This window comes from Olivibacter sp. CPCC 100613 (assembly GCF_036959255.1).
Lineage (GTDB): Bacteria > Bacteroidota > Bacteroidia > Sphingobacteriales > Sphingobacteriaceae > Olivibacter.
On the sequence record NZ_JAWMTI010000005.1, the window covers coordinates 403,700 to 499,968 of the forward strand.

General features: G+C 42.7%; 66 protein-coding genes and 1 pseudogene (1 of these 67 cut by a window edge). 33 read left to right on the forward strand and 34 right to left on the reverse strand.

Translation table 11 applies throughout. From position 1 onward, the window contains the following. From RYH73_RS17860 to RYH73_RS17870, 3 genes are all read right to left on the reverse strand, one after another. A protein-coding gene (locus RYH73_RS17860; RefSeq protein ID WP_335314819.1) for a cupin domain-containing protein crosses the window boundary here: on the reverse strand, nt 1–315 show its 5' portion. The gene continues 180 nt to the left of window position 1, outside the view; 315 of the gene's 495 nt are visible here — the first part of the coding sequence; its start codon is at nt 313–315; the stop codon falls past the left edge of the window. Between the two features lie 408 nt (nt 316–723). Continuing rightward, entirely contained in the window at nt 724–915 is a 192-nt protein-coding gene (locus RYH73_RS17865; RefSeq protein ID WP_335314820.1) for a hypothetical protein, read from the reverse strand. A 509-nt stretch (nt 916–1,424) separates the two neighbouring features. Continuing rightward, a complete protein-coding gene (locus RYH73_RS17870) occupies nt 1,425–2,840 on the reverse strand; it encodes an undecaprenyl-phosphate glucose phosphotransferase (protein WP_335314821.1) in 1,416 nt (471 codons plus the stop codon). 387 nt (nt 2,841–3,227) lie between these two features. Between RYH73_RS17870 and RYH73_RS17875 the strand changes: the two genes are divergently transcribed. The 4 genes from RYH73_RS17875 to RYH73_RS17890 all read left to right on the forward strand — a co-directional run bounded on the left by RYH73_RS17875 (nt 3,228) and on the right by RYH73_RS17890 (nt 6,003). Further along, nucleotides 3,228–4,058: a sensor histidine kinase gene (locus RYH73_RS17875; RefSeq protein WP_335314822.1), complete on the forward strand. Its 831-nt coding sequence runs from the start codon at nt 3,228–3,230 to the stop codon at nt 4,056–4,058. Then, a complete protein-coding gene (locus tag RYH73_RS17880) occupies nt 4,059–4,754 on the forward strand; it encodes a LytR/AlgR family response regulator transcription factor (protein ID WP_335314823.1) in 696 nt (231 codons plus the stop codon). Between the two features lie 149 nt (nt 4,755–4,903). Then, nucleotides 4,904–5,581 carry a CpsB/CapC family capsule biosynthesis tyrosine phosphatase gene (locus tag RYH73_RS17885; RefSeq protein WP_335314824.1) on the forward strand — a complete coding sequence of 226 codons (678 nt, stop codon included), beginning with the start codon at nt 4,904–4,906 and terminating at the stop codon, nt 5,579–5,581. A 248-nt stretch (nt 5,582–5,829) separates the two neighbouring features. After that, nucleotides 5,830–6,003: a hypothetical protein gene (locus RYH73_RS17890; protein ID WP_335314825.1), complete on the forward strand. Its 174-nt coding sequence runs from the start codon at nt 5,830–5,832 to the stop codon at nt 6,001–6,003. A 224-nt stretch (nt 6,004–6,227) separates the two neighbouring features. Here the strand turns inward: RYH73_RS17890 and RYH73_RS17895 are convergent, their stop codons facing one another. From RYH73_RS17895 to RYH73_RS17905, 3 genes are all read right to left on the reverse strand, one after another. Next, the gene (locus tag RYH73_RS17895) at nt 6,228–7,688 is read right to left on the reverse strand and encodes a RagB/SusD family nutrient uptake outer membrane protein (protein ID WP_335314826.1); all 1,461 of its coding nucleotides are present in this window, start codon (nt 7,686–7,688) and stop codon (nt 6,228–6,230) included. Between the two features lie 10 nt (nt 7,689–7,698). Beyond that, a complete protein-coding gene (locus RYH73_RS17900; RefSeq protein ID WP_335314827.1) occupies nt 7,699–11,091 on the reverse strand; it encodes a TonB-dependent receptor in 3,393 nt (1,130 codons plus the stop codon). A 179-nt stretch (nt 11,092–11,270) separates the two neighbouring features. Then, nucleotides 11,271–12,323: a FecR family protein gene (locus RYH73_RS17905; protein ID WP_335314828.1), complete on the reverse strand. Its 1,053-nt coding sequence runs from the start codon at nt 12,321–12,323 to the stop codon at nt 11,271–11,273. A 152-nt stretch (nt 12,324–12,475) separates the two neighbouring features. Between RYH73_RS17905 and RYH73_RS17910 the strand changes: the two genes are divergently transcribed. From RYH73_RS17910 to RYH73_RS17925, 4 genes are all read left to right on the forward strand, one after another. Next, nucleotides 12,476–13,348, forward strand: coding sequence for an AraC family transcriptional regulator (locus RYH73_RS17910; RefSeq protein ID WP_335314829.1), 873 nt, complete (start codon nt 12,476–12,478; stop codon nt 13,346–13,348). Between the two features lie 139 nt (nt 13,349–13,487). Beyond that, on the forward strand, nt 13,488–14,819 hold the full coding sequence (locus RYH73_RS17915) for an amidohydrolase (RefSeq protein ID WP_335314830.1): 1,332 nt from the start codon (nt 13,488–13,490) through the stop codon (nt 14,817–14,819). Between the two features lie 20 nt (nt 14,820–14,839). Next, entirely contained in the window at nt 14,840–15,520 is a 681-nt protein-coding gene (locus RYH73_RS17920) for an ankyrin repeat domain-containing protein (protein WP_335314831.1), read from the forward strand. A 57-nt stretch (nt 15,521–15,577) separates the two neighbouring features. Further along, the gene (locus RYH73_RS17925; protein ID WP_335314832.1) at nt 15,578–16,819 is read left to right on the forward strand and encodes an amidohydrolase; all 1,242 of its coding nucleotides are present in this window, start codon (nt 15,578–15,580) and stop codon (nt 16,817–16,819) included. A 20-nt stretch (nt 16,820–16,839) separates the two neighbouring features. On the opposite strand, the gene RYH73_RS17930 is transcribed toward RYH73_RS17925, so the two are convergent. After that, nucleotides 16,840–17,439 carry an RNA polymerase sigma factor gene (locus tag RYH73_RS17930; protein WP_335314833.1) on the reverse strand — a complete coding sequence of 200 codons (600 nt, stop codon included), beginning with the start codon at nt 17,437–17,439 and terminating at the stop codon, nt 16,840–16,842. 208 nt (nt 17,440–17,647) lie between these two features. Between RYH73_RS17930 and RYH73_RS17935 the strand changes: the two genes are divergently transcribed. Further along, nucleotides 17,648–18,994 (forward strand): amidohydrolase family protein, encoded by a 1,347-nt coding sequence (locus RYH73_RS17935; protein WP_335314834.1) that lies wholly within the window; start codon nt 17,648–17,650, stop codon nt 18,992–18,994. A gap of 24 nt (nt 18,995–19,018) precedes the next feature. Here the strand turns inward: RYH73_RS17935 and RYH73_RS17940 are convergent, their stop codons facing one another. The 5 genes from RYH73_RS17940 to RYH73_RS17960 form a co-directional block, all read right to left on the reverse strand. Continuing rightward, entirely contained in the window at nt 19,019–20,164 is a 1,146-nt protein-coding gene (locus tag RYH73_RS17940) for a trans-sulfuration enzyme family protein (RefSeq protein ID WP_335314835.1), read from the reverse strand. Next, entirely contained in the window at nt 20,161–21,057 is an 897-nt protein-coding gene (locus tag RYH73_RS17945) for a LysR family transcriptional regulator (protein WP_335314836.1), read from the reverse strand. Before RYH73_RS17945 ends, RYH73_RS17940 begins: the two co-directional genes overlap by 4 nt. Nucleotides 21,058–21,164: 107 nt before the next feature. Continuing rightward, nucleotides 21,165–22,925 (reverse strand): cytochrome c oxidase subunit I, encoded by a 1,761-nt coding sequence (locus RYH73_RS17950; RefSeq protein WP_442946115.1) that lies wholly within the window; start codon nt 22,923–22,925, stop codon nt 21,165–21,167. Nucleotides 22,926–23,252: 327 nt separating this feature from the next. Further along, nucleotides 23,253–23,681 (reverse strand): lipocalin family protein, encoded by a 429-nt coding sequence (locus RYH73_RS17955; protein WP_335314838.1) that lies wholly within the window; start codon nt 23,679–23,681, stop codon nt 23,253–23,255. A gap of 323 nt (nt 23,682–24,004) precedes the next feature. Further along, complete coding sequence (locus RYH73_RS17960; protein WP_335314839.1) at nt 24,005–25,846, reverse strand: carbon starvation CstA family protein; 1,842 nt, start codon at nt 25,844–25,846, stop codon at nt 24,005–24,007. A 479-nt stretch (nt 25,847–26,325) separates the two neighbouring features. Between RYH73_RS17960 and RYH73_RS17965 the strand changes: the two genes are divergently transcribed. From RYH73_RS17965 to RYH73_RS17975, 3 genes are all read left to right on the forward strand, one after another. Then, entirely contained in the window at nt 26,326–29,331 is a 3,006-nt protein-coding gene (locus RYH73_RS17965) for a SusC/RagA family TonB-linked outer membrane protein (protein WP_335314840.1), read from the forward strand. A gap of 18 nt (nt 29,332–29,349) precedes the next feature. Further along, nucleotides 29,350–31,032, forward strand: a complete 1,683-nt coding sequence (locus tag RYH73_RS17970) for a RagB/SusD family nutrient uptake outer membrane protein (RefSeq protein WP_335314841.1) — start codon at nt 29,350–29,352, stop codon at nt 31,030–31,032. 335 nt (nt 31,033–31,367) lie between these two features. Beyond that, entirely contained in the window at nt 31,368–31,625 is a 258-nt protein-coding gene (locus RYH73_RS17975) for a hypothetical protein (RefSeq protein WP_335314842.1), read from the forward strand. 23 nt (nt 31,626–31,648) lie between these two features. On the opposite strand, the gene RYH73_RS17980 is transcribed toward RYH73_RS17975, so the two are convergent. The 5 genes from RYH73_RS17980 to RYH73_RS18000 all read right to left on the reverse strand — a co-directional run bounded on the left by RYH73_RS17980 (nt 31,649) and on the right by RYH73_RS18000 (nt 39,672). After that, entirely contained in the window at nt 31,649–32,848 is a 1,200-nt protein-coding gene (locus RYH73_RS17980) for a family 43 glycosylhydrolase (protein ID WP_335314843.1), read from the reverse strand. A gap of 32 nt (nt 32,849–32,880) precedes the next feature. Further along, the gene (locus tag RYH73_RS17985; protein WP_335314844.1) at nt 32,881–34,089 is read right to left on the reverse strand and encodes an exo-beta-N-acetylmuramidase NamZ family protein; all 1,209 of its coding nucleotides are present in this window, start codon (nt 34,087–34,089) and stop codon (nt 32,881–32,883) included. Between the two features lie 758 nt (nt 34,090–34,847). Further along, nucleotides 34,848–36,104 carry a PepSY-associated TM helix domain-containing protein gene (locus RYH73_RS17990; protein ID WP_335314845.1) on the reverse strand — a complete coding sequence of 419 codons (1,257 nt, stop codon included), beginning with the start codon at nt 36,102–36,104 and terminating at the stop codon, nt 34,848–34,850. 15 nt (nt 36,105–36,119) lie between these two features. After that, on the reverse strand, nt 36,120–37,337 hold the full coding sequence (locus tag RYH73_RS17995; protein WP_335314846.1) for a DUF4374 domain-containing protein: 1,218 nt from the start codon (nt 37,335–37,337) through the stop codon (nt 36,120–36,122). Between the two features lie 13 nt (nt 37,338–37,350). Further along, nucleotides 37,351–39,672 (reverse strand): TonB-dependent receptor, encoded by a 2,322-nt coding sequence (locus tag RYH73_RS18000; protein WP_335314847.1) that lies wholly within the window; start codon nt 39,670–39,672, stop codon nt 37,351–37,353. 518 nt (nt 39,673–40,190) lie between these two features. On the opposite strand from RYH73_RS18000, the gene RYH73_RS18005 reads away from it, so the two are divergent. The 7 genes from RYH73_RS18005 to RYH73_RS18035 all read left to right on the forward strand — a co-directional run bounded on the left by RYH73_RS18005 (nt 40,191) and on the right by RYH73_RS18035 (nt 49,812). Continuing rightward, nucleotides 40,191–40,775 carry an RNA polymerase sigma factor gene (locus tag RYH73_RS18005; protein ID WP_335314848.1) on the forward strand — a complete coding sequence of 195 codons (585 nt, stop codon included), beginning with the start codon at nt 40,191–40,193 and terminating at the stop codon, nt 40,773–40,775. A gap of 62 nt (nt 40,776–40,837) precedes the next feature. Further along, nucleotides 40,838–41,680 (forward strand): phosphodiester glycosidase family protein, encoded by an 843-nt coding sequence (locus tag RYH73_RS18010; RefSeq protein WP_335314849.1) that lies wholly within the window; start codon nt 40,838–40,840, stop codon nt 41,678–41,680. Nucleotides 41,681–41,762: 82 nt separating this feature from the next. Next, the gene (locus RYH73_RS18015; protein ID WP_335314850.1) at nt 41,763–42,908 is read left to right on the forward strand and encodes a FecR domain-containing protein; all 1,146 of its coding nucleotides are present in this window, start codon (nt 41,763–41,765) and stop codon (nt 42,906–42,908) included. 246 nt (nt 42,909–43,154) lie between these two features. Further along, the gene (locus RYH73_RS18020) at nt 43,155–46,454 is read left to right on the forward strand and encodes a TonB-dependent receptor (protein WP_335314851.1); all 3,300 of its coding nucleotides are present in this window, start codon (nt 43,155–43,157) and stop codon (nt 46,452–46,454) included. An 18-nt stretch (nt 46,455–46,472) separates the two neighbouring features. After that, nucleotides 46,473–47,753, forward strand: a complete 1,281-nt coding sequence (locus RYH73_RS18025; RefSeq protein ID WP_335314852.1) for a RagB/SusD family nutrient uptake outer membrane protein — start codon at nt 46,473–46,475, stop codon at nt 47,751–47,753. Nucleotides 47,754–47,772: 19 nt separating this feature from the next. After that, nucleotides 47,773–48,675 (forward strand): phosphodiester glycosidase family protein, encoded by a 903-nt coding sequence (locus RYH73_RS18030; protein ID WP_335314853.1) that lies wholly within the window; start codon nt 47,773–47,775, stop codon nt 48,673–48,675. Nucleotides 48,676–48,816: 141 nt separating this feature from the next. Further along, nucleotides 48,817–49,812, forward strand: a complete 996-nt coding sequence (locus RYH73_RS18035) for a nucleoside hydrolase (RefSeq protein ID WP_335314854.1) — start codon at nt 48,817–48,819, stop codon at nt 49,810–49,812. A 318-nt stretch (nt 49,813–50,130) separates the two neighbouring features. Here RYH73_RS18035 and RYH73_RS18040 read toward each other — a convergent pair whose 3' ends face one another. The 5 genes from RYH73_RS18040 to RYH73_RS18060 form a co-directional block, all read right to left on the reverse strand. Continuing rightward, complete coding sequence (locus RYH73_RS18040; protein ID WP_335314855.1) at nt 50,131–52,452, reverse strand: family 78 glycoside hydrolase catalytic domain; 2,322 nt, start codon at nt 52,450–52,452, stop codon at nt 50,131–50,133. 160 nt (nt 52,453–52,612) lie between these two features. Continuing rightward, nucleotides 52,613–54,211, reverse strand: a complete 1,599-nt coding sequence (locus RYH73_RS18045) for a RagB/SusD family nutrient uptake outer membrane protein (RefSeq protein WP_335314856.1) — start codon at nt 54,209–54,211, stop codon at nt 52,613–52,615. Nucleotides 54,212–54,228: 17 nt separating this feature from the next. After that, nucleotides 54,229–57,501, reverse strand: coding sequence for a SusC/RagA family TonB-linked outer membrane protein (locus RYH73_RS18050; RefSeq protein ID WP_335314857.1), 3,273 nt, complete (start codon nt 57,499–57,501; stop codon nt 54,229–54,231). Nucleotides 57,502–57,623: 122 nt separating this feature from the next. After that, nucleotides 57,624–58,778: a FecR family protein gene (locus RYH73_RS18055; RefSeq protein ID WP_335314858.1), complete on the reverse strand. Its 1,155-nt coding sequence runs from the start codon at nt 58,776–58,778 to the stop codon at nt 57,624–57,626. 699 nt (nt 58,779–59,477) lie between these two features. After that, nucleotides 59,478–60,044: an RNA polymerase sigma factor gene (locus RYH73_RS18060; protein WP_335314859.1), complete on the reverse strand. Its 567-nt coding sequence runs from the start codon at nt 60,042–60,044 to the stop codon at nt 59,478–59,480. Between the two features lie 243 nt (nt 60,045–60,287). Here RYH73_RS18060 and RYH73_RS18065 point away from each other — a divergent pair, with 243 nt between their 5' ends. From RYH73_RS18065 to RYH73_RS18110, 10 genes are all read left to right on the forward strand, one after another. After that, the gene (locus RYH73_RS18065; protein WP_335314860.1) at nt 60,288–60,839 is read left to right on the forward strand and encodes an RNA polymerase sigma factor; all 552 of its coding nucleotides are present in this window, start codon (nt 60,288–60,290) and stop codon (nt 60,837–60,839) included. 68 nt (nt 60,840–60,907) lie between these two features. Continuing rightward, nucleotides 60,908–62,068 (forward strand): FecR family protein, encoded by a 1,161-nt coding sequence (locus RYH73_RS18070; protein ID WP_335314861.1) that lies wholly within the window; start codon nt 60,908–60,910, stop codon nt 62,066–62,068. A gap of 112 nt (nt 62,069–62,180) precedes the next feature. Continuing rightward, nucleotides 62,181–65,612, forward strand: coding sequence for a TonB-dependent receptor (locus RYH73_RS18075; RefSeq protein ID WP_335314862.1), 3,432 nt, complete (start codon nt 62,181–62,183; stop codon nt 65,610–65,612). 41 nt (nt 65,613–65,653) lie between these two features. Then, the gene (locus tag RYH73_RS18080; protein ID WP_335314863.1) at nt 65,654–67,090 is read left to right on the forward strand and encodes a RagB/SusD family nutrient uptake outer membrane protein; all 1,437 of its coding nucleotides are present in this window, start codon (nt 65,654–65,656) and stop codon (nt 67,088–67,090) included. Nucleotides 67,091–67,145: 55 nt separating this feature from the next. After that, nucleotides 67,146–68,609: a BNR-4 repeat-containing protein gene (locus RYH73_RS18085; RefSeq protein ID WP_335314864.1), complete on the forward strand. Its 1,464-nt coding sequence runs from the start codon at nt 67,146–67,148 to the stop codon at nt 68,607–68,609. Nucleotides 68,610–68,614: 5 nt separating this feature from the next. Next, nucleotides 68,615–70,147 carry an L-lactate permease gene (locus tag RYH73_RS18090; protein WP_335314865.1) on the forward strand — a complete coding sequence of 511 codons (1,533 nt, stop codon included), beginning with the start codon at nt 68,615–68,617 and terminating at the stop codon, nt 70,145–70,147. 826 nt (nt 70,148–70,973) lie between these two features. Further along, a complete protein-coding gene (locus tag RYH73_RS18095) occupies nt 70,974–74,186 on the forward strand; it encodes a SusC/RagA family TonB-linked outer membrane protein (RefSeq protein WP_335314866.1) in 3,213 nt (1,070 codons plus the stop codon). A 42-nt stretch (nt 74,187–74,228) separates the two neighbouring features. Beyond that, nucleotides 74,229–75,668 carry a SusD/RagB family nutrient-binding outer membrane lipoprotein gene (locus tag RYH73_RS18100; protein WP_335314867.1) on the forward strand — a complete coding sequence of 480 codons (1,440 nt, stop codon included), beginning with the start codon at nt 74,229–74,231 and terminating at the stop codon, nt 75,666–75,668. A gap of 88 nt (nt 75,669–75,756) precedes the next feature. Further along, on the forward strand, nt 75,757–77,262 hold the full coding sequence (locus tag RYH73_RS18105; RefSeq protein ID WP_335314868.1) for a S10 family peptidase: 1,506 nt from the start codon (nt 75,757–75,759) through the stop codon (nt 77,260–77,262). A gap of 8 nt (nt 77,263–77,270) precedes the next feature. Further along, a complete protein-coding gene (locus RYH73_RS18110) occupies nt 77,271–78,869 on the forward strand; it encodes an amidohydrolase family protein (protein ID WP_335314869.1) in 1,599 nt (532 codons plus the stop codon). Between the two features lie 56 nt (nt 78,870–78,925). Here RYH73_RS18110 and RYH73_RS18115 read toward each other — a convergent pair whose 3' ends face one another. From RYH73_RS18115 to RYH73_RS18130, 4 genes are all read right to left on the reverse strand, one after another. After that, nucleotides 78,926–81,202, reverse strand: coding sequence for a family 20 glycosylhydrolase (locus RYH73_RS18115; protein WP_335314870.1), 2,277 nt, complete (start codon nt 81,200–81,202; stop codon nt 78,926–78,928). Between the two features lie 401 nt (nt 81,203–81,603). Continuing rightward, nucleotides 81,604–83,184: a RagB/SusD family nutrient uptake outer membrane protein gene (locus RYH73_RS18120; RefSeq protein ID WP_335314871.1), complete on the reverse strand. Its 1,581-nt coding sequence runs from the start codon at nt 83,182–83,184 to the stop codon at nt 81,604–81,606. Nucleotides 83,185–83,199: 15 nt separating this feature from the next. Continuing rightward, nucleotides 83,200–86,469: a SusC/RagA family TonB-linked outer membrane protein gene (locus RYH73_RS18125; RefSeq protein WP_335314872.1), complete on the reverse strand. Its 3,270-nt coding sequence runs from the start codon at nt 86,467–86,469 to the stop codon at nt 83,200–83,202. A 217-nt stretch (nt 86,470–86,686) separates the two neighbouring features. Beyond that, the gene (locus tag RYH73_RS18130) at nt 86,687–87,700 is read right to left on the reverse strand and encodes a FecR family protein (protein ID WP_335314873.1); all 1,014 of its coding nucleotides are present in this window, start codon (nt 87,698–87,700) and stop codon (nt 86,687–86,689) included. A 324-nt stretch (nt 87,701–88,024) separates the two neighbouring features. On the opposite strand from RYH73_RS18130, the gene RYH73_RS18135 reads away from it, so the two are divergent. Beyond that, nucleotides 88,025–88,150, forward strand: coding sequence for a hypothetical protein (locus RYH73_RS18135; protein WP_335314874.1), 126 nt, complete (start codon nt 88,025–88,027; stop codon nt 88,148–88,150). Nucleotides 88,151–88,249: 99 nt separating this feature from the next. On the opposite strand, the gene RYH73_RS18140 is transcribed toward RYH73_RS18135, so the two are convergent. Continuing rightward, entirely contained in the window at nt 88,250–88,885 is a 636-nt protein-coding gene (locus tag RYH73_RS18140) for an RNA polymerase sigma-70 factor (protein WP_335314875.1), read from the reverse strand. Nucleotides 88,886–89,921: 1,036 nt separating this feature from the next. Between RYH73_RS18140 and arr the strand changes: the two genes are divergently transcribed. Both arr and RYH73_RS18150 read left to right on the forward strand, forming a co-directional pair. After that, on the forward strand, nt 89,922–90,335 hold the full coding sequence (gene arr, locus RYH73_RS26710; protein ID WP_442946116.1) for an NAD(+)--rifampin ADP-ribosyltransferase: 414 nt from the start codon (nt 89,922–89,924) through the stop codon (nt 90,333–90,335). A 98-nt stretch (nt 90,336–90,433) separates the two neighbouring features. Further along, nucleotides 90,434–90,832, forward strand: a complete 399-nt coding sequence (locus RYH73_RS18150) for a hypothetical protein (protein ID WP_335314877.1) — start codon at nt 90,434–90,436, stop codon at nt 90,830–90,832. 70 nt (nt 90,833–90,902) lie between these two features. Here RYH73_RS18150 and RYH73_RS18155 read toward each other — a convergent pair whose 3' ends face one another. Continuing rightward, entirely contained in the window at nt 90,903–91,559 is a 657-nt protein-coding gene (locus RYH73_RS18155) for a porin family protein (protein WP_335314878.1), read from the reverse strand. A 326-nt stretch (nt 91,560–91,885) separates the two neighbouring features. On the opposite strand from RYH73_RS18155, the gene RYH73_RS18160 reads away from it, so the two are divergent. Then, complete coding sequence (locus RYH73_RS18160; protein ID WP_335314879.1) at nt 91,886–92,674, forward strand: phytanoyl-CoA dioxygenase family protein; 789 nt, start codon at nt 91,886–91,888, stop codon at nt 92,672–92,674. A gap of 61 nt (nt 92,675–92,735) precedes the next feature. Here the strand turns inward: RYH73_RS18160 and RYH73_RS18165 are convergent. The 6 genes and pseudogenes from RYH73_RS18165 to RYH73_RS18190 all read right to left on the reverse strand — a co-directional run. Next, nucleotides 92,736–92,882: pseudogene (locus tag RYH73_RS18165) on the reverse strand (RHS repeat-associated core domain-containing protein); the annotation flags it as partial. Between the two features lie 14 nt (nt 92,883–92,896). Continuing rightward, entirely contained in the window at nt 92,897–93,448 is a 552-nt protein-coding gene (locus RYH73_RS18170; protein ID WP_335314880.1) for a hypothetical protein, read from the reverse strand. A 9-nt stretch (nt 93,449–93,457) separates the two neighbouring features. Next, nucleotides 93,458–94,207 carry an RHS repeat-associated core domain-containing protein gene (locus tag RYH73_RS18175; protein ID WP_335314891.1) on the reverse strand — a complete coding sequence of 250 codons (750 nt, stop codon included), beginning with the start codon at nt 94,205–94,207 and terminating at the stop codon, nt 93,458–93,460. A 30-nt stretch (nt 94,208–94,237) separates the two neighbouring features. Then, nucleotides 94,238–94,657: a hypothetical protein gene (locus RYH73_RS18180; protein WP_335314881.1), complete on the reverse strand. Its 420-nt coding sequence runs from the start codon at nt 94,655–94,657 to the stop codon at nt 94,238–94,240. 268 nt (nt 94,658–94,925) lie between these two features. Next, nucleotides 94,926–95,405 (reverse strand): hypothetical protein, encoded by a 480-nt coding sequence (locus RYH73_RS18185; protein ID WP_335314882.1) that lies wholly within the window; start codon nt 95,403–95,405, stop codon nt 94,926–94,928. Continuing rightward, the coding region (locus tag RYH73_RS18190) for an RHS repeat-associated core domain-containing protein (protein ID WP_335314884.1) at nt 95,365–96,269 on the reverse strand (905 nt) is incomplete at its 5' end. The genes RYH73_RS18190 and RYH73_RS18185, both read right to left, overlap by 41 nt.

A 96,269-nucleotide genomic window follows, 5' to 3' on the forward strand; every position in this document is an offset into this window, starting at 1 on the left:
ACTGATAATCACTCCCACTTCACCTGCGATCACTTGCCACCATTCGACCCTACGTTGATGGTATTGCCAGGCTATTGCCTGCTTCGGTTCAATCACCAATACTTTCGGCTTGGAAGGATTAGACGTGTATTCTATACTTTGAGCCTGTAAAATGTCTTGAAAAAAAAGATCAGCAAAACGTTGCGCCTGACTCTCATCAATCATCAATGATCCACCCCACGATTGCGACGGATCAAGACCAACTATCCGAAAGCCTTGCGAGGTTATTTTTCGTTTAACTTCCTCAAAAAAATCAGCTTTATATGAGATGCGCATGATAGTAACGGGCTAAATTTTCAAATTCATCCTTAATATGCACTAAATACGCAATATGAGCACAAATTAAGCACACGTATTAAATGAATATTTATCAAAAATCCTAGTCATTTGTTAAATAAAAGTTAAGCAAACAACCACTTGATTGATTTATTTCGAAAATACTACGCAAAATGACAGCAAACAAAAAGCCACACAGCACTTGTGTACGAACTACACAATATTGTGTAAATATGTATAGATAGAAATAGGAGGATTATTGGTAAAATGGAAATGAAGTAAAAACGCAAAGAGCCAACCCCACAATCTTCATACTAAGAGAGGAAAACAAGCTTCAAAAAATTAAACAGCGAATCTAATGGCCCCAATAGCATCCAACGATGTATTTAAGGAAACATCAATCTATAATTATTTTGCAAACAACGTGAGATAACCATCGTTGACTTCAAAATCGTCATATACGGGCATGAAAGAAGAACGTTGTGGAACTTCCAAGATTATTTCTCTTTTTTTTACATTGTTCCCTTGGCGCCCTCTCTTGCTCAACCGAACCCTACGCCCTTGCCTTGGCAAAGCTGGTGCATTACTTTTATTATTCATTTAACATTTTTACTATTAGGTGCTTACAGTAGTTTTTACGGTACAAATGTACATAATAATATTTTTTATATAGATCCTAATACCAAGTATTTTTAGGTAAAACAATGGATTTTAACATTTTTTAACGCACAGACGATATCAGGTGTAATTGGTAAATAGCTCGATTTTAAGTAGTAAAATCGTTATCTTCCATAAACAAATATGGATAAAACAATCACAATCAAGGAAATATAATCATACAAATGTGTACCACTAGCATAATTACGAGTATGAGGAATAGTTAGCTAAAGCTCCATGGTTAGCTGCCGTCAAATAGTTCAGTAATAGCACCCTTTTTATGGACATCGCCGCAATCACTCACAACCTGCAACCGCAACAGACAACTACTAATAGCCAACATCCTTGAGGCGTTAAATAGTTGAGACGTTTTAAGTATTATTGTGTCCTTAGGAACGTTATTACAGACAACCAACAACTAATGGCGGCGGCTCGCAACCGGCAACTCGTAACTAATAAGCTTGTTTATCACCGATAATCATTCGCCAAAAGGTCAAAAAAATGATCTTTAAATCAAGTAAGAAAGTCCAATGTTCAATATACCAGATATCATGTTCAATTCGTGCTTTTAATAGATTGGGATTTCCAGATTCGCCTCGCAGTCCGTTTACTTGAGCCCATCCCGTAATCCCAGGTTTCGCTTGATGGCGTACCAAATAATTTTTTACAACATAAGTGGACTCCACGTTCATTAAAGAAGCATGGGGACGAGGTCCTACTACTGACATTTCTCCCCACAGCACATTCAAGAATTGAGGAAACTCATCTAAACTTGTCTTACGGAGAAAACGTCCGATGGGTGTGATTCGCGGATCGTCCTTTTGAGCTTGTTGAAATTTACCTGCCTGATTTGTATCAGGCGCCTTTACGTACATCGACCTAAATTTATAACAGAGAAAAGGCCGATTTCGTTTGCCCCAACGTTCTTGTTTGTAAAATACAGGTCCCTCCGAGCCTAATTTAATTAAGATGGCGATCACCGGAAATAACCAAGAACAAACAAAGATGAGCACGAACAAACTGAAGAAAATATCAAAAGCTCTTTTGGCAGCCCGATTATAAATATCCTCCAAAGGCTCGTTCCGTACGCTTAATAACGGAAAGCCGCCAATCATGCTAAAGGTATACATACCTGAACTGCTCATCTGAAAAACATCAGGTATGATACGGAGTCTTACGGCATGGGCACTTAAGGTAGAAGCTATTTCTTTTGTATTATACGATGTCTCCGGCCCATCGGCGATAAAAACTTCATCGATGTCGTTTATATCCCCCAAAGGCTGACCTCCAACCATAAGCATTCGCTCCCCAAAACTTTGTGCTGGCTGAGAAAAAGTCAATGCTCCCTGAATATGCCTCACCACTTCATATCCGTAATACTTATTCTCCTTGATATACCTACAAAATTGCTGACCATGCTCTCCTCCCCCTATTACCAAAGCACGACGTCGCAAATAGCCATGTCGAAAGATTCTCAAATAAATTCTTTTAAGTAAAATTTTGCTGAAGGGAATAAAGAAAGCGATCATACAGCCGTATATTACTACAAAAGTTCGCGAGTAATCATTTTCTTTAACCGCAAAGATGAACAAAACTACCAGCATAATCTGCCATAAGATGGTATTAGCTGTCTTAAATAGTTCACGCATCTGGTTTTCCTGGATCTTGTCTTCGTAAAGCCTATTAGAGCGAGCTGTAAAATACCAACCACAAAGTAAAAAGAGCAAAAATCCGGCATCATAAAGTCCGAGCTGATAAAAATACTCATAGTTACTGAATCGAACAGCGAGCAAAAACGAAAGGATAATAAAGAAAAAATCAGTAACAACGTGTGTAAAATGAAAAAGGTAACGGCTGCTTAAATCCATAAAAAGGGAAATTACGAGAAAAATTTAACAAAAATGTCTATTCCTGTGAGATGCGCTCAACAAACATCATACCGGTAACTAATATTCAATAAAAAACCACATTATATATCTATTTTTCATAAAATTGTGAAAAAACTTACTCTAAACATACAAAAACAAACAATTAACCTAATTAATATAAATTTAACATAACCCATTAAGTGCCATTTTAAACATAAAAAGCCATTTACACATTTTTTCAAAAAAAATTACAGTTAATATTAAAATATTGGCATGATTTTTAACAATTAATAGAGAATTTGCAAACAGATACTCGGCAATCAGGCATTACAATTCTTTACCAAGAAAAGAATTTTGCTTTTTTTCACGTCTAAAGAAAGAGATATTGTGATAACATTTTTAATCAGTGATATTCCTAGAAAGCCTATTCCAATACGGATAAAGGGCATTCTCACACCTTTAGACTTGAGCTTTTTTGGTATTCTTGGGATAATTTTGACGATAGTGGGTATTTTTTTCATCAGTAGGCACAAAAATAGACAACGCATTCACAGATTGGAACGGGAGTATACTGAGCTAGACGAACGTTATCAGGCACTACGTGATAAAACAGAATCACATGAACTATTCATAAACGAAACGCACCACCGCGTCAAGAATAATCTACAGTTTGCGTCCTCTTTATTGAACATGCATATCCGTACCAGTAAGCACCCTGAAGTAAAAAAAGCCCTTCACGATAGCGCTATACGACTTCAGTCCATGCTATTAGTGCACCAAAAGCTATACACTGACAATTTACACGACACCATTGATCTGGCAAATTATACAAAAGATTTGGTCCACTACATCATAAAAAGTTATAACGGGCAGGAGCAAATACAGAAAAAAATCAATATCTGCACCGCCAAGGTAAAAACGGACGTTGTCATACCGTACGGCTTGTTGATAACCGAATTAATTACAAATTCAATTAAATATGCAAAAAAAGAAGATGAAAACCTACAAATAACCATACAAGTGACACCTAAAGAATTAGGATATTACAATTTATATTATAGTGACAATGGCCCAGGAATTTCAGCGGGTATCAACTGGGAACAAACAGGTACCATGGGCTTACGCTTGCTAACCAACCTTACAAAACAACTACAGGGAACGATCCATTACGAATTTAACGAAGCCTCCATTTTTAACATTAATTTCAGAAGTACATAGATGCAAAATTTACGAATTCTTATAGTTGAAGACGAGATGATCATTGCGTTGGATATGCAAGAAATGCTCGAAGAAGTTGGTTACACCGTATGTGGTATAGCAGCTGATTACGAGGAAGCACTAAGCCTTGTAAAAGAAAAAACACCGGATCTACTGCTGCTAGATATCGGTATTCGAAGTCCACGTAGTGGTATCGACGTAGCTCGCGTACTGCGAATTAAAGGTATTCCCTTCATTTTTACCACATCGCATGCTGAGCCGACCACAATAGAGAATGCGAAAGACACGCGTCCCTACGGTTATCTCATTAAGCCATTCACGAAGATTGATTTATACGCGGCTATCGAAATTGCGATGAGTCATTTTCAAAAAACCGACGACCCCAGTTTATTCCTACCAATGGGGCGAAATAAACACCACGTTTCATTGAAGGATTTGGTGTTCATCAAAGCGAACGGTAATTATGTAGAATTACAAATCGGAGCAAGGAAGGTGGCATTACGGAAAAATCTCAAGGAATTTGAGTCTAAATTGCCAGGTGGACACCCATTTCTACGTGTACACAAGTCGTATCTCGTTAATCGGGCGCATATTCATTCCTTTAATCAGCTTGAATTAAAGTTAAAAGATGGCACCGGCATACCAATAGGTCGAACCTATTTTGCAGATATTAAATCAAATTTGCTAATTGTTTAGCAAATTTCTAACAAACTGAACAAAACACTGTCAGTTTACACACAGAAATGTGTTATTTAGACACAAAATAAAAGCAGTTGCGAAAGTAGTTAAGCAAATCCGACTATATTTATGCATTATATCACATATACTGTATAAATTATATTAGGATGTTTTCAATTTTACCAACTCAATCAGCAATGTATACAGGCAATGGGGTTGGAAGCATACTCGCTGCCGATATACATATTGATTTATTGAAACCAAGTTTCGGTTATTTCAATAGCAAAGATGTTACCGAGGAACTGAAAAACGCAGGTTATACTTGCATCTTCGGTGCTGTGAGTCAAGATGCTGTAGATGCCAAAGCATTTAACAGTGCCTTGCCAATACATGCGGTCAGGCTTTATCATTTGGATGCAGACGGATTCCGCCTCCAAAAAGAAAAGCTGGAAACTTTTGGCAAAAACTATATACTGCTAGAAGCGCCGGCAGATATCCTAAGTCGCGATCTGGAAGATGTTGTCGTTTACCTTAACGGTAAAGGCTTACAGCCCGTACTTGCCAAAGCCGAACAGTATGCTTGCCTGCAAGATAACTATCGGAATATAACTCGTCTTCACTCGCAGGGATGCCTGTTAGAAAGCGATCTTCTGTCCTTAGCTGGCGGTAATGGAGTCGATTCAAAGCGATTGGCTCAAAAGTTATTTAAAGAAGAACGCGTAAGTTTTGTTGGATCAGGAGCACGAAGTACTGACGATCAACAAATGATCAATGATCTTTTTCATTCGAAAAAACTAGTAAAACAATTACAATCTCCCTGTATAAAAAATAGAGAAATTATTTAACCAATAATACCTAAGCGACGGATGGTGATCATGTTCGTCATGATCACCACCTAACAGATACTCATTTCTTCCTATTGTCGACAAAATCGACACAGCTTTTTATTTCCCTAACCTTAGCTGTTTCATATTTCCAAATTATCCGCTACCTTTGTTCAAACACCTATAGAATCGGGTCCAAATTAACGATAAATAAAAGCTTTACATACAGATAGAGCCCTTTGTTAGGTGTTACAAATTAGATTGCTAACATGATGTTATTCAACATTTTCATGCGTCATAACGGGATTGTGACCTTAGTGATGGAAAACGTCGCCGCTGCCGAAGTAGATGGTCTCGTCAAATCCCTGAATGCATTGAACGATTATGGCGAAGTATATTACAAAGTACCAGCTGATAATGGTCTTTCACAAGAGGAACAATAAAACAGGCAAATAATAGTAAGATCTAGAGGCTCAAACTAAAGTTTGGGCCTCTAGCATTTTAATTGATGTCGCTATTTTATCACCCTGTTCTAAAACTGAAAAGCAGAGTCTAATGCTCCCCGCCCACAATCGCTTCCTTTGTATCTTGCATCTGGCAAAGTAAAATTATCTTTTTAGTCGAGACAACCCTGTGGTGACATTTTTAAAATAACTTATAAATAATTTTAATAATCCGGATTTTGCTCCAACACGCCCTGACTTTTATCTATTTCTGTTTGCGGCAATGGCCACCGGTAAAAACGCTCCTCAAATCGGTAACTGAGGACGCCGTCTTTTACATTGTTGAGCACATCTTCGGCAATTCGCCAACGCTTCAGATCAAAATACCGCAAACCTTCGAAGGCCAATTCCAAACGGCGTTCTTGACGGATAGCTGCACGCATAGATTCCTTGCTTAGGCCTGCATTAATCGCTTGTAGATTTGCGCGCCGGCGTATTGCATTTAGGGCATCCAAAACTTCCTGGCTCGGTCCTGAAAGTTCATTCTCTGCTTCCGCAAAAGAAAGTAATACTTCTGCATAACGCAACATAACCCAGTCTTGCTGACTTTGTGTCGAGTAACCGTATGGGATCAAACCAGGTGTCAGAAATTTTTTCAATCCATAACCCGTGGGCACATTATTGGACGGTCGGTGAATAACACCATCGAAATCCACTACTTTATCGAAAACAGTGAGGTCCCGGCGGATATCTCCTGACTCAAATGCGTTGAAAAGATTAGGTAGCGGACTGACTACGGCCCAGTCACCGTACCATTGATCCATCGATGTCGCATTGTTCGGCGCCAAAAACTTGATAGAGAAAATTATCTCTGGATTACCTTCTTGTGTTGCGTCCCTGAAGACACTTTCAAAAGCTGGAGCAAGCGCATAACCTGTCGCCATGATTTCCCTTGCTAATGTACTTGCCTGACTTAAAACGGTTGTATTCGGCACACCATTCTCATCATATGCAGCATACAATAGGACACGCAATTTTAGCGCCTGCGCAGATGTTTTTACGATATGGCCGTTTCCGTTCGCATAAAGTGTCGGATCCAAGGTGGTAATAGCGGCATCCAGATCGGCCAAGGTTTGTTCCAGAACTTCTGCTTCAGTGGCTTTTGCCTGAATTTGATTTTCCAAACCAAGTGGTTCTACTATTAAAGGTACCGCGCCATAACACGCATAGAGCATATAATAATAGAAACCGCGAATAAAACGCACTTCCCCTTCATAACGGGCGCGAACACCCTCGTCTAATACAGCACCTTCGTTGGCATCCAGTTTAGAAAGAAAAATATTGGCCCGGGCGATACCGCTGTAGCAGGCATTATAAATATCAACAATGTATCCACCCGATGAGGGAAAAATCTCACCCCTTACAATACCTTGACTTCCGTTATAGTTATGCTGGCCATAACCGTTGTCTGTCAGTACATCCCAATTGGGACTACCATAAGAAAAAATGCTGTTTTGTAATTGACCATAGATTGCCGTTAATGCCATGTCAAAATCAGCCTTTGATTTCCAATATTGATCACCAGTCAATCGATCTAGAGGATCTTTATCAAGAAAATCTTTACTGCAACTACCCATACTTAGTAGAGAAATCGAGGTACATACCAGTAATATATACTTTTTCATCGTGTTCAGCTTAAAATTGCACGTTAAGACCAAAAGAATAGATTTTATTTTGCGGATACCCTACAAAAACACCGTTTCCGCCACGCTCCGGATCCAACCCGGGATAGTCCGTAAGGGTAAATAAATTATCGCCCGAAAAGAATAAACGTAGCTTTCTCAGGCCCATTCGTTCCACCAAATTAATTGGAAAGGTATAGCCGATTGTTATATTCTTTAAACGTAAATAAGAGGCATCTTGTAAATAATAGCTTGAGGTCCTCCGAATCTTTGCCGGGGCATCAAACCCCCAATATATGCGCGGCATGGTGGTTGACGGATTCTCCGGTGTCCACCGGTTGCGCCAATCGGTAGTGGGTGGTGATCCTTGAATAAAGGGTACTGTACCCCAATCGGCAACATAAATTTTTCGCCCCTCTACGCCTTGAAACATAAAAGACAAGTCGAAATTTTTCCAGCTTGCATTGCCTGTAATAGCATACTCAAATGAAGGGTATTGTCCCCCCAGATAAATCCGATCATCATCGTCGATTACACCATCGCCGTTTTGGTCTTTAAAAATTAGATCACCTGGTTTCGTGTCATCATTGTATTGACGAGGTGACGCTTGTATCTGCTCCTCATTCTGAAAAATCCCGATCCACTCCAGCATGTAAAATGTGTCCCAGGGCCTTCCCTCCTCCTTAATGGTATTACTGCCAATTTCCCGCTGCCCAAACTGCACTAACTTATTCCGAAAGCGATCGATGTTTCCACCAAAACTATAGGATAGGCCTTCCAAAGCACCGGACTGTACACGTTTACTATAGCGCAACGCGAGCTCAAGTCCCTCGTTCTGCATCGTACCGTTATTAATATTTGGTGCAGCAAGTCCCACTACCCCGGTTAATTGAGAGGGCCTCAGAATGTCCGAGGTTGTTTTTCGATACCAATCGATCGTAAGGTCTAAACCGTTCAGGACAGCCAAATCCAAACCAATATCTGCAATTTTGGTAGTCTCCCAAGTAAGTAATTGATTTGCCAAGGCTGTTTGCGCAACCCCTGTACTTAAATTCGCATTGTCAAAAGGGTAATTTCCTGTATAATTTAAAATATCTTGATAGGGATAGGGATAGGTTTCCTGATAAGCATATTGATAAGGCGAACTACTACGGATATCTATATTGATGTTCTGATTTCCCAGCTCCCCATAGGAGCCACGAACTTTTAAGTTATTCAACCAGCTAAGCCCTGCATTCTTCACAAAGGATTCTTCTGATACGCGCCAGGCACCCGATACAGAAGGAAACGCACCCCAACGATGATCACTCTGTAATCGAGAAGTTCCATCATAACGCATATTTACCTCCAGCAAATAACGTTCTTTATAATTGTAAGTGAGTCGCCCGAAGAACGAACGCATGGACCATTCATAAGCTGAGCCGCTTGAATTCTGTACGGCCAATCCCCCAGCGTCCAGCTCTTGTAAATCATTGTTGAAAAAGTCTCGACGGTAACCATATAAATATTCATGTTTATTTGCTTCTTGGCTAAAACCAAGTTGCGCCGATACTTGATGACTGCCCGCAAAGAGGTCATCATATTTCAGATAGGTGAACAGGTTACTATATCGATTTTCACTGCTATTTACACCAAGCCCTTTACCTCCAACATCTAAATCCGTCGCAAAATCGCCTGTCTGATAATTGTATAGAGGTACAACCGGGCGCCAGTCTTTCGATTTGTCAAAGTCTGCAATAATTGCTGCCTTAGAATACCAGTTTAATTTTTTACTTAATTGCACATCCAGCCAACCCTGAAGGTTCACGGAATAGTCGCGGTTCTTCCAGAGCACTTCATTCTCCACAATTGCCAGCATATTTTTATTATTGGATTCAAAGTCATAAGCTTTAAAAGCGTAGCGCCCGTCGGGTAGCTTCGGCAAATAAGTTGGTGCTTGTGATATAGTGGCAATAAACGCATCCTCGGCTCCCTGTCGAGGTCGGGAAACGTCGCCTTGTTTCACACTAATATTAGCTCCTATTTTGATATGATCATTAATAGAAGAACCGATATTAAAGCGAGCATTGTACCGCTTGTATTCAAAACCCTTCATCACTCCAGGCTGATCAATATAGCCCATCGATAAGTTGTAATGCGTGCCTCCGGTACCGCCGCTGATTCCTAAGTTATGGGTTTGAACAAATGCCGGATTGAACATGATATCCAACCAATCTGCGTTTGGGTACTGCACACGATCGGTCGCATTTCTATATAAATCAATAGTTTCCTGTGGATATAGCCCAGCTGTATTACCATTATTCAATCTGGCTTCATTCCAAAGTTCCATATATTCTGCTGAATTGGTAATCAGGTCAAATAGCCGCGTTGGTGTGTGTACAGCTCCATTAAAGGTGTAATCTATAACAAAGCTACCGGACTGACCTGCTTTCGTAGTTACTAAAATCACACCATTAGCCGCTCTAGATCCGTAAATTGAAGCGGAAGCAGCGTCTTTTAAAACGGAAACATTTTCAATATCATTCGGATTGACATCATTTAAGCTTCCTTCCACACCATCAATCAAGACCAGTGGGTTAGAACCTGCCCCGCTAAACGTTCCTTGTCCACGTATACGTACAGACAAACCCTCATTCCCAGGTTCGCCCGAATTTTGCACAACGCGTAAACCAGGAACCTGACCTTGCAACATGGACGCGACATTCGTCACCGGTCGTTTCACTAAATCTTCTCCACTTACCGAAGCCACTGCACCCGTCAAATTTGCTTTCTTCTGCGTGCCATAGCCCACTACAATCACTTCATCCAAATTTGCCGGATCTTCTATCATAACCACTTCTAGAAAGCTACGGTTATTCAGTGGCACCGTTTGCTCTTGATAACCTACGTACCGAAATACCAAGCTTGCATTGGCCGGTACGGATAATGAAAAGGCACCCGCTTCATTAGTTGAAGTTCCCTTACCAGCTGTATTTTTCAATAGCACCGAAACACCACTTAGTGGTAAACGATCTTTGTCAAGGACAACCCCCTTAATAGCCAATTGTTTTTGCCCGCGTGTCCGTTTTAGTACGATATTGTTTCCTGACACTTCATAGCCAACATGCAATGGGATTAATAATTCGTCTAATAAGTTCTCTAGAGATTTGTCCCCGGCAGTGATTGTTACAGTTTGGTCTACGTTAATAAGCGCCGGACTGTAGATAAAATGGATACCGAAAGTCTGTTCCATCTCTTTTAATAAGATCTGCAATGAGGCATCCTTTTTTGAAATTGTGACGCGCTCATTAAGTATTCCTTGTGCACGGGTACTCGCTGCCCACGTACTCCCCAGCAGGAATACAGCCATCAATAATTGTAATGTGCCTGTCCTCATGACAACAATAATTGTTGATTTTTTTTCCATACATTTGGTTGTTAGGTTTAAAAAATTTAACAAACAGCCTCCTACACCACTTATCAAAGTGATCGTACACAATTCAGGGCTGTACTTACCCGCTAAGATGTTCCAGCAGCTTTAGCGGGTTTTTCAAAAATTTTTTGTTATGTGCTGTCTATTTTATTCATATTGGTTTTTATCATTGATTAGTTTAAAGTAAAAACAACAATTCCGTCTTCCAACTGATACTTTGCCTCCATGGCCTTTGCAATTAAATTCAACTTCTCTTGCAAAGAAATACTTCCCAAAAAAGCCGTAATCGTTCGCTTTGCTAAAACAGGATTCTCAATTTGCACCTGCACACCGTAATGATTCTGTATGGTTTCAGCTACTTTGTCCATTGGCATGTTTTGAAAATCAAAAGCTTTTCCCAAATCTTCTTTAATATGCAAGGCTTGCGAAGAGGGCACGACTTTTAACGATCGATTATTTTGCAATTGAGTTTCCTCCCCCGCTTTTAATAGCAGACCCTCAGGAGCCATTTGGGATACGTGGCGCTTCTCTTTGACGCGAACAGACCCACTGGTAACCAATACCTGATGATTTATGATACTGGGTTTGGCTTGTATGAAAAAGCTAGTTCCCAATACAGTTGTACATAGCTGGTCCGTATTAACGATAAAGGGTATCTGTTCATTTTTACTGACGTCAAAGAAGGCCTCTCCCGCTAAATACACCTCCCTTTTGAGCAAAAAAGAATCGCTTTGGTAGGTCAGAAAAGATTTCGGTTGCAAAATAACGGTAGATTGATCGGGGAGCTGTACCATCAGGGCCATGTCCGCTGAATTCTTTATTTGCTTAGCACCTCCTTCTTTTACCATAACAACTTCCAGTTTTGCCGAACGCGGTACTAGTTTCTCCCATAGCATAAACCCCGAAACAAGGAGGATCAAAGCAGCGATGATCCATTTCGAATAACTTTTAAGTGCAAACATCTTTGGTTTAGTAGCTGCTTTCTCCGTCTCAAAAGCTTTATCCAAAATCGTTTCCTGCAGATCGTAAGTTACGGCATCAATTGATTTTACACGCATATGTAACAAAATCTGTCTTGCCTCATCCGCAAAAGGCTTCAACATGGGATAAAGCGTAAAAATTTCTTGCCAATACAAACTATTGTCCGGTTTCGGATTACGCACCCAATCAGCAAAATGATCGTCACTTAAAAAATCGATGGTTCTATAGTGTTTATATTGCTGCATGAATCACTTTATATCGAATGCCTTTATAGTTAAAGAGACATCGAAAAGCAAAATCTACTCATGCTTTTGTTTTTTTATTGAAAAAATATTCCTTTTAAAAACAAATTCCCTGATATCAATAAAAATAGTACACCATTAACTATATTTACCTTATGCCTATACATAAAGAGAATAATTCAATGCCTGTTATTGGGATTCACGGGTTTCGAAAAGGACAGGTAGCTGGCCGGGCAGAGCTCATATTTAATGAGCTACAAGGAGAGCTATTGATCGAGAAACCACATAAACATGACTTTTTTATCATTATTCTCTTTGATCAGGCACAAGGTACGCACAATATAGATTCGGTAGATTATCAAATTGCCAATCATCAGATACATGTATTATTTCCAGGACAGATGCATAAATGGAATATAAAAAATGGAACGATGGGATACCAACTGATGATAGAACGATCATTTTTCGAGCAGTTTGCACCCTATTTCAGATTCTCGTTCACCAATTATCAAAACCACCCGGTTATCCAGCTGACAACCAAAGCTTTTCAATTGCTACACTATGAATTCGATGCCATCAAAAATGAGTTAAAAAACGATCATTCACTCGTCCATCTAATTAGTGCACGAGCGGCTGTCATTGCGGCAATCGTAAGCAGAGAGGCCGAAAATATTTTTACCGAATTTAAGGTTTATCAATCGAACCCTAGGCTAGCAAAATTCAATACGCTGATCGATACGTTTTTCAAGGAACAGAAATTGGTAGCCTTTTATGCAGAGAAGCTACATATTTCAGCCAATTATTTAAATATTTTATGTAAGAAAAGTTTAAAAGTATCAGCAACTCATCTCATACAACAACGGGTATGTATCGAAGCAAAGCGGTTGCTTCAGAGTACAACCCTTTCCATCAAAGAAATCGCTTTCGAATTAGGTTTTACAGATCATGCTTATTTCGCTAACTTTTTTAAGAGTCAAACCGGTATGACCCCAACGGCCTTTCGGGAAATAGATAAATCTCACAAGTAATAGCAGAAATCTTTCACATATCGTAAAAACAAGCATCGTACTTTTGTGTCGTACCTCACCTTTACGTCAATAGTTTATTCACAAACATTGTGGGTAAAAAGGTACAGTGCTTATTTTTTAAACGTGAAAAAGAAATAAAATGAATCGTTCAACGCTATCACGTAAAGATTTCCTTAAAAACGCAACATTAGGTCTTGCTGGATTATCTTTTATTCCAAGTGCGGTAAGTATACCTACCGGCAAGACTATCGGAAAAAATGGAGCAGTAGCTAATAACTATACATTGAAGAATGTTCGTTTAGAAACTGGTTTTGAATATGAAAATGGCGAAGTCATAGCAACAAAAACCGCGCTTTTTTCCATCGATATAGAAGACAAAAAAATTAAAAAGATCAGACCTAATCAGCCAAGTGCAAACGCAATTGATGCCGCTGGTTTGCTCATGCTTCCCGCCTTTAAAGACATGCATATTCATCTGGATAAAACCTTTTATGGAGAAAAATGGACGGCAGTAAGAAAAAGAACAGGTGGTGTAAAAAGTATGATTGCGTTAGAACAGCAAATATTACCCGAAATGCTAAAAAATTCAACCGGTAAGGCGGAGAAACTCATTGAATTACTGCAATCGAAGGGAACCTTTTTTGCACGCAGTCATGTTAATATTGAACCAAGCTCTAAACTCAATTCCCTTAAAAATCTTCAACTTGCTTTAGAAAATAAGAAAGATGTTTTCGGTGCAGAGCTCGTTGCATTTCCTCAGCACGGCGTGTTTTATACAGATTCGGCACCCTACTTGAAAGAGGCTGCGAAAACAGCTATCGACTTTATTGGTGGGTTAGATCCCTATACCATCGATGGCGCCATCGAAAAAACGATGGATTTCACTGTACAATTGGCACTCGATAACGATAAAGGCATTGATATACATCTACACGAATCCGGTGAATCGGGCTTGAAAACGGTCGAGTACCTGATCGATAAAGTAAACGAAAACCCACGGCTTAAAGGAAAAACTTACCTAAGCCATTGTTTTGTTCTCGGAAAACTAGACAAAAGTAAGCAGGAGGAAATTGCCGAAAAGCTTGGCGCCGCGGGGATCGGTATCGTTTCTACCATACCTTTTGGGGGCCTGGTTATGCCCATTCCCACACTATTGAAGCACCATGTAAACGTAATGACAGGCAACGACAGCATTGTGGATCATTGGAATACCTTCGGAACGGGAAGCGTGTTGCAGAAAGCCAATCTGGCCGCACAACTATATGGATACACAACGGAATTCGGTCTATCAAGAATGCTAAAATTGGCAACCGCAGGCCCACTTCCTTTGGACGAGAAAGGGCTTCAACAATGGCCCAAAGGGGGTGATGATGCCGATATGATTTTCATTGATGCAAGCTGTTCGGCCGAAGCCGTTTCACGGATTTCAGCCATTAAATCACTTATATATAAAGGCAATATCGTCTTTTAAACAAATCAATAGAACCCGAAATGACAATTAATCAACAGATAAAAGCGATGTTTTTTTTGGCTGCGCTGACAGTGGCTGTCATGTCCTGCCATTCAACCATGCTGGAACATACTAAAAAAGATCAGGATATTTTAAGTTTAGTAAGAAAAAATGACACAGAAGGTCTTTCTAAGGCATTGAAAGACGGGGCGGATGTAAATACAAGAGATCACAGCAAGCAATCCTTGCTCTTGATGGCTACAATCAACAAGCAAACGGAAATGGCAAAGTTGCTTGTAAAGCATGGAGCGGATGTAAATCTTCAGGCAGATAATCAAGATAGTCCTTTCTTGTATGCCGGCGCTAGCGGACAAACTGAGCTTGTCCGATTATTTCTAAATCACGGAGCGCGCTTTGACATTTTCAATCGTTACAAGGGAACGGCACTGATTCCTGCTTGCGAACGTGGACATGTAGAAACTGTTCGATTATTGGCCAATACCAAAGGATTTCCGATAAATCATGTGAATCGCTTGGGATGGACTGCTTTAATGGAAGCGATCGTTTTGGGTGATGGAGGCCCAAAATACCAAGAAATAGTACAAATCTTGAAAGATGCAGGGGCCCAACTAGACATCCCTGATCATCATGGCATAACGCCACTGAAGCATGCACAGACCAAAGAATATCTAGAAATCGTCAAGATACTGACATCATTATAAGTGCATTGATTTCAACACGCTCAAAAAAATACCCTGTTTAACAAATAGCTAAACACCATGGAAACAACTTATTCTGTTCTTTCAAAAGATAGGTACATCATAAAAAATGCCCTTTTAGAAATTGCTTTTATTGCTGATGAAGCAGGCATTATTGGTACGCAAACAGATTTATTCTGCATCGTGATCGAGGCAGGCAAAATAGCAAAGGTATTACCTAATAACGAAGAACTTACCGACGCGATAGATGCGAAAGGCTTACTCATACTACCTGCATTCAAAGATATGCATGTCCATTTAGACAAAACGTTATATGGGTTACCTTGGCAAGCACTGTCCCCGAGCCGGAAAACAGTTCAGGACATGATCGCCTATGAACAGGAGATTATTCCCAAACTACTCAAAACATCCACACACCGAGCAGAGCTACTGATCAATTTATTGCAAAACTACGGAACCACTTTCGCCAGAACGCATTTTAATGTAGATAATACATCGGGCCTTCGTTCACTGGAGAACTTGCAAAAGGCGCTTGATAATAAAAAAGATAGCTTTAAGGCCGAACTGGTAGCCTTTCCACAGCACGGGCTTTATTACACGGATTCGGCCTCACTGATGAAGGAGGTTGCCCAGCTTGATAGCGTGGATTTTATTGGCGGATTAGATCCTTTCGGTATCGATAATGCCATTGAAAAGGCGGTGGATTTTACGGTTGAACTGGCCTTAGACAACAACAAAGGTATAGACATTCATTTACATGACGCCGGAGAAGAAGGGATTCGGACCATCGAATACCTGGCAGAGCAAGTGCTACTTAATACAGAATTGAAAGGGCGTACCTTTGTCAGCCACGCCTTTGCCTTGGCCCATCTTCAGTCACAAAAATTAGCGAAAATTGCTGAAAAATTGGCCGCCGCTGAAGTAGGGATTGTTTCTTCGATCCCTTTTCGCAGCACCGTAATGCCCATCCCAGCACTGCTGAAATATGGTGTAAACGTATTGGTGGGTAACGATAACGTACAGGACTATTGGAGCACATTTGGGTCTGGTAACATGCTTCAGAAAGCAAATCTGATTGCCCAGCTCTATGGTTGGGTAACCGAATTTGAACTTTCAAGATCCTTGCGTTTTGCTACCCACAACAGGCTTCCATTGGATGACAACGGAAATAGGCAATGGCCAAAAACAGGAGATGAGGCAGAACTTGTCCTGATAGAAGCAGACTGTTCCGCTGAAGCCGTTTCCAGGTTGTCCAAAATAGTGGCTTTTATGCACGAGGGAAATCTGTATTGGAAAAACTAGGCTGCGAAGGATTTTACCCTTCAATCGAAGAATAAAGTTACCAAAATGAAACACCATTGTGCAATCAGTGCTTCATAGTCCACTTTTTTCTTCAACGCAGCGAGTGCTCCACGTAAAAGGTTGTAAACCGATTGGTTGTTGAGGTTCATCATTTCTGCTATTTTCTGTTGCCTGAATCCCTCATAAAACCGTAAATAAAGAATTTCCCGCTGACGGGGAGAGAGCTGCTCGATATAGCATTTCAAATGCATGCGGACCACTGAAGACATTTCACTCTGTTCATCCAATTCCATAAAGAAGTCCGGAAATTGATACTCAGATTCGTGGAGTTGCTCTTTCATTTGCCATTTTGGAAGTTCGCGCGCAATTTTGTTCCGAACGGCCTTCATTAAATAGAATTTTAATGAAACCGGTTGCTGTAGGTATTGCCTTCTCCGCCATATAAATAAAAATACTTCCTGCACGCAATCTTTCACAAGCTCTTCATCAGCACATAAACGCATCCCATAAACATAGAGCGCATCTGTATAGTGCCTCACAAAGGCAGTAAAAGCATGCTGCTGTCCACTAACCAGTCCAGCCCATAAAGATTGATCATCCCATTCAGATTGCTCTCTCATAATTGGTTTATTAGCTTGCGACTTGTTTTTCTAATCGAAGATCGTACAAAACTACCTATACGAGTAAAAAAAAGACTATGAAATATAATCTAATATATCAGCAATTTTAGCATTTTCAGATGGGGTTAGATCTTTACCCAATTTAATAAATTATGTCGTGCCTATTCCTAAATTTCTTTAACTTTAAATGCCACCAATATAAATAGTCATGCATAACTTAGTTCTATTCGCGTTCTTGTTGCTCTGCCTTGCCTGCACCTCCCCTCGTCAGAAGTCTAATACATCAACGGATAAAATGATACTGCGAAATGTAAACCTCATTGATGGAACGGGGAGAGTAGCCCAACAAGTGGATATAGCCATTGAAAATGGTCGGCTGATAGCGATCGATTCGCGCTTGGATACAACGGATGCGCAGGTAGTGAATCTTAGTGGAAAAACAGTCATCCCTGCTCTCATCAGTACACATGTACATATCGGCACACTGAAGGGCACCACAGCCAATGCCGCAAATTATACACGTGAAAATATACTGAGCCAGTTGCGAAAGTATCAGCAATACGGTATTCTTCAGGTACTTTCTATGGGCACTGATCGACCGCTGTTATTTGAAAATCAACTATACGATTCCCTCAAAAGCGGTCAATTGGAAGGTGCTCGGCTCTTCTCCGCGGGCATTGGCTTCAATGTACCTGGATCAACGCCTCCAGGCTCGTCTATGGACTTACTTTATCGACCTACCAAGGCCTCCGAAGTACCTGCGTTGATGAACAAGCTAATAACGTATAAACCGCAGGCTGTCAAAATATGGGTGGACGATTTTGGCGGCACCGCAAAAAAAATGGACCGTACCATTTACCAAGCCATTATTCACGAGGCGCACAAACATCAGCTCCCGGTCGTGGCCCACGTATATAACCTAGCTGATGCTCGCCAATTGGTTGCCGATCGTGTGGATGTGCTCGGACATAGCATCCGTGATCAACTGGTGGATGATGACCTGCTAAAACAAATGAAAGTAAATAACGTAGCCTATATTCCAACGCTCACATTGGATGAATTTGCCGTCGCTTATGCCGCCAATCCAACGTGGATGAATGACCCTTTCTTTAAACAAGCTTTGGAACCTGGTGTATACGAAATGCTCTGTGCTTCCGATTATCAAACACAAGTAAAGGAAGATCCACAATATCAACGAAAGGTTCTTGCACTTAAGCATGCACTAGCCAATGTATTACGTATCGCAAAGGCGGGTATCTTGGTCGGTCTCGGCACCGATTCAGGCGCCTCTCCTACTCGCGTACAGGGCTATGCCGAGCATCGAGAGCTTGAATTACTTGTCAAAGCAGGCCTTTCTCCCCTAGAAGCTATCTCCATTGCCACCCAAAATGCAGCTAAAATCCTAGGTATCGATCGTGAATATGGCACCATCGAAAAAGGCAAAGTAGCCGACCTCCTTGTTTTAGGAGCAAATCCATTGACCGATATCAAAAATACACATAAAATTGAGGGTGTGATGAAAGGAGGTAAATGGGTAACAAAAGAGTCAAACTAATAAAAGACAAGCGAGACTGTAAACTTACTGGTTCACAGCCAGCATAATCGCCGACTTCAAATCGGCAATCAAGTCGTTCTGATCTTCAATGCCGACCGATAATCGCAAAAGATTATCTTTTATACCCAATTTCAATCGTTCCTCAGATAACATTGCACGGTGTGATGTTTCAGCGGGCGAGCAAATTAAACTTTCCACGCCTCCCAAGCTTAGCGCCGGACGGATGAGAGATAAACTCTGTAGAAATTTATGGATTCGCTGTTTCTCCATACTAAGTTCAAAAGATAGCATACCGCCAAAACCGGTCATCTGTGCCATAGCAATCCTGTGACCGGGATGAGATGGTAACCCCGGATAGTATACTTGATCAACATAGGTGTTCCGGATTAGGTATTCCGCTATTTTAAACGCATTGGAATTTTGCCTTTGGATTCGGATTGCAAGCGTTTTAAGGCTACGTTCTGCCTGATAACATTCGTAGGGCGATAAGGATCCTCCATACATACGAGCAATGGAAATAACCGATTCTTCAAGGTCACTTCTTATCGAAGTTAGTGCTCCATACGGAAGGTCGTTATGGCCCCCCAGATATTTCGTACCACTATGCAAAACGAGATCAATTCCCAACGAAAGAGGGCGTTGATTAATAGGTGATGCAAAGGTATTGTCAACCATCGTTAGGATACCATGCTTACGGGCTAATGCGGCAATCTCCTGCAAAGGAATTATACTTAATAATGGATTCGAAGGCGTCTCTAGGTAGATTAGCTTTGTTTCAGGGCGTATCTGTGCCTCAAAATCCTCCAACGTATTATGGGCATAACTAAAGTCAATATTTCTTTTTGGCAGCTCTTGTTCAACAAATTTCCAGGTTCCACCATAAAGGTCCCGCGAAAAAATAATATGTTCTTTGCTACTAACCAATGAGAGAATGCCCGTACTGATGGCAGCCATACCGGAACTAAATACAATTCCCCAACTGCCGCCTTCCAAATTCGAAATGATCTTTCCAAGTCGTTCTTGGTTATAAGTAGAATAGAAGCCTGGATATCTTAAGTGATCATCTTCCAGATAATTATAAGCTGTTGATGTCAAAATAGGAGCCGTAACAGCTCTATCATTATTTTTTTCATCGATCGGATGGACACATAATGTCTTAAAGTTTTTCATTTTAAGTTTTCTAATTTAATTTCTTCTCTCAAAAATTTAATGAAATAGTCGAAATAGACAGGATATTCTCGCGCTCTTATTCTAGCGATATATTGTTGTCGAAAGAATCCTTCTGCACTAATTCGTATTGCTTTAATATCGTCGTTTATATAGGGTTGAAGCGCCCAATTTGCTAGCACAATCACCCCCATATCTGCCTTAACAAGCTCAATGGAAGCTTCCGTTAATGGCAATACAATTAGTTTCTTCGGACTTATACCTTTGGGATTAAGTTGCGTTCGGAAGATGGAAACAGTATCCAACGGAAGTGAATGAATGATGAGAGAGATATCCTGAAAATCTTCTGCTGTTACAAAGGTTCGATCGCACCAGGGATGCTTATTGGATACGACAGCCAGCATTTCGTCCGTAAATAACGATATAAATTCAATGGTTTCTATTTGTTCGGGATTACTTGTTATAGCGATATCGAGTGTCCCGTCAATCAATTTTTCTATCGGCTTGTGCGTTGCTTCAAAGACAATCTCAATTTCTACATTTGGAAATTCGCCTTTAAATTTTTTTAATACCGCTGGTAGCCAATGATAACTTGTATAGCATTCCGTGCTAATCCTAATAGCCCCTACCTCTCCATTTACCATCTTCTTTACTTCAGCATTCGCTATATCTAACTCCCTTAATACGCTATCCGCTGTCGCATATAACTTCCTGCCGACAGGGGTTAGAATAAGCTTCTTATTTCGTCGATAAAAGAGCGGTGTCCCAACCTGAAGTTCAGCCTCTTTTAGCTGGTAGCTTAATGCACTTTGAGACAGATGCAATACCCCCATTGCACGCGTAATACTACCTTCTTCGACAATAGCTTTGATTAATCTTAGATGCCTTATTTCCATGGGTTATCTTATGAATTCTTAAGCTTTCTGAAATATCAATGGTTTAAGATAAGGAAAATTGCTTTTTGATGAGATATATTGATTCCGCCAGCTCATTTCTGCATAATTTAAATGCCCCGTTCTTTTAAGTGTTCCTTTGATATTTTCTCTTTTGTTATATCTCCACCGAAATCGAAAGGCCGATTTGAATTCATTGTTTCAGATAAAGGAGTTGTTTGTGGGATAAAATCATCGCCATGCCCGGGCTTGCTGTAATCGTAAGGCCATCGATACACCGTAGGAAGCTCTCCTGCCCAATTTCCGTGAATATGTTCCACTTGCGTGGTCCATTCCAACGTATTCGATTTCCAAGGATTCCGATTTGATCTTTTACCATAAAATACCGAATAGAAAAAATTAAAAAGAAAGGTGCATTGAGCTAGTCCCCCTATCACCGCAGCCCAAGAAACAAAACGATTAACATGAAGCCATTCATCCATAAATGTAAATTCAGTAAAAACATAATATCGACGAGGAACGCCATCAATCCCCATAAAGTGCATGGGGAAAAAGACCAAATAAGCACTGATAAAGGTGAGCCAAAAGTGAAGATAGCCTAATTCTGCATTCATGAGTCTTCCAAAGAACTTGGGGAACCAATGGTATACGCCTGCCAGCATGCCAAAAATCGCAGCACACCCCATCACCAAATGAAAGTGTGCAACCACAAAATACGTATCATGCAAGCTGATATCTAACGAGGCATTGCCAAGAAATATACCCGTAAGTCCCCCGGAGATCAAAAATGAAACAAAGCCAATGGCAAATAGCAACGCTGGAGTAAAATGAAGATTACCACGCCACAATGTGGCTAAGTAGTTAAATGTCTTAACGGCCGAGGGGACGGCAATGATCAATGTAGTGATCATAAAAACGCCGCCCAAAAAAGGGTTCATACCCGATACAAACATATGGTGCCCCCAAACAAGAAATGATAATACCACAATTCCTATTAAGGAATATACCATTGCATGGTATCCGAATATCGGTTTACGTGCGTGTGTGGAAATAACTTCTGACACAATACCGAAGGCAGGTAATATGGCAATATAGACTTCAGGATGACCCAAGAACCAAAACAAGTGTTCCCATAAAATGGTGCTACCACCTTGGTTAGGTAATATGTTTCCTTGAAGTATAATGTCAGATAGATAAAAACTGGTACCAAAACTACGATCAAATAGAAGGAGAACCAGTCCGGCAACTAGTACCGGAAATGATAATAAGCCCAATACCGCCGTTAATAAAAGTCCCCAGATCGGGAGTGGCATCCTCCACATATCCATGCCTTTCGTACGCATATTGAGAACCGTACTGATATAATTTATTGATCCCATTAAAGAAGAGGCAACAAACAGAAAAATGCTGATCAGCCACAAGGTCATCCCTATACCCGAGCCAGGTATAGCCCTTGGTAAAGCAGATAATGGTGGATAAACGGTCCATCCTGCACTAGCTGGACCTGTTTGCACAAAAAAAGAACTCAGTAGCACCAAGCATGAGGTAAAAAAGAACCAGTAAGATAGCATGTTTAAAAAGGGGGATGCCATATCACGCGCGCCAATCTGTAGGGGAATAAGTAGATTGCTGAAAGTACCACTTAGGCCCGCCGTAAGTACAAAAAACACCATAATTGTTCCATGTATAGTGATAAGCGCCAAATAAAAGTCGGGACGTATGCGCCCACCCTCTGCCCAATGACCTAAAAAGGCTTCCAGTATCGGGAATGACTTTTCAGGCCACCCAAGCTGTAAACGAAACAGTATCGACAGAAACAGCGAAAAAAAAGCCATGACAATGGCCGTTATCAAGAATTGCTTAGCAATCATTTTATGGTCTGTACTAAAAATAAAAGTGCTAAGAAAAGAAGGCTTATGCTTATTCGAATAGTCACTTACAGACAACCGTTTTGTATATTCAAGATTAGACATCTCCTTTGTCTTTATAAAAGAACTTCAATGAAGCTTGGTAGAACAATGCAAGCAAGTTAGCTTATAAGGAACTGTCTAAAAAAGATTTTCAATGAAAATATTAACTGATATTCATTTAATATACTGATACTATTGTCTTCCATTTTCGCCTGATATAACCTGTTCCAAGGCGGTAAATTATATGGAGAACTATAAGAGCGAATTTACGAGGATGTGTGTTCGAAGTTATTTTCTAAACAATAATGCTACTTGTTGTCCACTGGCCACGATTGTCATTTGTAGTGTTTCATTATTATCATTCATTACAATATTGGCTTGCTGCCGCTCGTCGCCATCTATTAAATAATAAGTACCGCTTTCATTGATCCAGTTGGACTGGAGAGTCTCTGTCTGGCAATCGTTCGAATTTTCGTTTGGAACGGACAAGGTCAGGTTCATGGTATTTTGATCAATGGTCAAACGCGAGTCGCGAAAGCATGCTCTTTCGGTTACATCAACGGCTTGTTTGCCATCGTAAATGGCCCGCAAGTTCCACGTTCCGATAGCAGGATCACTTACTTCCAATTGTTCGTCATCTTCTTTTGAACAAGAAAAATTGATTGCCAGAAATACGGTTGCCAAAAGGATTTTCAGAAAAGATGGGGTTGTTTTCATATCAATTGTTAATTATGGCGTTTAGCGCAATGAGCGAGCAAGTCCTACTCCCTTCATAAACAGCACTAAATTAACAAGATTAAACAGCCTTGTAAATCGCTGAAAACCCTTGTTTTAACTCATGGATTTCAGGGATATTTTTGGTTAAAAGGTTGAATTAGCCAATTTGTTAATTAGCCAATGAGCTAATTTATGAGAGAGTTGAGTAGTGACGAATGATAAGTGAAGAATTATGCGTAAGCTTTTGAATTACGAAAAACCAATAACTCGCAACCGGCAACGAACAACTAATAACTAACAACCAATAACGAATACCCAACAACTCATCGTTCCACTAATTCCTTCACTTCCTCTCCATAATAGTCAATCTGTCGATTATTTAGCTGTAATAATTGATACCATTTTCGAAAAGCGCCGATAAATACTATTAACATCAAGAACATCGCTAGTGTTGCTAATACCGCCAATAAGTATTCCTTTTCAGGAAGATAAATATCAACAATTTGCAGATAGCCCGCCCAAAAAGTAATAAAAGCCATAAAAACACCTGGTATCGCGGCGCAGAGTGCGTGCTTTCCACGGTTTAATCGAATCAACATCGTCGTACACACAATCAAACCACAAGCTGCCAAGAGCTGGTTGCTGATGCCAAATAAAGGCCAAATACTGCTTACATTCCCCGTATAAACCAGATAACCCCAAGCAAAGGTAAAAAGCAAGCTGCTAACAACGATGCCCGGTATCCAGTTCTTATCATTGAACTTGGGCCACACGGCACCCAACATTTCCTGCAAGAAGAATCGGCCCACACGGGTACCTGCATCAATGGCCGTCAGGATAAAAACCGCCTCGAACATAATTGCAAAATTATACCAGTAAGCCATCAGTGTATCCATACCTGGAATTTTATTAAAGATATGCGCCATTCCTACAGCAAGCGAAACAGCACCTCCTGTTCTTCCATGCAGATCTACGCCAATCTTTTCTGAAAAGTACGCAATATCCACCCCGTGGAGCGAAGGATATGCTGCCAGAAAAGCACCGTATCCCTCTTTCGGTGTATTGATAGCAAAATAATCACCTGGCATCAAGGTACAGGCAGCAATCAATGCCATAAGTGCTACAAAACCTTCCACCAACATCGCGCCATATCCCACGAAAAGGATTTCGCGCTCATGAGCAATCATTTTCGGAGTTGTACCGGTGGCAATCACAGCATGAAAGCCCGAGATAGCGCCACATGCGATCACAATGAAAATAAAGGGAAGTACAGGCCCTCCGATGATAGGTCCACCACCGTGAATAAAAGAGGTCAACGCGGGCATCTGTAGAGTGGGGTGAATAAAAATCACACCGATCGCGAGCATCACAATGGTACCTATTTTAAGATAAGTCGAAAGATAATCCCGCGGAACTAAAAGCAGCCATACCGGTAATACAGAGGCTATAAAACCATAAGCCGGTATGGCAATGGAAATAGTTCCTATATCCCAACTAAACAGTTTATTAATGGCCTCATATTGCATTAAACCATGCCCTCCAATAATACCGGCAATCAACAATACACCACCTAGAATACTCGCAAACAGCACGCTATTCGATTTATACCGCATAATTAGTCCCATGATGACCGCAATGGGCATCGTAATCAGTACCGTAAAGAGCGACCATGAGGCTTCGTGCATCGCATTAATACAGGCCAAAGAAAGCCCCGCCAGTGTTAAAATAAGAATGAATAAGATCGCAAAACCGGCAACCGTTCCCGTGATTTTTCCAATTTCCTTGGAAGCAATTGTTGCTAAGCTTTGTCCTTTATGGCGTACCGATGCAAAAAGTACGACCATATCATGTACGCCACCTCCTAATACGCAACCGATAAGGATCCAGAGAGTCCCTGGTAAATAGCCAAATTGGGCTGCCAAAACCGGCCCTACCAATGGTCCGGCTGCAGCAATCGCTGCAAAGTGATGTCCAAATAGAACGTTTTTATTCGTAGCCACATAATCTTTACCATCCGCAAATTCAATCGCAGGTGTAACATGTTGATTATTCAGCCTTAAGGTTCTGTTCGCCAAATAAATACCGTAAAAACGATAGGCAATAGCAAAAATTAGAATGGAGGTAAAAACAAGGGTGAGCGCATTAATACCATTTAGCGATTCCATCGACTTTCCTATTTGGGTTTATAATAAATATGTGATACGCAAACATAAATAAAATGCATGAGATTACCTACTTAGGAACAGCGACCAACATGCCAGTTAATGGTGAAAACGTCATAGTACCTTGGTCTAGCTCGATACCGATGATGAAGCGCTAAGTTCAAACTACAGCTTCGAGTTCATCCATTCCGACATTAAATTTCTATTAAAAAGAACAGTCTCTTCAACAAAAAAAAATAATTTGGTAATATTGCGAAACAATTGTTTTTTCAAATTAGAAACAAAAAGAAACTAATCGAAGCAAAAACGATTTTAAGCTAGCTAACCAAGCTTCAAAGAAAGAATGAAACATCAACAAACTGCCTCATTTATGGCCGATCTCACCCGTAATTTTCAGCATTTACCGTTAAAAAAAAGAGAGGATAACGATTCCATGCCCTTTAGTTAAATATTATTATAAACACAAAACAAATCTTAAATTTATGACAAAACACAGTAAATGGATTGCGCTATGCAGCATTCCCATCCTCGGCTGCGCCATGTCCTCCAAGAGCCTCTACGCAGCTACTTACCCCGCAACGACGATCAACTACGAAAGCGTGCGCCAACAAAGTACCGTCCGTGGGAAAGTCAGCAATGCAGATGGAACGATGCCGTTAATTGGCGCCAGCATCAAAATCAAGGGGATGCAAGGAGGTACATCCACCAATCAGAAGGGTCAATTTGAACTTGCCGTACCACAATCGCAGATAACCCTTATCATTTCATCGCTTGGTTACATTACCAAAGAAATTACGGTCACCGATCAGCAAAGCATCAACATCCAATTGCAAGAAGATGCTAACAATTTGGAAGAAGTGGTGGTGGTTGGTTATGGCTCATTAGACAAACGCGAACTTACCAGTGCGGTCTCCAATCTAAAACAACGCGATCTGGTAGCAGGCACCGTATCACCCCTGCTAGCGATCCAAGGGAAGGTGCCGGGGCTGAACATTTCTTCCAATAATGGATCCGATCCAAATGCCAATGTATCCATTCAATTACGAGGCGTGAACTCCGTGAAAGCGTCACAAGGTCCGCTCGTCGTTATAGACGGTGTTCCCGGAGGTGATATCAACTCCGTCGCGAAGGAAGACATTGAGTCCATTAACGTGCTTCGCGATGCATCAGCCGCCGCCATCTATGGTACACGAGCCTCGGGAGGGGTGATTCTCATCACCACGAAAAAACCACAGGTGGGGAAAGCAACCGTTAATTTTACTTCCGAGTATTTTATTGAGAGCGTCCGAAAACGGCCAGATGTTCTTTCCGCAGAAGAGTATCTAGCACACGGCTTGGGCGAAGATAACGGCGCACGCACCGACTGGTACGATGTCATCACGAACAAAAAACCCTTCAGTCATCGCCAAGTAATAAATGTGAGCGGAGGTTCAGAGAACGCGAACGTGTATACTACCTTTTTCAAACGCGACGCAAAAGGTATTTCCATTGGCTCACAACGAGGCGAAATCGGAGGACGGGTAAACACCAACTTCAAATTTTTTGACGGTCGTGCCGAATTAAGCACCACCACGAGCTATAACCAGGTAGATGCCGACTATCCTGGAAATAGTGCTCCCGAAGATGATTACCGCAATGATAATAATAGTTTGTATAACATAGCGATTGGCCTAGATCCTACGATCTCACCGTACGATCCATCAGACCCTTCCGGTTATAATGTATTAACAGGAGGTTATAATACCTGGAATCCGTTGGCAGAGGTCATGTTACGTAAAAAGCAAAACCAATACCGTTATCTACTGGCGAATGCAACCTTGAAGGTCAACATTACCCAAGATCTCTACACCACGGCGATGGTTGGTATCAAAAGCAATACGGAACATCCCAGTTTCTTTCGTTCTGCTCAACATCGGGTGTCGCGTGAGCAAAATGTGGACGGTTATGCCAAACAAGAATACAAGCGCTGGCAAGACCGCATAATCGAGTGGACACTCAACTATAGCAAGCGCTTTGAAAATCATCAGATTAGCGCTGTCGCAGGTTACAGTTATCAAGACTTCAATGGACAAGGCTTCCGAGCGGAAAATTCCAATTTTCCAGTTGATGGGTTAGCGGAACATGATATGGGCTCGGGTACCTGGCTGGCGGATGGCCGTGCAGGATTAGGCTCTTGGAAAAATCCTTGGGTTAAATTAGCCGCTTTCTTTGGCCGTGTCAACTATTCCTTCAAAGATCGCTATATCATTACTGCCAACCTCCGGCATGAAGGTTCTTCCAAATTTGCACCGGGAAATCGTTGGGGTACCTTCCCAGGGGGATCGGCGGGTTGGCGACTTAGTGAAGAGCCTTTTTTGCGTAATCTTTCTTTCATTGACGATATCAAAATTCGGGGAGGTTATGGCGAAACGGGTAATGAGGGCTTCGGTGCGGAAGTATCCACCCGTATGTACTCAGCCGATACTTGGTGGCCTTTCGCAGGTGCTTGGAATCGCACCTTCGGTGTCAAACATAATCAAAACCCAAATATCCGTTGGGAGATTAAAAAGGAATACAATGTAGGAATGGACTTCACCATCCTGAACAACAAACTCAGCGGTCGGTTTGATTATTACAAACGCGTTATCGACAATTTGATTTATGAGATCAGTGTCTCGCAACCACCGGCCATCCACGATAAAACCACAATGAACGTAGGTAGCATGGAAAACCAAGGCTTCGAGTTCGAATTAAACTACAATGTAGTCAACAAAAACGATTGGACTTATACAACTTCTATTGTTGCTTCTCATAACAAGAGCAATTTACGTACGCTCTGGGGCAGTCAAACCTTTATGGACGATAAAGACTTCCCTGCTCCCGGATCGCCTGGTACCGCGGTACGACTCTATCCCGGCGAAGCAATTGGTCAGTTCTATATCTGGCAATTTGCCGGCTTTACCGATGATGGCCAATGGCTATTATATAATAAAAATAATGAAGTTATTCCGGCAAGTGACAAGAAGCTCGAAGATAAACGATTCATCGGAAATGGTATTCCAAAGTTGCAACTTTCATGGAATCACGCCATATCCTACAAAAACTGGGATGCCAGCATTTATCTGCGTAGCTGGTTGGGTTATGATGTATTTAATATGACGAAAATGTATTACGGCATTGCAAATGTAACGGGTAGAAACGTGCTAAAAGCTGCTTATGATGAACTTGCTAATGTAAAAGGTGAAAAACAATTAAGTGATTATTGGCTTGAAAACGGGAATTTCCTCAAGGTGGACGCAATTAGTTTAGGTTATACCTTCAATAAAAATTGGATCGGACCTTTCAAAAATATACGTGTATACGCAACAGGAAGAGATCTCTTTGTTTTTACCAAATATAGCGGACTTGATCCCGAAGTCAACATCAACGGTCTCACCCCGGGATTTGAAAACCTCGATGTGTATCCACGTACACGTACTTTCATGTTCGGTTTACAGGCAAGTTTTTAACCTTTAATCATAACAATTATGAACAAGCTTCTTACATATACCCTATTATCCTTGCTGCTATTGCTAGGCAGTTGCACCAAGCTCGATCAAGAATTCTACAGCCAGGTTACTCCTGAAACCTTTTTCAAAAGTGAAAAAGACATTCTCGCTGCGCTCAACAGGCCATTTACCCATGCCCGCTGGTACATGGGCGAAGATCGATGGCAATTGCAGGAACAAACGGCAGATAATTTTGCTATTACTACCAAGGGTCCGCATTGGTATAATGGTGGTACCAATGAACGCTTTCATTATCACACCTGGACACCCGATGAAGGCTGGATCTGGGGCACTTGGCGTGGCACGCTAATGGGGATTGCTTTAGCTTTGGATGCACGCAGTGATTTAGAAAAATTAGATTATACCAAATTTGCATTAACACCCGAAGATCAGACAGCCCATGTGAACCAGCTCAATACGCTGATTGCCTATTTTTATCTACGTGGGCTGGATTATTTCGGAGGGATGCCTATCTTCAATAATCTAGAAGGTGAAAACTTACCCCGCAATACCGATCAGGAAGTATTCAACCACGTCGAACAATTATTAAAGACCGCCATCTCAGCCCTACCAAAAAAAGAAGCGGGACAGAAAGAGGCGGGCGAACTGAAACAGGGTGCAGCAGCCACTATGCTGGCACAACTCTATTTCAATGCAGAAGCATATATTGGCAAACCCATGTATACCGAATGCCAACAATTGGCCCAGGCTATTATTGATGGTCAATATGGGTCATACCAGCTGGATCCTTCTTGGTACGGACCTCATGGTTTTAAGAACGACGCATCACCCGAAATTATCTGGTCAATCCCTTCTGAATTTAATAAATTGCAATACGATTGGTTTTATAGCAATTTTTATCACTACAACAGTCGCCAATACTTTGATCAAGATATGGGGGCTGACAATGGTGCACACCTCAGTCCCTCCCGTCGTCCGGATTCCAGTTTGTACAAAAATGAATGGAAGCTGGGCTCTCCTTTCGAAAAATTCGATATCGGCGATCTTCGTAAGAAACCTTATCGTTATTTAGGAAGTGGCAATTACGAAGGAATGTTCTTAATTGGTGCACAGACAACACCCAATGGCGGTACCATCGTTGGCACACAAGAGTATAAAGACAAAGCGCTCATACTTCGCGATCAAGTAGGTCGCTTTAGTGAGCTAGGCCCGGGTAAAAAGTACAGTTCCGTATCTCAACTGCCTTCTAAAATGTCAGAAGGAGAAGAAAACACCGGTATCCGCTTGGTAAAAGTGCCTATTCCAACTTTAGCGGAAAATACATTACGTTGGGGAGCTGATAATCCCGTTATCCGATTGACGGAGGTGTATTATATGCTGGCAGAATGCAAATGGCGAAACGGCGATCTAAGCGGCGCTGCCGAGCTGATAAATACGGTACGTAAACGTAATTTCGAAAACGGTACAGACCCCAATCCCTTACGCGCAGACAACCTCGATAAGTTTCGCTTTTTGGACGAATGGAGCATTGAGTTTTTAGGCGAAGGCCGCAGGCGCACCGATTTAATTCGGTGGAATATGTTCACGACCGAGAACTGGTGGGACCACCAAGCTTCGCAATCGGATCATCTGAAGCGATTCCCTGTACCGACACAAGCGATTTCAGGAAACAATAGTTTAACACAAAACCCAGGGTATTAACTGCTGAACCCCCTTAAAGAGACCATTGTACTTTCTTTACCGGGATTTCAAATGGATAAAAAAGAATGGATGGATGAAAAATGTAAAAAAAACAATTATTCATTCAAACGTTACTCTTTATAAAGTGTTCACTTTTAAGTACATAATCCCATCAATTTAGTTGTTAAAAGCGCCGGTTTTCACCGGCGCTTTTTCTGTTTAACACACAAAAACCGCTTATATCTTTCGATGCAAAAGATCCTTCTTTTTATCAAACATAAAAAATGTTAAAAAAAGAAGGCATCCCATGGCTTGGTATGGCTTTTGTAATTAGGTAATTATCAATACCAACCCTTATGTGTTTAACGTTAGAATCATTAGGTTTCCTATTGGAAACCAATGTGCAGACAGATTGTACAGGAACTTTTAGATATATTGCATTAAAGGATCATTATATCATTTCGGAGAATCCAATCACCAAAGAATTGGAAGTTAATAATCTACAGGCCTACGAGTGGGAGTCCTTATCGATGAAACATCTAAAAGGCATTTTTCATGGAGAACCAATAGCAATAGTACAAAACGAGCAACAGGCCTACGAAAAATCGGCATAAGGAGCCAACGGAAAATTTTATTATCATTTTACCTTATTTGTTGAATAAAAATCGGCAGCTGCTTTACGATCCGGTCTAAGTTGATCATGCTCCCACATCACGGGTACAACTGCAGGACGACAGGTTTGTTCAAATTTTTTCCCCATCACACCACGAGGATTGAAAAAAATAGTTGACCACCAGCTTCCGTCCTTCCCGCGAAATAAATTATTATGCCCTCCTTCTAAAATAGCTGGATAACGCGAGCCATAGGGGCCGTAAATATCATCCGATTCTGCAACAACCACGTCATAGCTGTACAATTTCTCTTCCGGCTTACCCGTTCTTAGATAGGTATATTGATCGTCGATCAGGGAGACTGACCACACGGTTTGTAACAGTTGGTATTTACCCCGATGTTTGGCAACCCAAACCCCTTCTATATAAGGCTCTTCCGGATAAGGCGTTTCTCTAAGTCGTTTAAAGGGCTCCGCAAGTTCACTTAGATCATCCTTCATACGAGCAATATAATGATTATGCCCGATAAGATAAACCTGGCCATCGTCATCTTCAAAGGCACTTAAGTCAATATTATTGAATATAGCCTGTGTTTCGTTTCCTTTAATGTTTTGATACGGACCTGTTGGCTTTCCTGAAATGCTTTCCAATACAAAGGAACCCTGATCACCATTTAAACAAGCAATGAGCAACCATTTCTTCTTACTTTTAATATAATGCAGTTCAGGTGCCCATACAGCTCGATACATTGAATCCAGTGGATCACCATTTAATGATTTCGACCCTTTTTTGACGGGTTTCCCGGCTTTTTGCCATGCCGCAGCGTCCTCGTCGAAAGACCATATTCGTCCCATGGATTCCCAATGTTTAAGATCAGGGGATCGCCACAAATACAGGCCATCATTATAATCCCAGCAATGCACCGCTCCCGGGAAGTTTCTTCCGGGGCTAGCGGTTGTACCGGTTAAGTAATAATAGTTATCCGGCCCTAGCATTACATAAGTGTCTCGCATCCATATATCCAATAACGGCTTCACGGTAGACGGAACGGTCCGTAATGAATCGCCTATAGGTGCGCTTGGATCACTAAAAGAATGCTTGTTAAGCGCATGGTTTTGTGCGCGGCAGGCACCGTAACTCAAAAATAAAAGGAAAAACATATAGCTGATTAGCTTCACAAACAAACTAACACTTGGTGTACAAATAGTATTCTCTAATTTCATCATTTAAAATATACTTGCGATCACAATAAGCGCGATTATTTATACAACAGGTATTGCTTACGCATTTTTTTGTATTGACTAAGTTTCGGTTCCCAGGAAGCCCGTATTTCTTCTTCTGTTTTCCCCGCAGCTACCTGTTGCTGAAACAGATCATTTCCAATAAGGTTCGCAATCTTACCCATGGCTTCGCTGTAGGAAGAATCAAAAAACTGTCGCTTATTAGGATAGGCCTTATAAAGCTCCATCATCCATTTAAGATTGATTTTACCGGAGGCATGCAAGCTTTTGAGATCGTAATTTCTTAAATCAACACCATAGCATAGTTCATCTTGATGTAAAGGTAGTTCTGACATCCCGGGGATGCTAACGGGCTTGAAGGTAAAATCGTATTTTCCTTTCAATGCAGGTGCACCAAGAACGGCAAATGGCATGTAGGTACCTCTACCCTGACTGATGATTGTGCCTTCAAAAGGGCAAATGGAGGGATAAAGAATAATGGAAGCTTGCGAATTAAGATTCGGGGAAGGGCTTACGGGAAGTTCATAGTACATACTGTGATCGTAGTTTTTCAGGGGAATGATTTTCAATTCGCAGGTCAAACCCTTTCCAAGCCACCCTTGTCCGTTGATCATACGGCCAAATTCGCCCATCGTCATCCCGTGAGTGATGGGAATGGGAAATTTTCCGATGCCTGATTGAAAACGCATATCCAATACGGGTCCGTCCACATATGCATTTGGATTCGGCCGATCCAAAATAATGAGTGTCTTATTATGTTCCGCACAGCTTTCCATCACATCCGCCAGTGTATTGATATAGGTATAAAATCTACATCCCACATCCTGAATATCGAAGATCATGATGTCAATTGAATCCATGAGAGCTGCCCTAGGTTTTCGATTTTTTCCATACAGCGAGATAATGGGAATGCCTGTTTTTTTATCGATCTCATCCCCTACTTCCGCTCCATTACTGGCATTCGCACGAAAACCATGTTCCGGACCAAAAACAAAACGGATATTTACGCCTAAAGTGTGAAGGCTGTCAATACTCAATGTATTTCCAATAATAGATGTTTGATTGATCACCATTCCTACCCGCTTGCCTTTCAATAACGGCAAGTAAGTATCCAATTGGTCAGCCCCGGTAACAATTCCTTCCTCTCCCGAATTATTCATTGCTGCAACAGCTTGTGATGAAACAATGGTATAAAAGCATAGCAAAACAAATACTTTCAGCGACATACATTCAAAATTTAAATTTATAGACACCTTCTTGGCTTACAGCATAACTTTAGCAGTTTATACAAGGTTAGCGAATAATTTTATTAAACTCAAAAAATGCACCGTTGTGCAGCGATTTCGTTTTTAACATACAGATGAAGATGTTTGAAGATGTTGATATTAAAAGAACCTTCTTCTTAATCAACTTTTTTCATCATTAGTTAGTTTCAAAGGCATTCAAGCTTTCCCTACGGGAAGGTTCTTGATAAAAGTTGAGAAAACCGAAGAACGTAGTGATGAGTTCATGAACACCTTTAAAAATAAACAAGCGTGAATAAATCAAGGCTTTGTAAGCTACCTTGCACCTGATGGCAAAGCATCATTTACGCGCATTGGAGCCGCTTCACTTTCTCAATCCGCTGAGGTACTGCACTATGAGCATATGTGCAAATACTTTGCTGCTCGTTGCGTCGGTATCCTCCAAGGCCGTTTTTTCCCACACAGCCCATAGTCAGCCAGAGCTAATACGCCTGGTTAAAAGTAAAAGCCCTCCGTTCTAACAAAAATGCCGCCTCCAAAATTTACAGCTAGCACTGGGAGGCACTACCGTTCCTGTAAATTTTGAAGCGGCGAGCTTTCTTTGTTTCTTTTCTTTCGCGGAGAAAGAAAGAAGTTGGCGGTGTCGCTGCCATTAAGCGACAAATTAATCCTTCCTTTTTTTTAACTGAGCCCCCTGTAGATTGCCATATTGTTAGCAAGCCCAACCGGCGAAAAAGAATTTATAAATCAACCGGCACTTTAAGTGGCTTAACCGGAGCATTTTCCTTCCGAACGACCTTGCGCGGCTTTTTATTCCGTTTTCCCCACCATACCAAAAAGCCGGTGATGGGTAAACTGGCACCAATCAGCGAGGCTAAAAAAGCCAGCACTTTGCCCGGTAATCCAAGGATAGAGCCTACATGAATCTCATAGTTCATTTTCCGTAATTTCTCCCCGAAATTCGCTTGCTCATAAGTCAGCGAAAAAGGATCCTTACGTGAAATTGCCTCTAGGGTGTATTGATCAAATAAGTAGCTTTTGCTGTTATAAAATTGCCCGGCCGATGGATACACAATCAAATAGATGGTGGAAGCAGGGTTAGCCCGATCCGGATAATTATAATAGAAACCTTCAGACTTCGGATTCTCCGCCAAGACCTTATTCCATAATCTATCCATGGCGATTTTTGGATCTTCTGCCCGCACCATTTGCGTGCTATCGGACTGCATTCTACGGGCATTTTCCAAATTTTGTCCGCCAGTCGTAACCCAGTAAAGACCTTTGCTATACCATTCGATACCATAAACCATACCGGTTAAGGCAATGGCAAGCAAAAACAGTAACGAATAGAAACCCAGCACATTGTGAAGATCCAAGTTTACCCGCTTGAAAGAAGCACCCCATTTAATCTTAAAGCTCTTATCACGTGTCGACTTGTTCCATTTTTTTGGATACCACCACACCACGCCCGTGATCAACAGGATCACAAAGATCAGGGTCGCATAATTGACAATCGGTCGACCGATTTCGTAAGGAAGCCATAAGGCACGGTGGCCATCGAGCATGAAGCGGAAAAAGTCGCGATTACCTTGTCCCTCATTGCGCTTCTCACTGATAATTTTGCCCGTATAAGGATTAATTTTTAACAAGATATTCTCCCCGCCACGCCGTCGAGTCTGACCCGCTTTGCGCAAGGTGAGGTTAACAGCCTTGCCTTGATGATAATTGGCATAAGAGGGTAACCATCCCGGATACGCCGCCTGACCTATAGTAAGCAATTCGCCTGGTGTAAGAACAGGCTTTTGCTGATAAGCTACGCGAGATTCAGGTTCCAGCAAATCCGTAATTTCTTCCTGAAAGACCCATAAACAACCGGTGATACACACGATGAACACAATAATGCCCGATATCAATCCCAACCAAAGGTGCAACCAGTTATTAATCCTCCTGAACGAGGAATCCTTTACCTTCTTCTTGTTTTGTTTTGCAGTGTTCATCGTGTGTTAACATTATTAAGGTAAATATTGGATGGCCGTTAAGCGACCTCCTTCAACTTGTAAACCGCGGGTGGCAGTTGCTGCCCCGGCATCAATCTTGTAAACCCAAGTAGTGCCATCTGCCATATTGAGCCCTAAATAAGCTGTATTTCCATCCTTTGGCGTATAGTTATTGTAGGTTACACTTTCAATCGCAGCCGCCTCAGGCACACCATTGACCGTTTTGAAGCTTTTGTCAGTCACATTGACAATGCCAACATGCTTTCCATCCGCGTAAGCACCTTTTTCTTCTTTAGTTGTAGCCAATACCATAAAAGTATTGTTACCAAGATATAACCAATCGGTAATGTTCATACCACCGCTTGCTTCCTCAAAATTAAAAAAGTACGAAGGGTCGAATTCCTCTCTTTCGGTATCTATTTTTACAATGGCAGACGGTTTGGTCGAGTTGATCGCTTCACCATCAGAGGCAACCGATGATGAAAAACCGTAAAGATCACCCGTTTCTGTCAAAGCCAATCCATCCCTGAAATACCGGCCAATAAAACTGCTGCGATCGCTTTTAATGATTTTCTCTACGCTCATATCAGCATAGTTAAATACAGCAATCCAAGCGCTGTCCGGATAAGCAGTGGCAAATGTTCTGTCTTTGATGGTAAAATAAGGCGCATAAACTTTGTCTCCTACCTGTTTCAGCCAGCTAAAGTGGGCCAATTCGCCATTACCGGTTAATTGCAAGGTGTTGGTCGTACCTTCAGCAGTGATGAGCAAGCTGTTCGTATTTACCTTATACCAGCTCGAAAGCGGTGAAGTCTGATTTCTGGAAATTTTAAATAATAGAAGGTCATCATTTACCGGTTCAAAAGCCTGTACAGTTTCTGTCTGGAAATTGGTAAGCTTATTCAGCTTGCCACCTTGGATATCATAGGCCGTAACGGCTCCGGGATTACCCTGACCATAGAGCATACTGAAAAATTTATTATTATGAGTTACATAATATCGGTAGGTACCATCTTGTTCTATACCGTTACCTGCTGTAGAAATTTTACCTGACTCTAAGCTACCAGCCGTTAATAGATAATCAGCCACCGATTGGGAAGCTGCGGGTGTGACGGTCAAAATGTAATTTCCCGGATTGTCCGGTGTAGGTGTATTATCGTTATCGCTCTTTGAGCAAGAAGCTAAAATGGCCGCTGCCACAAAAGCTGTCATCATAGTTTGTAGTGATTTCATATATTTTATCATTTTATTTATTAAAGAAATAGCGTAAGTTGAGATAAAAGGCCCTTCCGGGTTTTTGCAGACTAAAGTTGTCATAAAGCAGTGCATTGCCGATGTTCCGGCCTTCTACACCAATATTGTACCGCCCGTTCCGGACGCTGTACACAATATTAACATCATGACTTAATTGCTTTGGGATGTCCAATTTATCACCACCCCGACTTGGCCAATACAAGTAAAAAGCGTGTACATACAGCAAATTATAGCCGATGTTTAAGCGATTGCCCATGCCTCCGACGTTACGTAGCGAGACCGATACATCGCTATTACCAAATAAATACGGAATATTGGGCATTTGATCTTTATAAACCGGGCTCACACCGGTGAAACCAGGTTCATATTCCTGCAAATTCTGAAGGTACTGATAGGTAATCGTGGCACCGGCAGACAACCAATCTTTATAGGAATAACGAATTTCTCCATCACCACCAATGGTTCGTACACCTTCCCGGTTATCCGCAATTAACCGTGATTGGTTATTATTTAAACGGTTATAAATAAAATTATCTGCGTGTCGATAAATTGCATTGGCATTCACCATGAATTTGCTGTTTGCATTAACAGCAAAACTGTAACTGATACCCAGGTTAACGTTGTTACTTTTTTCAGGCATTAGATTAGGATTTCCTTCTTGGTTTTCTACGTCTCCAAAGATTTCCTGGGCTTCCGGCAAGCGGTTGGTGAGTTCATAAGAAGCCTTCAGCTGTAAATCCGGTTGCAAAAAATAGGCACCTGCTATGCCATAACCCAGTTTATTGGTTGTTGTTCTGCGAGATCCGCTATGGTTTGTCTGCGTAAGGTATTTACTGAAGATTGAGATACTCCATTTGTCCTTTTCATCGAAGCTGTAGGCCAATCCGAGTACATTTTTCTGCGATTTTTTCTTTTCTTCATTTTCTGAAACTTCCGGATTTAACGGATCCGTTCCCTCACGATTAAAGGTCGTAAACACATTACTCAAGGCGATGGCTTGTTTTTCTCCTATACGGTAATTAAACATCGTGTTGGCAATACCGTTATTGTTCTTGTATTTGTACAAGCTACGCGATCGTTCACCACTTGAGCCATTGGCCTTTCTATTACCGTACCAATCGTAACGCGCGTTTACCGTATCGATATTTCGTTCGGTCCCCAGGTTATAGTTGGCATTCAAGGTTACGTCAAGCCCTTTGATCAGATCGGTTTTTTTATACTTTAAGCTCGGCATCACAATATTACCTCGACGGTGCCAGGCACCGAAGACAGAAACCATTCGCGCACCGGTTTGAATCTCTTTGTAATTTTGCCCGAGCGTAATGCCCAGCAATAATTGATCGGCATAGGGTTTATCAACGACACCTATATTGGTCATTAACGTTTCGTTGTGGTACTTGTCGTGAAAACGACGAACCCAGGTATTGGGACTATAAGCTCCGGTATTGATATCCGCCACATCTACCTTCACTTTATAATCATTATCTGAATAGTTCTGGAACGCGCTTAATTGAAAAGTCAGGCCTCTTTTGCTGGTTATAGCGGCATTGATAACACTGCGATGTGTATTAAATGAACCATAGGAATAAGAGGCGTCGATATAATTGCGTTGACGTTTACCGGTAATAATATTGATCGCCCCTCCTAAAGCGTCAGACCCCAACCAAATGGGTACCACGCCTTTATATACTTCAATCCGTTCAGCAATGTTAATGGGGATATTATTGATCTGAAAGGACGATCCAAAGTTTTCCATTGGAATACCGTCAATAAAATAGCGTACGTGGTTGCCAGAAAAACCATTCAGTGAAAGGTTAAAATTGGAACCAACTCCCCCCGACTCTCGTACACGGATACCGGATACCCGATCCAGTGCGCCTGCCAAATCAAGTGTCGTATTATATAATTGTTTGGCATCTACGGCGGTGACATTGTAGGCCTGTCTGTTACGCTCCTGTACCACTGTTCTTCCGGTTACCGTCGCTGATTCCATGGCGATACTTTCTTCACGCATAATGATGTTGTACTCATTTTCTTTTCCAGCTTCTACCCTAATCTCCTTGTCTTGTGCAGGAAAACCCAAACCACTGATATGAAGGATGTAGTTTCCAGGAGACAGCTTTTTAATGGTAAAGAAACCGGAAGCATTGGACATGGTTCCTATCGACGTGCCTTGCAGTTTTAGACTGAGAGAAGGAATAGGTTCACCGGATTCACTGTGCACATAGCCACGCACAGATCCAAACTTTTGGGCGTAGGTGATCAAACTATAGGCCGAAAATACGACCAATAGCAAAATTTGTTTAAATTGCATCGCTTTATATCACATTAGAGCATCTTCCCATACATTGGGATAGGGCCGTGCAGTTCCCGCTGCACGGTTCCTTTTTTAAGATACGATGGCAAAGATATAATTATTTAGACTAATTCCAAACAGTAATTGCTATTTGTGGAATAGTTGAGCCGTTGAATAGTTTAAAGAGGTTAGGTAGTTTTAGATCAAGCCAAATTTTGTTAAAAACCTTCCCGTTAGGGAACGCTTGCATGCCTTTAAAAACCAAGGAACAATGAAACCATCATGATTTATTCAAACCACACAAGGGTATGAATAAATCTGATAGCTTCATCGCCACTAAAACCGCCGAAGGCAGCATGAATACCTTTAAAAACATGTAAATAATGAATAAACAAATTTAAACGGATGAAAAAAGAACCTAAAAAATAGTGGCAAACAAAAAGAAATATAAAAAACTTTAATTTTTATTAATATTGCCGTAACTATAAACTTGATAGCCTTTTGATAATTTTGGTCCCATTATCTATAGTCTTAGCATGGCAAAGCTGTCTTATAAATCGTATGATGACCGTGAACTACTACAGTTCATGCTATGTGAAGACTATGCCGCTTACCTGGAGATTTATGAGCGTTACTCCCGGCCACTTTATATGCATGCTTGCAAAAAGTTAAACGATCGAGATGAAATCAAAGATCTGTTGCAAGAGGTTTTTGCCGCCCTCTGGCAGAATCGAGCCTCTTTAAGCCCGGCAAGCCCCTTAGCTGCTTACCTCTATGCAACCTTGCGATATCGAATTATCAAATTGATTGCCCATAAAAAAGTTGAATCGCTTTATTTTGAGTCATTGGCAGTAAGTAATGCACACGACAATACAACACCGGACTACCTGGTCAGAGAAAAAGAAATTAGTCAATTGATCGAGAACGAAATCATACAGCTGCCTGAGAAAATGCAAGAAGTCTTTCGCATGAGTAGAGAATCCCACCTATCCCATAAGGAGATTGCCCAAGAGCTGGGGCTCTCAGAGTCAACGGTCAAGAAACATGTCAACAATGCCTTGAAAGTATTACGGCCCAAATTCGGCACCTTACTTTCCCTTGTCTATTTCCTTCTTCCCTAATTTTCATTTTTCTTTTACGCCCAAAGCGTCTGTCGCAGTACTATAACTAGAAACAACGCGACATGAACAAAAAAGTAACACCTATCCTACTCGGCTTTCTATTCCTTAGCCAACTGGTAACATTTGGGCAATCTGCCGATTCCATCGCTGTGGTCAGCAAGGAATGGAAAGCAACACCTATTCAAAAAGGCATCACCTGGAAACAAGGCCATTTTGATAAACTCTTTGAAAGTCAACAGGAAATCAACTTTGTCGAGATCAATTTGAAAAAATACCGCAAAAAAATGAAGCTTGCTGCCGATCCGAAAGAATTAAAAAAGACCTCGCAGTTCGCTTCAGAAGTCGACGCCTTAGTGGCCATCAATGGGGGTTTCTTTGATATGAAAAATGGGGGAGCTTCCGACTATGTAAAAGTAGATCATCAAGTCGTGAATAGGAAGAAAAAGAAGACCGATCGTGTTAATGCGGTGTTGCTAATCAGCAAGAAAGCCATTAAAATCCAAGCTGATTCGGCTATCAACTATGAACAGAGTAAAGTACCCAACATTCTCCTTTCCGGGCCCCTGTTGATCCAACGGGGGCTAGACGCCACGCTCGCAGATAATGCCTTTAACAAGAACCGTCATCCACGCAGCGCCATAGCGATCACCGGTAAAAAAAAGCTAATCCTTCTCGTAGTGGACGGCCGAAATAAACTAGCAGCTGGTATGAACTTGAGCGAATTGACGCAAACATTACGCTGGCTCGGTGCCAAACAAGCCATGAACTTAGACGGCGGGGGGAGTAGCACACTCTATATAAAGGGAGCCACGGAAAATAGCATTGTTAATTATCCATGTGATAACAAACAGTTTGATCATGAAGGACAACGCTCGGTAGCCAATATTATCTACCTAAAAGAATAAACTCATTTTTTTTTCATTTTCATTTACGCCCAAAGAGACGTACAGGGTACTATCTATACAAAGGCGAAAATATCGAATACGCATGGCGGAGCAGGAAGATATCAGAAAATTGTTGAAACGTTACCTCGCGGGTGAATGTACCCCCGAAGAGCGCACGCGCGTGGAACAATGGTACAGTGAGTTGGATATACGGATGGAGAAACCTGCTGAAGAAGTAGTAGAGGCTGATCTTGCCGAAATTCGAAACCGTCTGGCACCACCGCCGCTTCGTCGAACAAAGTTGTGGTATCGCTATGCGGCCGCGGTGGTCGCAGTGTTTGTGATAGCGATCGCTGCGTACAAACTTAACCCAACAGAAGGCCTGAAAAACAGGGAGCATGCTGAGATCATTTCAAATCCGCAGGATATCGCGCCAGGTGGAAACAGGGCTGTCCTTAAATTGGCTGATGGCAGTGAAATAACGCTCAATAGCAGTCCGAACGGAGAAATTGCGCAAGAAGGTGCCCATGCTATTTATAAAAATACCGATGGCGAACTGATCTATCAGTTAGCGAATACAGATCGAAACAGCGCAGAAGATCCCGTATTTAATACCTTACAAACACCGCGGGGCGGCCAATATCATTTAGTACTCCCCGATAGTACAAAAGTATGGTTGAACGCTTCATCTAAGCTTACCTATACCCTTAACAGTCCGACAAAAGAACGGCTGGTAAAATTAGAAGGGGAGGCCTATTTCGAAGTGACAAAAAATCCAAATCGACCCTTTCGGGTGGAATCCAAAGGACAGGTGGTGGAGGTTTTAGGTACAGCTTTCAATATCAATAGTTATTCCGATGAATCAGCCGTAAAAACCACCTTAGTAGATGGGGCCGTGAGAGTTGCGGGAACGACGAAACGGGAGTCGGTGGTCCTTCAACCTGGCCAGCAAGCGGTTCTCGATCGACATAATCGCCTATCGATAAAGCCAACAGACCTCATGGCTGCAATTGCATGGAAGCATGGTAAATTCAGTTTCAAACAAGCGGATATTGGTGTCGTGATGCGACAATTATCCCGCTGGTATGATGTAGAGGTCGTTTTTAAGGGTAAAAAACCAAATATCATGTTATCCGGCGAAGTTTACCGCAATACGCATGCGTCCAAGGTTTTGGAAATCCTATCCTTCTACAATTTAACGTGTCGAATAGAGACGGTCAATGGTGTCAAACAGATTATTATTCAATAAAAATAAAGAACAGATGTTTAACAAAAAAATAAAACAATGGAACCATAAGCAACCCAGAAGGGCTTCATAAAAAGCGTCTTCTGATGGCAGTCAGAAGACGCAAACATTTGAGCCAATGATTCGAAGAACTTTTAAACATTAAATTAAAACTCAAACCTTACAAAGTTAATGAAATTAGTATTTCATGCAACGGCTACGTCTTTACGATGGCCGCCCCCTCACAAACTTAATCATTTGAAATTCATCATGAGATTTCAATTTATTGTCGGTTTACTCCTTTCGATATTTATCCAAGTCAGCGCATCGACCTATGCGCAAAAGGTGTCATTGAATGTCAAGGATATGCCTTTAGATCAGGTATTCAAATTGGTAGAGAATCAAACGGCCTATGTATTTCTCTATGACGATCCAAGTTTCACCAACCGGAAAGTTAGCCTTGCCCTACAGCAAGCACCGATAGAAAAAGTATTGGAAGCATGCCTAAAGAATCTACCCATCTCCTACAAAATTGTTGATCGTAACATTCTTTTTAAACGAGATCAAAGCAAGATCAATAACGATCCCGGCATTTTTCAACCAGCTACTATTCATGGACAGGTAAGAGATTCTGTTGGCAATCCGCTGGCAGGTGCCAGTATTCTTGTGAAAGGTACATCCCGCGGTGCAACCACGGATGGCGAAGGAACGTTTCAGCTAACCGTTAGCCAGGGTGATGTATTAATTTTTAGTTTGATCGGATATCAAAAACAAGAACTTACCATCGCTGGACAAAGTCGACTGGAAATTGTATTAAAAATAGATCTGTCGGATTTGGACGAGGTCGTCGTCATTGGTTATGGTCAGCAGAAGAAGCGTGACCTTACAGCAGCAGTTTCTTCTTTCAAACCGACCGAAGAAAATGCAAGACCCGCCTTAAGCCCTGATCAGCTTATTCAAGGCCGCATGCCAGGTGTACAGGTAAGTGCAGGCTCGGGTAGCCCGGGTACAGTAAATCGGGTATCTATTCGCGGTATCGGATCCTTAAGTGCTACGAATGAACCATTGTATGTCATTGACGGTGTACCAGTTGTCAATCAAAATGCGGCCCTTATCAATTTCGGAGAAAACATGAACCCATTGGCATTGCTGAACCCGAGCGATATCGAATCGGTCGAAGTCCTCAAAGATGCCGCTTCTGCTGCCATTTATGGAAGTCGTGCTACCAATGGAGTGATCCTCATCACCACAAAGTCCGGCAAAGCAAACCAGACAAAATTCGGTGTGGATGCTTTCACAGGAGTATCCATTGTACCGAATACAGACAAAATGAAAATGGCAGATCCAGATCTTTACCTTTCGGTCATCAATGAAGCCATCGATAATTTTAACACGCAATATAACTACACCCCGGGTGCAACCAATTATATGGAACATAAGGAAAACCCCTTCCCGGGTGAACCGGGAACCGATTGGTTTGACCTCATCACGCGTCCCGCAAATACCACCAGCGTGTCCCTATCCTTCACGGGTGGTACGGAAAAAACCAATGTATATTTATCAGGTAATTACCTAAGTCAGGAAGGGGCATTTATCGATCAAAAATTCACCCGCTACACCGGTAAATTGAACTTAACGCATAAACTTTATAGTTGGCTCGAATTCGGTGCAAATACCAGCTATAGCTATTCAAAAAACAAGCGTGTACCAGGATCGAATCTTGGTACCACCATGATGGGACGTTCCATCCTTCAGCGTCCTTTTGACCGTCCCTTTAAGCCCAATAGCGATTATTACCTCGGCGGAACGGATGAACTGATCTACCATAATCCCTTTCAGATCATCAACGAACAAAATGTATCCCTGGATAACTATCGTTTTTTGGGTTCGTTCTTTGGTACAGCGCGCATTACTGATGGACTGAAATTTAAAACGATGTTAGGTACTGACCTCACCTATACACTCGATAATATCTACTATGCGGAGAATCATCCCTATGGTACAGGAATCGGTGTAAAATATGATAATCGCCGTTTCACGCCCAATATCTTGTGGGAAAACACGCTGAATTACAATAAAACATTCGATAAGCTTAATGTGGAGGGGCTACTTGGCTATTCTTATCAGAAAATTAACTTGTCAAGTTCCAATATCGAGGGAAGCGGTTTCCCTTCGCCTTCCTTTCAACAGCTTTCAGTAGCCGCCTCCATCCTTTCAGCAGGTACTACGTTAACGGAAAGCGCCTTGATGTCCATCTTCGGCCGATCGAATCTCTCGTGGGATGACAAATATTTACTCAGCTTATCTTTACGGGCTGATGGTTCATCTAAATTCCATCCTGATAAACGTTGGGGGTATTTCCCTTCTGTGTCGGCGGGTTGGAATATTTCCAGTGAACCCTTTTGGTCACTCGCCGGAACAACCGCTAAAATTCGGGGCAGTTATGGCGAAACGGGTAACCAGGATGGGATTAGCAGCTATGCTTACCACGCACAAATGAGCGGCGGCCGCAACTATAATAACCAAAGCGGTATTGGGGTAAGTACCAATGGTAACAGCGATCTGACCTGGGAAACCGCGCGGCAGTATGGGGCAGGTTTAGATCTTGGTTTATTCGGTGGCAAATTGAATCTGACGGTTGATTATTTTATGAAGAAAACGGATAATTTATTGTATAGCAAACCAGAACCTGCTACCTCTGGATTTACTTCTATCATCAGCAACATTGGCTCGATGGAAAATAGGGGTTGGGAATTTCTACTGAACGCACAGGTACCTTTGGGGCCCGTACAATGGTCATCTGATTTCAATATCTCTTTTATAAAGAACAAGCTAACCTCCTTAATTGGTGACGAAGCCTTATTGATCGGTGCGAACATGACCTTACAAGTTGGACAAGAAGTGGGTAGTTTTTATATGTACAAACAACTGGGCATTTACCAGTCGGACGAAGAGGTACCCGAATCGCTCTATAAAAACGGTGTCCGCGCAGGTGATGTGATTTACGAGGACCTGGATGGCAATGGCGCCATTAATGTATCCGACCGACAGGTTGTAGGTACTGCCAACCCTGATTTCTATGGTGGATGGAACAATAGCTTTTCTTATAAGAATTTTGACTTCAGCATTTTCTTTACCTATTCTTATGGCAGCAAGGTTTATGCAAGCTACCGCGTCAATACGGATCGTTTAGGAAGCGGCTTTATGAACATGACCGAAAAAGTGGCAAACGAACGTTGGACAGGCCCCGGTAGCAGTAATACCACACCACGTGCTATTTATGGCAGTACTTGGAATACCCAAAACTCTTCTCGCTTCTTAGAAGATGGCTCGTATTTACGTTTACGGGCTTTAAACCTTGGATACACCTTACCTACACGAATAGCCAACAAAATTGGCATGCAGCGTTTGCGTGTCTATGTTCAAGGGGATAATCTTTATCTCTGGACGAAATACCGCGGCTTCGATCCCGAAGTAACAGATAATTTCGACCCACAATTTATCGGACAAGACAACCTGATCTTACCGCAGCTACGAAGCTTCAATGTGGGTGTTAATATTGGATTTTAATGAAGAAAAAATTGAACCATGCATAAAACAACTGCAATCACCAACATCACGGCATGTCTGATGTTGCTATTCTTATCTTCCTGTACTAAACTCGATTTCTATCCGCACACCTCGGTGGCCCCCGAAACGGTAAGTGAACGGGATCTGGATGCTTTATTGAATGGCATGTATAATGCTGTGCAAAACAATCAGGGAAGAGAGTCTTATATTATGTTCGACTTAGTGGGCGGCAACCTCATCAACGCCTCAGGTGGAAGCGAGCTGGCTTTTATCCGCAACATTATGCGTACCGATTATAATTTGGTCAACAATAATTGGAGCGGTTTATACCAGTCACTATATCAAGTCAACAACGTATTAAACATTTTGTCTTCACTACCCGAATCAGATAAGCGCACACGAATGGAAGGAACTGCTCACTTCTTTCGCGCCTATATCTACTATAATTTGGTGACCCGTTGGGGTGATGTTCCTTTAATCTTGGAAAACACCACAGAACGTGTATCACGTGATGCTTCCGCTCTCGTCTGGGGTCAAATCGAAGCAGACCTAACGATTGCATTGGCAAAAGCACCCACCTTTGAAGGTGATTATTACTACGTATCGCAACAAGCTGCAAAAGCCTTATTGGCCCGCGTATTCTTAGGGCAAAACAAATTAGCAGAAGCAGCACAAGTAGCAGAAGAATTAATTAATACAGGCGATTTTGCGCTGGATCGATTCGATAAAATATTCAGGCATACCGAGAATACGGAAGAGATTTTTTCCTTCAAGAACCTGACGGAAGAATCCAGTATTACTTTGAGTACACTTTTTTACACCTATGCACATGATGTAAGCGGTTCTTATGTTTATAAACCGACTGATGCCGTAATGAATCTGTTTGAAGAGGGCGACAACCGCCGGGATATGAGCATTGCTACAGTGAGTTCGTTGAATGTAATCGATAAATATCCCAGTGGCCAAACCGGAACAGATCCTATTCCGATTATTCGATTGGGTGAAATGTATCTGATCGCAGCCGAAGGAAAGGGCCTAGCTGGATTGCCACGGCTGAACGAATTAAGGGCCGCAAGAAATCTACCGGCTATAAATTTTTCAAGCGAGGCCGATTATCAAGAAGCTGTAGCCCTAGAACGACGACGAGAATTGTTGGCCGAAGGCTTCCGTTGGTTTGATTTAGTGCGTACCGGTAAAGCCGTAGAAGCGCTTGGAATTGAGGACTATCGAACGAAGTTTCCGATACCCGATTATGAGCGTGAAGTGAACCCGAATCTTACACAAAATGAAGGCTACTAACCTTTAATAGCAAAAAAACATGAAACAATCTTTCTTTTGGTTTATCCTCGTATTTATCTTGCTCACCGGTTGCGACAAAGAGGACACCGGAGCCATAAAAACATTAGATGACAATCGCAGCGAGCTCACCCTTCGTTTGCAGGAAAATAGCTCCCTGATTCATCGCGTATATACCGATACCACGCTTGAGTTACATCCCGGTGTAACGGAGACGGACATCCACTATCAAGATGTAAACGGCCATACCATGCGCATATTTATATTGGAGGCCGATATGAACAAAACTGATATTGGGCTCCATCCCTTAACACCCAATGGAGCAGCGGCCTATGGACGCCAGACCATTCCTGATATGGTAAACTATGTCAATCCGAATCAACGGGTCCTTTTTGCTTGTAATGCTGACTTTTTCAATGCCACCAGCGGTGAGCCACGTAGTATAGTCTATTTATCCGGACAAGCCGTTCGAACGACCATTCCCGCAGGCTGGACTTTTTTCGGTATCAGCAAATCAGGTCAGCTTCTGATGGGTGATGGTGCTTATTATGAGGCACATCAGGCAGACATCCTCCATGCTCTTGGCGGTCATCAGACTTTGGTAAAAGCGGGTGAGCCGGTCAGTCATACCGACGATTCGGTTGAACCCCGCACCGCTGTAGGATTTACAGACGACCATAAATTATACTTTGTCGTGGTGGATGGGCGGAAGTACGATTACTCCTATGGCATTAACTTCACTGAGCTGGGCCAGCTAATGCACGCTTTGGGTGCAAAGGAATCGATCAATCTGGATGGAGGAGGGTCCTCTACCTTCCTTATCAACAACCCATCAAGCTCGTCGTATGAGATCAGAAACCGCCCCTCCGATGGAACGCCAAGGGCCGTCGCAAATGGCTGGGCTCTTGTCGCTACCGGGAATTAGTTGTTGGTTACTAGTTATGAGTTGCCGGTTGTGGGTTCTGAGAAGAAACGCTCATAGAAAAAAACCTACTTAACGCCTCAACTATTCAACTATTTAACTACTTAACGGATTTTTTTATTTTTAAAACAAAGAAAACCAACCATGAAGAAGTTAATTTATATGCTCACCATGTGGGCACTACTTGGCAATATGCAGGTAAATGCGCAGGAAAAAACGACTGCAATCCCGAAATTGATTTTCGACACCGATATGGGACCGGATTACGATGATGTGGGCGCGATTGCTATTTTGCACAACTTGGCTGCTAAAGGCGAATGCGAAATACTGGCCACCGTGGCCAGTGATCGTCACGTCTCCATCGCACCGACCATCGATTTATTTAATCGCTATTTTAAGAAACCCGATATCCCTGTCGGAATTGCCGCGGCTGATGCGCCCGATATGGAGGCAGGCAATCATTGGAATGATTCGCTGATCAACCGATTCGACCCCTCCTTGCAAGGGAAGCAATATCCGTCAGCGGTTACAGTTTATCGAAAAGTATTAGCCTCGCAGGCAGATCATAGTATAACGATTATAACCGTTGGCTTTCTGTCGAACCTGAAGGCGCTATTACAATCAAAATCCGATCAATATTCTTCGCTTAATGGCACCGAATTAGTGAAGCAAAAGGTAAAGAAGTTGGTAGCCATGGCTGGTGGTTTTCCTTCCGGATTCGAATTTAATGTAAACAAAGACCCCGCTGCGTCCTATGCCGTTTTTCAGCATTGGCCAAGCCCCATTCTGTTCAGTGGCTTTGAAATTGGCAAAGAGCTTTTTACCGGTGGCCGCGTAGCCGAGAAGGAGGCCAACCATAATCCCGTCGCCTGGGCCTATGCTTATAACTTGCAAACCTATACAAAAGAAGGAGAAAAAAATCGTCCATCTTGGGATCAAACAGCTGTATTATGCGCCATCCGAAATCCAGAAGATTACTTTCAGGTGAAAGGACCGGGACAATTTGTTGTTGATAAAAAAGGGAATAATCATTGGAATCCCGATGGAAAAGCTCAACATTATTTCCTGGCACATAAATATCCATACGATGAAATCGCCAAAACGATAGAAGCATTAATGATGGATGGAATGGAGAAGTGAATTGGTCAAATTTAGTTATTGGTTAATAGTTATCTGTTATTGGTTGTGCCTACTGGTAAGCAGGGGTTGCCGGTTACCGGATGTGCGTGATGAAATCACACGGGGCTCTCGTACGTAGGGAACAACGGCCTCATGAAATTGAGCGTCAAAAAGATTTAGGATAGCCCTGGGTAAAAATCATGTAAAGAAGCGAAGGGCAGCCAAGAGTGCGGAAGCGGCTCCACAGGATTGCGTTTGAGGCCTAAATCTTTAGCGAAAGTACATGAAGCCTTGACTGTTTGGTTCTTTATGGTCAAGCATAAAGAACATAAAAAGACATTAAAATTCGTCACTCAACCAAATATGATACTTCCCCGATGGAACACCTACAAGCTTGCCCCATCCATTATGAACAGGCAAACGTTGAGATCGACCATCCACCCATAAAGAGACCTTCTTTCTTTTTGTTTTTACAGGAATATAAATATCGGCCCGCGTATTCGCCGGAACATCCACCAGCATATCGAAGCGTCCTTCAAGCTGTTTGACCTCCATGCTCACCGGACCTTTGATTGTCGGAACTTTAATCGCTGCGAAAGCAAGATCGCCAAGCTGGGGTTTGATATCGAAGGTCTCCCAAGCAGGCTGTGTCGGTTCGATCCCCATTAACTTCCGTGGAATAATATTTGCCGGAACAGCGCCCCAAACATGGTTCCAGTCCTGATTCGGTTTAAACTTATTTCCCCAGGCCTCCATCGTCATCGTACTGCCTTCACGAATCATATTATACCAGCTCCGTTCGGCAGTAGACGTCAATAAAGATAAACCATAATCAGCATCCTCGCTCCGGTAAATGGCATCCATCAAAAATTGGCTACCATAAACGCTACACGCCAGCCCACGAGACCTTACGTATTCCATGACTTTGGCCTTATACTTTTCAGGCACCAAATTAAAAGCTAAGGCAAACATATTGCTATGAAGAGAAGCATGATCGGTACCTATTCCGTCCTGATAATTTCCGCGATCCTTTCGAAAAAAGTACTTTTGAAAGGCACGATAAACTTTGTTCGCTTTTTCCGCATAGAAATGGCCCTCATCTGCTTTCCCCAGTGCATACGCCAGTTTACCCATATCCGCCAAAGCCTTGTAGTAATAGGCATTTACAACCGTGTTAAAGTCCGTAAACACAAAACCATCACTTTCTCCGGGGTCTTGGCTTCCTAAGCCCAGTATACCGCCATGTGGCCAATCCACAATATCCCGAATGGAATCACCGTTAAAATGGATTGCTTGCATCAGCGCAGGGCCCTGCTTTCCTGTGCGCGTACTGATCAAACCATTGGGTTCTTCCAGTAAGGTGAGTGTTTTCGCTTTCAAGTCGTCATAATAATGGGAAACAGAACGGAGATCGCCCGTATACAGATAGTCATTATAGGCCATCAGAACCGACTGCAAGATCCACTCTGTTGGCCATGTGGCATGCTTAATCAGATATTCATGTGAATATCTTGCCAATGTATATTCGTTATCAACTGCATAATGGCACAATTGATTGATATAGGCATCTGCTTCATAAGGAATACGCTCCCGATCACCATCTACATAAAGTCCGGCAAAGGTCGTTGCTTTTACGCTGTATTTACAGAGCGCCCAGATTTGATTTAAGGTATCATTAGACGAACTAAAATAGGCTGCTTCATCATCAAAAGGATAGTGAACCATGCTGCGCAAGATCTGCTCTTTTTGAAGATTTTCGGTATATCCTTCTAGCTCAACGTACCGAAACGGCAGTACTTCACCAATATAAGTCGGCATAAGGACTGCTTGCGGACCTGTATTCCGTTTGTCCGATCTAATTTGTAGCTGATAGCTGTGTGTTCCTTTTTTTAAACCAAGATGATAGGCCTGATACCGGATCGTCCCTCCCGGTTTCTTATTAATCCGCCCCTTTTCATCCAATGCCTCACCCAGATGGATGATTATCGTATCACCGTCTACTGCACTCGATAAAGATAAGCGTAGCTGTGAAAAAGCGGCTCTACCAAAATCAGCCGAATAAAGCCCATCTGTTTGCTTTCGCAAATGTTGCGGATGCTGATCGGTTCTTTGCAATGGGTAGCGAGCGGTTCCATATCCATCTTGTAAGTCGCCTGTATAAAAAACGGACACATCACTAGCCGTTTTCTCCCCCCGTTCGTTCCACACATTTACTTTCCAATAATAGGGCTGCTTTGGACGTAAAGACTTTCCCTCAAAAGGAATACCTGCCGAATGCTGACCGGGCACTTTTCCCGAATCCCATATATTCCCCTGTAATTGTATTAACGCGTCCCGGTTATCTGCTACCAGAATCTGATACGCCTTTTGCCGATAGGCTTTGGAGCTGGTCGTTAAAGACCAACTAAATGCAGGTTGTCTCGTTAGGATAGCAGGGTATTGGCTATGGTTTTCAAAGGGTGTTCTGTTAGAAGATAATAAATACCCCCCCTGCCATTGATCAGCACTGTATGCAATTAAATCAACATAAAGTGCGCTGAATTTGCAGGAGTCATTCCGATCCGCAGGGGATGCAGCCAGTGATAAACAGCTAAAAATTAAGTAAAGTATAAAAATCGATTGCTTCTGAAACAAGGTGGTTTTATCATTGGAAATATGCATGCTGAACTATCTAGGCTAAAAATATAAAATCGGCTAGATCAAAGTAAATATAAAATGACAACAAACGCAACCTGTTCTATCCTGATTCATGGAAAAGCAACCAGATTACCCGCATCCAACTTACTTGCTGACTAGTTAGATGCGGGTATAATCTCACCTCTCAATATCCCGGGTTCTGTTTCAGATCAGGCTCTACCCGCAGTACCGTTTGGTGAAAAGGCCAAAGGTAATTATGAGGTGCAAAAGTACGATTTTCAATCTTTAGCGAAACCTTATTCCCATTGACCATCCGTGTATGGCCTAAAGCAGGTTCATTCAATACTTTTTCAGCAAGGCGCCAACGTATAATATCATCATAGCGCAAGCCTTCACCGGCAAACTCAATGCGTCGTTCGTTCTGTATTAATTCCATCCACTGTTCTTGGGTATAAGCGCTATAAGCGGGAAGTGTAACATCCGCTACAGACATATCCAATTCTGCCCGCGTTCTGACCTGATTAATACAGCTTTTCGCCAATTCGTCTATAGCTCCTAGCTGAATTTTGGCTTCCGCATAAGTCAGCAATACCTCTGCGTAACGCAACAGTGGAAAAACCATATTCCCGTTCCGGAAAGCATCGTCTTCCGACACAAATTTACGGAACCAATAACCCGATTTACTTGCCCGTTGATTTTCATAATACATTGGATTTCCAGGGGTATAGACGTCGATTTCCTCACCGTAAAAAGTATCCCCGGGGCCCATAATACTGACTTTATAACGCGGATCACGGTTTAATCCCGGATTCAGTTCATATTCCTCCTTCGTATGCAAAGGACAATGGTCAATCGGACGCCCCTGCAAAGTCCAATAGGTATCTACGAGCGATTTCAAAGGGACAGAATATGATTGTCCGTCGCCTGTTCGAAAGTGTGGTCCCAAATCCCGGAACGAGTTTGTTGCCTTATTATCCATCGATTCCCGGTCCATTCGGATAATAAATTCATTATTGCTTTGATCAGCCTTATATTGAAACAGATCACCATAGTGAGGATACAGCTGATATTTCCCGCTATCCATAATCTCTTTCGCCAGATCGGCAGCCAGCTGATAGCGTCCATGCTGCAATGCATAACGCATGGTCAAAGCCTTAAATGAATACTTATTGAACATGTAACGGTTGGTTGTATATTCATCCGCAGGTAATCGGTTGGCAATGTCTGCAGCCATGTTAAACAAATTATCCAATACTTCTGCCTGTGGTGTAGGAGGTACCTTCGCCTCCTCAATACTTGCCGGTTCCAGTAAAAAAGGAATATCACCCCAGCGCGTGGTGAGCCTAAAATACAACCAGACCCGATTCCCTTCCAGAATGGCTTTATAGCGCTCCCTTACCGCTTCATCCTCCACATAAGGCACATTTATATTTTTTAAATACATGTTGATCCGCCCAATTTGCTTCATGTAAATGGTCCAATAATATTCAAAAGCACGGGTATTGCTGTTCATGGTTCCATTTGCAACACGCTGATGGTGATCGTCTTCATTGCGTGAATAAGCATTATCCGATTTTGCATCTTGCATGTAGAATAAGAGCCGTCGATCGTCCGGCGTCGTCGTGACATCCAGGTAAGAGCTGTAAACAACTCGGCGAAGGTCCTCTTCATCCACAAAAAATTCTTCAAAGGTAGTAGCCGTAGGATCTGTTTTATCCAAAAACTTCTCACAGCCTAGCAAAGTATAGGTCAATAAGACCATCCATATAAATCGTTTCTTCATAACCAAAGTCTTTATTTTTATAAAATCGTCGCCCGAAGCCCCACGCTAAAAATCGCCATCCGCGGATAGGTACCGTTCCCCCCATCACGCTCCGGTTCCAAGCCCTCCCATTTGGTGAAGGTAAAAGCATCTTGCGCATTCAGATATACCCGTATGGATTTAATACTATTACCGATTTTTGGGATGGTATACCCTATCTGGATCATCTTAATTCGAAAGAATGCCGCATTGCTCAACCAAACATCACTCAGTACCGCATTCGAGCTGGCACCTGTCCACACCCGTGGGAAACGGCTATTCGGCGTCTCCGGTGTCCATCGATTTTCCATATATTCCTGCCGCGGAGCACCCAAACTGTTGTCACCCCCATCCACCAATACCGGATAACCTTCCAAACCATTGATCCAACCCGTACGCTTACCGACTCCTTGTCCCATCACCGAAAAATCCCACCGCTTATACTGCAGGTCGATATTGATCGCATAGTTCATATGCGGGAAAGGATCACCCAGGTTCACCCGATCCTGATCATTGATTACCCCATCGCCATTCTGGTCGACATAACGGATATCTCCCGGTAAGGTATTAGGTAGTTTTGCACTGGTCCGGTCAACCTCCTCCTGCGTTTGGAAATAACCATTACTTTGATAACCATAATAATTATCCAAAGCAATACCCGGATACCAGATTTTATTTTCATTATCCTTAAAGATCAGGGTGTCATTCGCACCATAACCTGCTTTCAACACCTTATTACGATTGTCGAACAACATACCTCCTACTGCATAGTGCAATTCACCTAACCTATCCGACCATTGGGCACTTAATTCCCAACCTTTATTATCCACCTCGCCAATGTTCACGGCCGATTCCAGCCCATTCGAACCCGTAAGTGGTGGCACCGGGAATCTACTGTAGATCAAATCGTAAGAATGCTTTTTATAGACCTCTCCGGTAAAAGTCAGCCGATCATTCAAAGCCTTTACATCCAAACCCACATTCCATTGTTTCTGCTTTTCCCAGGAAAATTCAGGATTCGGTACGCGCTCTGTCCATCCCCAATCATTCACGTTCTCCTGCCAGAGATAAGGATCCACATTTTCATTACCGACCAAACCATAGGAGATGCGAAGCTTCATGGCTGTAACAGCACCCGAGCTACGAATGCTTTCGAAGAAGTTTTCATTATCTACATTCCAAGCCACTGCAGCCGAAGGGAAGAAACCCCAACGATGACCGGGGGCAAACTTGCTACTTCCATCCGATCGCCCGGTTACTTCCAGCAGGTAACGATTATCAAAGGCATAATTCACCTTTGCGAAGAAAGAAGCCTTACTCACTTCACGGTAATCGGTATAATTGTAATTCATAATTTCGGAGCCGGCAATCAAGTATAATTTATCTTTCTTCCCTCGCAGGTCCTGCTCATAATTGACATTGGCCCGGGCCGTTAATTGGCTTACGCTTACCCCTTGCTTGGCTCCCACATTGTTCGCCCAGGTTGCAGCCGGTTTGCCATCAGCATCGTAGAACATAAAGGTAGACCGTTTAATTTTACTGGCCGACTTATCAATGGTGTATGATACATTCCCTTCCAAGAAAAGATTACTTTTTATAAAATATTTAGGCCGTAAATTAATGGTACTCACATCGTACATATTATTCCGTCTGCCCCCATGAGCAATAGAAGCAACCGGATTCAGGTTATTATGTAAGATATAATGCTCCGGCCGATCCGAATCGTAAAAGATCGGTTGGGTCGGATTCATTTTCCAGGCATCTTGATAGAGCCAATCATCACTCGGGTCGCTGTTGATATCTCCCAACTGTAAACGATCCACCTGCAAACGATGCGCATAAAAATCGGCTAAGAGTACAAACTTATCGGCCACATTGATATTCGTATTGAAACGGGCGCTAAATTTTTCGGTTCCTTCGTAGGCATTCAATCCTCCTTCATTAATATAACCCAGCATCAGGTTGAACGTTCCCACCCCACCGCCACCGGAAATACTCGATGTAAAATTCTGTGATTTGGCGCGCTTCTGCATCACGGCATCCAGCCAGTTTGTTTCCGGATACTGTCCCTGATCGGCCTGCGCGATTTGTTCCGGGGAGAAATTTTCCGACTGCCCCTGCATCTTCCGCGCTTCATTATTCAGGCGCATATAGTCCGCCGAGCCTACCCAATCGGGCAATTTGATCGGCTCGTTAAAAGCCGACCAGGCATGCAAGTCCACTTTAAACTGCCCTGTAGATCCCCTTTTGGTTTCAATAATGATGACTCCGTTGGCACCACGCGAACCGTATAAAGAAGCAGAAGCAGCATCCTTTAACACATTGATGCTCTTAATCTGATTCGGGTCCAGGTCCGTCAGACTCTGCTCCATCCCATCCACAATGACTAAAGGCTCTGCACCTTGTAACGTGCTGACACCGCGAATTGCTATGGTGCCCGGCACCTTCCCCGGCATATTACTTCCTTGCATCAGGGTTACTCCCGGCAAGGTCCCACTAAAAGCTTCCTGCATTTTAAAAATGGGTCGGTTTGTTGCCCGATCCATATTCATTTCCACAACGGACGAAGCCACATGCCGCTTCTGAATCGTACTATAGCCCGTAACTACCACTTCTTCCATTTGCTGACTTTCTTCCTGGAGCACCACATCTACCTTCGTTCTACCTTTTGTTGGCACTTCTATCGTAGCGTAACCCATCAAACTGAAGATCAACACCTCCTCCTTCTCCACTGGAATGCGGTAATTTCCATTCGCATCCGTTTGCACGCCCAAGTTTGTACCTTTTAGCAATACGGAAACTCCGGGAATAGGGCCTCCCTTATTATCCCGAACGGTACCTACTACCTGTCCCCTTTGTCGGAGTCCTGTTTTCACGATCGGAGTGGGTTCTTTCACGTTTCCCTGCATTTCATCTTCTATAGAAACAATGATATTTTTATCCATGCGTTGATAGGTCAGCCCTTGCGGACGAAGCACCTGTTTCAACGCTTCCTCTACAGAAACGTTGTTCAACTGTACGGTTATGGGTTTTGTTAGGTCTATCACGGTAGCGTCCATCAGGATGTTGACACCACTTTGTTTTCTGATTTCTTTCAAGACTTCCCTTAGGCTGGCCTTCCTCCTTGTTAAATTAACCGTTTGGCCAAGCAAGCTGGCGTGCACATGCAAGGTAATTAACAACAAAACAAAAATCATTTTCATGATCCGTAAATAGCTGAGTAGTTTGCGCCTCACTTCAGGGCAAAAAATTGCCGTGTATTTTTTATACATTTGAATTTAGTTTATTAATAAGATCCTAATCATTGATAAGCTAAGGGCGATTGCCCATGGAACCAGGAGTGGTGGTACACTTCTGGTTCTTTTTACAACCTATTTATTTCTGTAAGGCAATATCAATCCATAACAATAATCCTCCCTTCTTTAATTTTAAAGTGTGCTGCTTTCGTTAATTCCAATGCTCTCAGTAACTGCTGAATATCTTCCATCCGTGATATCGTACCTTCCAATCGTTTATTGGACGGATCCATGGCGTATTCCACGTCAACATTATACCACCTACTTATCTTTTTCATCACCAACTCCAGCGGCTCATTGCTAAAGGAGAAATAGCCATTTTTCCATGCCAGTACCTCTTCCGCATCTACCTCGTTCACTTGTATAGGCCCCTCTTTTTGGGTTACCACTGCCTGCTGCCCCGGTTTCAATAGCTGCTCTTGCCCATGTGCCAATACTTTGACACGTCCTTCCAGCAAAGTGGTACATCCGGCTTGATCTTCCCGGTAGGCGCTGATGTTGAATTTCGTTCCCAGCACCTCTATTTGCGTGCTTCCCGCTTTTACATAAAAAGGTTGATTTTTCCGCTGTGCAACTTCCAAATATACTTCGCCGACAACACTGACTTTTCGGGCATTGTTCCCAAAATCCACCGGATAGCGGATAGACGATGCGGCATTCAGCCAAGCTTTGGTCCCGTCCGGTAAGATGAGTTGATACTCGCCTCCTGCCGGTGTTGTGATGGTATTTTCCATTACCCTATCCGATAAAAAAGACTTTTCCACAGGTTCATATACCACACTTCCGTTAGACACCTGCACCTGCGCACCATCTTCCAATTTAATACGCTTATTTTCGGTTGCTTCTAAATGAACCTCCTCTCCATTTGCCAGGGTCAGGATCGCTGTTTTCTTACCGGGCAAAATCGCTTTTTCCTCGGGAGCTGCACCCATCCTGACATAGACAAGAAACCAGATGGCAGCGATCCCCGTAATCAGGAGCGCCCAGTGCTGCCAACGTTGAAAGACACCGACCCTTTGTTCGCGATCGACCATAAAACGATCATCATGCCTAATCTCCTCAAACATTTCCTTACCGGGCACCTGAAAATCAGCTGGAACCTCCATGGTTTCACCGAGATTCCGCATCACTTCGTCCAGCAACCGACGCGACTCTTCATCGCTTGCATAAGCCATCAACTCTTCCTCTTCATCCGTAGAAAGTTGGTTTTGTATGTGCATACGCAGTAAGTAGAACAAACGCTCTTTGGTCATATTGGTGGGTTAGTCTGTTGTATAATTAGCCCTGTTATAGAGAAAACGCAATAGCACTAAAGAAGGGTAGGTTCAGGTTAATTTTTTTTAAAACCTGTCGGGTTGTAGTTATTGGTTGTGAGTTGCCGGTAATTAGTTATCCGTTACTGGTTATTCGTTGTTAGTATTCGTAGTAACGTTCCCAAGGGTAATACTACTCCACATCCCAACTACTTGAGGACTTCACTACATTAACGTCTCATTAACAAGCTTTCAGTAATTAGTTATCAGTTTTTGGTCGCACGAACCTTTCCATTATCACATTAACTAACCGACCGTAGGGAGCTCATGAGTGTCGAAAAAGCAAACTCTTACGAATAATTGGCTAATCGGCTAATTACTAATTGGCTGATTGGCTGATTTCCTACTCAACGTCTCAACTATTTAACTACTTAACGATATCGGTTACCCGTTACCGGATGTACGTGATGAAGCCACACCGGGCTATAGCGCGCAGGGAACAACGGCCTCATGAAATTGAGCGTCAAAAAGATTTAGGACAGCTCTGGGTAAAAAATCATGTGAAGAAGCGAAGGGTGGCCTAGCGTGCGGGAGCGGCTCCGCAGGATTGCGTTTGAGGCCTAAATCTATAGCGAAAGTACATGCAGCCTTGACTGTTTGATTCTTTATGGTCAAGCATAAAGAACTTAAAACATTTTATCAAATAAACAAAGTCAAAATAAAAAAATAAAGTATTCCATGCTTCGCAAAAAAACCTTTCAAGAACTTTAAAGATTGTACCAAATGATATTTCACCGTATTTTTAGAAATATGTAATTCCTCAGCAATCTCCTCGTAGGAAAGGCCTTCAGATCGACTCATTCTAAAAACCAGCTGCTGCTGTTTAGGCATTTGCTGTAGCGCCTCTTCCGTAATGGCGGCGAGCTCACGGTGAAACACCCGCTGTTCCGTTTCATTATGAGCTTCAGGCAGTAAGGTCGTCCATTCCGCATGTAAACGATGAATACTTGCCGCACGTCGGAACGCATCGATCGTCAACCTTCTAGCCTTCGCATACAAGTAGGGATATAAAGGTAAAGATGCATCTAATTTGCCGCGATTCACCCATAGACTTAAAAAAGTTTCCTGTGTAACCTCTTTACTCAACTCCACATTTTTAAGAAAGCTATAGGCAAAATGGTAAATCAAACGATGATAGCATTCATAAATAGCTTGAAAGGCACGCTCATCTCCTTCCCGAAGTTGCGCAATTGTTTCTGCTTTCACACGAGGCACTTTAGGCATTATTGGTTCTTCGGCTAAATCTGACAGGCAAAATAGCAATAATTTTTGAAAATCAAAGTTAGTTTAGGTAGTTCCCGGGCAATTCACCGACATTGGTTATGCAGGCCAGCTTACCCCTTGCAACTCTGCACCAAATTGCATATGTTTGCTTGAGAGCGAACCACCTGCTCATAAACCAATATATACCAAATGGCGCTCCGGGTGCACAACGAATCTCAGTTAATCATGAAACTCCACTCTGGGGATCAAGAAGCTTTTAAACAACTTTATGACCGTCTGCACCCACAAATTTACCGCTTTATCTATGCCCTATTGAAAGACCAAACCCATAGTGAAGAAATATTGCAAGAAACCTTTATCACTTTATGGGTAAACAGACACAAACTGACGCCCCAACAAGCACTTTATCCCTATCTTTATTTAGTTGCCAGGCGTTTAACAATCGATGCCTTCCGTAAAGCAAGCACCGAAAATAAATTTAAAGAGCGTTTGCATTGGTTACAGATCGACAGCTGTAATGATAATGAAGAGCAATTACTTTTGCATGATTTACAACAACGCATTGATGAAGGCATGAAGCGCCTTCCACAACAGCAACGCCTTGTTTTTCAACTCAACAAGTTGGAGGGTTTATCCTATGATGAGATTGCGCAAAAGCTTCAACTATCCCGCAATACGGTGCGCAATCACCTGGTATGTGCCCTGAAATCCATGAAAATGTATGTATCTGAAAACGACATCACCTATATTTTTTTACTTTTTTTTCTTTACTACTAGTTCGCGGGACCTGCTCATCCGTTTCTATATAAAAGGGAATATTGAAGTCCTTTTCTAACCAATAAGGCATGCCTAAAAGCGAAAGATTAGTAAAACTTATTACAGCTTATATCAACGAGCAAATCAGTGAAGCCGATTTTAATGAACTTGCGGAGCTCATTAAAGAGGAAGAAGAGGAGCTTAGCGATGCAGTTGACAAAGCTTGGAAGCAGGCAGATCAACCACGCGCGATGCCATTAAATGCGGAAGGAGTGTTCAGCAAAATCGTGAACGATCCACGTATTAGGCCCATATCTCCAAAAAGAACAGGTCGCATGTTGCTCGTAGCTGCCAGCCTTACAGCACTTGTGTGCTGTTCCCTCTTTTTACTGACCAACAAACGATCACAGCCAGCGGTATCACAAACCTCTATCCCGGCTAAGCAAAAAGACAGCAAAGGTGTCGAAAAAAAAGAAGTGCTCTTAACCCTATCAGATGGTCAACAGATTCCTGTAAACGCCTTAAAAGAAGGTATCCAGACACTCCGGTCGGGCGACCGAATAAAAAAGGATCATAATCAGCTCATTTATACCGAAGACACCACCCTAACTACCAACCGAACAAGCCTCTTACACACCGTTACAACACCCATCGGCATGGACTATGCGTTGACCTTACCTGATGGCACCTATGTACAGCTCAATGCAGGTTCTTCCATCACTTATCCCCTTACTTTTCAGACAGCGGAAAGGAGAGTCAAGCTCAGCGGTGAAGCTTATTTTGAAGTTAGTAAACATGCAAATCAGGCCTTCCTGGTACAGGCCAAGGGCACACAGATCCAGGTGCTCGGTACCAGTTTCAATGTCAAAGCCTATCAAGAAGAACATGACGTCATTACCACCTTAGTCAACGGGAGCATCAAGGTACAATCAAAAATGCTCAGACCGGGCCAACAGGCATTAAGCAATGCCGAGCACCAATCCATCGTCATTCAGGACGTAGATACTGAAGAAGTAACCGCCTGGCGCAGGGGATATTTTAGTTTTAATAATGAAGACATCGAAAAGGTAATGAACACCTTAGCAAAGTGGTATGAAATAGATGTGATTTATCAAGGTAACTTAAAAGGAAAAACATTTGGGGGAACCTTATCCCGTTATGCTGACTTTCATCAGCTATTATATGCGATAGAACAAACCGGATCCGTTACATTCACAATAGAAGGAAGGAGGGTTATTGTGTCACCCTAAAGAAAGAGCGGCTTTGACACAGGAAGTCAGGAACGCTTGGAACCGCTCCTGACCGATGGCATCAAATGCCCGGATTTATAAACGTGCGATCATTTAATAAACCCATAATCAAATGTATAAAAAAAATACTGCATTTCCCCGCAGATGGGAACGAAACGCCTTATTCAAATTACTACGCGTCATGAAGCTCGCATTTATCCTGCTATGCATCTGTTTCTGGAAAGTAAACGCAACGAGTTATGCCCAAGCGATCAGCATTCATAAACAAAGAGCCAACCTAATCACTATTTTTAAGGATATTCAAAAGCAGAGTGACTACCATATCTTTTACGACGCCGAAATGCTTCGAAATAGCCAGCCCGTGAACCTACAGCTTCACCGCGCATCCATTCGAGAAGCCATGGATCAGACTTTATTGAACCAAGGCTTGACTTATGAGATCTTAGACAAGAATATCATCATCAAAAAAGCCATCTCACCGGCGTTGGCAAGGCAAGAACGGAGCATTAGTGGTACTGTAGTTGATATTAACGGAAACCCCTTGCCAAGCGTTACCGTACGGGTAAAAAATAGCCGTTCGCAGACCAGTACGGATGCAAGCGGTAGATATACCATTAAAGTGACATCAGCGGAAAGTATGCTAGTTTACAGCCTCATGGGCTATGGTACCGAAGAGCGTACAGCGCAGGCCGAACAGGTACTCAATGTACAACTCACCGAACAAGCGGCAGATCTGAATGAGGTAGTTGTTGTGGGGTATGGCACCCAAAAACGCACCAATATTACCGGTTCGGTCGTCTCCGTAAATGCAAACGATATAAAAGATATACCGGCCCCCAGTGTGGATGCCGCTATCATGGGTAAGATGGCGGGTGTACAGGTATCACAAACTACCGGTACTCCCGGCGGCGGTTTAGCTGTAAAAGTTCGCGGAATTGGTTCCATCGGGGCCGGTAACGAACCGCTGTATGTCATTGATGGTTTTCCCATCACCGCCAACTATGATCAGGGAGATAATCCCTTGAATTCCATCAACCCAAGCGATGTCCAATCGGTGGAAGTTTTAAAGGATGCATCAGCAACCGCTATCTACGGCTCGCGGGGTAGCAACGGCGTCATTATCATCACCACCAAAAGTGGCAAGTCGGGCAAGATGAAGATCGATCTCGATACCTATTCCGGTTTGCAAAAGGTTACCAAGTATATGGATGTAATGAACGCACGGGAATTTGCTGAATATATTATTGACTCGCGGAACAACGCCTGGGTCGATATCGGAGGCGATATCAATGCACCCAATGATCAGCGCAGCGCCATCTACCAAATTTTACCGGAATTACAAAACCCCGATGCGCTTGGCGAAGGCACCAATTGGCAAAAAGAAGTACTACGAACGGCCCCCATGCACAATATCCAGTTGCGTTTCTCAGGCGGCAATGAGCAGATCAATTACATGACCAGTGCCGGTTATTTTAAACAAGATGGCATCATTTTAAATTCTGAATTTGAACGCTATTCATTCCGTGTTAATCTAGATGCCAATACCTCGAAGAAATTTAGAATTGGTTTGAACTTAAGCCCAAGTTACACCATCAGCAGTCCGGTAACCGCCGAGGGTCATTTCGGAAGTGGTGCCATCGTACTCAGTGCCTTAATGATGGCTCCGCATTTGCCCGTTTACAACCCCGACGGAACTTACACAACAGGCATTACCCTCGGCAATGGTTTCAGCAGTCTGGAAAACCCGGTAAAAGTGGCTAAAGAACGGATGAGTCGCCGCACCGGCTTCCGGCTTCTGGGTACAGCTTTTGCGGAATATGCTTTCATCGATGCACTGAAATACAAACTTTTGGTCGGCACCGACCTGCAGAACACCAAACATAACACATTCAATCCATCCACCATAGGATTTGATGGCAATCCCGCACCCGTCATTCCCAGCGCAAGCTACAATTCGCAAGAATCAAGCAATTGGCTCATTGAGCACACACTCAATTACAACCAAACTTTTGGACAGCACCATATCGACGCGCTGGCGGGCTTTACCGCCCAAAAAGTACGCTCTGACTTTGCTGGAATTACGGCCACGAATTTTCCAAACGACCTTGTACAGACCATCAATGCAGGTGTTGTTTCTTCCGCTAGCACAACAGCACTTGAATGGTCTTTGCTTTCTTATCTAGGCAGGATCAATTACGATTATGCCGGTAAATACCTCTTCACTGCTACTCTCCGAACGGATGGTTCTTCTCGTTTTGGCGCCAATAATCGTTGGGGCGTATTCCCTTCCTTTTCCGGCGGATGGCGCCTTTCGCAAGAACAGTTTATGGCCGACGTCAGTGCCATCAACGAGCTAAAATTGCGTGCCAGTTATGGCTTTACCGGCAATAATTTTATCGGTAATTATGATCATATCGGCCTGCTCAATACGAGTAATTATGTATTTGGAGACGCCATTGTAAACGGGATCGGGCCAAGCTCAGTGGGCAACGAAAACCTAGGCTGGGAAAAGAACAAGCAATTGGATGTAGCCTTGGAGCTAGGCCTTTTCGGTGGTCGTCTATTCTTGGTCGCCGATTATTACCACAAAATAACTTCCGATCTGTTATTAAAGGTGCCGGTCCCCTCTCTTACCGGTTATACGGAAGCGAGGCAAAATATCGGTCGGGTAAAAAATCAAGGTTGGGAGTTCGATCTTCGCACACAGAATTTAACGGGCAATCTTAAATGGACAACCGACCTTAATTTTTCATTTAACCGCAACAAAGTACTCGCATTAGGCCCGAGCGGCGAACCTATTTTTGGAAAATATGAGCAAATCACCAATAGTCATATAACCGCTATTGGCCAAGCCATGGGCAGCTATTACGGCTACCAAGTAATCGGCATCTTCCAAAATCAAGCAGAAATTGATCAGAACGCCAGTTTTGCTGATTCCAAACCCGGTCAATTCCGCTTTGCAGATGTGAACGGCGATGGGCAGCTGAGCGTAGATGATCGTACCGTATTGGGCAATCCACAGCCCGACTATATATTCGGTATCACCAACACCCTACGTTACAAAAACGTCGAACTGAGTTTTTTGATACAAGGTGTACAAGGTAATGAGATTATGCACTTGGGCAGAAGGTTTTATGCAAATTTTGCCGGCACGGCTAACGGCTTAAAAGAGATGAATAACCGATGGCGCTCCCCGGAAAATCCCGGAGATGGAATTACTCCTAGAGCCAATCGCGATCTGTCTCGATACAGCAGCAGTAATGCCAGCGCCAATATTTCCTCTACCCATATTGAAGATGGCTCCTTTATTCGGCTGCGAAATATTTCATTGGCTTATAACCTACCCAGCCATCTCCTGGAGAAATGGAAGCTCCGGAATGTTCGGATCTATGCCCAGGCACAGAACTTATTTACCATCACCAACTATACCGGTTATAACCCGGAAGTGAGTGTAAGTGGCATCAATGCCTTAACGCCGGGGGTAGACTACGGAGGTTATCCTATTCCCAAAACGTTCACACTGGGTTTAAACCTCGGTTTTTAATCGTTGGGCCGAAAAAGAAGAAACATAAACAAGAAATTAAAATGAAAAAGATTATCTTATATAGTACCTGGGTTCTCCTACTCATCAGCTCCTGCAAAAAAGGTTTTCTCGATCTGGCTCCGCTCTCGGATACAAATACCGTTAATTTTTATCGTACACCCGAAGATATGCTAAACGCCGTAAATGCCGCTTATGCGTCTTTACGGGCAAGCGGGCAATATGGTGCCGCATTGTACGCTGTTGGCGAAGTTGCCTCTGATAATACCGAAATATTAGATGCGCAGGCAGGTATTGATATCAGCCAAATAGACGCCTTTACTACCCTAACAAATAACGGTATGCTCAATACCATGTGGAATGATCATTACAAAGGCATACTCGCCTGTAATGCAGTTATTGATCGCATTCCCGCGGTAGCAATGAATGAAACACTTAAAGCGCGTTATATAGCCGAATGTTTATTTTTACGTTCATTGATGTATTTCAACATGGTGCGGACCTTTGGCGATGTTCCACTGGTAACGAAAGAAATCGTAGATGTTCAAGAAGGCTATGGCTTTGCGCGTAGCCCCCAAGCAAGCATTTACGAACAGCTTATCAAAGATTTGGAACAAGCCGCCTCCGTATTGCCAAATGATTATGGCACCGCTGATAAGGGGCGTGCAACCGCCGGAGCTGCCAGGGGTTTACTGGCCAAGATCTATTTGACGCTACAAAACTGGCAAGAGGCAGCAAACCAAACCAAGGCAGTGATGGACTTAGGTGTTTATCAACTGATGCCAACTTATGAAGCCGTGTTTGCAATCGCAAATAAAAACAATGCCGAATCTTTATTCGAAGTACAATATAAAAAAGGCGGATATGGCCTCGGCAGTCCCTTTAACAACGCCTTTTCCCCTCGCTTATCCGGACAGATAGTCAGTACAATCGGAGCGGGAGGCGGACAAAATACACCAACGGCCGATATAGCGAACCTATATGAAGCTAATGACCAAAGACGCGCGGTTTCCATTGCCGATGGTTATCAGAACGGCAGTCAATTTGTTGCCATACGTTACATTAAAAAATACCTTGATCCCGCTTTGTTTGCCGCTAATGATGCCGATAATAACTGGCCGGTATTACGTTACGCCGATATTTTGCTCGTGCGAGCAGAGGCGCTAAATGAGCTTGGGTACGCACCTGATGGCGAGGCCTTCACACTACTCAACCGCATCCGGGAAAGAGCAGGTTTAGCAGCGCTAAGCAGTACAGAACTCCCTGATCAGGAAAGTTTCCGCAAAACCCTTGCACATGAACGACGGGTAGAACTTGCTTTCGAAAACCACCGTTGGTTCGATTTGGTACGCACCGGGCGCGCAGTGGAAGTAATGCGCGCTACCGGAAAAAGTATACAGGATCATCAGTTGCTGTTCCCCATACCACAAGTGCAAATCGATATTAATCCGGATGTGATTACACAAAATCCGGGCTATTAGTCGTTGTCTTACTATATAACCTGCGTTATTATCAAAATGAATAAAAATGAACCCCATGAAAAAATATAACGGCTTGCTGATTACGATACTGACAAGCTTTTTCTTCTCGTTCTCCGATCCGATTTCAGCACAGACAAAAACACATCCCGATCTCCAATATGCCGAAGCCACCTTACTGCAACAAAAAGCCAATGGCTTTAAGGGCATTTGGTACATGAACCAACCCTCTAACGATGAATATGTCTATAAATACAGTGGCGGTATGGCTACCTATCCCGCCAATCATCGTCCCTTCGCGATTTATGCCCCCGAAGCAAATAAAACATTCTTCTGTTTCGGCGGAAGTGATGATAGAAGCGGCACCTTATACCATAACGTATCCTACTACGATCACAAGAAGAAAAAATTAGCAAATCCCACGATCATCTTAGACAAAAAAACGACCGACGCACACGACAACCCGGTTATCTCGATTGACGACGAAGGATATATCTGGATTTTTTCAACTTCCCATGGCCGATCGCGTCCCTCCTATATCGTTAAGTCGAAAAAGCCCTACCAAATTAATCAATTTGATACCATTCGGGCAACCGAGCAAGCAAATGGTAAAATTAAAGCTTTTGACAACTTCTCTTATTTTCAGGTATATCACCTGCCTCAAAAAGGCTTTATTGCCCTGTTTACCAAATATAATGAAAAAGGGCAGCGCGTTATCGGCTTCAATACAAGCCGGGATGGACATAGCTGGGGCCAGTGGCAAGTGTTGGCCCATATTGAAGAGGGCCATTATCAAATCAGTACCGAGCGAGATGGCAAGATTGGGGTTGCCTTTGATTATCACCCCAAAGGTAAAGGATTGAATTATCGAACCAATTTGTATTACCTCGAAACATCCGATTTTGGTAAAACCTGGACAACGGCCTCGGGTACACCGGTTACCTTACCGCTTCAACAGAAGCAAAATGCGGCATTGGTACATGATTACAGTGCCGAGCACCTGAACAGCTATCTCTTGGATATCGATTTCGATGCGCATGGGAAGCCTTATATTCTCACCATTACCAGCAAGGGTTATGAAGCCGGACCTCGCAACGCACCCCGTAATTGGACCCTATCCACGTATGATGGACAAGACTGGATCAGCAATATCATCACACAATCCGACAGCAACTACGATATGGGTTCAATATACCTCGATCAAGAAAATATCGCCGTTATCGGCCCTACCATAGATGGTCCACAAGCCTTTAACCCCGGAGGGGAAATCGCTATTTGGAACAGTACAGATAAAGGCAGAAGTTGGAAAAAAGAAAAACAAGTGACGGCCCACAGTGCTATGAATCATAGCTATGTCCGCAAACCACGTTATGCACAATCGGATTTTTATGCAATCTGGGCAGATGGCAATGCACGAAAACCCTCCATTTCCCATCTATACTATATGGATAAAAAAGGGACGGTTTACCAAATGCCGTACACATTCAAGAAAAAGTTAATAAAAGCCACGCCCTTAAACTAAGCTCCATGATCGCTTATCTTTCACCGAACAGTAATCCCTTAGACCTTCTCCAAGTAGGTGCCGCCCTGTTACCCATATTGGCTATCTTTTGGGCCCTGGTATTCGCTAAATGGAAGGGATACCAGGCCAGCTTGTTTGCACTCGCAATCGCTTGTATAATTGCCTATACGGTATTTCACGCTTCCTCGAAAACCATTGCCATTTCGAGTATCAGCGGCATGCTCTATGGATTATTTCCTATTTCCTGGATTGTAATCAATGCCTTGTTTCTTTTTAACCTGAGTGTTGAAAGCGGCCAGTTCAAACAAATCAAACAGTACATTGCATCCATCACGCCCGACCCCCGTTTGCAGCTATTGTTAGTCGCCTTTTCTTTTGGTGCCTTCCTAGAAGGGACCGCCGGGTACGGAGCACCGGTGGCCATTACGGCGGCCATGCTCGTTGGCTTAGGTTTTCAGCCCCTTCAAGCAGCAGGCCTCTGCCTGATTGCCAATACTGCACCTGTCGCTTTCGGGGCAGTAGGTATTCCGATCACGGTTTTAGCTACTATCTCCGGTTTACCGGAGATGGCTATCTCGCAGACCGTCGGGCGTACCTTGCCCTTTCTATCCTTGATGATGCCCATGTATCTTGTTCTTATTTTTGCAGGCCGGAAACGAATGTGGGAGGTGCTTCCTGCCCTGCTCATTTCAGGTGGTTCTTTTGCCTTGCTCCAATGGTTCTCGGCAAACTATATCGGACCAACGCTACCGGACATCATCGCGGGACTCGGTTCTTTGTTCGCTTTGTGGTTTTTTTTACGCGCCCGAAGGCCTATTAAAGAAAAGGAAGAAATGCAAAAAGGTCTTGGCCGAGCCTTCATGCCCTTTATATTCTTAACCGTGTTTATTATCCTTTGGGGTATTCCATCCCTGAAACAGCATCTCGATCAATGGGGCCAAGCGAAAATCAACTTCGGTTCAAAAGAGATCATGCTCTCTTACCTATCAACACCGGGCACCGCCATTTTATTGGCTTCACTCCTTTCCATTCCTTTTACAGGTTGCTCCTACCGGCAAGTCCTTAACATTTACAAAACAACTTGCCAACAATTGCGTTACGCCATACTCACCATTGCAGCCATTATGGCTTTTGCCTATCTTCTCAACGATTCCGGCATTACCTTTACCCTCGCACTGGCCTTAGCCAACACCGGTATTTTCTATCCCTTCTTCGCGCCTATATTGGGATGGTTGGGTGTATTCGTGACCGGTTCCGATACTTCGTCAAATGCACTGTTCGGAAAATTACAGTATGAAACTGCTTCTCGCATTGGCCTTAACCCCCTTACAATGGTAGCAGCCAACGCATCAGGCGGTGTATTAGGCAAAATGATCTCTCCTCAATCAATTGCCGTAGCAGCAGCTGGAGGTGGCTTAATAGGCAAAGAATCACAATTACTGCGATACACGCTAAAACACAGCTTTATCCTCTTAGCCATTATCTGCTTAATTGTTATGTTGCAAACTTATCTATTCAATGATATGATACCCAATTGATCAAACAACTAAGTCCTTGAAGAAATTTAGTATGCAAATTTAGGCTAACCTCAAAGGCCAACCTCGCTCATCAGCACAGTATATCTAAAAAAGCCTCGACCGCCATACGGATCGAGGCTTTTTTTAACTTGATCCAAAAAAAACAAACTCCAACTCCACAAATTTCAACCTTAAGACAAAAAAATATTAAAAAAAGCAACCAAAAACAAAATAAAAAAAACCAAAACACAAAAAAGGATAAAATACAGCTTATTTGTATCAATATATAAGTAGTAAACCTATCTTTTTCCCGTTATCATTGCAATAAACCATGCCAACCAGTTGTGAGCCGTCCATTAACCTAGGGCATCCGCTTACTTTACGTCTACGGGAAACGATAAACAGCGCTGTTAATAAAGCGGAAAGATGAGCAAGCTTCGTCACCTTTAAACAGATAACCGATGAAACGTAACACGTTAGATCTTAAATTATGTAGCCCTCATTGGCAGCAAAAATCGAACCTATTTCCGAACCTTTCTCCAGGCAGACCGCCCACCTAGTCGCATCTGCAATGATTAACAAGAATACCAAATCCAATACCATGAACCGACTGCATTAAAAATTCCCATTTTATTCGACCGCGGTATGTCGATAAAAGTCGCTAAGGAGTTCATGCGTAAAAAATGAATGCGAACGAATTGATTTTTTACTAATGAAACCTGCATTAATTGCCATAAATAAAAGAATGTTAACAATTTATGCAAGCTTCATTGCCATTAAAAAACAAGCCGAGTGTAACGAGCTCATCTATACAATTGATATTTAACATCCATAGATAATTATTTGAATGAAAAAAAAGTTCCTACTTTTTTTCGCTTGTGTTCTTTCCACGCCCTATTTATTAGCACAAACGAAAACAATCACCGGTCTGGTGATCGGAAAAGAAGACGGCCAACCAATTCCGGCAGTTTCAATCAAAATCGAGGGCAGCAACCAAGGGACGTCAAGCGACATCAATGGTAAATTCCACCTGTCGGCACCTATCACCGCTGTACTCGTTGTTTCATACATCGGCTATGAAACCCAACGCGTAGCGGTTGGAAGCGCCAATCAATACACCATCCAGTTACAGTCGAGCGCCACAGGTTTAGATGAGGTTGTAGTGACGGCGCTAGGTATATCACGTCAAAAAAAATCACTCGGTTATGCAAGCCAGGAAGTTAGCGGAGAAGATATCAACCGAGTTCCAACAGGCAATATCACCAATAACTTGTCAGGAAAGGCCGCGGGTGTACAAATAACGCGAAACAATAATTTTGGTGGCTCTACCAATGTAGTGATTCGTGGGAATACCTCATTAACCGGAAATAACCAAGCATTATTCGTTGTAGACGGTGTACCAATCAATAACAGTACGTTCAATTCCGCCGATCAGCAAGGCGCCGGTGGAGGGTATGATTATGGTAACTTGGCATCCGACATAAACCCGGATGACGTTGAATCCATTAATGTTCTCAAAGGGGCGGCAGCAACGGCACTTTATGGATCACGAGCGGCTAATGGCGCCATTATTATCACCACAAAAAAGGGAACTTCGGAAGGAATCAAAACAATCGATGTTAGCTCCGGGATCACAGTTGGTATTATCGATAAATCGACTTGGCCCGAATTTCAGCAGGAATATGGTGCCGGATATGAAAAGATTTATGGTCCTAACCGTAATCAGTACTTTAACGAACAGGATGTCAATGGTGATGGACAGCTTGATTTAGTTTCTCCGCTAGCCGTTTATGGCTCCTTTGGAGGACCATTTGATCCGAATTTACGCGTGTATCAATGGAACGCATTCGATCCCGAATCTGCCTTCTACCATCAAGCAACGCCATGGGTCGCCCCTGCGAACGGCCCGATCACTTTCTTTGAAACACCGATTTCCAATAATAACAATGTAGCCTTTTCAGGTAGCAGCACCAGCGGTGGAAGCTATCGTCTTTCCTATACAAATAGCTACCAAAAAGGCTTGATGCCCAATAGCACCAATAAACGGAACAATTTTTCATTCAATGGCAACTTTAAATTAAGCGAACGCCTAACCGTCTCCGGAAGTGCCAACTTTAATAAAACAGATGTGGTCGGACGTAACTTGACAGGAAATGAATCGGGCTCAGGCGGTGGAAACTACGCTGCTGTCGTCCGTCAGTGGTGGCAAAATAATGTTGACATTAAACAACTGAAAGATGCCTACTTTACCACGGGAAGAAATCTCACCAATTTCATTGGCGGAACGATTGATAATCCGTATTGGGTGCGATATGAAAATTATGAATCGGATACGCGAAGCCGATTTTATGGTAATGCCGGGCTAAATTTTAAAATTACCGACTGGCTGAATGTAGACGGGCGGGTTTCCCTGGATACGTACTCTTATATGCAGGAAGATAGAACGAATAACGGCACTTTAGGCCAAGTTGGCCGCTATACCCGCCGAGATATGGATTATTCCGAAATCAACACCGATCTAATGTTGAACTTCAATAAAAACCTTGGCGATGATTTCAATATTAGCGGCGTTTTAGGAACCAATTTACGCAGAAATGAGCTACGACAGGTAAATATGGAAACCAATGGGGGCTTGGTCGTGGATGGTCTCTATGCAATCTCCAATTCCCTCAATCCTCCGGCGGCCCCTACAGAAATCGCCGAGAAGATTGGTGTTGACGGTTATTACGGACTTCTCTCTTTATCTTATAAAAACACTTATTTTCTGGATGCTACAGGCAGAAGCGATCATGCTTCTACATTGCCCGTTGATAACAACACGTTCTTTTATCCCTCCATTGCAGCCAGTTTCGTGTTTTCTAATCTGATTAAAAGCGAGGTGCTTTCCTTTGGAAAATTACGCCTCAATTACGCCGAAGTAGGAAACAGCGCTCCTGCTAATAGCCTTGTGGACGTACTGACCAAACCCGTACCATTTGGGTCTATACCGCTGTATGCCGTGAATGATGTAAAAAACAATTCCGAGTTATTGCCGGAATCTACAGCGAGTTTTGAAGCGGGTGTTGAATTTTCCTTTTTGGATAGAAGGATAGGGGCTGACATTTCCTACTATAAAACGAATACAAAAGATCAAATTATTCCGGTAGAAGTTTCCTCCATCACAGGTTACACCTCTAAATTCGTAAACGCCGGTGAAATTGAGAACAAAGGCGTAGAAGTTATGCTGTCCGGGTCGCCGATCCGTAAAAACAATTTTAGCTGGGAAATCAAGCTTAACTGGGCCAGAAACCGCAATCAAGTCGTATCACTTTTCGAAGGCGTAAACAATTTACAGTTAGGGTCATTCAGAGGGTCCGTTACGTTAAATGCAACCGTTGGCGAAGCTTACGGGACCTTGATGGGAGCTGATTTCATTTATGTTGACGGAAAGCCGGTAATTAATCAGACTACGGGCGAATATGAACGAACCAGCAACTTCAATAATGTAATCGGTGATGTGAATCCCGACTGGAAAGGTGGTATCAGTAATAATCTTCGTTATAAAAGCTTCAGCCTAAATTTTCTGATCGATATGCAGCATGGCGGTGATATCTTTTCCAGCGATATGGCACAAGGATATCGTTCAGGTCTATATGTAAATACTACCGGACTGAATGATTTAGGCAACCCAATGCGTAATTCCTTGGCAGATGGAGGTGGGATTATTCTGGATGGTGTAGCTCCAGATGGATCCCCCAATACCGTCAGAACACGTATGGACACTTACAACAACGCGCTTGGGATTAATAGAGCACCGCAACGCTTCTTCATCTACGATGCGTCTTATATCAAGTTGAGAGAAGTATCATTTACTTATTCTCTACCTACTAAAATTTTCCGAAAAACACCGATCAAAAGCATGAGCGTTTCGGCAATTGGCTCCAATTTATGGATCATTCATAAAAACCTGCCTTATTCGGATCCGGAAGCAGGACAAAGTGCGGGTAATATTCAGGGTTATCAACTAGGTGCCCTACCTACTACCAGAGATTTCGGATTAAACGTAAAACTTCAATTTTAACGTCACCGCCTTACTAAAGGAAGGATAGATAATTATTTACAGATGAAAGGATTTATTAAACATACAACAAGCATATTAGCAGCCATATGTTTGTTCAGTACTTGCTCAAAAAATCTCGAAGAGTTAAATAAAAACACCAAGGACGCCACGCAAGCCAATGGAGAAACATTTTTTGCCTATGCCGAAAAGGCAATGGCGGATGTGATGCAGGATCTCACTTATGGTTCATCGGGTACACCTTTTACGATTTGCCGTCTTTTCGCCCAACACACATCCTGTAATACCTATAATGAAGGATCAAATTATTACGCGCAATTCAATTGGGATAATGTCTACCAGGATGTTTTAAAAAATCTAGATGAGAGTAAGAAAAATATATCGGCAGAAAAACCTATTGATGAAGCCGCTACCATTCAGCAACAAAATCAGCTGGCGATGATTGAAATCATGAATGTGTATGCATACGCCCGTTTGGTAGAAGCTTTTGGAGACATTCCCTACAGCGAGGCCTTAAATATTGACAATGTGACCGCCAAATATGACGATGCCGAAACAATCTATATCGATCTACTTGACCGTTTGTCTACAGCTATTGGAGAGCTCGATGCAAGTGCTGGAGGCTTTGGCACTTCCGATCTGATTTATCGCGGAAATACTGCAGCCTGGATAAAATTCGGAAACTCGTTAAAATTGCAGATGGCCATGCGTATCGTAGACGTACTTCCCGAACTGGCTACGCAAGCTGCTAATCAAGCTGCTTCAAATCTAATCAGCACAAATGCTGATAATGCAACCTTAGTGTATCAGGAATCAACACCAAACACCAACCCCTTATATGTGGATCTGGCTATCGGCAATCGGCAGGACTTTGTAGCTGCCGCCCCTTTGGTAACGGTAATGAATACCCTAAACGATCCCCGTCGGAATATATTCTTTACAAAAGTAGGTCAAGATTTTGTGGGCGCTCCTTATGGTGAGCCCGTAGAATATAGCCAATACTCACATTTTGGCAATTTATTTTATACACCAACGGTACCCTCCATCTTTATCGACTACGCAACGGTCGAGTTTTTGTTGGCCGAGGCCGCAGCACGCACCATTATAGGTAGCGCCGCCGATGTTGAAACACATTACAATAAGGCCATCAACGCCTCCTTTGAATATTACGGCGTATTCGGTGCCGACACCTATTTGCAGCAGTCATCAGTAGCTTATCAAAGCGCCGATGGCACTTGGAAAGAAAAAATCGCGCTGCAAAAATGGATCGCCTTATATAACCAAGGCTATGAAGCTTGGACCGAATACCGCCGTCTCGATTTCCCGCACTTACAAGCTCCTCCAAACGGCTTTATCCCCATCGTTCCGGTACGTCTGTTGTATCCAAGTTCGGAGCAAACACTCAATGGAGCCAACTGGCAAGCAGCTTCAGATGCCATAGGAGGAGATTTGATGACCACAAAACTTTTTTGGGACCGGTATTGATAGGGCAATACGATGGATTCATTTACAAAGAAAATAACCTCAATAAGATACACCAAAGGTGAGCTAACCTTAAATAACAAACAAAACGATGATGAAAAATTTAATGTATTTATTTTTATGGCTTTTCTGTGTAAAAGCAAGTGCACAGGATATTACTATTAATCCGGATTCAGCGGTCACTACACGGCACCAAGTAAACATTAAAGGACAACGCGTGTCTTTTACAGCTACAACCGGCACTCAACCCGTCTGGGATAAAAGTGGGAAAGTCATTGCAAGCGTATTTTATACTTATTACCGTCGCAATGATGTAACAGATACGCTGCATCGGCCATTTGTGATCTCATTTAACGGAGGACCGGGAGCCGGTGCGCTGTGGATGCGTTTAGGCTATACCGGGCCGCACCATGTAAAGGTAGATAAAGAAGGCTTTCCGATACAACCATACGGTATTGAAGACAATCCCTATTCGTTGTTGGATGTAGCAGATATTGTATACGTAGAGCCCGTAAATACAGGTTTTTCCCGTGCAATGAATGACACTCCGGAAGCTGATTTTTTTGGTGTCTATAAGGATGTCAAATACTTGGCTGATTGGCTCCGGACATTCGTTACGCGGTATAACCGGTGGGCCTCGCCTAAATACTTGGTAGGGGAAAGTTATGGTACCACACGCGTTTCCGGATTAGCGCTCGAATTGCAACAAAGGCACTGGATGTATTTAAACGGTGTCGTGTTGGTATCACCTACCAAATTAGGAATTCGTCGCGATGGGCCGGTAGAAGGAGCAAATATGCTGCCCTATTATGCAGCAGCCGCTTGGTACCACAAGCGCTTAGCGAGCGATCTTCAACAAAAGGATTTGACAGAGGTGCTGCCCGAAGTGGAAAATTTCACGATCAATGAACTCATCCCGGCATTAACCATGGGCGGATTTCTGGAAGAATCAAAGAAAAATGAAATGGTCACAAAAATTGCCCATTATGCCGGCATATCAGAGAAGGTCGTACGCGAACATAACTTAATCATACCTCCCTCCTTCTTTTGGAAAGAACTCCTAAGAGACCGCGGTTATACAATTGGACGCTTAGATTCCCGTTACCTCGGGATCGATCGGATGGACGCCGGTGAGCGGCCCGATTATGCACCTGAAAACACAACCTGGCAGCATATCTTCACACCAGCAAATGCCTTCTATTACACCAATTATTTGAATTACCATACCGATTTGGAATATTACGTTGCCGGAAATACAAGGCCGTGGGACCGGGAAGGGGAAAATACAGAACATACCGGCGAAGATTTACGGCAGGCCATGGCACTCAATCCTTATATGCATTTGTTGGTTCAATCGGGATACTATGACGGAGCTTGCGATTATTTCAATGCCAAATACAATATGTGGCAACTCGATCCAAGCGGCAAACTACGCAGCAGGATGGATTGGAAAGGCTATCGAAGCGGACATATGATGTATTTGCGTCACGAAGATCTCATCCAAGCAAATGAAGATTTACGCGAATTCATTAAAAACAGTATACCGGCAAAAGGCGAGCCTGCTATGTATAAAATTGATATTAACACCCCTAGATAATTATCCGAATGAAAAAAATAAAGTGGGTATCGTTTTTCCTGTCAATGGTGTGTTTTACCCATATGGCAGAAGCGCAGCAACCTGCCCCGGCACACGCGCCTGATCGACACGAAGGAGAAGGTCCTTGGGATCAACTCATTATCCGAGGTGCTATCTTAATTAACGGAACGTTAGCACCGCCAACGGGCCCGGTAGACATCGTTGTAGAGAAGAACAGAATCACCGGCGTTTATATTGTCGGCAGCCCAGGTTCACCTATATCGGCAAAAAGAAGGCCCGAACTCAAACCCAATGGTCATGAAATACAGGCTGAAGGAATGTATATTCTGCCGGGATTTGTAGATGCACATGTGCACATTGGCGGTGCCAATAAAGGAAGTAATGCCGAATACGTCTTTAAATTATACATGGCGCACGGTGTAACAACAATAGCGGAACCCGGTTGTTCTAATGGCCTGGATTGGGTATTGCATGAAAAGCTCCGGAGCGAACATAATGAAATTACTGCTCCCCGCATTAAGGCTTACACCAGGTTTGGGCAAGGAAGTACAAAACCGATCTACACCGATGAACAGGCTCGGGAGTGGGTACGTAATAATGCAAAGCTTGGGGCTGATGGTATTAAGTTCTTTGGTGAAACACCGGTCGTCATGAAAGCCGCACTAGACGAAAATAAAAAACTAGGCTTGCGTTCTAAAATGCATCATTCACAAACTTACGTAGGCAACTGGAATGTGCTGAATAGTGCAAAGGCCGGATTAACCAGCATGGAACATTGGTATGGCCTACCGGAAGCAATGTTTACCGATCGCCAGGTGCAGAACTATTCATTAGACTATAATTACCAGAATGAACAAGATCGATTTGGTGAGGCTGGCTTGTTATGGCAGCAAAGTGCGCAACCCTTCTCTGCAAAATGGAATGCCGTTATGGATACATTAATTGCACTTGATTTCACAATAGATCCTACGTTTAAAGCTTATTTAGCCAATCGCGATCTGATGGCTTCTCGTACGGCAGAATGGCATCAAGATTATACAATGCCCCAACTATGGGACTACTACCAGCCCAACCGTGAAGCACATGGCTCGTATTGGTTCAATTGGGGAACAGAAGAAGAAATTCGTTGGAAAGAAAACTTCAGGCTTTGGATGGCATTTGTCAATGAATATAAAAACCGGGGAGGAAGAGTTAGTGTTGGCACCGATTCCGGATTTATTTTTAATCTCTATGGCTTTTCTTATCCCAATGAATTGGAGTTATTAAGAGAAGCCGGTTTTCACCCGCTCGAAGTCATTCAGGCGGCTACCCATAATGGAGCCGAAGCCCTTGGCATGGAAAAAGAAATAGGAACCATTGAAGTAGGAAAACTGGCCGACTTTGTTCTGGTAAAAGAAAATCCACTCGCTAATTTAAAAACCTTATATGGCACAGGTGTCATTAAAGTAACGGAAAATAACGAGGTCGTACGGGTCGGTGGCGTAAATTATACCATTAAAGATGGTATTGTATACGACGCTAAAGCACTCCTGGCCGATGTACGCGAAATGGTTGCCAAAGAGAAAGCAAAAACGAATTATAAGCTGCTACAACCCGGTATCAAATAACTAGCATAAAAAGGCCAATGCAGTGCATTGGCCTTTATTTATAACAGCCTGTCGGGCTAGTAAAACAACCAATCATCCGGTATCGGCTTTACTGGACCACCGTCCACGCTATAATAGCACTTCAAGGTAAAGCCGCCACCTGCTTCTATAAAATCGGCCGCCAGTGCATGAAACCCGGCATCCAAGGCAATTTGGCCACTTTTTTCAATAGGTGCATGTTGGCCGTCATTGTCAACAACCAATTGATCGGCGATCGATAAAATCCCCCCATCGTCGCAAGTATAATAGAAATTATAACGTGCCTTTTCCGGTACGCGGATGTATCCCCGTATTTTAGCTGCAAACGAGGGCCACTTAACCGTATCGCTGATGGCTACATTTTTTAATACCCGCTCATCCATTACAGCCCCGCTGATTTCCTTTGTATTTTTAAAGGTTCCATCAAAAAAACTTGCCTTCAAACCAAGTTTCAAATCACTTCCCTTTACATTCAGTCCCTTATGCCATTCAGCGGGTTTAAAACGCACCAAATATTGTTCACTTTTGGCACCACCATTGCTTATACTGGCAAAGCGAACCTCGGTGGCCTCCTTTATTTTCAATATCGACGGCAGGACACGGCTCTTCCGATCAGGCACCGTTCCATCCGTGGTATAATAAACCTTGGTACTTGCGAGCGGGTTCCTTACACGGAGTTCGGCGTGTCCATCTACAATCACCTGTTCATCAGCAAAACCTTCCAGATCCGGTTGGCGGTATTTGATCTGCATGGCGTCCCATAGACTGTAATGATGCAGTATACGCTGCTTGTACGTGTCAAAATCAGCCTGTGTCGTCCACACCCGTTCAGCCAAGGCGGTTAAGCGTGGTAACATCATAAATTCCAATCGATCCGTGGATGGAATGGTTTCCGTCCACAAATTGGCTTGCGCCCCTTTCACAAAATGTTTTAAATCTGCAGGAATATCATCCCCCACCACTTTCAATCCGTACACGCTCTCTAACGTACTCTTATTAGGCAAATAATCAAAATATAAGGGATTCGTTGGTGTCATCACCAGGTCGTGATGCCCCTTCACTGCTTTTAAAGGTGCATCTTTTACCCATCCACGCCAATACATTACCCGAAGCGAGCTGTCAGCACCGCCATCCAACACTTCGTCCCAACCAATTGTCGTTTTTCCTTTCGATTGGATAAAATTATTTACCCGATTCACAAAATAGCTCTGCAAAGCATGCATATCCTTAATCCCCTCACGAGCCATCAATTCACGGCATTTCGGTGAACGCTCCCAACTACTCTTTTCTACTTCATCCGCTCCGATATGAATAAAGCGACTCGGAAACAAATCGATCACCTCCTCCAACACCCCTTCCACAAAGGTATAGGCTTCTTCCTTTCCCACACAGATCGGCACAGAGAACTGTTTCCCCCAACCGGCAGCCGTACTATCCAACAGTTCCGGATAAGCTCGTGTTGCCACCATCATATGTCCGGGCATATCAATCTCGGGAATGATTTCCACATGCCGCGTTGCGGCATAAGCAATAATTTCCCGCATATCTTCTTGCGTATAAAAACCACCATACTCCACTTCTCCATTCCGCTCGCGTAGATGTTCCTTCGACAGGTTGAAATCCGGATTTTCGACGGCCTGCTTCATACAGGCCGAATCCTGGTTATTGAAATGTCGCCAAGCCCCTTGTTCTGTCAACTTTGGATAGCGTTTAATCTCCAAGCGCCAACCCTGGTCGTCGGTTAAATGCAGATGCAAGGTATTCAATTTGTAATAAGCCAACAGGTCGATCAATTTCAATAAATAGGCTTTGGAAAAGAAATGTCTGGCTACATCCAGTTCCATCCCACGCCAGCCGTAAACCGGTTGATCATCAATCGTTAAATAAGGTAACTGCTTCCGATCCGCCGGATTCAGATCCAGCATTTGTTGCAGCGTCTGTAGCCCATAAAACATACCGTTCGCCGTACTTGCCTTAATCACCAATCCGTCCTTGTTCACCACCATCCCGTAGGCTTCTGTCGACAAGGACTTATCAAGCAGTAATTGAATCGTTCCCTTTGATTTGCTTTTGGTTAAGGTCTGTTTCAATACCTTTTTTTGCAAATACTGAAGTTCATTTTGGAACAAAGACTCATCTGAGCAAGAATAGCTTAAACCGGTATGAGGGAATTCAAAAATACCGGCCTGACGCTCCAATTTGTTCGGTAAAGGAATCAAATTAAACCTTTCCACATTCCCTTGCGAAAACGCCCCCAATGGAAATAGGAAATAGATAATAAAGAAAGAAAATAGATGATGTTGTTTTAAATTCATTTGTATAATAGGTGTTTTTTTCTTCTTTTTTTGATAAAATTTTTCAATACCTTTTTTATGTTCTTTATGCTTGACCATAAAGAACCAAACAGTCAAGGCTGCATGTACTTTCGCTAAAGATTTAGGCCGAAAGCTTCATTCTGTGGAGCCGCTCTTCCGCGCTGGCCTGCCCTTCGCTTCTTCACATGATTTTTTTACCCGGGGCCATCCTAAATCTTTTTGACGCTCAATTTCATGAGACCGTTCTTCCCAACGCGCTAGAGCCCCCTGTGATTTCATCACGCACAACCAAATGACTAAACTACTCAACTATTTTTCTACTTGACTAATCCTGATTTCATCACGCGCAACTGATAACCGGCAACTCACAACCAATAACTAATAACCAAACTGGCAACTAACTACCAGCCCTGATTTTGCGTGATGCTATTATTCAACGAAATTTCGTTTGCCGGAATGGGCCATAAATAATCTCTCGAAGGATTAAAGTTCCTTGTTTCTACCAACACGTAGCTGTTATAATCACTGCGACTGCTATCGAAATTATTGAAGATTCCCAAGGCTCTGCCCGGCATTACCTGCTCCGCAATTCGCCATCTGCGGATATCAAATAGGCGATTATCTTCCACCGGAAATTCAACATGGCGTTCACGCCTAACCAATTCCCTTAGAGAAACTTGATCGGGATGATTAACTGCCGTGGCAGCCGGCATATTGACCCCATTACGTTGCCGTACCTGATTGATTGCATCGTATACCGATTGATCAATCTGGCCACTTTCAATTTTGGCTTCCGCATACGTTAATAAGACTTCAGCATAGCGCAAGATAATAACATCAGCCGCCGAACTTGTTTCCCAGCCCCCACTAATACTTGTAGGCACATATTTTTTATAGTAATAGCCTGAGAAAGAAGCATTGGATTGTCCGAGGGCATCCGGCGATCCCGCTTTGGTAACATCAATTACCGTATTATTAACCTGCGTACCCGGAACAACGATACTCAACTTTAACCGAGGATCCCTGTTTTCGAAAGGATTGTTCGCATCATACAAAGAAGACTCGTCAATCGGTAAGCCGTCCACGCACTCATAGGCATCCACCAACGATTTCAAAGGAACGATCTGACCCCAACCGGCAAGGCTCGGTGCGCCGATCCAAGTGGCATTGGGATTTGGGTATACATTGGCCAAATACTGTGCCGAAACAATGATTTCTTTACTCTGCTTATTATCACCGTTAAACAAGCTCAAATAATTATTGTCGATTTGATAAACCCCCATATCCATCACCTGCCTGGCAGTTTCAGCTGCTTCCTGCCAACGTTCATTATAAAGTTCCACCCGTGCCTTTAAAGCCAGTGCGGCCCCTTTGGTAATACGGCCATATTCGTTTGCTGCGTAGGTTTCGGGCAAATCATTGCTGATGGCACTAAGCTCATCCAATATAAATTGAACAATTTCGGTTTTCGGTGTTTTCGCCATGTCAAACTCTTCCGGTGCTTGGATGTGTGTAATCAAGGGTACATCACCAAACAGGCCCGTAAGCTGTTGATAAGCGTACGCTCGCAAAAACCGCGCTTCTCCAAGTAAACGTGCCTTCACACCGGCATCAAGGTTCGGAACACGATCGATATTATCGGCTACATCATTGGCACGCGCCACCTGTTGATATAAATTTTTCCAGAAATTGCCGAAAGTACCTGTACCCGGCGTAGCACTCCCATTTGCAACGAACTGAATGTCTACCGGCCAGTTACTCCACGAGTAACTATCATCGGTAGCACAGGAGATAAAGAAACGCTCATTGGAGCCTAAATAGCGATAAATTTCTGTTACCGCCCTTTCGGCGTCCTCTTGAGACGACCAATAGGTTGTATTCCCCAAGTTATCCAAGGGTTGTCTGTCTAAATCTTTGGAACAGCCGGCCATGCAAAATAAAAGGGCGACTGTTATTATTTTTTTATAGCTTTTATGTATCATTATAATAGCGGGATATTAAAAGTTTGCATTTAAACCAAAAGTGATTGTTCGTACCTGCGGATAATACCGAATGTCATTCGGTGCTTCCGGATCCACATCTTTCGGTAAAGAAGAAAAAGTAAGCAGGTTCTGCCCTGTCGCGAAAATCCGCAGGTGGCTGATAAATGTTTTTTCCAACAGCGATTTTGGCAACGTATAACCGATCGATACATTCTTCAGTCGAAGATAAGCGCCACTTCTGATCCAGAATGAAGACGGCTGATAGTTAACCGCAGAGGTAATCAGCCGAGGGAAAGCCGCATCGGTATTTTCCGAAGTCCAGCTATCCAACCAATTGCTGCGGATATTGCCATCCAGATTTTCTCTGGCTTTTTCGATGTTTAAGGTATTCACATCAACTTTTCCTACCCCCTGAAGAAAGGCACTGAAATCAAAATTCTTATACGACGCGCCCAAGTTAATTCCGTAATTATAACGAGGAATATTGCTACCCAAATAAGCAAAGTCATTCACAATATCAAAAACGCCGTCATTATTCAGGTCCTCATAGATCAAATCACCCGGTCCAACGGACGGAGAAATAACCGCATGCTGGGCAACCTGTTCAGCCGTTTGGTAAATACCGGCTACCTGATAGCCATAGAATGCACTGATCGGTCTACCAACAAAATTTCCGGTAGCGATATTATTGCTATTGATCGTTACCTGATCGGCACCCTTCAGATCTGTTATTTCATTCCGTACATCCGATACATTTAGGCCGATGCTGTACTTAAATTCATTTCCAACCTGATCTTGGTAATTCAGCGCAAGTTCCCATCCCGTATTCTTAACAGAAACCGCATTTTGTACCGTCGGTTCCAGGCCTACCGAGGATGGAATGGGTAAATTGAACAAAATGTCCTTTGTTCTCTTATCGAAGTAATCGAAGGTAACATTCAGTTTTTTGAGCAGGGTAAAGTCCAATCCAAAATTGGCAATGTTGGTGGTTTCCCAGGTCAGTCCGCTATTCGGATAGTTTCGAAGACCAGCGGTTTGATAGAGTACACCACCAATTGGGTAACTATTTAAAAAGTAATTGGATTGATAAGGGTAATTCCCATCGACGTTATCCCCCAGGGCTCCGCCGCCGAGCGCATCATTTCCCAATACACCATAAGAAGCCCTGAGCTTCAGGTCCTGAATAAAGGAAACGTTCTTCATAAAATCTTCCTGCGATATCCGCCAACCGGCAGAAGCCGAAGGAAACCATCCCCAACGTTCGCCATCTGAAAAACGCGAAGAACCATCCCGACGAATGTTCGCTTCTAAAAGATATTTATCGTTGAAAGTATAATTGATCCGACCGAAATAAGAGATCAAGGTGTACTGTTCGGCGCTACCAGTAGCAACTTGGCCGTCTGCAGCTCCTGCATCAATCTGACTTAAATTACCATTTGGCAAATTGAGGCGCATTCCACTTAAATTATCCGTATATTGATTCAAATAAGAAGCACCTCCCAATAATTTGATATAATGTTTAGCAAAGGTCTTTTCGTAGTTGGCCAAAGCCTGGTAATTCTCATTGCGATATCCGGTATAAATTTTCCGAATATCGTTCCGGCCGATCGGTGCATCCAGATTAACGTAGGTAAACTGTTTCGTATGCTGACTATTATACATCGTTTGCATATTGTTCGAAGCAATGGCGCTTAAAGTCATTCCCTCAATAGGCCGGTAGTTAAGTCGAAGATTACTTGTGTAGAGCTGATCCTTTAAGCTATATAGCCCACCCTCTTCTTGGAGGCGTAACATATTATTCTCGCCACGCAAAGCACGCCAATTACCATTCTCGTCCTTGCTCGATTGGATGGGCGTCACTAAGTAAGCCTGGCCGAACTGGAACCAAGCGGCATCTCCGCTCGGTGCTTGCGGCTCATCCCTATTGGCAATACGTGCGGAGAGATCCGCATTAAAGTCAAGTTTATCTGAAATCTGAAAGTCCGTATTCAAGCGCAAGGTAAGGCGATCGAAATTCATGCTTTTCACTAAACCCGCTTGATCAAAATAATTGCCAGAGAAGCGGTACTTTGTTTTTTCACTACCGCCACTGAGCGATATATTATGTTGCTGCTGGAAACCCGATCCCGACAAAACATCTCGGTACCAATTATTATCAGGATAAGCGATTAGATCCCTATTGGGGTCATTATAGGCATTAATGCGGTCTTGCGTAAACTGTTCAGAACCGCCCGAATTCGTATACATCAGATTGACTAACTTCATATAGTCTTGCGCACCTACAAAATCCGGTGTCCGAATCGCCTCTTGCCATCCAAAATAATTGCCATAGCTAATTTGCGGTTTATTGGCGCCCCCCCGTTTCGTAGTGACCAAAATCACCCCGTTTGCTGCACGCACACCATAGATGGAAGCTGCGGCTGCATCCTTCAGCACCGATACCGACTCAATATCATTGGCGTCGATATCATTTAAGCTGATGGTATTATCGTAACGAACACCATCTATTAATACCAAAGGGCTGTTGTCATTTAAGGTCCCCAGCCCGCGAATACGCAAGGCGCCTTGATCTCTGCCCGGCTGGCCGCTACTGGTGGTGACGGTTAATCCGGCGGATAGACCTTGCAAAGCTTGAGAAGCTTGCCCCACCGGCTGCCTACTGATATCTTCTTGTTTGATAGTAGCCACCGAACCCGTAAGGTTCACTTTTTTCTGCGTACCATAACCCACCACCACCACTTCATCCAGTCCTTCCGCCGCTAGCTTCAATCCCGTTTTCAATTCGCTTTGCCCATTGTAAATCAATTCTGCATTTTCATAACCTACATACGAAAACACCAAAGTCTCACCATTGGCTATTTCCACCCGGTACTGTCCGTTAGCATCCGTTACCGCTCCTCGGTTTACACCTTTCACCCTTACACTCACACCTGGAAGCGGAGTACCTGTTTCATCGACCACCACACCGGTTACTGCTTGTTGTTGCGCCGGATCGTTGATGACGATCAAGTTATTTTCCAATAACGTATAGGAAATGCCCTTCCTGGCCAGCACCCGATCTAATATTTTCACAACCGATTCTTCATCGGCGGATATATTTACATCATTTTTGGTAAACACGGCATGCTGATTAAAAACAAACCGAAACTCGGTTTTTGTTTCCAGTTCATTCAGTAAATCGGCAATACTGGCCGATTTAAGCTGTAAGGACACCTTACGCTGTGCTTTCACCTCAGACAAGGCCTGTAAGTGAAATAGCAACAGCAGGATGAGAGTCAATTTCATGGTTATTAGTAATTGAAAAAGCCGAGGCTTTCTAATAACACCGCTTGGGTGCGAAAAAAAAATCATATTTTTACAATAATTAAGTTAGCACCGGCTTTCGCCAAAAAGCCGGTAGATTTTGATTTAATTGTACATTTTGTGGGAGCTGCGGGGGCAGCTTTCACTTTTTTTAGGTTGGATGTATCATTTTATTCATGTTTTAGGTGGTTGTTAAAATTTAATCATATATCAATATTTTATCCGAGGCTTGCTGATAGCCGAAATTGCTGGCCATTTTCAGGGCTTTCAAGATCTGGCCGATATCTTCCTGTTCAAAAACGGCATTAAAGCGCAAGGCAGGTGCCCTCTTTCCCTGAAATTCAATTTCCACATCATATTTTCTTTCCAATGTACGGGCCAGCTCTTCAAAAGGCGTGTTTTTGAACACCAATTTATTCTCCAGCCAGCTGGTTTCGATGGAGAGGGTATCTTTCGGATGAAAAAACGAAATATTCGACCGCTCCACTTGCTGTTTGGCTAGCAGCGATTCCTTTGTAGCCGACCTATAAATCGTCAATTTTTCCGATGGTTTCAGACGGACCGTTTTTGTCATTTTCTTATTTAAGGACACTTCCACAACGCCTTCAATCAAGCTTGTCTCTGTTTTATTCTCATCCGGGTAAGCCCGTAGGTTAAAAGAGGTGCCCAGCACTTTTAAGTGCGCCTGTTCTGTCCGTACAATAAAAGGCCGTTTCTTATCCTTCGCCACCTTAAAAAAAGCTTCACCGGTCAAATAAACCTCACGCGTCAGCGAATCGAAGGTTTTTGGATATTTTAAGCTACTTGCCGCATTGAGTATCACAACTGTACCATCCTCCAGCATCCAGCTTTTCTGTTGATGCGCGGTGGAAAATTCTTGTTCTTGGTTAGACCACAGCCAATAAGACGAAAATACTGCAGAAACCACCAGCAACATCACCGCTGCCGCTGCTGTCAATCGCCCCAGTGACCTTTTCCTGTTTATGTTCGGCAAAGTGGCCGGTAATTCAATCCTCGTCAGTACCCTTTTAAACAGCACTTCATCGCGTAGATTATGCGTTTCCTTGCGATTCCAATATTGTTGCAATAATTGATATTCAGCCTTTAACTCGGCGTTATTTTCCAATAGGTCGGCCAATTCGGCTGTTTCTTCCACAGACAGTTTATCACTCAGTTGTTTCGCTAATAAATAATCAAATCGATGTCGCTGCATAAAATAAAACGGGATGGAAGTCTTTAAAAGTCCACTACGTCAGATGACGGTTTTTTGGGACACCATCTATTTCATAGACAGTTTTTAAAATAGAAATGCGTACAAGGAATAAAAAATAAAAGGACATCGGATAATACGACTATGCCCCTTTATTTTTTTTCATTCTTTTCTGAGGGATTTTTATGTTTTCTTTATGTTCTTTATGCTTGACCATAAAGAACCAAACAGTCAAGGCTTATGTAGGCTCCCTTGCACCAGATGGCAAAGCATCACCGGCGCGTATTGGAGCCGTTTCACTTCCTCAATCCGCTTGAGCAGTGCAAGATGAACAGACGTGCAGGTGCTTTGCTGCTCGTTGCCGCGGCATCCTCCAAGGCCGTTCTTCCCGACGCGCTAAAGCCCTGTGTGATTTCATCACGCATAGTGGGCAACGCACAACCAAATGACTAAACTACTTAACTATTTTCCTACTTAACTAATTCTAATTCATCACGCACATCCGTAACCGGCAACCCCTGCCTACCAGCAGGCACAACCAACAACAAATAACTAGTAACCAATAACCAACGAGGTAGACAATAAAAAAAGCAGTGTAAAAAGTTTATTCTTTGTGATGAGGTGATCCCGTTTATTATAAGCACTTAACCATTCCCGTAATTTTTGAACAGCACGCCGCATATGGGTTTGTACCGTTCTGGGAGAGATTTCTAACAGATCCGCTACTTCCTGGTATTTCATACCGTCTTCCTTGATCAGACGAAAAACGAGCAGTGTTTGCGCCGGTAAACGCGCAATGATGCCGTCCATTTTCATAAAGAACTCTTTTTTTTCGAGTTCGCTATTCGGATTACTTGCATCGATCAGTACCACCTCATCTGTCAGATCGGTTTGTAATTGCAAATGCGAATATTGTTTCAAATGATTTAAGGCTCGGTTTTTTACCGCCATATAGAGATAGGCTTTAGGATTTGCGATATGCTGTAATTCAGTTCGTTTATTCCAACAGGAAACAAATACATCCGAAACGATTTCTTCCGCTGCATGTTCATGATGGATGATGGTATCGCAGAAATTGATGAGATTACGGTTCAACTGATAAAAGAGAAGCTCGAACGACTTGATATCATTCGAAAGACATACTTGATCCCACAAGTATTTCAGGTGCACATTAGGTTGATCCGACATAAACCTTCTCAAACGTCAAAGATACAATTAAAATGAGAAAGTATGATGTTCTTCTTTTTCTTAACTTATTTTATGTTCTTTATGCTTGACCAAAAATCAAACAGTCAAGGCTGCATGAACAAAGGGTTGCAAACCTTCGGTTGTATAACGGAATTCGGGCCATCCACTTATTTGCCAATTATACATCATGAGCTGATTATATTACTTAATCGGCTCACCTCTAATTCTCTACATTTTACCTACAGAAATGAATACGTTACCATGGTAATTCAAAAGAGCACCGCAAGAAAATTATGGCACACTATTTGTATACACCTTAGTAGGTTTAGGTTGATTAAAAAAAGAAAACGCCCGGCATCCCCAAAAGCTGGGCGTTTTCATTACTAACGCTTATTCTCTTTCACGATCCTCACAAAATCAATGCGCACTGCTTGTTATTGTTATGCCAGCTCCTATTTCAGGCTAACACACTTTTTATTAAATTTGAAGCGCCGATTAAAACAAACATCATCAATACAAATACGTTCGATCCTAGTGGCTTTTAGGCNCCTATTTCAGGCTAACACACTTTTTATTAAATTTGAAGCGCCGATTAAAACAAACATCATCAATACAAATACGTTCGATCCTAGTGGCTTTTAGGCACGCTGGTAATTTCGGCAAGCAACAGCGTATTAAGGCAATTGATAATGAAAATAAATAGCAAATGGAATTTAGCCCTACTAACGAGATTGTTAAACGCTGCCTTCAGGGCATGAGCATGGAAGACAAAGGCCAAGCCCAAGAAGCATTGAACCTGTTTTCACAAGCCTGGGAGGAATCGACCAATGACTTTGAACGATTTCTTGCAGCTTATTATGTGGCCCGACATCAAAAGACGGTTTCTGATAAATTGAAATGGCTCGAGACAGCCTTAACAGCTGCATTGAAAATAAACGATAAGGCTGTTGAGAGCGCCTTGCCTTCGCTCTATTCAGGTATTGCTAAATGCTATGAGGAGTTACAAGACCTTGACAGCGCAAAAAAGAATCACGAACTGGCAGATTCATTCAAGGACAGGCGGTCTGACCGTGGCCCCTTTTATCACGGAACGAAAGCGAACTTACAGATCGGCGATCTGTTGACGGCAGGTTTCAACTCAAACTACCAGCCCAAGATTGTCATGAACCATATTTATTTTACAGCTTTAATTAATGGAGCAAGCCTCGCAGCAGCCATGGCAAGAGCCGAAGGGGAAGATCGCATTTATATTGTTGAACCGATGGGCAGTTTTGAAAATGATCCAAATGTTACCGATAAAAAGTTCCCGGGCAATCCAACACGTTCTTATCGCAGTCAAGAGCCACTGAAAGTGCTCGGTGAAGTTAAAGAGTGGGTACGGTTAAGTCCCGAAGAACGACATCAGTGGCAACAAAAGATAGCGAGTACGAAAGGAGAAATTATCAATTAGTGTGAAGGCAACTCCTTCCGATACGATGATTATTTATGCACAACAAACAAATACACTTGCTCCCCTGTTATCATACCGTAAGCTAAAGCACACAATCTATGTCAGCAGTGGATAGTAATCGTCCTACCTTCAAAAAATACCTCTGGTGGGCTATATTTATTATTCTGATTATTTTCGCAGGATTCTTTTACTTTCGTTACTACTATGTCTTCGGCGAAGGCGTCAAATCAGGATATCTTAACTTTGCAGTAAAAAAAGGCAATATATTTAAAACTTACGAAGGGAAGCTCATTCAGGAGGGCTTTGGAAAATCGGCGGCAAAACCGGGTATAGCAAGCTACGAATTTGAGTTTTCGGTTGAAAGTGACTCTGTCTTTAAAACGCTTGAAATGAACAGCGGTAAATATTTCGACCTACATTACAAAGAATATCACGGTATATTACCTTGGCGTGGTAATACGCAGTATGTAGTTGATAAGGTAATCGGTATGCGTTAAGGTAGGACACAAACATCCATAAAGGTAAAAAGAGGCTTCGGCCTCTTTTTACCAACACACTCAACCTCACTTAAATCCTAAATCCAAGTCCTACCGTCCAGACCCGATTCGTTTGTTTATAATCCCTTCCTTGTTGCGCCTGATCGGCTAAATTTGTCGAAAGATTCGTCAGCCCCATACCATAACCACCATGGATCATCAAACCATTGCTAAATTCAAAACCACCGATGAAATTCAAACCGAAATCGGTCGATTTCAGGGCACCGTCACTACCGAATTCAAAGTCATCGATATCCTGCTCCACTGTACGGCCGCCATCTTCCCATTTATTTTTTCCAGATATACCGAAGGCGACATAAGGGCCTGCACCTATGAAGAAGCTTCCAGCTGTTGCCGTTGGAAATTTAGCGACAAAATTTACGGGAATCTCGATCCACATGGTGCTCTGCTTATATTTATAGTCACCATTATCGGTTATTTTCGCTCCCTTACCTTGTAAGGATATACCCGGTTGTACGTAAAACCAATCTTCAGCAATCGGGGCATCTAAGAATGCGGTCACATGAAAATTAGTCGCCGAACCGGTTTCGAAATTAGGGCCATCATCTCCTGAAAAGTTATACTTCGGAAAGTTAACACCCGCTTTAATACCAAAGCCCATTTCCTGTTGCGCAAAAACAACTTGCGCTACGAAGACTGTAAATACAAACATTAAAACTTTTTTCATAGTAGATAATTTTAAATAGTAATTAAACTTTATAGTATTTTGCAATATTTACGCCAATAAACATAAATAACTGATAGACAACAAATTAAACAAAAAATCAACTGTACACTATTTAAGACGTTTTGACCTAAATTCAGTCTGCGAGCGCCCTTAACAGCAAAAAGCCATTATTTCCTCTTTTACCGGCTAGCTGGAATTCCTAAGAAATTAGTACATTTGATCAATGAGAATGACCGTAATGTTATAATATAAATTTTCAAGTCCTTGAAGACGCATGCCTATAAGGGTATCAATTCTTTATTGTCTGAATTTTTATTTTAAACATTATGTATAACATCTTAAATCCACAACAAATACAATCCTTTATTACCGACGGTTTTATCCGTATTGACCATGCATTTTCCGCTGATCTCGCCTGCGCAGCAAGGGACATTCTTTGGAAAGATATTCCGGCTAATCCTGATGATAGCAGCACCTGGACACAACCCGTTGTTTGGTTGGGCATGTACACAGAGGAACCATTTATCCAAGCGGCCAATACCGCTATTCTTCATAGCGCATTCGATCAATTGGTGGGCAAAGAAAAATGGATACCCTGCAGGAGTATGGGAGCCTTCCCGGTTCGTTTTCCTTCAGAAATCGATTCGGGAGATACGGGCTGGCATGTAGATGCCAGCTTTCCCGGTGCCGATCCCCATGATTTTTTCGCTGCACGCGTCAATGTATATTCAAAGGGCCGTGGCCTGCTCATGCTGTTTTTATTTTCGGACGTCAGTGAGTTGGACGCCCCTACGCGGATTCTAAAAGGTTCACATTTGGATGTTGCCAAACTATTGGAACCGGAAGGTGAAGAGGGTTTGTCCTTCATGGAACTGGCCAAGAAGTTAGCTGAATTACCGAAAAGAGAAGAAGCACTCGCCATTGGAAAAGCCGGTACGGTATACCTCTGTCATCCATTTCTGGTTCACGCCGCACAACGACATTGTGGCCTAACACCCAAATTTATGGCACAGCCGCCGCTGTTAATCAGAGGCACGTTTGATATCAATAGGGCTGGTCCGTGCAGCCCGGTGGAAGAGGCAATAAGAACTGCACTTAGCAGTTCGCACATTTAATTGAGCACCCTCGGGATGGGCTTATGGCCTATCTCGAGGGTACTTTTCATTAATAACAGATTATGCCATCAGGGTCTATAAAACGTAGAGGATTATTGAATCCATAGTTATAAGGAGAATGCCTCCTCATCTGCTCCGCCAAAGGATCCACACTTCCCCACCTCCCGATCACCGGGCCATAGAACCTTGGCCCGTAATCGCATTGACCTTTGCAAATAATGGTTAACTCCCTTTATTCAAAAATCTAATTGATTTCACTAGAGAAATAAAATCATCTTCATTCTTACCTAAAGAGTCTATATATATAGAAAATTTCACACCATTTACGTCGTTAAAATAAGCCCCAGATTTCCCCTTATTGAATTTTTTTGGAAAAACCCATATTAGTTCTTTATCGTCAATCGTATCTTTAACATAGTATTGAGAGCTATAAACACATCGTTCTATATCCTCTTTTGGTGTCTTAGAAAGAACGACTTCTGAGGCCAACCCAACAGAATCCCAATATTGTTCCTGTGATTCGGGAACGACCGTTCGTGAGGGTTCATGTAAAGTATAAACGGACGGACCGTATTCATACTTTATTGTATCATGATCTTTGGTTACAATTCTTCCCACATAAGAATCTATTAAGGATTCGCGAGACACCGTATCTAACTCCCAGCTATCTGGAATTTCTACAGAAAGAAAAGTAACATTTTGTCTTTTGACCTTCGTACCTGATGAACATGACACGAAGATCATCAAAAAGCAAATAAACCAACTTACTTTCATATTATATTTTTAATGAATACTTTTTCTTTTCAATAACTCCTCGGCATCTTTTCTATTATCTGGCCCATTATATAAGGTAGTCTTTCCGGCAGGCAATACAGGAGCACCACCATAGATCTGTTTTAGCTCCTTAGAAGTAACGGCTGACTCCCCATTTTTAACGGTTTCATTCATCAATCCTCCAACCTTATGATCCAACCCTAGATTATGTCCAAGTTCATGCGATGCAACCTCATCAAACGTGCTATTTTTTACAGTATTTTTTTCTACCGCTGAGGCGGCACCTTGTATATCACCATAACCAACAACATTCTTACCGGGGACATCATCTACAAGTATCATGATATGATCCGTTTTCTTTGCCTTATCAATTTTATCTACAACGTTAACTTTTAATGTCGAAGACACTTTAACTCTAGCCGATTCATACCCTTTACCATAATCTCCCGACACAGGAAATTGTCCTGAAAAGCTTTTAGAATATGTTGCTTTCAAAGCATTTATTTGATTGTCGCTTATACTGCCAACTATTGTAAGATTCAACACAGATTTTATTTGGATTTCTGAATGATTGCCTTGTTTATTCTTAGTTATTGCAAGCTCAAGATCTTCTCCGTTTGGATCTATATATTTTAAAGGATTATTTTTTACATAATTAAAAGGACTCCAAGGGTGATATTTCTCCGCCAGCGGATCTACACTTCCCCACCTGCCTATCACCGGATCATAGAACCTTGCCCCGTAATCATACAGCTTCAGCCTAGTTCATAGTACTCCTTGTTAGTAAATTTACATATTACATTTCTTTAAAAGAAGCGTGTCCTTTGTTGAAGTTACGATACCGACTTGTTTCGATAACAAATTTTCAATGCTATCCTCTGACAATAATCTATTTTCAAAATAATTTGTATTGACCGTTAATAACAATCGATGATCCGAAAGAGGTCGTACACTCCACAAGTCGAAGAAAGATCTGTCTTTGATTTCTACATTCTTAAAAACGACATCTTCGATTGTCTTTTTTCCCACCGTATCAAAACCGCTCACATAAAGTTCAATGTAATCTGGAGCCAATAGACTATCATTAGGATGAAAATTTAATTCGGAGAGACATACAGTTTCTACATGGCGAATTATATCTTCTTTACTTCGATGCTCAGAAGAACAGGAAATAAAAAGAAAAACTATAATAATCGCATATCTGATCATCTCTTAAAATATTTATTTAATTGGTCGTCCCTTAAGTATTTGCCTTGATAAGTTCTAATGTGTTGTTTGAATTCAGGTGAAATATTCCGCCAAGTTGAATGATTCATTTGAAGTAAAGTAGCACTTCCTTCCAACTCGTATTTTCTTCCACTTATATTAGGCTTAGACATCATATCCATTATATGGCCTCTGTATTCATGAACGAATAAGCTCAAGAGCATCGCTGCGCTATAATAACAACAAAGCCCGGCATGTCCAGGCTTTACTGTTAATCGTACATAGGTCTCTGTTTATTTTGACGAAACTCAAGGGAACCGTCTTTCTTCTTACTAAATCCAACATATTTACCTTCGTGCTGATCTATTTGGTAATCGTTTTTATTTCCATTCAAAACAACCGAGACCAAGACCTTATCATTTTTTGGAACATATTTTATTGACTGTTTATGAACATCAATGGTATATAAGTCCTTATTTTTAAGGATGTTCAATACCGTGTTTGTTACCCCATCAGAAAAGCCACTTTTTAATGTATCGTGCTGTATAACCAATTTATTGTCAATATAAAGATCTAGCACATCATTATCAAAAAAGTCTTCAAATGCTATCTGCATATAAAGTTCTTTCCTTTCATTATCTGTGCTTGATGATACATTTGCATTTCCACACGAACATACAAGGACGATCCCTGCTATCCATACACGCAGTTTAATAATTCTGTCTACCATTATTGAGCTTACCTTCTTCATACTTTTTTAACATATCCATAATTTGCTCCCTTGTAATTTTTGTACCGGCTTCGGCCTTACCAGATTGATGCATTAGGTTTCCAGGCATTGTACCTTTATCAGGATGCTGATTCCCCGCCGAGTGCCCCAGTTCATGGGAGCCAGTTCTTTCTAAAGTAGCATTTCCTTTTGCACTTAGACCTGTTCCCTTGTATTTCCCTTCTTTAGCTGGCTTGTCTCCCACAACATCTTTAGAGAGATATACAGCTTTTTCCCCAAATGCTGCTACACCTAGAACTCCATAGGGACGCACGCCTCCCGGATTATCAGGATCTGCAAGATTACCATCATCACGAAGATAAAAGGCATGGTCACTTTCCGCTAATGGTTTCATAAAACTATCCCCACTAGAGACTCCTTCAATATCTACAGAAACTTGAACCTCAAACCCCTTCTCCTGTATTCCATAGTAATCCTTGATTGCATTTCCTAAACGAGAAGCATAGCCTGCCATATCATAACTGCTAAAGTTTATACTGGATTGGTTTATTAGTTTACCGGTAACTGACATCTGAACAACCGTTGTACCATCACTTCTGGTATGGCTTGCCAGTCTTATATCATTACCATCCGGATCAATATATTTAAGAGGGTTATTTGCAACATATACATACGGAGAAATCTCATAATACTTCTCCGCCAGCGGATCTACACTTCCCCACCTGCCTATCACCGGATCATAGAACCTTGCCCCGTAATCATATTGCTTCAGCTTGTCCTGGTATTCCTTCCCGTTGTAAAGATAGTTATTTTTCGGTGATCCAACACGCACCTCCGCCTGGTACTGCAACCCGAAGGGATAGTAATCCGCTGTGAAGTTCGGTG

Bases quoted from the DNA above. Each gene is read 5' to 3' on its own strand.
- RYH73_RS17960 (WP_335314839.1), bottom strand. From the start codon at position 25,846: ATGGAATCGCTAAATGGTATTAATGCGCTCACCCTTGTTTTTACCTCC.
- RYH73_RS18085 (WP_335314864.1), top strand. From the start codon at position 67,146: ATGAAAAAATATAACGGCTTGCTGATTACGATACTGACAAGCTTTTTC.
- RYH73_RS18045 (WP_335314856.1), bottom strand. From the start codon at position 54,211: ATGAAGAAACGATTTATATGGATGGTCTTATTGACCTATACTTTGCTA.
- RYH73_RS18065 (WP_335314860.1), top strand. From the start codon at position 60,288: ATGAAACTCCACTCTGGGGATCAAGAAGCTTTTAAACAACTTTATGAC.
- RYH73_RS18180 (WP_335314881.1), bottom strand. From the start codon at position 94,657: ATGATCAGATATGCGATTATTATAGTTTTTCTTTTTATTTCCTGTTCT.
- RYH73_RS18135 (WP_335314874.1), top strand. From the start codon at position 88,025: ATGAACAGACGTGCAGGTGCTTTGCTGCTCGTTGCCGCGGCATCCTCC.
- RYH73_RS18100 (WP_335314867.1), top strand. From the start codon at position 74,229: ATGAAAGGATTTATTAAACATACAACAAGCATATTAGCAGCCATATGT.
- RYH73_RS18090 (WP_335314865.1), top strand. From the start codon at position 68,615: ATGATCGCTTATCTTTCACCGAACAGTAATCCCTTAGACCTTCTCCAA.
- RYH73_RS17915 (WP_335314830.1), top strand. From the start codon at position 13,488: ATGAATCGTTCAACGCTATCACGTAAAGATTTCCTTAAAAACGCAACA.
- RYH73_RS17890 (WP_335314825.1), top strand. From the start codon at position 5,830: ATGATGTTATTCAACATTTTCATGCGTCATAACGGGATTGTGACCTTA.
- RYH73_RS17910 (WP_335314829.1), top strand. From the start codon at position 12,476: ATGCCTATACATAAAGAGAATAATTCAATGCCTGTTATTGGGATTCAC.
- RYH73_RS17920 (WP_335314831.1), top strand. From the start codon at position 14,840: ATGACAATTAATCAACAGATAAAAGCGATGTTTTTTTTGGCTGCGCTG.
- RYH73_RS17950 (WP_442946115.1), bottom strand. From the start codon at position 22,925: ATGATTGCTAAGCAATTCTTGATAACGGCCATTGTCATGGCTTTTTTT.
- RYH73_RS18030 (WP_335314853.1), top strand. From the start codon at position 47,773: ATGAAACAATCTTTCTTTTGGTTTATCCTCGTATTTATCTTGCTCACC.
- RYH73_RS18005 (WP_335314848.1), top strand. From the start codon at position 40,191: ATGGCAAAGCTGTCTTATAAATCGTATGATGACCGTGAACTACTACAG.
- RYH73_RS18185 (WP_335314882.1), bottom strand. From the start codon at position 95,405: ATGAAGAAGGTAAGCTCAATAATGGTAGACAGAATTATTAAACTGCGT.
- RYH73_RS18150 (WP_335314877.1), top strand. From the start codon at position 90,434: ATGTCAGCAGTGGATAGTAATCGTCCTACCTTCAAAAAATACCTCTGG.
- RYH73_RS18015 (WP_335314850.1), top strand. From the start codon at position 41,763: ATGGCGGAGCAGGAAGATATCAGAAAATTGTTGAAACGTTACCTCGCG.
- RYH73_RS17865 (WP_335314820.1), bottom strand. From the start codon at position 915: ATGAATAATAAAAGTAATGCACCAGCTTTGCCAAGGCAAGGGCGTAGG.
- RYH73_RS18075 (WP_335314862.1), top strand. From the start codon at position 62,181: ATGTATAAAAAAAATACTGCATTTCCCCGCAGATGGGAACGAAACGCC.
- RYH73_RS17955 (WP_335314838.1), bottom strand. From the start codon at position 23,681: ATGAAAACAACCCCATCTTTTCTGAAAATCCTTTTGGCAACCGTATTT.
- RYH73_RS18160 (WP_335314879.1), top strand. From the start codon at position 91,886: ATGTATAACATCTTAAATCCACAACAAATACAATCCTTTATTACCGAC.
- RYH73_RS17880 (WP_335314823.1), top strand. From the start codon at position 4,059: ATGCAAAATTTACGAATTCTTATAGTTGAAGACGAGATGATCATTGCG.
- RYH73_RS18020 (WP_335314851.1), top strand. From the start codon at position 43,155: ATGAGATTTCAATTTATTGTCGGTTTACTCCTTTCGATATTTATCCAA.
- RYH73_RS18050 (WP_335314857.1), bottom strand. From the start codon at position 57,501: ATGTATAAAAAATACACGGCAATTTTTTGCCCTGAAGTGAGGCGCAAA.
- RYH73_RS18140 (WP_335314875.1), bottom strand. From the start codon at position 88,885: ATGTCGGATCAACCTAATGTGCACCTGAAATACTTGTGGGATCAAGTA.
- RYH73_RS17980 (WP_335314843.1), bottom strand. From the start codon at position 32,848: ATGATGAAATTAGAGAATACTATTTGTACACCAAGTGTTAGTTTGTTT.
- RYH73_RS17900 (WP_335314827.1), bottom strand. From the start codon at position 11,091: ATGGAAAAAAAATCAACAATTATTGTTGTCATGAGGACAGGCACATTA.
- RYH73_RS18070 (WP_335314861.1), top strand. From the start codon at position 60,908: ATGCCTAAAAGCGAAAGATTAGTAAAACTTATTACAGCTTATATCAAC.
- RYH73_RS18035 (WP_335314854.1), top strand. From the start codon at position 48,817: ATGAAGAAGTTAATTTATATGCTCACCATGTGGGCACTACTTGGCAAT.
- RYH73_RS18110 (WP_335314869.1), top strand. From the start codon at position 77,271: ATGAAAAAAATAAAGTGGGTATCGTTTTTCCTGTCAATGGTGTGTTTT.
- RYH73_RS18125 (WP_335314872.1), bottom strand. From the start codon at position 86,469: ATGAAATTGACTCTCATCCTGCTGTTGCTATTTCACTTACAGGCCTTG.
- RYH73_RS18115 (WP_335314870.1), bottom strand. From the start codon at position 81,202: ATGAATTTAAAACAACATCATCTATTTTCTTTCTTTATTATCTATTTC.
- RYH73_RS18170 (WP_335314880.1), bottom strand. From the start codon at position 93,448: ATGAAAGTAAGTTGGTTTATTTGCTTTTTGATGATCTTCGTGTCATGT.
- RYH73_RS18130 (WP_335314873.1), bottom strand. From the start codon at position 87,700: ATGCAGCGACATCGATTTGATTATTTATTAGCGAAACAACTGAGTGAT.
- RYH73_RS17935 (WP_335314834.1), top strand. From the start codon at position 17,648: ATGCATAACTTAGTTCTATTCGCGTTCTTGTTGCTCTGCCTTGCCTGC.
- RYH73_RS17965 (WP_335314840.1), top strand. From the start codon at position 26,326: ATGACAAAACACAGTAAATGGATTGCGCTATGCAGCATTCCCATCCTC.
- RYH73_RS17970 (WP_335314841.1), top strand. From the start codon at position 29,350: ATGAACAAGCTTCTTACATATACCCTATTATCCTTGCTGCTATTGCTA.
- RYH73_RS18105 (WP_335314868.1), top strand. From the start codon at position 75,757: ATGATGAAAAATTTAATGTATTTATTTTTATGGCTTTTCTGTGTAAAA.
- RYH73_RS17930 (WP_335314833.1), bottom strand. From the start codon at position 17,439: ATGAGAGAGCAATCTGAATGGGATGATCAATCTTTATGGGCTGGACTG.
- RYH73_RS17995 (WP_335314846.1), bottom strand. From the start codon at position 37,337: ATGAAATCACTACAAACTATGATGACAGCTTTTGTGGCAGCGGCCATT.
- RYH73_RS17985 (WP_335314844.1), bottom strand. From the start codon at position 34,089: ATGTCGCTGAAAGTATTTGTTTTGCTATGCTTTTATACCATTGTTTCA.
- RYH73_RS17945 (WP_335314836.1), bottom strand. From the start codon at position 21,057: ATGGAAATAAGGCATCTAAGATTAATCAAAGCTATTGTCGAAGAAGGT.
- RYH73_RS17870 (WP_335314821.1), bottom strand. From the start codon at position 2,840: ATGGATTTAAGCAGCCGTTACCTTTTTCATTTTACACACGTTGTTACT.
- RYH73_RS17905 (WP_335314828.1), bottom strand. From the start codon at position 12,323: ATGCAGCAATATAAACACTATAGAACCATCGATTTTTTAAGTGACGAT.
- RYH73_RS18155 (WP_335314878.1), bottom strand. From the start codon at position 91,559: ATGAAAAAAGTTTTAATGTTTGTATTTACAGTCTTCGTAGCGCAAGTT.
- RYH73_RS18010 (WP_335314849.1), top strand. From the start codon at position 40,838: ATGAACAAAAAAGTAACACCTATCCTACTCGGCTTTCTATTCCTTAGC.
- RYH73_RS18120 (WP_335314871.1), bottom strand. From the start codon at position 83,184: ATGATACATAAAAGCTATAAAAAAATAATAACAGTCGCCCTTTTATTT.
- RYH73_RS18000 (WP_335314847.1), bottom strand. From the start codon at position 39,672: ATGCAATTTAAACAAATTTTGCTATTGGTCGTATTTTCGGCCTATAGT.
- RYH73_RS18055 (WP_335314858.1), bottom strand. From the start codon at position 58,778: ATGACCAAAGAGCGTTTGTTCTACTTACTGCGTATGCACATACAAAAC.
- RYH73_RS17975 (WP_335314842.1), top strand. From the start codon at position 31,368: ATGTGTTTAACGTTAGAATCATTAGGTTTCCTATTGGAAACCAATGTG.
- RYH73_RS17940 (WP_335314835.1), bottom strand. From the start codon at position 20,164: ATGAAAAACTTTAAGACATTATGTGTCCATCCGATCGATGAAAAAAAT.
- RYH73_RS18025 (WP_335314852.1), top strand. From the start codon at position 46,473: ATGCATAAAACAACTGCAATCACCAACATCACGGCATGTCTGATGTTG.
- RYH73_RS17885 (WP_335314824.1), top strand. From the start codon at position 4,904: ATGTTTTCAATTTTACCAACTCAATCAGCAATGTATACAGGCAATGGG.
- RYH73_RS18040 (WP_335314855.1), bottom strand. From the start codon at position 52,452: ATGCATATTTCCAATGATAAAACCACCTTGTTTCAGAAGCAATCGATT.
- RYH73_RS17990 (WP_335314845.1), bottom strand. From the start codon at position 36,104: ATGAACACTGCAAAACAAAACAAGAAGAAGGTAAAGGATTCCTCGTTC.
- RYH73_RS18095 (WP_335314866.1), top strand. From the start codon at position 70,974: ATGAAAAAAAAGTTCCTACTTTTTTTCGCTTGTGTTCTTTCCACGCCC.
- RYH73_RS17895 (WP_335314826.1), bottom strand. From the start codon at position 7,688: ATGAAAAAGTATATATTACTGGTATGTACCTCGATTTCTCTACTAAGT.
- RYH73_RS17925 (WP_335314832.1), top strand. From the start codon at position 15,578: ATGGAAACAACTTATTCTGTTCTTTCAAAAGATAGGTACATCATAAAA.
- RYH73_RS18080 (WP_335314863.1), top strand. From the start codon at position 65,654: ATGAAAAAGATTATCTTATATAGTACCTGGGTTCTCCTACTCATCAGC.